Source organism: Tetragenococcus solitarius NBRC 100494, from assembly GCF_001544195.1.
GTDB lineage: Bacteria > Bacillota > Bacilli > Lactobacillales > Enterococcaceae > Tetragenococcus > Tetragenococcus solitarius.
In genome coordinates, this window is record NZ_BCPY01000002.1 from 1 (window position 1) to 115,343 (window position 115,343).

Genomic DNA, 115,343 nt, shown 5'->3' on the forward strand with positions numbered 1-115,343 from the left:
AAATTTTGGTTTAACGTTTTTTACAAGTAAAAAAGGAGTTTCTATAATGTCGACCTTAATTATTTTAAGAGGGAATTCGGGCTCTGGAAAAACAACGATCGCTCACGATTTGCAAAAAGAATTTAAAGCTGGAAGTCTGCTGGTAATTTCTCAGGATTTAATTCGTAGAGAAATGTTAGGAGTAAAAGATCGTCCGAATAACTTAGCTATTCATTTTATAAAAATGAATGCGATATACGGAAAAAGATTTTGTGATTATATTGTAGTAGAAGGAATTACTCCTTCAGCCATTTATCGCGAGATGTTCATTGAATTAGCAAGTGAGTTTCAATCTATTTATCCTTATTATTTTGACCTTCCTTTTGAAGAAACACTAAAACGCCACAATACTAAAGAAAAGGCCCAAGAATACGGAGTGAATGAATTAAAAAAATGGTGGATAGACAAAGATTTTTTACATTTTCCAAATGAGAAAATGATTACTGCAGAGATGAATCAACAACAAATTATAGACATGATTTTAAAAGACCTAATTTTTTAGATTATCTTACAAAATAGAGAGGTGTTTCATGTATATGCTAGACTTTGACACTTTAAAGCGATATATGGATTACAATAACCAACAATATATTGCTCCAGACAAAGCAGGAGATAGAAAACTTGAAATGGAGACGTTTAAAAAAACTGGTCAGCAAGCTCGAGTAGTCTTTCAGCAAATAATTAAACTCGTTGAAGATCAATTTGAAAATGTGAAAGCCCAGAAAGTTAGCAGCTGGATGAACCAAGCACAAAAGGCAACACCGCTTTTTTTCTGCTATTTCTTTTCAGAAGAAACTGAACTATATGAGCCAACATTTGCCATTCGCTTATTCTATGATAGTGAAAGTGAAACTGTAGGTCTTTCAACTGAACTCAGTTTTATTGAAAGATATGCAACAAAAGTGTCTCCTAAATTACAAAATAAAGTCTTAAATGTACCATTAAAAAATCCAGTTTACTTTGCTATACGGGGGAAAACTCCAGAAACAGATGCCTTTGCAGGAGATTCAATCATTCAAAATTTGCCCCAAAAAATCGAAGAGGGCGAAGTGAGAAAAATTCTGGTAAAATATGACATTCCAGACATTCAGCGATATCAAAAATTAGAAGACCTAGTAAAACAAATCTTATCAGGTTTTGATTACCTAAAACCCTATTATGATGAAACAAGAAACACACAAATTAAATAAACAATAGAGAGAATGTGAAAGTTAAATTTTCCATTTGGGAGGTATAATAAATGAAAATTGTCGTTTTAGACGGCTACTCTTTAAATCCTGGTGATATTGATTGGAGACCACTAAAAGAAATTGGAGAATGCGAGATCTATGATAGGACGTCATTTACTGATAAAAAAGAAATCTTACAACGAATCGGTGACGCACGAATCGTTTTGACGAATAAGACACCTTTGGATGAAGAGGTTCTTAACGCTGCTCCTAATTTAGAATATATAGGTGTTTTAGCTACGGGTTATAATATTATCGATATTGATGTGGCAGCTAAAGCTGGGATTATAGTAACTAACGTTCCGTCATATGGAACAGAGGCGGTAGCTCAATTCACCTTCGCTTTATTGTTGGAAATCACGAGTCAAGTCGGTTTACACAATCATCTGGTACACCAAGGACAATGGTCGAGCAATCCTGACTTTAGCTTCTTTGCTGCACCTCTGACAGAACTACAAGGAAAGACACTGGGATTGGTTGGATTTGGACGAATTGCACAAAAAGTTGCTGAAATTGGTCATGCGTTTGGAATGAAGGTTATCTTTTATAACCATCGTCCTAAAAATAGTAAATATGAATGGTTACAACAAGTTAGCCTAGATGAACTGTTAATCCAGTCTGATGTCGTTAGCTTACATGTACCACAAACTCCTGATACAAAAGAGTTGGTTAACCGTTCTTCACTACAAAAAATGAAGAATACCGCGATTTTGATTAATACTGCGCGTGGTGGTTTGATCAATGAAGCAGACCTTGCTGAGGCGTTGAACAACGAACAACTTACTGCAGCAGCCATGGACGTAGCACAACATGAACCAATCAATGAAGATAGTCCTTTATTAACGGCTAAAAATTGTTACGTTACACCACATATAGCTTGGGCTCCAAAGGAAACAAGAGAGCGATTATTAGATATTGTCGTTAGCAATTTAAAAGAATTTCTAGCGGGTCGAAAGCAAAATACAGTGACTAGCTAGGAAGTAACAAAAAATAAGTAAGAAAGTATTTCAGCTTTCTTGCTTATTTTTTGTGAATTTTCAATTGAATTGCAGTTCGTTTTATTGTAACGTTATCACTAAGTTGTTTTTATCAGTAGTAAGTAGAGGAGTGGATTTAGTGTTTCGAAAAAGAAAAGAGGTCTCTTTTAAACAAGTTTTTTGGACAAGTGCATTTCTAATAATGATTTATTTTCTTTTTCAACCATTTCATTGGATAAATTTGATAGAAATATTATTTATCCTATTCGTTATCATTCCAGTTGTTTATTACTTTAGTAATGAACGTAGTTTTAAAGCAATTTCTTTTGAAAATAAAGCATATTTTGAGGGCGTTAGTACTTTTTTTATATTGTTAACCACTGTATTGATCATTTTGATTACGGTGTTAATTAGTACTTTTGCACCTAATTTACTTTGATAAAATAGGATAAGATGATGAAAGGTAGGAATGTTTTATGTCTTTAGAGCGTGTAAAAAGTTATTTTGCAACACTAGGAATGGAAAATCGCGTGAAAGTTTTGAATGGATCTAGTGCTACAGTGGAACAAGCCGCCCAAACATTAGGTTGCAAGCCTGAAAAAATCGCTAAAACAATGTCCTTTTCATTGGACAAAAGTAAAAATATTCTTATCGTGATGGCAGGAGATGCTAGAGTTGATAATAAAAAATATAAATCTTTTTTTGGAAAAAGGGCGAAAATGATTCCAAAAGATTCCGTTGAGGAAGCTATTGGACATTCACCCGGAGGCGTCTGTCCTTTTGCGATCAATACTGATGTAGATGTATATCTAGACAGATCACTAGAAAATTTTGACTGGATTTATCCCGCAGCGGGTGATAGTCAAAGCGCAGTAGAGTTAACGCCTAACGAATTAGAAAAATATTCATCTGCTAAAGAGTGGATAGATGTAGCAAAAGATTGAGAATGATTGACAAAGGAACAAAAAAGAAAAACAAAGTAGACAATGAATTAATGTTCATTAACTACTTTGTTATAATAATTCATCATGTTTGCCGGTGCGGGTGAGAGTAAGGGAAAGTTTATCGCTGTCAATCCTATAAATGAGCAGTCAATCTTTTTCAATATGCAGTTCACGGAAGCCTTGCCAATTTCCTGTCAGCGCGTGGTCCTTGTAAATTCTAGTAAGTTCACTTTGGCGTCTGTGAACTAGCAATTCTATAACCCGTTCAAATTTTTTTGGATTATAATGTTTTTTAGTATCTTTTTATAATCTCTTTTAAAAAGTGGCATGTACCTAATCTTCAGCATTTAAACTCTCCATAAGTTCTTTTACTGTATCGAAAGTTTCAAGATTGTCTGAATTTGCTTCCAGTCTAGCTTGAATATTACCAGGATTTTCTAAATGAGGTTGGAAAGGTATGCTATTTTCCCTTACAGACTGTTTAAGGAAAATGGTGACAGCGGTTGTTAAGTCCATACCTAGCTCACTGTAAACTTCTTTAGCTTGTTTTTTTAATTCACCGTCAATACGAATGCTTAAACGGCTATCATTACGATTTTTATCACTCACTTTGATCTCTCCTTTATTGATAATTCTATTATACACCATTGTACTACCAATGTGTATATATTAGACACATACAATTTGTTAGGATGGAGGGGTTTTTAGCTCGTTTTATGTTACAACTAGAAAAAATGGAGGAATAACAATGTCATTTGAGGAAATTTTACCAAAATTAAAACAAGGAGAAAAAATTATTCGCGAGGGTTAGAGTGGTTTTGAATTATATGTGACTCTGGTTTCAGAAGAAGAATACGATGGTTGTCCAGTGACTCCTTATTTTTTGATTAAAACAGCTGATGAGGGTTTTTCAAGCTTTGCACCAACTGTTTGCGATCTTTTAGCTGAGGATTGGAAAGTTGTGAAAGCATGAGTGAGTTTCAGGGTAAAGTTGTTTTTATTACAGGTGCTGCTTCAGGAATTGGTTATGCACAGGCGACCAAATTTTTAGAAGCCGGTAGTTTCGTATTTGGTGTGGATGTTCAGACGGACTTTGGTAAGCTGAGCGACGACTCGCATTTTCAATCGTTTTCTGGAGACCTAACCCAAGTAAATATTTGTCAAAAAGCGGTTTTAGTTTGTCAGCAGCACTTTGGCGATATTGAGATTTTATTGAATACTGCTGGAATTTTAGATGCCTATCAAACAATTGAAGAAACTGATATCAACTTGTGGCAAAAAGTGCTAGCAACTAATTTAACGAGTATGTTTGTCATAACTAAAGAAATCATTCCACAGATGATAAAAAAACCCTCTGGAACAATTATTAACATGGCATCAGTGGCAAGTTTTGTTGCTGGGGGCGGCGGTATCGCCTATACTTCAGCTAAACATGCAATTGCTGGCTTTACGAAACAATTAGCGTTAGATTATGCAGAAAAAGGACTTCATATCAATGGCATTGCGCCAGGAGCAATTCAAACGCCAATGAATGCTGCAGATTTTAAAGGCGATGGTACGATGGCCCAATGGGTAGCTGACGAAACGCCTGCTAAACGTTGGGCACAACCTGAAGAAGTTGCTTCAGTGACATTATTTTTAGCCAGTGAAAGCTCTAGTTATATGCAGGGAACGATTCTGCCAGTCGATGGTGGTTGGTTGTTAAAATAAAAATAGCTTGCAAATTGAGCCTTTTTCGTTATCATGGAACTAGTGGTTTTCCACACTGCGACACTTCAATCCTTTGGTCGCAGTTATTACCAAGGGCAAACCCTTGCAAAGGAGAAGAAGAAATGAATAAAGAAAAAGCACATTCAGTTACTCACTGGACAACACAAGAAGTAGCCAAAATGGCATTGGTAACAAGTTTATACGTAGTCGTAACAGTTGTATTATCTGTCATTAGTTTTGGTGCAGTGCAAATTCGGTTATCTGAGATGTTCAATTTTTTAGCATTGTACAATAAACAGTACATTTGGGCAATTACATTGGGTGTTGCTATCGCCAATCTCTCCTCACCGAATGGCTTATTAGATGTTGTCGTTGGAAGTGTAAGCACGTTTTTAATATTGGTTGTTAACCATCAATTAACAAAATATCTTCAAAATATGAAATACAAAATGGTCATTACTGCGATTGTCTTTGCACTTTCAATGTTTACAGTTGCTGGACAATTAACGTTTTTGTATGATTTACCGTTCTTTTATAATTGGTTAATTATCGGCATTGGTGAATTGCTTTCAATGACGGTGGGTGGCATCATTATCTATTTTATCGGAGAAAAGGTCGATTTAACGAAATAACTTTTTTGTTGAATAAGGGGAGGGGATTGTAAGAGTTGATAAAAAGTTAGCCGATGAAGCACAAAATATTTTTACTGAAGATTTAGCTGACGCAATTTAGATGAAATGTTTAAAGATATTTTAGAAGGTTAGTTTATATTTTTTAATGAGGGTGGAGGGGAGGCAATAATTATGAAAGAAATAATTAAAATACCAATCAATAAAGAGGATGAAGCGTTAATTGCTCAAGCGGAAAAAATCTTAACAGACTTAGGTTTAGATCGTTCTACGGCATTAACAGTTTTTTACAGCCAAGTTGTACTACATAAAGGACTGCCATTTGAAATAGACCTAACCGACTTCAAACGAGAAACCGATTCAGGTAATGAAAGTTCAAAATGAAAAATTCTACACTTATTAATTATTATTTAATGAATCAACGAAAAAGAAAGCTTTCTAAAGCAACGATTGAATCAACAAAAAGAATATTGTTTGAATTCAATTCTTATCTATCCTTAAAAGAAGACATGATCGTACCAAAGAAAGAACAATATAATTATTTAGAATCCATGTGGCTTAAAAATAGCAAAAGTACAGTTTATAGTAAAACAAATATCATTTCTAATTTTTTAGATTTTTATGTATATCGGAATATCATAAAAGAAAATCCTTTTGCTTATACAGATATTCATTACCATCATCAACCTTCGAATGATATTTTATACAAAGAGGAATTATTAGCTTTTCTTACTGAAATAGATGATGACAAAAATCTTACGTTTCCTGATCGTTATTTATTAAACATGTTTATTGCAACTGTAGCAAAAACAAATGAAATCCTTAGTTTAAAAGCAGATAAAATAGAGTTAGAAAATGAAAGTATTTATTTTTACGTTCCAAAAGATAACCGTTTTCTTATTGGAAATAACTATTTATACGAGCAATACGATAATTATTTTTATTTTCGGAAAACTAGAATGAAAAAATTTAAACAAAAACATGATCATCTATTAATTACAAACAAAGGCGCAAAGGTTACTTTTTATCATGTTACTAAATTATTTCGTGAAATCAGTGAGCATTATCAAATCAAGATTAGTCCATTGAAATTAAGAAGAAGTATGATTGCTTATTTAATAAACCAGAAGATGGATATTCTATATCTTAAAGTATTACTTGGTCATAAAAGCGTAAGCTCAACAAATTATTACACGCAACTAAGATATGAAACATTACGAGAAGCAATTTATGATTATTTACCTAGAGGAAGGAAAAAAATCGATGAATAACAAATATAAGTTTAAGAAAAGGGACAATAAATATGTTTTATACTAAGTAAACTAGAAATTTTATATTCTAGTTTACATAATATATATTATACAAAGTTATATATGATTAATTTACGTTACACTCAATCAAGTTACTCCTTAACATCCTCTCATAATTTAACATATTTTTGATTGATGATTCTTCTTTAAATTATTAACCATTCGGACTTGCTGTTTCTCATTATTATATTCTAGTAATGCTTATAAACAAAATAAAAGTTTTAAATTATAAATCATCCTAATTGTTTACCTCAGAAAAACTTATCATTTTATTGTTTATATCAACTATAACCGCTGACTGTCCATTCATTTAGTAGACTTCTAACCAATGTTAATCTCTAAACAAACATTGATTCGCTATTATAATCTTTATTGTGATTTTATCATTTTAAATAACTTTATTTTTATCTTATACAATAATATAGGCACATAAAAATATTTATTGTTATTTTACCTTCCTATCATTTCATTCATCATCTTCCTCTAGATTTAGTAACGTAGGTAAATAAAATACAACGACTTCCATGAGAAATTTTGCTGTTTTTTCCCGGTAGCTTGCCGCACCGCTTTCAAAAAGCGTATATAAATAGTCATCAAAAACAGCTAATTGTTCAAGATAAGGAGGTGCTTTAATCACTGTTAGAGCATTTTTCTTGTTTAATGTATCAGCATAAAACTGCTCGCTTGAAAACACATAAATTTTGGAATTTACGGGCCCAAATGACTGTGACACCAAGCAATAATTTTTGTAAAAAACCAACCCTTGGGTCCTTTTAGGGACAGTTATTTCTTTATTTTCAACTAAATAAAATGCCGTATCGTCAACATCTTTTTCTAACGATGCTTTTGCTACTACTCCATTTTTATTTTTAACAAAAGTCCCTACTAGTAATGCTTCTTCGTTCATTGTGATGTATGAAGCTTGATATATCGAAGGAAAATCAACATATTGCGCATAATTAATAGGTTTTGGTTTTGCTGTTATTTGGTAATTTAAGATGTCTTCCATAGTAATCGCAGCAACTCGACCGTGTCCTTTTGCAGCTGCACAAACCCATAAACATTGGTTATCTTCATCATAAACTAACCCTCCAGCATGTGTACGGTCTTTTAAAATAATCGTTTTTATATATTTTTCTTTCTTTTTATCCAGCATAAAAATGACAGAAAGATGTTCATGGCTAGAACAATACGCCGAAATAAATAAATAATCTTCAGTGATGGCCAAGCCTTGAGGCGTCATATCATGGCAGTCATCTAAATTTTTCGTTTCCTTTTCTAAGGTTTGTGCTTTTAATAAGCCAGGTACTAAAAATGCTGCGTTTTCTGTTTTTATTTCTTTAAAAGATTGATATAATTCTGGGTATTTTTTTAAAATTTGCTGTAAAGGATGGTAGTCATTTTGTGTTAAGGAGCGGATTTTCTCTGTATAAAAAACAATCAGCCCTAAAGCAAAAAATAAAATGGCGTTTACTAAAAAAAATAGCACTGCTTCCACTCCCCTCTTAATCTAAATTATAGCGAAAATTCATAAAAAGAAAAGCTTTTAATAAAATGACAAATGTTTGTTTCTATTTTTAAAGTACGTTAGAATAAAATTGTAACCACTTGATAATATAAGGAGGAATATTGAAAATGGCTTTCAAAGAAATTCCCGAAACAAAAGTAAAAATAAGTGACTTAAAGGACCTCTATAATACAGGCTATGAAGTTTTAGGAAAGTTGCGTAGTGAAGTAAACGCTCCTGTTGTAAAAGCCTCCCTTCTAAACCAGGAAATTATTGCTATTTATGGACAAGAAGCTGCAAAAAAATTTTATGATGCCAAAAACTTTAAGCGTGAGAAAGCTATGCCCACTCCTATTTTGAAAACTTTACAAGGCGAAGGCGGTGTACAGACATTAGATGGAGATGAACATTATAAACGCAAAAGTATATTCATGGACTTAATGACCCCTGATCGAATGGAAGATTACCGAAAAATTCTAGAAGAGACTTTAACACAAGAATTAGACGCACAAACAGGTCAATTTGAATTGTATCATTTGACAAAGAATGTACTTTTTAAAGCAATTTGTAAGTGGGCCGGTGTTAACCTAGGAAATTATTCTGCAAAAGAAATCGATAAACTAGCCGATACGCAAGTAAGCATGTTTGAAGGTACGGTAAATTCAGTAAGCGATCATTTGGAAGGCTTAGAAGGACGGAAAAAAGCTGAAAAATGGGCACAAGAATTACTGAAAGAGGCAAGGAATAATCCTGTTCCAGGAAAAGAAAATGTAGCCCTATACGCCTTTGCTGAAGCAACCGACATTAATGGTAACCGACTCCCTCTTAACATTGCTGCCGTTGACTTTTTAAATATCATTCGTCCAACTGTCGCAATTACTGTATGGGTAGATTTAATGGGCGATGCACTGTTTGGACCAAATAATGTTTATAAAAAATTAAAACAAAACTTTGAACACTTACAAGACTCTTTTATTCAAGAAATGCGACGTTACTATCCATTTTTCCCAATGGTTCCTGCCATTAGTAAAAGAGACGTTAACATTGATGGCTATTTAGTTCCTGAAGGAAGCTGGGTCGTATTAGATCTTTATGGAACAAATCATGACGCTCGGTCACTGGAAAATCCTGATTCATTTGTCATTGATCGTTATGTAGGTCGTACAAAACAAATTTCATACGATGAAGAGTACGAAATGATTGCTCAAGGTGGCGGAGATTTTCGTGAAATGCATCGTTGTGCTGGTGAATGGATTACTTTGCATACTTTACGTGTATTCAGTGATAATTTAGTAAATAATTACAAATTTTCTGTGCCTGAGCAAAATTGGAAAGTTCCGATGAACAAATTCCCTACCTTCCCGGAAGACAAAGTTTTATTATTTAAAGATGAATAAACAAAAAGAAATGCATCGAAGTTTTTAAAAGTAACTTTGGTGCATTTCTTATATTAGTTATTTAGTTTACATAATTATAATATGGTTAATAATCAAAATAAGAGCTCTTACTTTATTCCGCGCAAATGGCAAAGCCAATCGCTTTTTCTCCTAAATGAGTGCCAATCACTGGTCCAAAGTGACCGATTTCTACTGTAATACCTGAATAAGCTTTCTCTAAGCGTGCTTTTTCTTTTTTTGCTAGTTCTAAGTTATTTCCATGAATAACGTATAATTTTACCGGTTGGCTAATTTCACTTTTGCGTTCTCCAATAACCTCTTCTGAACGCCGTAGTGCTTTTTTGATCGAACGTATTTTTTCAAATAAAACAATCTTGCCATTTTCAAACATTAGTACTGGTTTAATTTTTAATAACCCCCCGATCAAAGCAGCTCCATTTGTTAAACGTCCGCCACGGACCAAATTATTTAGGTCGTCAACGATCAAGTAAGCATAAGTATTGGATCGAATGATGTCCAAATGTTCTAAAATCTCGTTTAATGTCTTGCCGGCATCCCACATATCTAAAGCTGATTCTACCATATGCCCCATTGGCATACTAGTAATCTTCGAATCGTAAGGAATGATCTTTACTCCTTCTAAACTATCTTTTATGCTGTTCAGATTTGTGACATAGCCAGAAATACCAGAAGACAAATGAATACTTATAATAGTATCGTATCCTTTTTCTTTTAATTGTTTATATAAATCCAATGTTTCTCCAAAAGTTGGTTGAGAAGTTGTTGGAAATTCTTTGCTTTTTTTCAATAATTTATAGTATTCATCGGCTTTAATATCAACCCCTTCATTGTAAACTTTCCCATCTAAAATAACAGGAATAGGTATGACAAATAAATCTTGGTGGTTTTTCACCCTATCAGGCAAAAAAGCCGTACTATCAGTGACAATTGCTAATTTCATTCTTTATCCTCGTTTCAAGCATTTTTCATACTTCGTCATTTATCATAGCATAAACAACTATTCATTTGGAAGCACTTGTTATTATTTTGCCAGAAAGTTTTGAATGGCTTGTTGATTTGCTGGTTGATCAATCCATAAAACACTGCTTCCATCATAACTTTGCCCATAACTCCAAGTGTCTTTGGCAGGAACACTTAGACGATCAACGCCTGAAGCACCTTTAATAAGCGAAAAACTATTCTTTGCTAAAAAACTCATCGGTATATCGTTTGCCGAATACCCTATAACTTTTCCTGCAGCATAAGGTAATTTTAACAAAGCAATCGGGTTTTTAAGTTCACTAAAAACTGCAGAAATTACTTGTTGCTGGCGGCGTACACGGCCAAAGTCTCCCTCTTCATCCATACGAAAACGAGCATACTGTAATAGTTCTAGACCATTCATTTTTTGTGGTCCTTTTTTGATTGGGACTTCCAAATTTTTACTCATATTTTTTTCCGCATCAATATCAACACCATTAGAAAATAATGTATCTATCACTTTTTCAAAAGTTTCAAAATTCAGTGTCATATAATATTTACAGTCAACCCCAAAGTTTTGTGATAACGTTTGACGTACCAGATCGGCCCCGCCGTAAGCGTAAGAAGCATTAATTTTATTTTCACCTACACCCGGTATGTCTACATAAGTGTCCCGCATAAAGGAAAGCAACTTAGGTTTTTTAGCAGGTCCATCTAATTGTAAAACCATAATCGTATCTGCACGAGCATTGTCTTCGCCGCGGCTATCGTTACCAATTAGTAAAATATTATTTGCTCCATCAGAATCCGTGAATCCATTAAACGTTTCTGTTTCTGGAAGGTCGCTATTTTCACTTTCGCCAGCTTTTTCTCCCAAATAAAAAGAAATGCCTGAATAAGCAATAAGCAAAATCAATAGTGTAAGAATAAAACGTAAAAAACGATGTTTCTTCTTACGCTGCTTCTTGACTTTCTTTTTAGGCGGTTTTCCGCTTGCAGGAGCAGAATTATTATTTTCATAATCATCGGTATAATCAGCATTTTCATCCTGCGATGGGATACGTCTACGGGCAAAAATATTGCCGTTTGAACCCTTTTTAGAAGCTTGACGTGCTTTTTCCTCTTCGTTTTTGTACCTATCCATCCGGCTCATTTGTTTTCCTCCAAACCGTTATTCATTATTAGCATACAATATTACATAATAAAGAAAAATAAAAGAATTAGATGTTTTAAAAACATTTTAACAAAAAAACAACACCAAGGGCATTGTTTTTAAGTAAATTTATTTATCGGATACGTTCCCACCCATTGTACTTTGGCATGTAACGCTTCAATTTCTGCAATCGCATTTTTAATTAAGGCTTTGTTTTCGTCCAATACGATATCAACAATAAAAAAATATTCCCCCAGATAGGTTTTTAAAGGACGTGATTCAATTTTAGACAGATCAATTTTACGCCAGGCAAAAGCAGACAATACTTGGTGAAGAGCGCCAGGTAAGTTAGCCGGCAAAATGATAAAAAGCGTCACTTTTTTATCTTCGAGATCGCTAGCTATTTGCTGTTTCTTATCAAGACTTAATACCCAAAAACGCGTTTGGTTTGTCGTATGATCTTGAATGTCTGATGCTAGAATTTTTAAATGATATTCTTTTGCTGCTTTTTCAGAAGCGATCGCTAAAGCCTTCTCTTTGGGGTGTTCTGCCAAATACTGAGCTGCAAAAGTTGTCGAACTTACAGCTTCTAAAGGAACCTCCGGATAATATTTTTTTAGGTATTGTTTTGTCTGGGCAAGAGCCTGCGGATGAGAAAGAATTTTTTGTGGTTGTTTAACAGCTTCTGTTCCCAGTAATTGTTGACGGATTGGTAAAATAATTTCTTCTTTTACTGTAATTGTAGGCTGATCAAACAAATAATCTACTGTTGCATGTACTGAACCTTCCAGTGAGTTTTCGATAGGTACGACGGCAAAGTCAACAGTTTTATTTTCGAGATGCTCAATTGTTAATGGGATAGACGCAAAAGGAATTAATTTATTTTCTTCAAAAAGCTCGTTTGCTGCCTGAAAAGTAAATGAACTTTTAGGACCTAAGTAACCAACTTTCATCTATATTACCTCTACTTTTTCTAAGATTTCTAGGACAATTTCTTCTGGTAATCTTTTTGTGGTATCGACAATAAATTTTGCACTTTCTTCATATAAGGGCAATCGTGGCAGATAAACTTCACGAATCTCGTCAGGAGATTTGGAAGTTGCCAAAGGGCGGACGTTTCGCTTATCTAAAACAACACGATGAACTAATTCATCTAAGTCAGCTTTTAAATAGACAACATTCGAACGATTTTGCAAATACAAACGATTTTCTTTTTTTAATACAATACCACCTCCCGTAGAAATTATACCTGTTAATTGTAGGCTTTGTTGTAAAACCCTCGTTTCAATTTTACAAAATGATTCGCTACCGTAAGCATCAAAGTAATCTGCAATACTCATCCCTATTTGTCTTACCAAAATTTCATCAAAATCGTGTTGTTGGGTATTGAGTTTTTGAGCTAAGAGTCGTCCAATGGTCGTTTTTCCTGCTCCCATAAAACCAATGAGTATAATATTTTCCATCATCATCTTCTCCTTTTGACTAATTGCTTAACATCCTGGAAGAAATTGGGATATGAAATAGCAATGGCTTCAGGTTTTTCTAACTCCACAGAATCCTCACTGATAAGAGCTGCAATTTGTAACATCATTCCAATTCGATGGTCACCATGACTAGAGACTTTGGCTCCATGTAAGGGTGTTTTCCCATGGATAACTAAGCCATCTTCCGTTGCTTTTATATTGGCTCCCATTTTTTGCAGTTGCCAAGCTGTTACATCAATTCGGTTTGTTTCTTTCACTTTTAATTCTTGGGCATCTTTGATAATAGTCGTTCCCTGAGCTTGCGTGGCCAATAAAGCAATAATTGGTAGTTCATCAATCAAACGAGGAATCAATGCTCCTTTAATTATCGTTGCTTTTAAAGAAGAGGATTTTATAATGCATGTTGCTGACTGATTTACCTGATCCTTATCTGTTATTTGCAAATGGGCTCCCATCTGCTTCATGACATCGATAATTCCTATGCGTGTAGGATTCATTCCGACATTTCTTAAAATAACCTCACTATTAGGTACAATCGCTCCTGCGACTAAAAAGAAAGCCGCAGAAGAAATATCGCCAGGAATCGTAATATCTTGTCCTTCTAAAATTTGCGGACCATACAAAGAGATTATCTTCCCATCTATGTGGATCTTTCCGCCAAATTGTGCAATCATTTCTTCTGTGTGATTGCGAGAAAGCTCTTTTTCAATAATCTTCGTCTGCCCTTCAGCCTGCAAAGCCGCAAATAAGATAGCCGACTTTACCTGGGCACTTGCAACAGGCATAGTGTATTTAATAGGAGTTAGATGACTATTTCCTTTGACGATTAGTGGAGGAAATTCTTGCTGATTTTCTCCCATGATTGTTGCTCCCATCTGTTTTAGAGGAGAAATTACTCTTTGCATCGGCCGTTTATTTAATGAAGCGTCTCCTATTAGTTTCGTTTCAAATGTCGCTCCTGCAAGTATGCCTAAGAGCAAACGCATCGTCGTACCTGAATTTCCCACATTAATGGCTTGACGAGCTGAAGTTAAACCGCTAAATCCTACGCCAGTCACTGTGATTGTGTTTCCGTCGTCGTAAATGGGTACACCCAATTCTTTTAAAGCTTGTAGTGTATTCAGACAGTCCTGCGCTCGTAAAAAATTTTTAATCTTGGTTTGGCCTTTTGCAATAGCACCAAACATCACACTACGATGAGTAATTGATTTATCTGCTGGAACATCAATACTTCCTTGCAAAGCGTCGGTTGATAATAATCGCATAATTCCCTCCTACTGCAAGCGACAATGATAGTCCGTTTTGCTTTCAATATGTTCTTTTGCCGCTATTAAGTCCTTCTCACTTTTGAATGTTAACTGTAAAACTCCGATAATCTCTTCTCGAGTTTCTAAGATTTTAATATTTGTCAAAGAAATGGCAACACTTGCTAGCAAACTAGTAATTTCAGCGATGCTTCCAGGTCGATCGGGAACATCTACAAATAAATCATAAAAAGCTGGAATCGTTCCTTTTTTACCGGCCGGAAGTTGATCACGTGAATCTTTCGCTTTTTCAAAAAAGTGATAAATCTGTTCAGTGTTTTCATTTTTTAGCCAAAATGAAAGTTGAGACATCTTCTTTTGCCACTGAGTAAGCATATGCATTAAGATATGTCGATTACTTAATAAAATATCTGTCCACATCTGAGGATTAGAAGAAGCAATACGAGTGATATCACGAAAACCGCCTGCTGCTAATTGTTCAGCCCTTGGATGTTTTTGGTTAAAATTATCCGCTAAATTGACTAAACCAGAAACTATGATGTGAGGCAAATGACTTAAAATCCCAGTAATTTCATCATGTTCTTTAGGATTTAACAAGACGTACTTCGCTCGTGTACCCACAAATAATTTTTTCAAGTATTCAATCTGGTTTTGTTCTTCCGTCTTTGTAGGCGTAAAAATATAATAAGCATTTTCGAAAAGATTTTCATCACAGGCTAAAATCCCTGATTTATGAGAGCCTGCCATCGGATGCCCCCCTATAAAGTTTAAGTCATAATAATGCGCTATGCGGACGATTTCTTGTTTTGTACTGCTTGTATCAGTAATCAATGTTTCTTTATTTAAAGATAGAGTAGCCAACTTTTTCAAGTAAGATCGCGCGGTATTTACTGGCACAGCAAGGACAATGACATCGCTACTTTGCGCAGCTTTATCAAAATTTTTAGGATATTGATCAATGACTTTGTTTTCTATCGCTGTTTGATTTGTTTCACTGGATTTATCCCAACCGTAGATAAATACCTCCGGATGTTCTTTTTTTATACATACAGCTAAAGAAGAGCCAATTAAACCAAGCCCTATAATCATGACGGTTTGTTTAGACATAATGATATCCCCTAATAATTTTTTAAATACGTTTTATAACTAGCCACGGCTTCTTGTAGTTCAGTAAACGAATCACTTGAAAACTTCTCTAACACTTCTTGAGCAATTACTGTGGCAACAACATTTTCACAAACAACACTAGCTGCTGGCACAGCAGTACTATCGGAACGCTCTACACTTGCTTTGTAAGGTTCTTTTGTATCAATGTCTACACTTTGTAATGGTTTATATAGCGTTGGAATAGGCTTCATCACACCACGTACTACAATAGGCTGGCCATTTGTCATTCCGCCTTCAAATCCTCCTAAATTATTGGAACGGCGTGTATAACCATTCTCTTGGTCCCAAATAATTTCATCCATTACTTCAGAACCGTGAAGTTTTCCAGCTTGAAAACCTACACCAAACTCTGCCCCTTTAAAGGCATTGATACTAACAACTGCCTGAGCGATTTTGGCATCTAGTTTTTTATCCCATTGGACATAACTACCCAAGCCAGCTGGAACACCGCCTACTAAAACTTCTACGACACCACCGATAGTGTCTCCATTTTTCTTCGTCTCATCAATCAAATCACGAATAGGTTGTTCAATTGTCGTATCAACCACTCGTACATCAGAAGCTTCAGCTTTTTCTCTAATTTCTTTAATGGAGATTGCTTCTGGTATACTTGCTTCAATTCCTCCTAGCGTACGGACGTGTCCAGCAACTTCCATACCGAGCTCAGTCAATAGTTTTTTGGCAACTGCGCCAACAGCTGTACGAAGGGCTGTTTCGCGAGCTGACGATCGTTCTAGCACATTACGCAGATCTTCTTGATGATATTTCATTCCTCCGGCCAAATCCGCATGTCCAGGACGAGGACGTGACACACGACGTATCTTTTTTTGTTTTTCGGGCACACTTTCTATGCCCATCACCTTACGCCAGTTCTTCCAATCTTTATTTTCAATCACTAGAGTTAAAGGAGACCCTAGCGTCTTCCCATGGCGTAATCCTGATGTAATCTGGACTTGATCAGTTTCAATTAACATACGCCCTCCACGACCATAACCGACTTGTCTGCGAGCAAGTTCATAATTGATATCCTCAACGGATAGAGGCACCCCTGCTGGTAACCCTTCGATAATTGCAGTTAATTCTGGTCCGTGCGACTCTCCTGCTGTAATATAGCGCATAATCATATCCCCTTATTTCTAGATTTTTTTATTGTTCTATTTGTGGTAAGCATATCGTTATTTCTCTTACCTAATTTTTCAAACTTGAATAATGTTTTTCGATTCTTTCTCCAAATTCTCCTTTTTGATTATTCGTCGTATTTATAAATATTCTGCAATAGTATCTAGACGAATAGGGACAATTTTCGCTTCTCCTATTTTTTCTAGTAAAATAATATTTAATTGATCATTTCGTACCTTCTTATCATGAATAATCGCCTCTTTAATCTGTACTGCATCAAAATCAGCAAAAGTTAGTGGTAAATCAAATTTGCTGAGCATCTGTTGTAACTTCCGAGTAGTTGTTTTAGCAGTTAGTCCTATTTCTTCAGCATGTTCTGTTATTTTCACCATACCAATCGCGATGCTTTCGCCATGGCTGATCGTATCAAAACCCGCGTTTTTTTCAATTGCATGGCCAATGGTATGACCAAAGTTCAAAATTAAGCGTTGGTTTTGATCAAACTCATCTTCTTCTACAACTTGTTTTTTTACTTTTAATGCTGGAACAATAACTTCTTCAGCACAGCGTTTTAATTCATCGAGATTTTTTAAGCGATCAAGTAACTGCCATAAATGAGTGTCAGCGATCGCTGCTGCTTTTATAATTTCAGCTACACCTTCTTTTAACCGACTTTGTGGTAAAGTATCTAAGACATCAGGGTCAATGAGAACACCGTCAGGCTGATAAAATGAACCAATTAAATTCTTGGCTACTGCCATATTGACTGCTGTTTTACCACCAATGCTAGAATCAACCTGAGCCAATAAGCTTGTAGGAATCTGCAAAAAATGTAGACCGCGCATATAAGTGGCAGCTACAAATCCTGCTAAATCCCCAACCACTCCACCGCCTAAAGCAATTATCCCATCGTTTTTAGTAAAATTGTTTTGAGTTAGTTTGCTATAAAGCAACTCTGCCATTTCCAAGGACTTACTTGCTTCACCACTAGGAACCATCATAACAGTTGTTGAAAAGCCTTGATCATTTAGAGATTCTTTTACTTTTTGCGCGTAAATTTGGTTGACTGTACTATCTGTAACAAGAGCTACTTTTTTCTCTTGCCAAATGCTTTTTACCCAAGCCCCACATAACGCTAAGCTATTGCGTTGTACTTTTATTTGATAAGAATGCTGATTTAAATTTACGGAAAGTATCATCTTTACCTCCTGACAGTAAGTTCTTGCAGCGATGAAATTTCCTTCATGGCCGAACTTAATATTTGAATTTCTTGCATCATTTTTTGGTAAGTTTTGTCATTTAACGATTGTTGGCCATCTGACCAAGCGTTTTCTGGGTCAGGATGAATTTCGACGATCATTCCATCTGCGCCTGCGGCAACCCCGGCTCGTGCCATTGGCGGAACCAAATCCCAAACGCCTGTCCCATGACTAGGATCCACAATAATTGGAAAATGGCTTAATTTTTTAATTAAAGGCACTGCACTTAAATCAAAAGTATTGCGAGTTGCATTTTCAAAGGTACGAATCCCTCGTTCTATAAAAATAACTGGACTTTTGCCTGAAACTGCCACGTACTCTGCTGCGTTAAGCCACTCGTCAATAGTACCGGAAATTCCACGTTTTAGACCAATCGGCTTGGCTGTTTTACCAACCGCTGTTAATAATTTAAAGTTCTGCATATTTCGAGCACCAATTTGTAGAATATCACTATATTGTGCCACTAGATCAATATGGTTTTCATCCATCACTTCTGTAATGACTTTTAACCCAAATTCGTCAGCTGCTTGTCTTAAGTATTTTAATCCTTCTTCTTCTAACCCTTGAAAGGCATAAGGCGATGTTCGCGGTTTAAAAGCACCCCCTCTTAAAATCTTAGCACCCCCTGCCTTAGCCATTTGTGCTGTTTTTCTTATTTGCTCAAGGCCCTCAACTGAACAAGGCCCAGCCATTGTGACAAAGTTTCCATCGCCAATTTTAACTCCATCCAAATCCACCACAGTATCTTGCGGGTGGAACTGGCGAGAGGTTAATTTATAAGTATTGGTTATCCGAATCGTAGTCTCTACACCTTCATAACTGTGAAAAGCAATGTCTTGAACTTTTCTAGTATCACCAAGGAGCCCTAAAACAATCTGCTCTTTACCTTGATTGACTTGCACATCTAAACCAATATCTTTCACACGATTAATCACTTTACTTACTTGTTTTTTTGTTGCACCAGATTCCATAATAATAATCATAATCGCTAACTCCCTTATTTTTATAAAAACATTGGATACTTCTTTCTGTCACCGCTATGCTCTTTTTTTCATTTACAGATATTTATTAACCTACTTACTTTTTCTCTTCTAAAATGGGCTGAATTCTTTCCACCGGCATCTTTTTATGTGTCCACAATTCAAATGAAGCAGCTCCTTGATATAAAAGCATACCCAAACCGTTTATCGTCTTAGCCTGATGTTTTTTGGCCTGCTTAAGTAAATAGGTTTCTTCGGGCTGATAAATAACGTCATAAACGACCAAATCCTTTCGTAAGACGGAAAAATCATGAAGCGGGCAATCTTCATTTTGCATTCCCACACTTGTCGCATTCACTAAAATCTCTGAGTCATAAATAGTATCTTTTAAAGTTTTTTCATCCTGGATATCTGTCAAAGTCACCTTACAGGCTGTCTGTTGCTGAATTTCTTTGATTTTTTCTTTCATTTGATCAAAACGAGGTCCAAGCCGGTTAAAAATATAAATAGCCCTAAACTCTGCTAAAGCTGCTTGGCAAATAATCGCTGTTGCTGCTGCACCCGCGCCTAAAATCGTCATTGTTTTTTCTTTGTAACTAACGCCAGCGGCCTGCAGACTTCGGATAAAACCAATACCATCAGTGTTATAACCGAACAGTTGTTGATTTCTTTTTACAATTGTGTTGGCGGCACCGATCAAAGCGCAGCTTTTTGTATAACCATCTAGATGTGTTAAAACTGCTGATTTATGTGGCATTGATATGTTTGCTCCTAACATATCAAAAGTAAAAATCGATTGAATCGCTGCAGCTAATTGCTCTTCTTTTATTTCAAAAGCAAGGTAAATGGCGTCAGTATGGGTTAATTGCATCGCCAGACTTTGCATCTTAGGCGATAAACTGTGTTTGGCCGGGTGAGCGAAAAAACCAACCAATCGAGTGGTTCCGTTTATTTGTACTTCCAACTTTTTTTCCTCCCTGCTTTTAGCTATTTATCTCAAAGACACATCGGACACTACGCTCACTTGCGCCATCCTAGTACTGTTCATCAGCTACTCTTAGCTCCCTTGGGTCGCTAAATCGTAGTGATTCACAGCAAAAAAAGGTGTCCGCTAAGTTAAAAACTATAGCGAACACCTTTAAACAGTGTAGACATCAATAAAAATTATTTTACGGCTCGCTATAGATTTTAACGATCTATGCGGCCTCTTCTATCACTTCAAATTACTCTAGCCATCATAGATACAAACGTTGGTCGTGTTTGTATCCATGTTTTATGAATACAAACCTATCTAAAATAGCTAAAGTAGTAATTATTCAGTTGTATTTGCGTTGTTTTTATCATAGTAAGCGCTCCAAACTGAAATGAGATTGAACATAGTATAGAGAAAAGCTAAAGAAAAGTCAACAATTTTTTTCATTTTCAATTGATCTCTTCGAAAAATTGCAATAGATCAGTCATCGTTAACTTAGCTTTTTCTTGTGCATTTAAGTCTTGAACAATTTCGCCTTTTTTCATCACAATCATTCGATTTCCATATTGTAATGCATCTTCCATGCGATGAGTAATCATCAAACAAGTTAATTGTTGTTCACTGATTCGTTGGGCCGTAATCTGCATCAACAACTTAGATGTTTTAGGATCAAGGGCTGCTGTATGCTCATCTAAAAGCAATAATTGTGGGGTTTGAATTGTCGCCATTAATAAACTTAACGCCTGTCTCTGACCGCCAGATAAATCACCTGCGGGCGTATTTAAGTGATTTTCTAATCCATTTCCAACTTCTTTTGTTAACTGGTAAAAGGTTTCTTGGTTTTGTTTTAATTGACGCAAGCGAAATCGCCGCTTTTTTCCTCGGCTTTTAGCTAGTAGTAGATTTTCTGCCACTGTCATTCGCGGTGCTGTACCCATTTTAGGATCTTGAAAAACTCTAGAAATAAAAGAAGCCCGGTTTTCTTCACTCGTCTGAGTAACCTCTTGATTTTTGATAAAAATTTTCCCGGAAGATAAAGGCATCGTCCCTGAAATGGTATTAAACAGAGTACTTTTCCCGGCACCATTGCCTCCCAACACGGTAATAAAATCATTTTCTTGAATAGAAAGATCAATATGATCCAATAAAGTTTTCTTCTCTTTAGGACCATTGTTAACCCATTTAGTGGCGTTATGCATTTCTAAAACTGTCATTTTTTGCCCTCACTTTCAAACCCTGTTTTCAACTGTAATTTTTCTTTAAATTGGGGAATCAACAGGCATAATGCTAAAACAATTGAAGAGAACAATTTGAGATAAGTTGTATCAAAACCTAAGCGAATAATCAATAAAATCAATAATTGATAGATGATACTTCCTATTACAATCGCTATTAAGCGCTCAAAAAAAGTTAATTCTCCATATAAAACTTCCCCTATAATAATAGAGGATAGACCAATCACAATCACCCCAATGCCCTTATTCACATCAGCGTAGCCATCGTTTTGTGCAATTAAGGCACCCGATAAAGCAATTACACCATTAGAAAGAACTAAACCGGTAATTTTCATCCGATCGGTCTTAATTCCTAACGATTTAGCCATTGCTTCATTATCCCCTGTTGCAATATAACTTTGTCCAAATTCGGTACTAAAGAAAAAGAATAACACGGCAATAATGACAATAACCACTGTCATTCCTAAAAATACCGTATCAAAATTAGGCGGTAGATGCATCTCTGTAAAGAAGTTTAAAACACTTGTTTGGTTTAATAAAGAAAGATTAGGTGATTTCATAACAAATAGCATCACCGAATTTAAAGCTGACATTACCAGAATACCGGATAAAATGACAGGAATTTTACCTTTAGTATATAATAAGCCGGTTACAAGACCCGCACACATTCCAGCTAATACCCCTAAAAGAGTAGCTACAACGGGGGAATAGCCATGAATAATTGCAGTCACACAGACAGCTCCTCCTAAAGGAAAAGACCCCTCTGTGGTCATATCTGGAAAATTCAAGATACGGTAGGTCATAAAAATACCTAAACCAAGTACGCTCCATAATAAACCCTGTCCAATTGATGAAATGATCATTCGTCTTCCTCCTCTACAAAAGTCGCCTCTTTTTTAACAGATTCTGGCAGCTCGATATTTAGCTCTTCTGCCTGTTTTTTATTCACAATAATATCGCCTGTATCAAACGTATAAATCGGCGTACTTGCAGGGTTTGCCTTACCATCAAGAATATCTGCTAGCATTTCTCCAGACTTAACTCCTAGATCATATTGATTAACACCGTTAGTAGCTAATCCGCCTTGTTCAACCATCGTATCCACTGACGGAATAATTGGAATTTCTTTTTTATTGGCTTCATTGACGACTGTTGGCATAGCATTGGCAATCGTGTTATCTAAAGGAATATAAATCATATCCACTTTATCTCCCATTGTTTGGACGGTTTGTGTAATTTCATTGGCTGAAGGAACTGGGTAAGTTTCTACTTGAAGGCCCGCACGTTCTGCTTCCTTTTTTGCCTCTGCGACTTGGTATTTGGAATTATCTTCTGTTGATGAATACAAAATACCTACTTTTTTTACTTCTGGCAATAATTCTTTAGCCAATTTCATTTGTTGGTCGACTGGTGCTTTGTCAGAAACGCCAGTAAGATTGCCGCCAGGTTCTTGCATATCATCAACCAAGTTCGCTCCTACAGGATCTGTCACTGCCCCCAAGACGGTAGGTATGCCTTTAGTGGTATTGGCTAAACTTTGAGCAGCAGGTGTAGCAATCCCTACCAAGGCATCAGGGTTACTTTGGACTAATTGCTGACTCATAGTCTCTAATTTACTTTGATCCGCCTGTCCATTTTGATAATCAATCGTTAAATTTTTCCCCTGAACATAGCCTGCTTTTTCTAAGCCGTCTTCTACTCCGCGTCTAATTTCATCAAGTGCAGGATGGCTAACATATTGCAATATTCCTACAGTTTTATGGCCTTCTTCTGTATCGTCCTTTGACTTTGAAGTAGACTGTCCCGCTTCAAAAACAAAAGTAATAATGAGCGTTGCAAATAGAATAATAATTGTTAAAATAAGCCCTCTATTTTTCATTGACCTTCCTCGTTTCTATTTATTGTAGCTTGAAAAAAACACTCTACAAATTTTTGCAATAAAAAAAGACAATTGTCTTTGCGGCAACTGTCTTAATAACAAAACCGCATAGATGAAAGATCTATGCGGTAGTTTTACATATGTAGACCAGCATAGATACAAAACTTTAGAGTGTCCTTTCTAAAAAGTTGTATCTATAGGAGAAATAAATAACCTATCAATACAACGTTTTGTACCAGCTTTGCCATGTTTGTGTTGGTTGATTTACATAAACGTTTTCCATGATAGTTTCTCCTCTCTCTTTTGTTAATTTGAGCTAATCATAACTGATTCTTATCTTTACGTCAACTATTTTTTTATTCCTCTTGTACGTTAATGTTCCACATCGGCAAACGATTTAATTCTGGAATAAAGTTTTCTTCAGGATTGTCTACAGAACTTAGAGTAAATCGATTTTTTTCTTTGCCATCTTGAAAAAAGACAAACGTTACATCATCTGGGGATAAATCATAAGTACGGGCAATCTCATCTGTTTGATAAATAATCGGATAATAATAAAAGTTACGATTTAACTCCTTTTCCTTTTGTTGAATGATTTTTAACGCTTGTTGCGTATCAGCTTGATTGGGCTTAGCAAACATTACTGAAACAGCCTTTTTATCCTTAATCACTTTATCTCCTTGTCCATAGGAAAAAGGAGCAATCTTATTTGTAGGAAGGTCCTCATAAATTAAATTATCCATTTGAGCAGCACGTATTTTAGTATGTACAGTCAACGTTAAAACTGTTAGCATTGTCACGATGATAAGTCCCAAAAGGATGCTGATAATACTCTTTTTCTTATTTGCATAAATTGTATCAACAAAACGATGTCCAATAGCTTGTAGACTATTTTTTATTTTTTTAACCAACCGACTGATCATCTACCCTTTTCCACCTGCTTTAACACTTGTCATTTTATTTTATACTAGCAATAAACAAACCCTGCCGTCAAGCACAATCATAAAAACCTTCTATTATTTTTTACCTTACATTTTGTTTTCTTTTTCAGAATTCGTTATAATAGACAAAGACAAATGGAAGAAATGAGGGAATATCATGTCCTTTGATGGTATATTTACCCATCTTATGATAAGAGAATTGTCCGAGCAACTACAAAATGGACGGGTACATAAAATTCAACAACCTTACGATTATGAAATTGTGCTTGTTATACGTTCTAAGCGTCAAAACCACAAATTACTGTTATCGGCCAACCCGAATTATGCTCGCATTCAATTAACGACCATGCAATATAATAATCCAGAAACTCCGCCTAACTTTGTTATGATGTTAAGGAAGTATTTGGACGGTGCTATTTTACAGTCCATCGAACAAATAGAAAACGACCGAATTATTCATCTTACCTTTTCTCACCGTGATGAATTAGGCGATTTAGAAAATATTGTGCTGGTTGTTGAATTGATGGGGCGTCATAGCACGATTTTATTGCTTAACCAAGAAACAGGAAAGATTTTAGATGCTATTAAACATATCGGTTTATCGCAAAATACTTATCGTACACTATTACCAGGTGCTGACTATATTGCCCCGCCAAAACAAGAAGTCTTAAATCCTTTTACTGCTAAAAACGCCCAGATTTTTGATCGGATTTCTACGCTTAACGATTTAACAGGTAAAGCACTACAGTCTCAGTTTCAAGGTTTAGGACGGGATACAGCTGATGAGCTAGCTTTTCGGCTCAATGAAAAACCAAATGAAAAAATGCTAGTTTGGTCCTCTTTTTTTACTGAATTAATTCAAAATACACAGCCTAGCTTTATGAAAACGGAAAAAAAAGAATTTTTCACGCCAATTATTTACCATTATCTAAAAAAAACGCAAACAGAAATTACAACATATCCTAGCTTAAGTCAGTTATTAGATGCCTTTTATTTGGAAAAAGCAGAAAGAGATCGAGTCAAACAGCAGGGCAACCTTTTAATTAAAAGAGTTGAAAATGAAATAAAAAGAAATCAGACCAAGCTGAAAAAAAGAGAGCAAACCTTGGCCGATTCCAAAAATTCAGAAGAATTTCGGCAAAAAGGCGAGCTTTTAACAACATTTATGGACCAAGTTCCACGCGGGCGTGAATACGTCGAATTACCTAATTATTATGAAGAAAATCGGCCACTTCGAATTTCATTGAACCCTGCCCTTTCGCCTAGTCAAAATGCGCAAAAATATTTCCAACGTTATCAGAAATTGCGAAATGCTGTTAAAGTTGTAGGGCAACAAATCAAAGAAGCCAAAGAGGAACTTGCTTATTTAGAAACTGTTATGACACAAATTGAATTAGCTTCGCCCACTGATTTAAAATTGATTAAAGAAGAGTTAGTCGCCCAAGGCTATATCAAGCCACAACGGAAAAAACGGAAAAAACAAGATAAAAAATCACAACCAGAACATTTTGTAGCCAGCGATGGCACATCGATTTTAGTGGGGAAAAATAATTTGCAAAACGATCGTTTAACGCTTAAAACTGCCAAAAAAACCGATCAGTGGCTGCACGCAAAAGATATTCCAGGCTCTCATGTTATTATACAAAGCGCTGACCCTTCAGAAGAAACGATTATTGAAGCAGCTAAATTAGCAGCGTATTTTTCCAAATACCGTTTTTCTTCTTCAGTTCCAGTAGATATGGTACAAGTCAAACATATAAAAAAACCGAATGGCGCTAAACCAGGTTTTGTCATTTATGAAAACCAAACGACATATTTTGTTACTCCAAACAAAAAAGAAATTGAACAACTTCAAAAAGAAAATTAAAAAATCGCAAAGATTAGTTATCTCAACTAATCTTTGCGGTTTTTTGCTATTTTTTGTAAAAAATGGGACGTTGATTTTTATCTTGTAAGGGGCGATTATTAGGCGTCAAAGACGTTTGGAAACTTTCAATAAAAGAACGACTCATAATTCCTCTTTCATCAAAAACAAACCATTGAACAGGACCGTCTGTAGGTGGTGTCGTCAACGAACCTTCGTAATGAAAATAACCGGAATTTTTTGGTAAAAAGATAATAGGATTCAGTGATTGTTTGTTATTTTCCGACGTTGTAAGCTCGATAGTGCTATCATTACAACGGTTATTTTCCTCTTCCACCAAAGAAAATAACACAGCACAAACTAAAGGCTGTCCTTGTTCATCCTTGTGTACCAAATGAAATTCTAAAGGAGCTTGATTTTTTGCAATAATATGTTCACTAGGCATATGAAAATGAATATCTGTTAAATAATAACGATGACTTGCAAAATCGACAAAACTTTCACTTTCTACCGGCTCAAAGTGCATGGTATCATTGACATTTTTGACGTAGAAAGATTGGTTATTATAAGTGAACTGAATCGTTTGTTTTAAAGGCTGCGTCTCTTCATAAGACAAAGCAATCGGCGATTGTAAAGGAAACTGTGCTGCTTTATGAAAATCTTGACTAAGTGTGGACCAAAAATCGGGTCCTGTTTTTCCTGAATAACTCCAAATACGAGACATAAGTGACACTCCTTATCTTATCAATAAAAATAATATTTCTACAATCAATGGGGCCAACTATTTAGTCGCAGGCCATTGATAAGGGTCTTTCTTCCAGTCTTTTAATAAAGCTAGATCACTTTCTTCAATATAGTTTTTAGCTAAAGCTGTTTGAATCAAAGTAGAATAATTCGTCAAAGTAATTAACGGGATACCGCTTTTTTGAAAATTATCCTGCCCACTTTGCAGTTCGTAGGTAAAAATTGCTGCAACACCTAAGACATTCGCTCCTTCATTTTCAGCTGCTGCACATGCTTCTAAGACACTGCCGCCTGTAGAAATTAAATCCTCAATCACCACAATTTTTTGTCCTTTGATTAATTTTCCTTCAATTTGATTGGCTTTGCCGTGATCTTTTTTCTTACTACGGATATAAACCATCGGTAAGTCTAAAAGTTCAGCGATCCAAGCTGCATGCGGAATTCCTGCTGTAGCTGTTCCAGCAATGACTTCTACATCAGGAAAATTTATTTTAATTTTTTCAGCTAAACCTTTGGCAATATTTCTTCTTACTTCTGGATAACTCATAGTAATTCGATTATCACAATAAATTGGACTTTTAATACCACTGGCCCACGTGAATGGCTCGTTAGGACTTAAAAAAACAGCTTGAATAGCTAGTAAATTTTGTGCAATTAATGTTTCATCGTTCATTGAATTGTTTCCTCCCAATCCGTTTTTATATTTTGATAAGATTTATAAGGGTCATCTGCTAAAATAATAGGCCGTCCGACAACAATGGCATTAGAACCAATGGTACGCGCTTTGCTCGGAGTCACCACTCTTTTTTGATCTCCAGCGTCACTTCCTTTAGGGCGAATCCCCGGAGTTAAACACATAAAATTTTCCGAAGTTGTATCATGGATTTTTTGTGCTTCCCATGCCGAACAAACGACACCATCTAAGCCAGCTTCTTGTGCTTGTTTTGCATAATGAAGGACACTTTCTTCTAATGTTGCTTGAATTAGTTGTTCTTTTTGCATTTGTTCTTGACTGGTGGATGTTAACTGAGTCACAGCAATCACTTGAGGAGGATTTTTCCCTGCAGGTGTCCCATCAATTAGGCCTTGTTTTGCCCGCTGCATCATTTCACTACCTCCAGCTGCTTGAACCGTTGTAATTGAAACCCCCATTTTAGCCAATCCTGTCATTGAACGTTGTACTGTATTAGGAATATCGTGTAATTTCAGGTCTAAAAAGATATCATGTCCCGCTTCTTTTAGCCAATGCACAATAGCTGGCCCTTCTTGATAAAAAATTTCCATACCTACTTTAACAAAGAGTGACTCATTTTTTGGAAATTTATTTAAAAAAGTTTCGATTTCAGCTTTAGAAGAAAAATCTAAAGCAATGATAGGGCGTTCAATCATTTTATTTGTCCTTTCTTGTTCCGTTTTTATTTTGGTTATTAAAGTTCTTTAGTAGAAAATGCTCTTGATTGGATTACTTTTAAAATGGCAGCCACAGTATCTAATGAAGTAAACAAAGCAATCCCTTGTTCTACAGCCTTTCTACGAATCGTAAGTCCATCATATGAAACTTTTTGCCTATTGCGTTCCCTAGTATTGATTATCATTTGAATATGACCATTTTCCATTTGCTCGAGTATTGTTTGCCCATCTTTAGAAGTTAACTTACCTATTTTATGAACTTTTAGCCCATGTTTGGCAAAAAAAGCGGCCGTGCCCTGGGTAGCAATAAGATTAAATCCAACTTCAAAAAAACTTTTCGCCAGTTGTAAAGCCGCTTTTTTATCATTATCAGCAATAGTAAACAAAACCGAGCCAAATTCAGGTATAGCTAAATTTGAAGCTGAAAAAGCCTTATATAAAGCCTTTTCCAAACTTATATCTGCTCCCATCACACTACCTGTTGCTTTCATTTCCTGATTTAAATAGCCATCTACTGCTTCTAAATTAGTCAAAGAAAAAACAGGTGCATTTACATAAACCATATTTTTATTTTTCGCTGAAGGCATAGTAAGTTTATAACCCATGTCTGACAATTTTTCACCTAAAATAACACGGCTAGCGATTTGTGCAATCGGTAAAGACGTTACCTTACTTAAAAAAGCGACTCTTCGGCTGCCATAAGGAAGGATGTGATTAATATACAGTTGATCTTTAGTTACTAAAAATTGAATATTAATAATCCCTTGTAAATTTAATTGTCGGACTACACGACTTGCATAATTTTCAATTGTTTCAAGCTCTTTTTTTGAAAAATTTTGCGGAGGAGAAACCACCATTGAATCTCCTGAATGGACATCATTTTTTTCGATATGTTCAAAAAATCCCGGGATAAAAACAGTGTGTCCATCATAAATAACTTCGACTTCACATACTCTTCCAGCAACAAAAGGTGTCACCAACATTGGAAAATTCTGAGCGTCCCTTTTTAAATACTGTAGCTTCCATTTTAAATCTTCCATTGTATCCACTCGTTGTAAATTTTCCTCATTGGTTAAATCCCTTGAACGCAAATTAAGTGGAAAACTCAATGATTGAGCCATGGCCAGTATTTCACTTTCAGAAAAAGCAAGCGGCTTTTTTTCAGACGGAATGACCACTTCTTTTAACAAATCAGTCCATGTTTGTGGAGCTTTTAATTGCTCCAAGGGCTTTTGATTAGTCCCTAATACTTTTACCCCAAAACTTTCTAAAAGCTGGCCTAAATTTTGAGCGGTTAGTCCGCCAAATTGGGCAATAACAGCTAGCGGTTGTTCTAATTCAATAATCGTTCTGACCTCTTCTAAAACTAGCGGTTCAAAATACAACTTATCGCTTATACTAAAATCAGTCGTTGCACTGGCTGGGTTATTATTAACAAGAATTGCTTTATAACCAGCTTGTTGTACAGCTTTAATGGCCTGTACGGTAAGATAATCAAACTCGCTGGCTTGGCCGATTTTATGAGGACCTGCTCCTAAAATCAAGATGGACGGCTCTTGTGTAGCAGTACTTTCATTTTCTATTTCGAATGTACTATAAAAATAAGGCCTGCTAGCAGCAAATTCTCCCGCACAAGTGTCCACCATTTTAAATACAGAGTTTATCTGTTGTTGCTGACGCAATTGATAAATATCATTTTCTTCTATTTGCCATAATTGAGCAATTTTTTGATCAGAAATCCCATTTTGTTTCGCTATTTTTAATATGGAAAGATCGTTTTTATTTTCTTCTAACTGCGCTTCAATTTCTACGATATGAGCAATTTTATCCAAAAAGAACAAATCAATTTTCGTTCTTTCTGCTAGCTCGTCGATAGTATAACCACGTCTTAAACTTTCGGCTAAAGTAAATAATCGATTATTTTCTCCATATACGATTTTTTGAATCAAAGCATCATCCGTTTGTTTTTGTAAAAAATCAAAGTCAAAGGAATCGTCTAAAAAACGAACAGCTTTTAATAAAGATTCTTCTAAAGTCCTTCCGATAGCCATCACTTCACCAGTAGATTTCATTTGTGTATTTAATTGATATTTTACTTTTTTAAAGGACCAATAGGGAATTTTAGTCACAATATAGTCTAAGGCAGGTTCAAAATCAGCAGAGATTTCTGGTGTAATGGAATTTTTTATTTCAGAGAGCTCTTTTCCTATAGCAACATTGGTCGCAATTTTTGCCATAGGATATCCTGCAGCTTTACTAGCTAACACACTTGAACGTGTCAATCGTGGATTAACTTCTAACACATAGTAATTAAAACTGCTTGGATCTATTGCCAAACGTATATGACAACTTCCTTCAATTTTTAGGGCATGAATGATTTTTAAAGAAGCATCTCGTAATAATTGATGTTCGTGGTCCGTTAATGTCTGACTAGGAACAAAAACAACCGAATCACCACTATGAACGCCTACAGGATCAAAGTTTTCCATATTAGCGACTGAAAGTGCATTTCCTGTACTATCTCGTATAACTTCGTACTCAATTTCTTTGAAACCTGCCAGGTTTTGCTCAACTATACATTGTGCTTTAGGAGATAGACGTAACCCCTTTTTGATAAATCCCCGCAACTGCAGATCATTATGACAAATACCACTAGCTGAACCGGCTGTGGTAAAAGCAGGTTTTACAAACACCGGATAACCGATTTTTTGAGCAAAATCTAGGGCTTCATCTACCGCATTAACCATTTGTGAGGGTGGTAAAGGCAGAGCTAAAGAATTTATCAACCTTTTAAATAACGAAGGTTGCTGTGCTTGTCTAATAACTGAAAAATCGATCCCTAAAAGTTCAACATTCAGCTCTGTTAAAATTCCAGAAATCGCTAGCTCATAACTAACATTTAAGGCTGTTTGTCCTCCGACAATTGGCAAGATTGCATCGGCCAGCTCTTTTCTCAAAATACGAGCGACAAATTCACTGGTAACTGGTTCAATATACACATGATCGACATTTTCATTGCCCGACATAGTAGCTGACGGACTTGAATGTACTAAAACAACTTCGTAACCTTCTTCTTTCAAAACAGCGCAAGCTTGGTTCACTGTATCATCAAACTCAGCAGCTTGTCCAATTCGCGTAGGTCCAGAACCGATAACGACTATTTTTTTGATATCTGTTCTTTTTGGCAACGCTAAACCACTCCCTTTCGTGCATCCATCATCTCGATAAATTCATCAAACACATGCAAAGTATCATGGGGGCCTGGTGCAGCATCTGGATTAAATTGAACGGTAAATGCCGGATAATGTCGATGCTTTAACCCTTCAATACTACCGTCATTGACATTAAAATGAGTGACCAAAAGCTTTTTATTATTAACAGAAGAACGTTTTACATTAAAACGATGACTTTGTGAAGTGATATCCACCCGACCAGTCACTTTTTCTTTTACTGGATAGTTTTGTCCATGATGCCCAAAACTCATTTGGTAAGTATCACAATCGTTGGCTAAAGCAAATAACTGTTGACCTAAGCCAACCCCAAAGATAGCGATTTTCCCCTGAATTTGGCGTATCATTTCAACCACAGATGGAATACTTTTAGGGTCACCTGGGCCATTAGTCAAAACAATGCCGTCAGGACTCAGCTCTAGGATTTCACTTGCTGAGCTATTATATGGCATCACGGTTAAATTACAGTTTCTTTTAGCCAATTCCTTCATAATACTATGCTTTAACCCTAAATCAATAATCACGACATTATGACCCGTACCTGGGCTAGGGTAAGGTTTTTGGGTAGAGACTTGTTCCACTTGATTGGTAGGCAGGACACTTGCTTTCAATTGATCATATGCATGTTCAAAAGCATCACCAGAGTCTACAATACTTGCTTTCATACTGCCATGTGCTCGAATTTTACCTACTAATGCACGAGTATCAATACCTGAGATGCCCGCGATATTTCTTCTTTCCAAGAACTCCGAAAGAGACATCTGGTAGCGCCAATTACTCGCTAAACGTGGATATTGCTTAACCACAATACCCTTACAAGCTGGAGAAAGCGACTCGTAATCATCTCGGTTTATTCCAGTATTTCCAATTAGCGGATAAGTAAAAGTAATAATTTGCCCATTAAAATTTTGTTCGGTAATTGTTTCTTGATATCCTGTCATATTCGTACTAAAAACAATTTCACCAAAGACATTTAATTTAGCACCAAACCCTTGTCCTAAAAAACACGTGCCATCATCTAGAATTAGCCAACGATCCATTTTGATTCCCACCTTGCCATACAATCTTCCCGTCTACTAAAGTGTAAAGTGTATCACCAAAAAGTTCTTTACCGATAAAAGGTGTATTTTCCGCTTGCGATAAAAACTCTTTTTGATCGACGATATAACTATGATCAATATCAAAAATGGCTAAATCTGCGGTATCACCAATATTTAAACGATTCACTGGCAAATCAAAAATTTCAGCTGGTTTTATCGCCATCCAGTCAACTACTTGGGCTAAAGTAAATATTCCCTTTTTTACAAAAGTTGTATAGATAAGTTGAAAAGCATACTCTGAACCTACAATGCCAAAAGGTGCTTTTAAGAAACTTTGATTTTTTTCTTCCAAACTGTGTGGTGCATGATCAGTCGCAATGCAATCAATTGTTCCATCCAACAAACCATCAATTAGCGCTTTTTGATCTTCTTTAGCACGTAAAGGCGGATTCATCTTCCAATATCCATGATCACAGGTAATATCTTCATCAGCCCGCAATAAATGGTGAGGACAAACCTCACAAGTAACATGGACTCCTGCTTCTTTGGCTTGACGGATCACACGAACGCTTTCTTTGGAAGAAACATGGCAGACATGGTAATGCACCCCAGTTTCTTCAGCTAAGAGCAGATCTCGAGCAATTTGTGAAGATTCAGCTGCACTTACAATGCCCGGCAAATCTAACTCCTCGGCCTTTTTGCCTTTATGCATTACACCATCAAAAAGAAGCGATTCATCTTCTGTGTGAGCAACAATTGCTCGTTGATTTTTTGCCGCCTCTTTCATCGCTAAATACATGGTCCCAGCCCTTTGCACTCCAACACCATCGTTGGTAAAAGCAAAAGCTCCTGCTTTTTTTAAAGCTGTCTGATTTACTAGGTCATCACTACGCAAGTTCTTTGTAATGGGAGCATATTGCAAAACATGATTGACTGCATCTTGCCTAATAATCTCTTGTACTTGAGTAAAACGTTCTACAGTATCTGGTACTGGATTAAGATTGGGCATTGCACAAATGGTCGTAAAACCGCCTCGACTTGCTGCTTGACTTCCCGTTTTTATTGTCTCTTTATAGGTAAACCCTGGTTGTCTTAAATGTACATGGACATCTACCAATCCCTGAGTGACTAGTTGATTTTTTGCATCAATAATTTGGTCAAATAAACCCTCATCAAAGCTCTTACCAATTGCATGGATAAATTGATCTTTAACCCATAGTTGTACTGAGATTAACTGATTGTCATGAGAAATCATACGTCCATTTTTGATTAACAAATCCATATTTTTGCTCCTTATCCTAAAACTTTTCTATTTAAGCTTTTCCTTGTAAAACGGCTTCTAAAATAGCCATACGAACATATACACCATTGGTCATTTGTTTAACAATTCTTGACTGCAATCCTTCTACTAACGAGTCTGCAATTTCAACATCCCGATTGACAGGCGCCGGATGCATAATAATTGCTCCTTTTTTCATCTGCTTGGCTCGTTCAACAGTCAATCCGAATTTATGATGATACTCTTGTTTTGAAAAACTTTCATCCGGATCATGACGCTCATGTTGCACACGCAACATCATTAAGACATCCATCTCAGAAATAAGTTCGTCTATGGGTAAGTAAGTACCATATACATCAAAAATCTCATCATACCATTGTCGAGGGCCTGAAAAATACACATTGGCTCCTAAACGATTGAGCATCTGCATATTTGACTTAGCAACTCGAGAGTGAGTAATATCACCGATAATGGCAACGTTCAATCCCTTAAAACTACCGAATTCTTCATAAATTGTCATCAAATCAAGCAAGCACTGTGTTGGATGTTGGCCGCTGCCATCCCCCCCATTAATCACACTTGACTGAATGGAAGGACTCTGAATTAACTGATCATAATAATTTTCATCTCCGTGACGTATCACAACACAATCCACACCAATAGCAGACATTGTTAAGACCGTATCATAAAGTGTTTCTCCTTTTTGTACTGAACTTGTATCAGCGGCAAAATCAACCACATCAATCCCCAACTTCTTTTCAGCAATCTCAAAGCTTTTATGGGTTCGCGTACTATTTTCAAAAAAGAGATTAGCTACAAAGTATTGCTTTTTTTCTGGTAACCAAATACTTCCATGTTTAAATGCTTGACCTCGATGAATTAACCCCATCACTTCTTGGTCGGATAAAGCTTCAACAGTCAATAAATGCTTTAAGCTCACTCTTTCATAACGTTCAATCATAGACTTCCCCCTTTGTAGTCTAACTTTCACTTCTAGCTTTTACTGGCAAAATTAAATTCAAAACAATACCGATAACAGTCGCTAAAGCCATGCTGGTTAATTCAAAGCTACCAATTTTTAAATAAGCTCCTCCAATTCCAATGACCAAGATAGCCGCAGTAATCACTAAATTCCGTTTTTTATCGAAATTAACTTGGTTATCGATTAAAATGCGCAATCCACTAGAGGCAATAACACCAAATAGTAAAAAGCTAATACCTCCGATGACTGGCGTTGGGATACTATAGATTAAACTGCTGATTTTTCCGATAAAACTAAATAAAATAGCAAAAAAAGCGGCGCCTCCAAGGACAAATGCACTATGAACTTTCGTAATAGCTAAAACACCAATATTTTCGCCATAACTTGTGGTAGGAGGACCGCCAATTAGACCTGCAATAATGGTGGATAATCCGTCAGCAAATAGCGTTTTTTTCAAACCAGGTGACTTAAAAAAATCACGTTTTGTAATCTTACTTAATACCATCAAATGTCCCATGTGTTCTGTCATCGTTACAAAAGCAATCGGCGCCATACTAATTAAAGCAGCCAAAGAGAAGTGAACATCATAATCGACAAACATCAATTGAAAATCGGGAACTTGAAACCAAGCCGCTTCTTTAACGGGCTGTAAATCAACAATTCCTACCACTAAAGCAAATAAATAGCCGCCTACAATGCCCAGCAAAATGGGAATTAAGCTAAAGAATCCTTTTAAGTACATATTAAAAAAGATCGTAATCGCTAAAGTGACCAAAGCAACAAGAAAGAACTTAGCATCATAGACGCCCTCATTAAACATCGCATTCTCTGCTGCATTTTGGGCCAGCCCTAAACCAATAACCATAATAACGGGGCCTACAACAATTGGGGGCAAGACTTCATCAATCCAGTCGGAACCAGCTTTAGCGATAATAAACGCTACAATGATATAAACAATACCAGAGTATATGATTCCCTGGGCGACAGCTGGATAACCACTTGTTCCCATTAGTGATTGAATAGCTGTTATAAAAGCAAAGCTGCTGCCTAAATAAGCCGGTACAGCTCCTTTTGTGATTAAGATATATAAAAGAGAACCAACACCTGAGCTAAATAAAGCGATGCTTGGCTCTAGTCCAACGAGGATAGGTACCAAGACAGTAGCTCCAAACATGGTAAACAAATGCTGTAAACTAAGGCCAACCCAAGGCCAGAATTTAGGACGATCTTTAATATCTAAAATCGCGTCTGAATTTCGAAACTCTTTTTTGTCTGCCATTATGACTCTCCTTTTTTATTAATTAGAACTCGATCCGCACCATCTGTTTCGAGCATTTCTACAATAATTTCTTCTGTTGAAGAAGTAGGAATATTTTTTCCTACAAAATCTGCTCGGATCGGTAGTTCACGATGACCACGATCAATCAAGACAGCTAGAGCGATCTTTTGCGGACGTCCGAAATCCATAATCGCATCCAATGCCGCTCGGATGGTGCGACCAGTAAACAATACATCGTCGACGACAATGACCTCCTTGCCTTCAAGGTTTGTGGGGATATCAGAACCATATAGTTCTGGTTGGTCCTGAAGATTTTTTTGATCATCTCGATATAAAGTAATATCTAAGGCACCGACAGGTACTTGAACATTTTCTAACTGTTGCAGACGCTGAGCGATACGTCGCGCAATATAGATACCTCGTGTTTTTATACCAACTAATACTAACTGGTCAATATTGTAATTTCTTTCAATAATTTCATAAGTGATTCTTGTTAATGCTCTTTTCATCGTTACTTCATCGATGACTTCTTTTTTTACCATATTTTCCCTCCTCTTTTTTTAATGCATAAAAAAACTCCTGCCCGTTTAAGGCAGGAGTGAACTTCCGCTGTGCTCTTAAAACCCATAGCGTATAAACCGCTATAATGGCTTTCAAGTCAATAATTCTCGTCTAGTTTTTCACTACCTTTTTAGCCTCACGGGACTAACTTAAAGGATAAGCTGTAAAATTTTATTACACCAACTATACAGTGATTTAAATTAAAAATCAATCGATTTTCGTAAATTTTCTAAAGTTTTTTTAAAGACTTCAGGTAAAGGGGCCTCAAATGTAAGCTGTTCGCCTGTAGTCGGATGAATAAAACCAAGAAGACCCGCATGTAAAAATTGTCCATTGCCTTTTAACGTTTTCTTAGGACCATAAACCGGATCTCCCGCTAACGGATAACCAATATATTTCATATGAACCCGAATTTGATGGGTTCGTCCTGTCTCTAGTTGCAGCTTAATTAAAGTAAAATTAGTAAAACGTTCTAAAACAGTAAAGTGCGTAACAGCAGGTTTGCCACCTTCAACAACATCTTGCATCTGGCGATTTGTGCTAGAACGACCAATAGGAGCCGTAATTGTGCCTTTTTGATGTTTGATGTTTCCGTGAACTAAAGCTGTGTATTCACGTAAAATAGTTTTATCTTGTAATTGCTGGGCTAAAGAAGTGTGGCTTCGATCATTTTTAGCTACCATCAAAAGCCCAGAAGTATCTTTATCAATCCGATGTACAATTCCTGGGCGAATGACGCCATTAATGCTTGATAGATGATCCAAGTGGTATAATAACGCATTGACCAATGTCTGATCAGGATGTCCTTTTGAAGGGTGTACCACCATCCCTTGCGGTTTATTCACTACTGCTAGATCCTGGTCTTGATAAATGATATCAAGTGGAAGATTACAAGCTTTTACATCTAAACTCTTTTCTTTGGGTACAAGAATAACAAAACAGTCATTAGGCTTTACTTTATAATTTGTTTTCACTTTTTGATTGTCTAAAAGCACATTGCCATCTTTTAGCCATTGTTGAATTTGGGAGCGGCTATAAGAAGTTAGCTTGTCAGACAAGACCTTGTCAACGCGCCCTTGTTCCTTGGTTATCGTAATTTCTATCTTATTTGTCATGCACTTTTTCCTTTCAAACGTTCTTCAAATAGAGTGTAAATAAATATCAAAATAACACCTACCACTAACGAAGAATCTGCGATATTAAAAACAGGAAACTGGATAAAATCTACTTGAATCATATCCACTACATAGCCTAAACGAATCCGATCGATGAAGTTTCCTATAGCTCCTGCTAGAACAAGCGCTAGCCCAATCGTTAAAAATTTACTTTCGTTGCGATAATGAACCATCAAGTAAGACACTACAACCACAGCGATTAATGTAACTACCACAAAAAAGCTCGTTTTTCCTTCTAAAATACTCCAAGCAGCCCCAGTGTTTTTTACATAAGTAAGCGAAAGAAAATGGTCAACCATTGTCTGGATTTCTCCAAATTCTAAATTAGTTACAATCCAATACTTAACCCATTGATCAATTCCGATAATTATTGCACTGAATAAAAAAAAGATGGCTATCAATTATCTTTCCTCGTTTCTTAAGAATTAAAAAATATCTCGCGGACGAACAATCCCTAATAAATTTCCATTAGGATTTCCATCCTTCGTTATAAAAACAGCATCTAATAAACCATTGTTATGAAATTTTTGTTCCACTTCATTGATTGTTGTATCCTCTGCTACAAAGTCAAAGTTTGTCTGCTTGCCATCGGTAATAATCAGATCTTTAGCAGTCCGGTTTTCTAAATTGATTTTTCCTTCGGTACTTTCTTTAGCAAACCAGTAACCTAACGCTTTTAAAGTGATCAATCCTTGGAAAACACCTTTTTTGTACAAGGGGAACTGTGAGTACCTTTTTGCAGCTACAATTTTTAATAACTCACTAATTGGGATATCCTGCTCAAAACCAGTTACATTTTTAGCAAATCGTGGAATTACTGTTTCAGGTTGTAATAATTCCGTTTCAATTTTTTTAATTCGGTCTAAAATCCATTGGTTTGGCTCAGCAATCACAAAATCCTCACCAATTTGTTCATGAACAATGGCATTACGTAACTGTGAAATTTGTAGTAAGTCATTTTCATAGGTTTTTACTGCTAGTTCTTCATGATTGCTTAATCTTCGTACCATTTGGTTAAATCCCATATTTTGTGGATTTTTTAATTGATCATTTAACCATTTTTCGATGCGGTTAAAACTACTTAAAAAAGCTTCTGCTCGTTCGCCCACCTGGTATCCTCCTTTATCCTTATTTAAACTGTCTATTTAAAACAATCCGCTGGCATTGCCATTGACATCGATATCCATATTTAAGGCAGCTGGATATTTAGGTAAGCCCGGCATTGTCAAAATATTTCCGGTTAACACGACTAAAAAGCCAGCTCCCATTTTAGGAACGATTTCTCGAACAGTTAGAACAAAATCATCAGGAACGCCCAATAAATTAGCGTTATCTGACAACGAATATTGTGTTTTAGCAATACAAATTGGCAACTGATCCCAGCCGTTTTTCTCAAATTCCTTTAATTGTTTTCTAGCATTTGTTTCAAACGAAACCTCTCGAGCTCCATAAATTTCGCAAGCCACTTTTTTAATTTTGTCTTCTAGTGGTAAATAGTCTTGATAGAGTCGTTTATAGTCTGCTTTTTGCTGATTAATGGTATCTACTACCGTTTGGGCTAAATCTTTAGCCCCCATTCCACCCTCTGCCCAAGCAGAACTTCTTATTGCTTTCACACCTATTTTTTGACATAGCTTTTGTAATAAAGAAAGCTCACTTGTTTGATCCGTGGCAAATTCATTAATAGCCACTACAACGGGAAGCTGATATTTTTGCATATTTTGTACATGTTTTTTTAAGTTGGCAAATCCTTTTTCTAAAGCGGATAAATTTATATTTTCTAGCTGATCACTCGCTAAGCCTCCATGCATTTTTAACGCCCGAACCGTGGCTACTACCACTACGACATCGGGTGCTTTTTCTAAATTAGGTACTTTGATGTCTAAAAACTTTTCCGCTCCCAAATCTGCCCCAAAACCAGCCTCTGTCACTGCATATTCACCTAAACGTAAAGCAGCTTTTGTTGCAACTACACTGTTACATCCGTGAGCAATATTGGCAAAAGGTCCGCCATGGATAAAGGCAGGTGTTTGTTCCATCGTTTGTACAAGGTTGGGTTTCATAGCCTCTTTTAATAAAAGAGCTAAGGCCCCTTCTACTTGTAAATCATGGACAGTTACTGGTTGACTTTCATAAGTATAGCCGATAACAATTTTAGCCAAACGAGATTTTAGATCTGATAAATCCCTAGCTAGGCATACAACAGCCATGATTTCACTAGCCACCGAAATATCAAACCCTTCCTCACGTGGCACACCTTGAGCTTTATTACCTAGTCCTATTACCGTATGTCGTAATGCACGGTCATTTAAATCTAACGATCTTTTCCATATAATTTGTTGTGGATCTATTCCTAGTTCATTTCCCTGATGGATATGATTGTCGATTAAAGCGGAAAGTGCATTATTGGCTGTTGTAATTGCATGAATGTCACCTGTAAAGTGCAAATTTATTTCTTCCATGGGTAAGACTTGCGAATAGCCCCCTCCAGTAGCGCCTCCTTTTAATCCCATAACAGGCCCTAACGAAGGCTCTCTTAAAGCTAAAACAGCATTTTTATGTATTTTTTTTAAACCATCTGCTAAACCAATTGAAACCGTCGTTTTACCTTCGCCAGCCGGCGTGGGGTTAATAGAAGTGACCAAAATCAATTTACCCAAAGGCGCCTTTTTATCTTCCGGTAAAGTAATTTTAGCTTTAAATTTACCATATAACTCAACAGATTCCTTTGAAATTTCCAATTTTTCCGCCACTGTCTCAATAGGCGCTAGCGTGGTTTGTTGTGCAATTTCTATGTCTGATAACACAAGATTTCCCTTCTTTCTCTACTCATTTTACCGTTTTCAACATGATTTCTTTTCCAACTAGACAGTTTTCACCGGGACACTTTCGGGCAATACCTTACAAAAGCTGCCCACCTGCTTTTTGTTCAATCGTAATTCCAAAGATTGCTCTTTTAGATAAATCGTCAACAGATTGCCAGAAATTTGAATAAGTCGAATTTGTTCAAATGGAATATAATCTGTTTTCCAAAATCGAGCATAATTAATTTGTAAGCCATTTTTATGAATAATGACTGCCCGTTGATAACCACGGTAAAAAAGAAGTAAAAAAACCACAATAAAAAGCATGCTCTTCCAGTGAACTTCAGCCCGTTCTAAGATAAACGACAGACTTAAAAACAAAAATATAAAAGTGATCGACCAGTAAATAATAGCTAAAGAATGTTCAGGCTGCCAACGGATTTTATTTTTTTTCAAGTTGCTCTCCTTTCACATCTATCATTTCAGAATTTTGTATATTATAATCAAATCATTCAAGTAGTCTATTAGGAGGTTTACAAGTGATAAAGTCATATATTGACGCTTCAACTAAAGGAAATCCCGGTCCAAGTGGAGGCGGAATTATCCTTTTAGGGGACGGCATCTACGAACAAGAATCTTTTGCCCTTTCAGAACTAACAAATCATCAAGCAGAATTTGCTGTTTTTAATTATTTACTTGATGATTTATACCAACGACAACTTTATAATCAAACCATTCTTGTTTACACTGACAGTCAAATTTTAGCGCAGACTGTTCAGAAAAACTATGCAAAAAATCCAGATTTCAAAAAATTCTTGGCAGAAATTCAAGAAAAGTTAACAAATTTCCCACTATTATTGATTGAGTGGATTCCCGAAGCTAAAAATAAAGGAGCTGATCATTTAGCCAGACAAGGTTTGCAAAAAGCACTTCGTTTAAAGAATCGGCGAAAGTAGACGAGAAAAATTTTGTTTAAATTTTAGCCAATAAGATTGTTGATCAATCATCTCTTGCGTAAGCAAAGTCGCATGCTTCATGTCCTCTTCAAAAATCGCGGCTAAATCATTATTGATTTTTTCATCATAGGCAAAAGCACTTACTTCAAAGTTAAGTTCATAACTTCTGATATCTTGGTTGGTTGTACCAAAAGAAGCAATAGTATTGTCACTAACCAAAGTTTTTGCATGGATAAAACCATCCGTATAGATATAAATCTTGGCGCCTATTTTTTGAAATAAGTTCGCGTAGTACTGAGTAGCACGGTAGATAAATGGATGGTCTGGTATACAAGGAATCATAATGCGTACATCAACTCCTGAACGAATTGCGATGCAAAGCGCACTTGTCATTGAATCATCTGGAATTAAATAAGGCGTTTGGATCCAAATTCTTTCCTTAGCTGCTACAATTGTTTTAATAAAGCCACCTTCAATAATTTGCTCAATAGACTCTGGGCCATCAGCCACAATTTGCATGGCTGCATCTTCTTTGTCCACTTGTGCAGGAATAACAAAGTAACGCTCTTCATATTCTAAAAGGTCTTCATTTTTCCGAATCGAAGCATTCCAATCACGAATAAAGATTTCTTGTAAAGAAAAAGAAGCTGTCCCGACAATTCTAGCGTGAGTATCACGCCAGTAACCAAATTTTTCTGTCGTTTCGACATACTGATCTCCTACATTAAATCCGCCAACCCAGCCAATTTGACCGTCAACCACGACAATTTTACGATGTAAGTGATAGTTCAAGCGGGTTTTTCTGATTAAGTTCCTTGAAGTAATAAACGGCATTACTTTGCCGCCTGCTTCTTTTAGCGGTTTAAAGAATTTAACATTGGTTCGTCCACCCCACGGGTCAAAAACTAGACGAACTTCTACTCCTTCTCTAGCTTTTTTTACTAAAAGATCTAAAAAAGCATTCCCAATTTTATCATCAAAAAAAGCGTAATATTCTACATGAATGTTGTCTTTGGCTTTTTTTATGTCTTCAAATAAATGAGAGAATTTTTCTTTACCATCAGTAAAAAATTCAACCTGGTTTCCTCTTGTAAGTGGTGACTCCTCCATATTAGCAAAAAATTGTTTTAATAGGACCGCTTCGTAAGGATAAGATTTTGGTGCATATTTTGTATTATTTTCTTCAATCATTTCGTTGATTTCTTTGATTCGTTTTTGATGTTGCTCACTAAATAAATAAACCGTTTCTCTATCAATTCCTCTGCCAAAAAAGGAATACAAAATAAATCCTAAACCTGGTAAAAAAACTAAAGTCATCATCCAAGCAAGTATACTCGTGATTGAACGAGGGCGGCGAAATACTGTGATAAATGCACCAACAGTATTAATCAGAATTAAGCCCCAAATGATTTGATATAAAATGGCTAAGTCCGTTCTTAAGTCCATTAGGTCCCCCTCAAAGTAAGTAATTATGATCAAGTCTTACATCCAAATGATAATTTCCGATTCTTTGAACGACTAACTGTCGTATCTTTTCCAATAACTGATTTTCATCTTCTGAAATCTCTTCTGGAATAACTAAGTCAAACTGTAACACATTCTCATTTTTTACACGTAAATCATGCATTTTTAAACCTTCACCCAAATCGGCTAAGATACTCGTCAGTTCTTTATTAATCCTCAGGTATTCATCATCATGAATAGCCACTGGATCCAAATGACAAACTAGTTCTACATCAAGATTTTCTTTAAAGTCTTTTTCGATCATATCAATGATCTGATGGGCATAAGTTAGGCTCCAACAGGCGTCTATTTCAATGTGAACTGAAGCAAAATTACTCTGTGGCCCATAATTATGAACCAACAAGTCATGATACCCTAAAATTGAAGGATAATTGGAAAGGCGTGCTTCCATAACCCGTACCTCTTGTTCTGAAGGTCGACTCCCTAATAATTCATCGATAAAATCTTTAATCATTTTAATTCCAGTATAAATAATGTAAAGGGCTAAAACAAACCCAATAAAACCATCAATATACCAATTCGTCAAATGCTCAATTAAGGCAGACACTAATACAGTAACCGTTGTAAACACATCATTTAAACTATCTTTTCCCGAAGCTTGTAACGTTTGTGACTGTATTCTCTTTGCCAGACGCCGATACATTCTGCCTTGCCAGATTTTGATGAAAATTGAAGCTAGCAAAACAATAAATACAAAGGTAGAAAAAGAAATGCTTTCTGGTTCAAGTATTTTTTTAAAAGAGGTTTGTAAAAATTGAAAACCTACTATCATGATAACAAAAGAAACAGCTAAACCACTAATATATTCGAAACGTTCGTGACCATAGGGATGTTCTTTGTCTGCTGGTTTAGCTGCAACTTTAAAACCGATCAAAGTTAAAAGCGAAGAAATCATGTCTGATAAACTATTGACGGCATCAGCCATAATCGAAACCGAATTAGCGACAAGCCCGATAAAGATTTTGCCAAAAAACAAAATAACATTTGAAACTAGCCCCAGTACACCAGCAATTTGTCCAATTTTTGTCCGTTGTTCTTCTTTATTCTTATTTTTTAACATTTTTTCTACTAAACGTTCAAGCATCGTCAGAAAACTCCTTGCTGTATAAAGTTAACAAATGAAAAAAATTCTTCGTTAACATCCGAATGCACCCTGCTATGCTTAAATTAACAACAAATATCGAATAGTAAACAAAAGAGGCCGGAAAAAAACAAAAACTTTATATTTTCCAACCTTTTGTATAGCTACTTTTGCAACCAGTGTGTGACTTCTTCTAAAGCTTGAGGAATTCCTTCAGGTTTTTTCCCGCCAGCTTGGGCCATATCTGCACGTCCGCCACCACCACCAGCAACTTTAGGCGCAATTGCTTTAATTAAATCTCCAGCTTTAATGCCCTTATCTATTGTCTGTGGTGAGACTGCTGTTAAAAGGTTTGCCTTGCCGTTATTTTCTGTTGCCAAGACAAGTACATCAGAAATACTTTGTTGTTTCCATTGATCTGCTAATTGCCGCAGCTGATTCATATCTTTCACATTAATCTGGGCAGCAATATAAGAAATATCGTTGACGTATTTTATGTCTTTAAACACATTTTCGGCTTGTTGGTTGGCTATTTTGCTTGATAGCTGCTCATTTTCTTTTTGCAATTGTTGTAATTGTTGTTGTAGCTGCTCAGTTTTTTCCACCACTTCATCGATTCTTGGCAATTTAAGAATGTCAGCTAATTTACGTAAGTCATCTTCTTGTTGGGCAAAATGTTGGTAAGCTTCTTGGCTGGTGACAGCATCAATTCTGCGAACACCGGCTCCAATACCAGATTCTGATACAATTTTAAATACGCCGATATCTTCTGTATTTTTTACGTGGTTCCCACCACAAAGTTCAATCGACCAGTCTGCTACATTGACTACTCGGACTTCGTTGCCATATTTTTCACCGAATAAAGCCATCGCTCCCATTTCTTTCGCAGTTTTTAAGTCTGTCTCAATCGTAGTTACATCTAAGGCCTGTCCAATTTTTTCATTAACAATTTTTTCCATTTCCCGTAACTCTTTGGTAGTAATTTGACCAAAATGAGTAAAATCAAAACGTAAATGTTCAGGATCAACCAGCGAACCTGCTTGATTAGCTTGCGATCCTAAAACTTCTTTTAAAGCTTTGTGCAACAAATGAGTCGCTGTATGATTTTTTATAATTCGATTATGTCGGTCTTTATCAACTTTTAATGTATATTCTTGACCTTTTTGTAATGATTTTTTTATATTTACTTGGTGTAAATATTGTCCTTTAGGCGCTTTTTGAACATCAGTGACAACTGCACACGTTTTTCCACTTTGATCAATAATAACGCCTGTATCAGCAACCTGTCCACCCATTTCGGCATAAAATGGTGTCTGCGAAAAGATGACTTCTGCTTGACCGCCCTCTAAATGTTCAACAAATGTTTCATCTTGAATTAAAAGAGCCAGCGGACTTTTAGTTTCTAAAGTCGTATAACCTACATAGTGACTTGTAACATCGATTTCTTTTAGCAAGGAAGACTGCATTTTCATCGATTGTTCGTTACTTCTAGCATTACGCGCACGTTGACGCTGAGCCTGCATTTCACGTTCAAAACCTGCATGATCAACTTCAAAACCAGCTTCTTGTGCAATCTCTTCAGTCAATTCTACTGGAAAACCATAAGTGTCATACAATTTAAAAATATCAGCTCCATGAATAATTTGAGCTTGTTCATTCTTTTCTTTTGCCAACAATTGATCTAAGATCGCCATGCCTTCGTTAATAGTTTCATAAAAGCGTTTTTCTTCTGTTTTAATCACTTTTTCAACAAAGCTTTGTTGTTGCGATACTTCTGGATAGTAACTATTCATCGTTTTCCCTACTATGCCAACAAGTCGATATAAAAAAGCTTGGTTAATTGCTAATTTCTGTCCATGCATATCGGCACGGCGCAATAAACGTCTTAAAACATAGCCTCTTCCTTCATTAGAAGGAAGTGCGCCATCAGCAATAGCAAATGCTAAAGCACGAATATGGTCAGCAATCACTCTAAAAGAGACATCCGTTTCTTGGTTTTGCCCGTATTTTATTTGACCGCTTATTTGCTCAATCTCACGAATGATGGGCAAAAACAAATCTGTTTCAAAATTTGTCGGTGTATCTTGAATAACGGAAACAATCCGTTCTAACCCCATACCCGTATCAATATTTTTACTAGGCAATGGTTCATAGGTATCATCTGGTTTATGATTAAATTCCGAAAAAACAAGGTTCCAGATTTCTAAGTAACGTTCGTTTTCTCCTCCAGCATAGTTTTCTGGATCATCTTCAGCTAAATCATTAAATTTTTGTCCTCGGTCATAGAAGATTTCTGTGTCCGGCCCACTTGGACCTGCCCCAATATCCCAAAAATTATCTTCAATTTCTACAATATGATCACTTGCCAGCCCTACTTCTTCTTTCCAGATTCGTTTTGCTTCTTTGTCCTTAGGATAGACAGTTACATACAGCTTTTGTGGATCAAAGCCAATCCATTCAGGCGAAGTTAGAAATTCCCAAGCAAAGTGAATCGCTTCTTCTTTAAAGTAATCTCCAATAGAAAAGTTCCCTAACATTTCAAACATTGTTTGATGGCGAGCCGTCCGGCCCACATTTTCGATATCATTTGTACGAATTGATTTTTGAGCATTAGCAATCCGAGAGTTTTCCGGCACAACGGTCCCGTCAAAATATTTTTTTACAGTAGCAACACCTGAATTAATCCATAATAACGTCGGATCATCTACAGGGATTAATGAAGCACTAGGCTCAATCGAATGGCCTTTTGACTTGAAAAAGTCTAAAAACATTTGTCGAACTTCAGAACTCGATAAGTCTTTCATAGTTATTCTCCTTATAAACGATTAAAATTGGTTTTTCTTGCAAAGAATTAAAAAAGACACCTTTGCAAACCAAGGACGTCTACACGCGGTACCACCTTGCTTGCAATGATGTCGATCATTACCTCTTATACTTCCATAACGCCAAAGCCGCGTTGGTATTTCTACCAAACGTAAAAAGGGAGCAATCAAAAAACATCTTGCTTTTTCTCTCAGCATGAAAAAACTTTCTGTAAAAGACGCACACTCTTGATCATATCCTTTATTCCTTTCAAAGTATAGGCAAATTTTCAGAAAAAGTCAATCAAATTTAACGCTCTTGTGTAAAAATTTCAACTATTTTGAATGATAATTGCTTTACGAAAACGAAAGTCGTAAGGACTCATTAATTCATAAGGTGCTAAAATTTTTCGTGATCGATAATAAGAAGCTAATGGAAGATGATCAAATAAAGGATGCCCCACTTTTTCAGCTTTTTCTGTTTTTAGATACATAGAATCTGTTAATTCCCAATAAGACAAATTATTTGGACAATATAAACCAAACATATTGGGTTGTTGTATTTTTTGAGCCGCCTGTTTTCCATAATAACTATCATCTTCTATTAAATCATTTCCCCAACGGAATAGTTTACGAGTAGCTCCAGAAACGGCATATTCCCACTGATCTTCTGTCAATAAATCAAAAAGTTCCTCTTCCGTCTTTTCCTGCAAACGACGCAGATGACAGATTTCATGGGTATAAACACCATATTTTTCCTCTGCTTCAACCAGCAAAGCGTAAAACTTATCTTCTTCAAAAATTTCTTGTGGCACCGTTACACTTAAACTTTCCTCAAAAGTTTGTGGCTGCTTAAAATAACTAAAAAATGTCTCTTTAATCGGCATGAAATCTTCTAGACTTCCAGAAAACTCTCCTGTAATCATATTTACATCGCCAATATAAGTGGTTCCCACAGGTTGAGCGCTTTTTTGGACCAACATAGGAGCAATGCTTTTTTTGCGTAATGGGGTAGTGGACTCATTGATGAAAATGTCCCAATCCTCAGTCGTTTTTAACTCATAATTTTTTTGAATTTTACGATAAGTTTCATTTTCGTGCAAAGGCGTTTGGTCCCATAAATGACGAGAAATCCCCTGTATCCCTGACTGCCAGCCCAATATAGCTGCTTGGTTTCCAGGCACTAAAACAAAACGCTCACCATCGATTGAACATTCGAAAGTGCCACATTTAACACCATCTAATTCAAATTGCTGATAGATAACATTGGAAATTTTTTTCAAAGGACTGACGAAGTATTTTAACACCTGATTCATCACTTGAGTTTTTAGCTCAAGTGACAAATTTTTCCATTGGGTCCATTCTAAAGCCTCAAAAATATTCACACCTATTCTCCCTCTCTTTTTATGTTTTGTTAAACAAATTTGGTAAAATAAAGTATAGTATCCTAACAACATAGGAAAAAATAGCATAAGGAGCTGTTTTTATGCAGACAGGGCTCGCCCCAATTTATAATGAAGATACAGAAGTTTTGATTTTAGGCAGCGCACCTAGCGTTCAATCGTTAAAAAAACAACAATATTATGGCAATAAAGGCAACCTCTTTTGGCAAATTATCTTTACTGCTTTACAAGTAGCTGATCCTAAATCCTATGAAAAACGTCTTCAATTATTACTAGACCACCATATTGGCCTGTGGGATGTTTTCCAAAACTTTGAGCGTACAGGTAGTATGGATCACCGCTTTACAAAATATCAGTTCAATGATTTTCATACTATGCTAGAAAATTCAGCCATTAAAACAATCATTGCTAATGGCAAGACTGCTTATCATGAGATTATGGCACAACAACTTTTCCCTAAACAGACCGTTTATCACTGTCTTTCAACCAGCGGAGCTAATAATAGTCGCATGCAGCAACGACAAAATGAATGGGAGCAAGTTTTAAACAAAATAATAACTACTTATTTCGGCAAAGAGGACTGGATAAAAGCGGCTGCTTTTTACCTTCGTTACCAAGTCTTTGTACTCGAACAACAGATTGCACCTTATTTAGAATTTAACGAACAAACCAAAACATCCAGCAACTACTTTGTCAGCTTCAAGCAAAAAGAACCCATTGCTACCATTCGTTATGACACTTATGACAAACAGACAATTTGTCCAGATCGGTTTTGTGTAAGCAAAAAGTTAAGAAAACAAGGCGTTGGTGCCAACTTATTAAAGACCCTTGAACAAAAAGCTAGAAAACAAGGATATAAATATAGTTTACTTACAGCAGAAGAGCATGCGATTCTTTTTTACCAAAAAAATGACTATTATATCGACTCTAAAGCTTTTTTAGAAGATGGTATTTCTTGTGTAAAAATGAAGAAAATACTTTAGCGGTTAGAATTTTTCTTTTCTTTCCGCGCAGCACGTTGTTGTCTTCTGCGTTCCAACTTACGCTTTTCTTGGTTACTTTTATTAATCTCTTGTTTAATCTTTTTCTTATAACCTGGTTTTACCTTTTTCTTTTGCTTTTTGACATAGCCGATCATTTCAGGATCCAATTCTTCTGACGTTTTTTCTCTTTTTTTACGACGATTCCGATCATAAGTGTCAACAATTTCTCCTCGCTTGATTTCTTTGGGTTCAAATTCAATCCCCATTTTTTCTAAAGAGCTAATCGCACGTTCGTCACTTGGGTCATATAAAGTAATCGCCGTCCCTTTTAGTTGATTACGTCCGGTCCGTCCTACTCGATGGATAAAGAAATCCAAATCATAAGGCAGCTCAGCGTTAATCACATGGCTGATACCTTCGATGTCAATTCCGCGGGCCGCTAAGTCTGTTGCTACCACATACTGATACTCCAAATGATGAATTTGGCGCATCACACGTTTGCGTTGCCTTGCAGGAATATCGCCATGAATTTTCGCTACTTTTAACCCTTGATTTTGCAAAAAATCACTAATTTCATTAACCCGCTCTTTGGTGTTAGCAAAAACAACAGCCAAGTAAGGTTGTCCAATAGTTAATAATTGGTAAATCAATTGATTTTTATCTTTTCCTTTAGTAGAAACCAACCAATTTTCAATTGTTTCAGCAAGCAGCTTTTTAGGCTTAATTTCTTCTATCACAGGATAAGTGACATATTTTTTTAAAAACGGCCGTAGTTTTTCAGGAATGGTAGCAGAAAATACCAGCATCTGGATTTTATCTGAAAATTTCGCTGCAATCTGGTCAACTTCTGGTAAAAAACCAAGATCTAATGTCATATCAGCTTCATCTACAACAAACGACTTGCTTTTATGAATTAAAAGTGCATTCTCTTTTACCATATCTAATATCCGTCCAGGAGTCCCTATCACTAATTGTGGTTGTTGATAATTTAATTGTTCTAACTGTCTTTTTTTATCGGTTCCTCCGACAAATTTTGACACTCGAATTTCTTCAGGTGCAAATGCGACAATTTGCTTAGCAACTTGATAAATTTGTTCAGCTAACTCACGGCTTGGTGCCGTAACAACCACTTGTACTTCATTTTTGTCTGTTGCAATTTGATCAATTAAGGGTAATAAAAAGGTATGTGTTTTTCCACTACCAGTTTGTGATTGGCCAATAACATTGCGCCCTTTTTGGATTAACGGAATTAATCTTTCTTGAACTTCTGTAGGCTTTTTAAAGCCACTTTCTTTTAGTGCCTGATAAATAAATGGTTGGAATTTAAATGTTTCAAAAGCCATTCATCCACCTTCTTTCTTTTTTATGTAAAAATTTCAGTTTCCTACTTACGAGACAGAAAATGAAAATTCAGAGTCTATTAAATCAAAAGCTCCTCTATTATTAACGTCTTAACTATATCAGATTAATACTTGTTTTTCATTCTTTTTTCTAAACAAGAAAGCTCTTTTCTTTCAAGCAAAAACAAAAGTACAGGTTAAAAGATTTTTAATGATTAAAGATCTTTTAACCTGTATTTTTAAGGAAAGTCAATAATTTCGTAGTACCTCGCTCGAACTGGCGTATTAATAGATAAAATTGATAAAATATTTAATTCTAATTTAACTAATTTTTCTTCAACCAAAGTATAACAATTATCTTCAAATGCTTCTTCTATAAAAGCAAGAAGCTCCTTTTCGTCCCCTTGGCATTCTTGTTCGATTCCTTGTAACTGTTTAAAAATACGCCCATCATTCAAAACAAAATACTCTTTTCCATATTTATAAACAGCAACATTATAATCACGCGTCGGTAGTTTTGTATGAATTGCAAATAAACATTCATTTACATTGGTGACGACAAAGGCCAATTGATCCGGCTTTAGCATATGCTGATAAAACAATCTTTTTGCCCCCTCTTCTTCTATTATAAAGTAAGATTTAAAAAATGGAAATAATTAACTCAAAAAGAGATAAAAACCTTTTAAATTACCATTCCTCATAGAATTCTTGCAAAAAGTCTTGCATAAATTTTTTTCGACGCATGCCTTCCTTTTTACCATAAGTTGTATTCATCAAGTCTGGTAGTAAAAATAATTTTTCATACATATGATTAATCATTGTTGTTGGTTGCCGGTACTCTTTTTTATTTCGAAAATACAACGAAGGTTTATTTTTATCATAAATTGCTTGTCCATGAGCACCACTAAAATAAGCCGCTCGTAAAATACCACCTGCGCCTAGTGCCTCCAAGCGATCTGCATCTTGCACAATTTTTCCTTCTAATGAAAGGGGCTTTGTTTGAGTAAACATTTCACTTGAAAAAGATAAGTTTTGAATAATCGATAAAATAGCATCGATTTTTTCAATGGAACAGCCGATCTCTTTTAAAAAAAGTTGCAACTCTCTGATTTTCTTTTCTGGATTGACTGTAACCTTATCATCAATTACATCATGCAAATAAGCACTTGCCGTGACAATAAAATCATCAACTTGTAATTTATCTTCCTTTATGATCTGCTCAGTTAAAAAAGCAGTTCTTTTGGCATGCTCGAAGTCGTGGCCGGTTTTTTCCTGCGCTAATTGTTTTTGAGCGTACGCAATAATTTTATTTATTTTTTTCATTGATTGTCACACTATTCATTTATTTGATAAACCGAAAAATAAATCTCTTGCAAATATTCGAGCAGGTATTGTGGATTTAATGCTTCGCCTGTAGCATCATAGATTAACTGATTCGGTTTTTTTGCTGCCCCATATTGGTGGATGTTTCTAGTCAACCATTTTCTGATAGGAGAATAATCATCCGAGCCTAATACTTTATCAACGTCGATTTCTTTTTTCATTGCATAATACAATTGACAAGCATACATATAACCTAAAGCGTAAGAAGGAAAATAACCAAATTCGGCTGCTGACCAATGAACATCTTGCAAGATCCCTTCTAAATCATCTTGAGGACGAATACCCAAATATTGTTCATACTTGTCATTCCAAACTTGTGGTAATTCTTCTACTGTTACTTCCTCGTTAAAAATCATTTTTTCAATTTCATAACGAATAATAATATGCAAAATATAGGTAAGACTATCAGCTTCAATACGGATCAAACTTGCCTGTGTTTGTTTAAGCGAAGCATAAAAATCTTCAAAAGAAATATCGTCAAAAATTCCTTGAGCACATTTTTGTAAATAAGGGTACTGTTTTTGCCAAAAAGACCTTCGACTTCCAATAACTAATTCGTTAAACAAAGACTGTGACTCATGAACCCCCATAGAAGCTCCTTCATGAATAGGAGTGTATTCAAATTTTTCAGAAATATTCTGTTCATAAATCCCATGACCTGCTTCATGAATCAAGCCCATTATTCCTGTAGTAAGGTCTTTTTTATTCCAACGATTTGTTAGGCGTACATCTTGATGATTAATCCCTGTGGCAAAAGGGTGGACAGTATCGTCAACGCGCCCTCGGTCTAAATCAAAACCAAGGTCTTCTACAACCTTTATAACAAATTTACGTTGTTGCTCTTTGGACATTTCACGACTTAAAAAGTCTGTTCTAGGTTTAGTTCCCCGGGTCTCGATTTTTTCGCGTAATTTGATAATGCCATCTCTAACGGTTGAAAATACCTCATCCAAAGTTTTCGTTGTCATATTTGGTTCATAGAGATTTAGTAAAACGTCATAATCTGTTTCTTCATCTTTTTTCCAATAAGAAATCAATTCTTTCGTTAAGCGAATATTTTCCTTTAAAGCACCATAAAACAAGGAAAAGTCCTTTCTTTTACGAGCTTTTTGCCAAGCATAATGAGCATCAGCTGTTGCTTTACTATATTCTATCATTAGTTCATTAGGGACAGCATATTGTCTGTCATACTCTTCTTTAACTAATGTTAAGGCTATCTTTCCTATTTCAGAAAGCTCATCTGGATGTTGTCCAAAATAATCGATTGCTTCTGTCATTTTAGGGCCGATTTTTTTAGCAAAATATTTCCCATACAAAAAACTGGAAACTTCTGCACGATAGTTACTAGCTTCTTCAGGCATGCCAGTCTGAGTATCCCATTCTAAAATACCAAGAGCTTGCTGCAATAAGTCCATTTCTTTTAATTCTGCTAAAAATTCTTGTTCCTTCATTTCGTAATCTCCTTTATTTAAAAAACAATCTGAAAGCTAATGATAACTAACAGCGAACTAAGTAAAGTTCCCAGTAGATAATATTCGGCAAATTTAGGCTCTTCTGCTATCTTATTATATCGCGCAATCGATTTGGCCGTCAGTACGAATCCGATGGCCGCATATTGACCAGCATAAAGCATAAATAAAATAATTAAGCGTTCCAAAACGCCTATTAAAGCCCCTGCATTTGTAAACCCATCATCTGCTATTTTAGGGTTAAAGGGGTCCAGTACTTTTCTAATAGTAATACTACTTGGCTTTATAATCAAAAGAAGCATCATAACCCAAGAAAGTACGCGGACAAAATGAATGTGAAAAATGCTAGCTAATTGGACAAAAAAGGGAAAGTAAGCAAGATCTACATGCTTCCATACAATACAAGCGACGACAAATAAAATCGTAAAAATATGTAGCAATTGATCGACAAGATAAAATAATACACTTTGTAAATCACTTAATCTAAAACGTCTCTGTATGAAAGTTTTGCCAAAATCAATCATAAAATGAATAACGGCAATGAGAGTTGCCCACAAAAAAAGCTGCCAATGAAATAATGGTAAAATCATAGCAAGCATAGTAAAAAAATAAATCAGACAATGTAAGGCTAAATACTTAAAAGAATATTCTTTTTCCTTTGCCATAGTAGCCGTCTGAAAATAATAGTCTGCTAAAATATGACCGATAAAAAAATGCAATAGTAAGATTTGTGTCATGTCTTTACCACCTATAATTGGTCAAGTACATCTTGAACTACAGCCAACGAATGACTAAAGGTATAAAAGTCTGTACTACCAAGAGCTTTATTTACGCTGGACTGTCCAATATCTAGCGCCTTAGCTGATTTATACTGATTCTTTTCATTTTCTAGATAAACTTTAATAATTTGCTTTTGGCGCTCGGTCCAATTGGTCTTTAACGATGTTTGCAAAGCGAAGACAGTATTAATTAGCTGCTCGTAGTGAGTATTCTTACCGCCACCAGTAGACAATAAAATATTTGATTTGCTTTTGGCATATTGTTTTTCGCTTTTTTCAATTTGCTCAATCATTGACCGTGCTCGATGATAGCAAGAGCCGTCAATTAACAAAGAGTTTTCTGGATGAATCTTAGTCTCTACCTCTCCTAAACCAATTCCCATACGTACTTCAATGGGCGCCAGCTTCAACTCAAGTTGAAAAAGGAGAGTCATCAAATGACTGCTATCTTTTAACAACCCCTGAAAGGCATCCCCCATACTAACAGTAAATTTCGCTGCCAGATCTTGCTTGTACTCTTGATTTAGCTGATCTAATACCTCAGAAAAATACAATTGGCTCGACTTTCGATGCTTTAGTTTTTTTGAATCTTTAATATCTCCTATAATCGCAATATATGGATACTCAGTGAATTTTTTGCCCATATTCCACCTCCTAAGCTTATTATATAATTCACGTAATAAGGAATCAATAAATAAAATTCCATTATAGGTGAATCTTTTTATAAGATGCATTAAATAAGGAATCATAACATGAAATATTCACTTATTATCCAAGTACAGGTGTATTAAATAGCCTTCACTTTTCCGCCATCAACGAGAATATTTTGCTCTGTCAGATAAGTATTCGCTCCTGAGACTAAAAAAGTAGCCACTTTGGCGAACTCCTCTGGCTTTCCATAGCGTTTCATTGGGATAGTCGCAAGATTTGCATCTTGTATTTCTTTTTTGTTTTGACCTTTTTTCTCTGCAGTCGCTTGGTCGAGTTCTTCAATTCTTTTTGTCTGGACGCGTCCTGGACCGATTGTATTTACCAATATGTCGTCTTGAGCTAGTTCTTGAGATAATGTTTTAGCAAGCCCTAAAATACCTACCCTAAACACATTAGATAATGTGAGCCCGTCGATGGGCTCTTTTGTCGATGAGGAAGTATTATTTAAAATACGTCCTTTATTCTCTTTTAAGTCAGGTAAAACGAGCCGAATCACACGAATATAACTTAGTAAAGTAAGCTCAAAGGCTTTTTGCCAATCTTCATCATCAAAGTCTTCAAAACTTCCCGCAGGAGGACCGCCGGAATTGTTGACCAAAATTGAGATAGAGCCAAATGTTTCTCTTGTTTGTTTAACAGCATCTGCGATACTTTCTGGTTTCGTCTGATCCAATACACAATAAGAAACAGAACCTGTTGCAGATTTTTCGATTTCTTCTTTAGCAGCCTTCAAGTCTTTTTCAGTCCGGCTGGTTAACATGACATTGGCCCCTTCATTAGCTAGTTCATGGGCGATTGCTTTTCCTAAACCGTTACTTGAAGCTAACACTAAAGCGTTTTTTCCTTTTATTTGCATATCCATTGGATCATACCTCTTTTATTATTTTTTAACTAGTAACTCACAATTATTATTTATAATCGTCCTTTGCCCTCTTAAATAATACCACGCTCTTTTAGTAACTGGGATTCATCTCCTGTAACCCAACCAAAAATTAGCGGTTGACCCTGTCTAAATTGCATAAGATAATTCGCTTCAAAAGGGATAGAAATCTCCTCTGTATGTTTTAAATAAAAAGCCACCCATTTCGTACGAGCAACGGCATGTTTGTCGTCAAGTAGTATAAGATCTACATTTTGGCATTTCATTTTCCTAGTCCCGATAAAGCGATAATATTCATATCCTTTACTCATTGCTACTTTTAGTTGTTCATCATTTTTTCTAGCTTTTACACTATTGGGATTGGCAGCAATAAACTCTTCAGCATAAAATTTGGTAATAGTTTCTAAATCAGTTTTTCCTGCCAGAGACTCATTAAATTTCTTTTCATAATTTGTAAAAAATAGCCTAATTTTGTCTTCCATTTGTGAACGATCCACTTTATAACATCCTTTCTTCCGCCTAACAACAACTTCTCCGATTATTGACAGAATTTTTTGCATAAGTAAATCCTATCGAAAAATTATCAAAAAAGGAAGATAACTTTTTATACATTTCGCATAATTGACTAGGTAGCCCTGTTTCTATTTCAAGCTGCTGAGAAGATATTTTTTTCGTTTGACTGTAAAAATCGTCCGCTAATCCAAAAAGACTAATCCAAATCAAAGTATCTGGCCAAGATTTGATTTCATCTTTTGCCTTGAAGCCTTGTCTTATAAGATTTTCAAGATAATGAAAATATTCTTGCAACTGATGATACAATTCATCGCCATTGGCAGTGTTTTTTTGGCTCTTTTTAAGACTCAAAGAGAATATTCGCCGTTCTTCTTCTTCTAAATACCCATTTTGAATCAAATGATTTTTTGAAACATTTATCAATTTACTTCCTAAAGGAATAAAAAGCATAGCATCAGTTTTAACCAAGTTCTTAAGTTCTTGATCAGAAATTTTATTTTCTTCGTCTGAAGCGTTCAGCAAAATATTCCAAATGAGCGACTCAATTGTATTTTCAACACTTTCTCCTTCTAATAACAAAATCGTCCCCGTTTCTTGCTTTGTCCACGACCCTTTTTCATTTTTTACAATAAGCAACTTCTCTTCAATAGCCCACTTTAAGAGGAAAGCATGGACATAATTTTCAAGTTTTCCGCCATGTATCTTTCGTAAATAAAAAGCAACATCTGATAGGTTTTCCTTAAAGGGGAGATGAGCTATCGTTTCAGTCTTTTCCACTTTTATCCCTTCTTAATATTTTTTAAATTCTAAAATAAACAACTTCTCTCATCTTTCATATTAACAGAAAAAGCGCATTCAAAAAACAAGAAAAGTTTAAAGAAAAAATAATCCATTCATTAATTAAAAGAAAAAGAGAGGATACCCTCTCTTTAAAATGCACTAATCAATATATTTTAGATAATTTATATTGTTGTCATTTTCTCGAATGTTTATAACTATCAAGTAAAACAACCATATGCTCTACACCTTGGTAAAAATCCGCTAAACGAATATTCTCATTGGGTGCATGGGCCCCAGATTTCGACCACTCTGTGCCACTACCCAGGATAGGCACATTTAAATATTTACCAAAACCGTACATAGGACCCGTCCCAGCCGAATTTGGCTCTAAAACAACTTTATCTTCGCCATAAACCTTTTTAGCAGAATCCATTACTGTTTTGACAAAAGGATCTTCCAAATTTGTTCTAAACGGCATAACAGAGGTAATTAACTCTAATTCAACATCTTCAAAACCATGCTTATCTAGATGATTTCTTAATATTTGCGTGACTTTATCAGGCTCATAACCAGGCACTAAACGAACATCAATTTTAGCCATCGCTTGCCGAGGCAAAACTGTTTTGGTTCCCGGACCGGTATAGCCAGATAGCAAGCCACTGATGGTTAATGTTGGATAAAAAGCCAAAGCTTCTTTGGGCGAATAAGGTAATTGATCTGTAATTAAGGGCTGTTTTAAGCCGTAAGTTTGCTTGCTGGCATCAGGATCAAACGGCATCTGATCCAACACTTTTTTCTCAAGTTCAGTTGGAGGCGTCATAATATCATAAAAACCATCGATTGTTATTTCGTTTTTAACGTTTCTCATACTTGCTAAGGCTTGAACTAAACGCCAGGCGGAATTGTCAGCAATCGCTGCTAGTGAGGAATGCATATCAATATCTGCACTATCCACTCGTGCTTCATAATAAGCAATCCCTTTAATTCCAGCTGAAACCCCTAAGCGTTCCTCAGAATCCTTACTGCCAGATTCCCAGATACAGACATCTGCAGCGAATAAATCAGTATAGGCTTTAAGATATTCATCAACATGCGGACTGCCAATTTCTTCTTCCCCTTCGACAAAGAATTTAACATTGACTGGTAAACCGGCTGCTGTGTTTTTATATGCTTCTATAGCATTAATGCGTGCCATCAAATTGGCTTTATTATCAGAAACACCACGAGCATATAAAATACCATCTTTGACTGTGGGCTCAAACGGTGCTGTATTCCACTCATCTAATGGGTCTTCTGGCTGTACGTCGTAGTGGTCGTAAAATAAAAGTGTTTTATCAGAATCACCAGCAGGACCTGCTTCAAAAAACCCGTAAACAACTGGATGAGCGTCTTCCAGCTCTAAAACCTTCGCTTCGCCTCCAATATTTTCAATCAAGTTTTGGACAGCTTTAGCAGTTTCTTTAATTTGTCTTCCTTGAGCAGAAACTGACTCCAACCTTAAGTAATTATAAAAAGTATCCATATTTTTATCTGAAATACGTTTTAATTCTTCTCGATTAATTTGGCTCATATACTCTCTCCTTACTACTATTCAACGCAAAAAAATTTGAATAATTAGAAAATTTAATATATTCTAAAGGTTACGCTAATTAAAGGAGAGTGTCAACGTCAAAATGATTTACCACTGTCATACATTTTCTTTAGTTCTTTTTTTCCTATAGATTCTTTCTTTTTCCTTAAGAGATAGTATAACCCACTTTCTTTTTAACGCACATACTATCTCTTATTCTCCCTATTCAAAAAAGAGGCATATTCAAATCGAACATACCCGATTTCAGAAGCATTTTTCATTAATTCGAGATTTAGCCAAGAAGCTAATTTATGAAATTCCACTTCGTTATTAAATGGAAATTTACTATAATATTTACTATATAGTTCTTCTTCTGCTAAGTTACTTAATGTTTTCTGCCATCTTTCAACTAAAGAATAAATATTTAATTTAACTGATTCTACATCTTTATAAACATTTATCTGTTCTTTCGTTAGTGTGCCATCACCAAAAGAATGATTAAATACCATTTCCCACCAGAATGTTATATGCCACAATGTCCAGGCAATGCTTGGGGTTCCTATATCGTAGGTTTCCTTTTTGGGAAAATCCGCGTACCACTTTCCATTTCTTTCTTGAATATATAGTCCACAGTTAGGCGAACGCCATAAATATTCTTCTTGACTCAGCGATGAAAGATGATACTCAAGAAGTTTTTTAGAAATATCAAATTGAAATTTAATATTATCTAGTAGTGCATGATGACTTTCATTCATGGTAAACCATCCCTTCTACACTTTTAACCTTGTATTTATAAAAAAATTCTCTTTAAAAATCGGCTTTCAAAAGTCTATTTTAAAGAGAGCAAAAACTATATTTAACAAATTTTCTTTTATTCTATATTTTTACAAAATCTTCACCTTTCGTATTTAAAACTTGTTTTGAAAAGGGATAATTGATTCCTAAGCTATGCTTAGCAATTTTAACGGAATGATCTGATATGCGTTCTAAATTTGAAACGATATCCACGAATAAAATCCCATCTGATGGTTTTCCAATTCCTTTATTCAAATTAGAAATATAGGTTCCTCGAATACTTTCTTCCAGACTATTAACCTCTTTTTCTCGTTCAATGACTTTTTCAGCAATCGAATGACTATCTTCTGCATAAGCTTGTACAGTTTCTTCAATGTTTTGTTTAACTAAATGAAATAGTTCAACTAATTTCTTATTATAAAATACATTTTCATCTTTATCGTTTCCGTTTTTCTTCTGTATTTTTTCAGCAGCATTTACTTCTTCGATATTTTTTAAGATATTTTCAGTATGATCCCCTATACGTTCTAAGTATTTTCCTATTTCGCCCATTTGCGCATGTTCATTAGAGCTTCTCACAGGTAAATCTTCTACTGAAATATACATCAAATACTCTGTAATTTGAATATCTGTACGATCTACGACATCTTCGATTTTAAGCACGTGCTCGTAACTTTTTTTATCTTGCTTAAGATAATAATCAAACATCGTATTATATTCTTCTAACACAAACTGCCCCAATTGAATAATTTCATGCTTCGTTTGATCTAATGCAAAAGCTGGTGACCTTTGAATTAATGAATAATCCAAATTTGGTTCATACATTTCAATTGTATCTTCTTCTCCTGGAATAATTTTACGTACAAGACGAGCCAATTGAGGCGTAAACCAAATTAGGACACTTACAGATAATAAATTAAAAATTCCATGAGCAAAAGCAATTTGTAATGCAGGGTTTAAGTTAAAAACAGTTGTCAGCAGAACCAATACACTAGTAAAAGGAGTGAAAAACAGCATAGCAAGTAGCGTTCCAAACACATTAAAAATAACATGCGCTGCCGCTGTCCTTTTGGCAGCCAGACTAGCTCCCATTGCAGCAAGTACAGATGTAAATGTTGTTCCTATATTTGTACCAAAAAGAATGGGTAAAGCAGCTTCCATGGTCATGGCTCCCTGAGCAAATAGCTGCTGTAAAATACCTGTAGTTGCAGAAGAACTTTGCAACACAAAGGTTGAAAAAACTCCGGTGATGATGCCTAAAAAAGGATTCGAAGATAACTGAACCATTAGATCACTAAATACTTGAAGGTTTTGTAATGGTTCTAACCCTGTCCCCATCAAATTCAGTCCATAAAATAAAGCTCCAAATCCAAAAATAATTTGTCCGATACTCGTAATAAATTGATTTTTGAAGAAAAATAAGAGTAAAGCTCCAGCTCCAATAATTGGAAGCGCATAGTCACTAATGTTCAAACCAATAATAAATGCTGTAATAGTTGTACCAATATTGGCCCCCATAATCACGTCAATCGCTTGAGTTAATGACATAAATCCTGCACTGACTAATCCCACAGTGAGTACTGTAGTCCCTGTGCTGCTTTGAATAAGCGCAGTAACAGCAGCACCAGCTAAGACAGCTCTTAAAGGAGTGGAAGTAAATGTATTTAAAATACTTCTTAGATTATCTCCAGCAGCTTTTTGCAACCCATCTCCCATATATTTCAAACCAAATAAGAAGATCCCAATTCCTCCTATGAATTGAAATATAATTTGTTGTACATCCAATACGTTTACCTCCATATTTTGTCTATCATAAAACACAGCCACAGATTTTTTTAATTTTGTCTTACCCCCCTATTCTAAAAAACCTTTTACTAAAATAAAAGGATATTTTTTGAAAAAACCTGTAAATGGTAAAGTTTTTAGAATCATAGCATTAATGAGCGAGTAATGGGTACTTGATTATATTCAATTTCTCTAGATGTAAAAGATAAGTAACGATGTAAATTAAGCTGTAGTAAAAAATTATACATAGCGTAAAAAGCCAATAAGAAAATTACTTTATTTTCCTATTGGCTGTTCTTTATAACTTGCAAAGTAACTTGAACTAAACGAATTAGACTTTGCTGTAATAGACCATCATTCTAACCATTTGGCTCACATTTATGTAACCAAAAAAATTTGAAGAAGCATTCTTCATAGCTTGGTTTACATTTCAGCCGTAAGATCACCTTCAAATACAGCAAACAGTTCAATAAGCGAACTTGCTGCTACTGGTACTCGTTGTGAAACGCCATCCAGCTTTCCTGATAGTTCTGGAATAACTAAGCCAATTGTTTTGGCTGTTCCAAAAGAAGTTGGCACATTGTAAAATAACATAAAAAGGAAAGACCGAAATAACCATCTTTCCCTTTTACGTTATTTACGCTTTCCCCAATATTGAAAATAGTCTGTTCTTAGCGAGCCATTATACAATTTTCTTTTCTTCGTTGCTTTTTGACCGTAATAATCTTCAAATGCCAAATCGCTGGTTAAGATATATTTGCTCCAGGTGGTTAATGGCTTAAATACTGTGCCCATTTCTTCGTAAAGTTTTTGTGCGCTATTTTCCTCACCCAAACGTTCTCCATAAGGCGGGTTAGCAACAATCACACCATGTTCTTTTTCAGTTTTAAAATCTTTTAATGCTTGTTGCTTAAAAGTGATTGAATCCCCTAATCCTATTTCATCGGCATTTGCGCGTGCAATGTCAACCATTTCCCCATTAATATCAAAGCCTGTAATATCTAATTTAGCATCATAATCGGCTGTAGTTTCTGCTTCATTACGTACACGTTCAAAAACGTCACTTGGCATCCATTCCCATTGTTCACAAGCAAAACTCCGATTAAAACCAGGAGCCATTTGGTGTCCAATTAATGCAGCTTCAATACATAAAGTACCCGAACCACAAACTGGATCAATAAACGGTTTATCTTTACGCCAATTCGTCAGCATAACAAGAGCTGCAGCCATATTCTCTTTTAATGGCGCTCCTCCCTTTTCCAAACGGTAACCACGCTTAAACAAACTTTCTCCTGTAGTGTCTAACAAAATCATCACATGGTCTTTACGTAAAATGACCTCTAATTTATATAAAGCTCCGGTTTCAGTTAAGGGAACATTTTGAGGACGGTGATAATAAGATCGCATCCGTTCTACAATAGCTTTTTTAGTGATCGCTTGACAATCTGGGGTGCTATAAAGTTTCGATTTAATTGATTTACCAGCTACCGGAAAAGCAGCATCCAGTGGAAGATATTCTTCCCAAGGCAAAGCTTTTACCTTTTCAAATAATTCATCAAAACTATAAGCATCGAATTCACCGACTACAATTTTTATACGATCAGCTGTACGCAGCCATAAGTTCGTTTGTGCTATGGTTTCTAAAGTTCCCTGAAAACGGGCTCTCCCATTTTCAACTTGGCATTCAATTCCTAAATGTCTTAGTTCTTTGCCTGTTAAAGCTTCCAATCCGCTTGCAGCTGTAGCAATTAAATCAAAGCGTTGGTTATCTTTCATAATTTCCCCCAAAATATTTTTCATTTTGATAAAAAAAACCTCCCGTTCTGGAAGGATTTTTCCCCTGATTAATGTGATTTTCTATAAGCCATGTTTTGTCCAGTCATTTTACAGGGAGCAAAATAACTTGGATAATCATCTATCTACAATGAAAACATTGCCTTTTTGCTAGCGTTGAATTCCGCCGCAAAAAGCGCCCCGACCTTGGTTTGGGTTGCTCACTCGAGGGGTTTACCGCGTTCCACCAATAAGGTTTGCCTTATTGCTTCGTCACTGTGGCACTTTCAAGGATACTCAAGCATAGCACAATAAATGCACCTTAGCTTTTTTTCCTGCCGTTATTTCTGAGAAGAAATACCCCAGCTTATTTTTTCGCTGAGCACGAACACTACAGGCATCTCAGCCAGTGTGAGCATGGACTTTCCTCAGCTTGATTAGCTCAAGCCGCGATTATCCGAAAACCACAAATTCTTTTTTAAAACTTGCGTGTTTTTTCTAAATCATCATCATCAGATGGTCGGCTAACACTTGCTCGATTGTCAACTGATCTAGTATTCCCCATTTCATTATCATCTTGACGATTATAGTCCTCTGCTGTTTGAGAAGACCGAGCATCGACATTTACTTCTTGGTCTAATTTTTTACCGAAGACCTCTTTTTCAAGGTTTGACAGTCTTTTTAAAATGTCAAAGTTTGTCACCGTTTGGCTTTTAGTCGATGATTCGGGTTGCCTACGTGCGCCCGTTGCCTGACTTTTACTTAACTGAGCAATCTTTGCATTTAGACGATCATTTTCTTCTTGTAATGTTAAAACTTCTTTATTATAAGCTTCGTAGTCCTTGATTACGCCGTCTAAAAATTCGTCAACCTCTACAGGATCATAACCACGCATTTTTGTTTTAAATTCTTGTTGTAAAATATCCTTAGGAGTGTATATTGTATTTGCCATCTTTCCACCTCGTTAATTGTTTATGCTAATTGTTTGTACTAATTCTTATCTCAATTTCCATTCTATCCAAAAAAAGTGAATAAATCAATCAGAATCATCAAAAACTGCATTTTGTAAATCGTCCATTGTAATCAGATGAAGAAAGAAGTCATGGTTTTCAGCATATTCTTTGGCAGCGTCCATAAAATAGCCACTCTTACTCTCCACTTCATCGTCGTAAACAACGATAGCTCCTTGAGCATGAGTAAGTAAAAAATGAGTATGATTTTTTAACTGACTAGGATTTTGATAAGGTGCATGGCTTACAGCATCAACATAATCGGCTTGTTCTACCACTTTTTGTAATTTACTTTGATTATTTTCATTCCAATTACTCCCAAATTCCAAATAAGGATAGATGATTGAAAATTGCAGTTCTGGGTATTCCTTTTTTAATTCTTCAATCAGCTGAGCAGTCCAAATTTCAACACCCAAATTTCCCCCTAATAACACCCATTTCAGCCCTTCTTCCAAATACTGTTTGAGCGCGTTTTTTATAACTTTCTTAATAACTTTTATTTTAGGATCATCTTCTTTAAAAATGCCTAGTTCAAAGCTTCTGTAACCAGTCACAACTAAAGTCTGAATCATTTGCATAATATTACCTTTTCTTTCTTTTTATCTTTTTGGTATAATATGGCCTAGGAGTGTGAGAATCATGGTCTTTCATTATCCAAATGGCCATCCTAGTCATTATAATGAAGTGTCAAAACAAAAAATGCAAGAAAAAGGCAAATCAATAAATTTTGCTAATCGCGGAATGCGTTTTGAAGAAGCTATCAACCAAAGTAACGAATACTATCGGAATCGAAATTTGGCTGTGGTGCACAAAAAACCTATCCCTTTACAAATTGTAAAAGTAGATTATCCAAAAAGAAGCGCAGCTGTGATTAAAGAAGCTTATTTCAAAGAAGCCTCTACTACCGACTATAACGGAGTGTATAAGGGATACTATCTTGATTTTGAAGCAAAGGAAACCAAGAACAAAACTTCATTTCCCTTTAAGAATTTTCATGAGCACCAAATTACTCACATGGAACAATGCATTAAGCAAGAAGGAATATGTTTTGTCTTATTATGGTTCTCGTCGTTAGAACGTTGCTTTTTTTTAGATAGTAGATTGCTTATTCACTACTGGCGTAACCGAAAAAACCAAAAAAAATCATTGCCAATAAGTGTTATTGAAGACAATGCCATTGAGATTCAACCCAAAATCGCACCTCGTATACCTTATCTAGAAGCGGTTGATAAGTATTTACAAGCAAAGGAGAACAACTAAATATGGCAAATCAATCAAATTCACGAGTCAGTCGACATCAGCAAAACAGCCCTAAAAAACGCAATGTTGGCTCTATCCTACTTAAAATTTTTATTTCCTTATTCGTCTTTGCTTGTGTCGTTTTAATTGCCGGAGCGGGGCTTTTTATGTTCTACGCTAAAGATGCTCCAGAGTTAAGTGAAGAAGAATTAGGCGCGACTGTTTCCTCGAAGCTTTACGCCGCTAATGGAGAAATTTTGCAAGATATTGGTTCAGAAAAAAGAGAACAGATTTCTCCAACAGAAGTTCCGCAACAGTTAGAAGATGCCATTGTTTCAATTGAAGACCGTCGTTTTTATAAACATATTGGCGTTGACCCGATAAGAATTGCCGGTTCGGCTTTTTCTAATTTAACAAAAGGCGGTAAACAAGGGGGCAGTACTTTAACCCAACAGTTAATTAAACTTTCTTATTTTTCTACTAGTGAAAAAGATCAAACTTTAAAGCGCAAAGCTCAAGAAGCTTGGTTGGCAGTTAAATTAGAACGTCAGAAATCCAAACAAGAAATATTAACCTATTATATTAATAAAGTATATATGTCAAACGGTCTTTACGGTATGCAAACAGCAGCCCAATCATTTTACGGCAAACCATTAAATAAATTATCTCTTGCTCAGACTGCTTTGCTGGCGGGCATGCCTAACGCACCTAATTATTACGACCCTTACGCTAACCAAGATGAAGCCAAAGATCGTCGAGACACTGTTTTATACACCATGTTGGATAATGGCAAAATTACTCAGCAAGAATACGAAGATGCGGTAGATACTCCAATTGACGAGGGACTACAAGAACTCGAACAAGATGATGATGATTGGAAATACTATGATAACTATACAAAAGAAGTAATCAAAGAAGTTGAAGACAAGACTGGTAAAGACGTTTATCGTGACGGACTTAATATTTATACAAACTTAGATGTCGATGCACAAAAACGTTTGTATGATATTGTAAACTCTGATGATTACGTAGACTATCCAGATGATAAAATGCAAGTAGCGTCTACCTTAATTGAGCCAGATACTGGCCAAGTTAAAGCTCAAATTGGCGGTCGAAATATTAAAAAAGGAACTATTTTAGGTAATAACTTAGCGGTTAACACATCAAGAGACTTTGGTTCTACCGTTAAACCAGTAGTTGATTATGGACCAGCTTTTGAGTTTAAAAAATATCCTACTGCAAAAACAATTGTGGACGAACCATATTCTTATGAAGGCAGCAATACCCAAATTAATAACTGGGATAACTCCTATATGGGATCAATGACTTTACGTAAAGCACTGGTTCTTTCAAGAAATATCCCTGCGGCTAAATTATTTGCTGATGTAGGAGCTGACTCAATCCAAGGTTTCTTGGAAAATCTAGGTATCCATTATAAGAATTTAAATCAATCAAATGCTATATCCAGTAACTCAGATGAGCAGGATGGCACGAAATACGGAATTTCTAGCTTAAAAATGGCGGCGGCTTATGCTGCATTTGCTAATGGCGGTACCTATTATGAGCCACAATACGTGAATAAAATTGTTTATCAAGATGGTTCTGAAGAAACAGAAGCCTTTGAAGTTGAAGGTCAAAAAGCCATGGAGGATACAACTGCTTACATGGTGACAGACATTCTAAAAGATGTGATTTCAGATAGTGATGGTACAGGTACAAATGCTGCAATTCCTGGTCTGTACCAAGCCGGTAAAACTGGAACGTCTAATTACACAGATGAAGAATTGGAAAAACTAGAAGGAAATGTATCGTCTCCTTCTCCAGATTCAAACTTTGTTGGCTTTACAAAAAATTATTCGTTAGCTGTATGGACCGGTTATAATGACAAAATGACTCCTGTTACCAGCGAGTCTTCCCATGTAGCATCTGATGTTTATCGAGAGCTTATGGAATATGTCTCATCTTCTGTTGAAAATACTGACTGGACGATGCCTAACGGTTTGATTCGTATTGGCAAAGAGCTTTATATAAGAGGACAAGAAGACACACCTTCTTCCTCATCGAAAACGACAAGAAGAAGCGTACCATCGTCCTCTTCTGTTCCTTCTTCACAAGCACCAGAATCAGAAGAACCTTCTTCTGAAGAAGAAAGCACGGAACCAAGCAGCGAAACTGAAGAGGAATCTTCTTCTACGACTCAAGAAGAAACTAGTGAAGAAGAAAGTACAGAACCAAGTAGTGAGTCTTCAGAAGAGCCTTCTTCTTCTGAAGAGGAAAGTTCTCCTGACGAAAAGCCAGATACAGGAAGTTCTGAAAAAGACAACGGTGGTGATGAGGAAGAAAATAACAGTGAAGATAATGGAGGTGGAGGTAGTGAAGAAGAGCCTCCTACTGATACAGCTGATGAAGGTGAACAAACGGAATAGCCACTTTAAATAAAAAAAAGGGAAAGAAAATTAGCTAAGCTATTTTTCTTTCCCTTTTAATATAATAGTAATATGTGCTTTCGTTTAACAAAAGAAACACACGCAAAAAGATAAAAACTTTTTTGCTTACATTAATCCTCTTCAAGCCAATTATGCAAAGAAACATTCGGTAATTCTTTTTCTTCTTTAACACCTTCTTTTTTCAGCAATTTTCTTTTACGACGTTTTTGTTCCTCTTCTACCTGTTGCCCTGTAGTAATATTTTTACGTTCCCAAGAAAGTAACACTCGATCGATATAGTTCAGGCTATAAGCCTGATTTAACACAGCTTCTTTTAAGGCCAGTTGAATTAAGTCTAAATTATATTCATCTTCTTCAATCCACTGACCGATTCGTTGATATTCAATCGGAGATAATGCGCGTCCAAATTCTTTTTCAAACATCTGGTATAAAGATTGAACTTTTTGTTCATAATTTTTTTCATTAGCTTTTTTTTGCTGTTGTCGTTGCAACACTTCTAGCTTGGTAAAAATCGCAGAAAAATCATAGTAATCATTTCTAATCCCTTGTAAATTCTTTTCTGATTCAATTGTAATGACCTGTTTTTCAACTAACTGATTTAACAAATTATAAATCTCTTTTTGATCACAATTCATATTGGCTGAAATCGGCGCTAAATCAGGAAAATTATTACCCGCTTCATGGTACTTATATAGTTGAATCCATAAAATAAACTCATCGTTTGTTAATCCTAACCGTCGATAATTTTCAATTAAAAGGTTAGAAAGCGTTGTTTGACCGCTTTTTAGATAATCCTGTAATGAAATCATGAAATACTCCTTTTTAAGGTGCTGTCAAAAAGCTGTTTCTGGCTAAATGCAAGAAACAGCTTTTTATATTCACATCAATTCTTTTATTTCTGCTTGACATTTTGGACAAAGCCCATAAACTTCTAAACGATGGCTACTCACTTTATAATCAGTTAACTTGCTAGCTGCCATCTCTACATCTTCTAAGCCTGGATAATGAAAATCAGCAATTTGTCCGCATCTTTCACAAATAACATGGTAGTGAGGTTCTGTAAAGAAATCAAAACGACTAGAAGCATCGCCATAGTTCATTTCTTTTATAAAACCAATTTTAGTAAAAAGTTTCAAATTATTATAAACTGTGGCTACACTCATTCCAGGAAATTTATCTTCAATGGCTTTATAAATCATCTCAGCAGTAGGATGTTCATTTGAGTAAGCTAAAAATTCTAGAATCGCCTTACGTTGCGGTGTAACGCGTATATTTTCGTCTTTTAATCGACGTAATGCTTCTTCAAAACTTTTCAACCAAACCCCCTCCAACTTCTATTATTTTTATCATACTATGACTTTTACTTTTTTTCTAGCGTTTTTAGTAAAACACTAAAAAAACAGCCGAAAAATTACGTCCTTTTACTAGTTATCGAATGTAACTCAACTAAAATTTTGTCTTATAAGCAGTGATTGAACATAAAAATTATAAGCCCTTTAATCATGAATTGAAACTTAATCAACAACGATTTTTTCTTTTTTAATAAAAATCCAAGATTATAATAAAAAAAGAAGAACTTCAAAAGTTCTTCTTTTTATAATGAATTTGTTTAAACATCATTATTCCAATAAAAATCAAAATTTTCAGATGTTTATAACAAAAGTACCATACTTTAAACTGTTAGCTGCTGCCCTACTGTTACCATTTCATTACTTAAGCCATTGTTGGCCATCAATTCATCAAGTGAAATACCATGATTTTGGGCGATGTCCCATAATGTATCTCCCTTTTGTACAATATAAGTTGAACCCGTACTAGCAGAAGATGCTTCTTGTTCAGAAGTAGTATCTTCACTTTCTGTTGTTTTGTAGTTTACATCAGTATAGCCACCACCATTTGATTGCGCTGGAGTATCAAATTGGGTTAGATTATAAGCTTCAATTAACGAATTCAATTTCTGTCCGTAGTCTGGATCAGTTGCGTATCTTCCAGTAAGAAAAGCAGTTGCATCCGTATAACTTGTCGTTTGACTCTTCCAAGTACCTTGATAATTAGGAGCGCCTGAAGAATAACTCGAGCTTTTCAAAACAGCAGCATGATCTTGTAATGATTCCTCATATGAACCATAAACTCTAAACGGCTCATCCATAGTTTCCCATTTTCCATCAATATATTCTTTCGTTGATAACCAGATAGAAGGTTCTTGCCCATATGCTTTTACCCCAAAAAGATTATAAGTCGGTGAAGAAGAAAGAGAAGAGTTACCATTCCCACTTTCTAATAATGCTTGAGCAATCATGACAGAAGCATATAAATCGTTAGCATCTGCGACTTGTTGAGCAGAAGAACTAATCTGGTTAATTAAATGAGATGCTTCAGTTTCTGACGGTTGGTACTCCTCTGCATGGCTTTCTTGTGGAAATAAAGCTGTCGTAGTCGGAGCGATAACTAAACCTGTACCTACTAATGATAATACCGTTTTTCTATTAAATTTCTTATCAAACGTTGCCTTTTTTTGGTGGCGCTCACTACGTGTTTTATAAACCATAACGTCCTCCTTCAAAAACTTTTAAAAAACTTTACTTAAAAGTTAAGATTTCTATAAGAGTAATTGTAATCTAAATTAAGAATGAAAACAACGTTTATGTTCGAATTTATTTTAATAAAACGGATTTAACAAACCGGGAACCCCGGTATGACAGTTAAAAACTTTTTAAAAATTTTTAAAAAACTAAAGACAGCACGGACTTAAAATAGCCTGTGCTGTCTTTTAATTTATCCTTCTATTGTCTTAAATATTGATACAATATTGTCTGCAGTAAAGCCATATTCTTCTAATACCTTATTTCCTGGAGCAGATGCGCCGAAGCGATCAATTGTTAATAGTTGACCTTCATCTTTAACATATTGATGCCAACCAAAAGAGGCTCCTGCTTCTATTCCTAAACGTTTAGTGATACCGCTTGGAAGTACTGATTCTTTATATGCTTCGCTTTGCTGTTCAAATCGATCAAAGCTTGGTAATGAAACAACAGAAACATCAATATTGTCTTTAGCTAATTTTTCTTGTGCTTCAACAGCTAAATGAACTTCAGAACCAGTAGCAATTAAAATACCATCAGGTTTATTCCCCTTTTGTGGAGAAATGACATAACCACCTTTTGCCACGTTTTCATCTGCGCCTTCCGTTGTTCCAGCTAGTGTTGGTAAATTTTGACGGCTCAACACAAGCATCGTTGGTCGAGTGGTAGCCTCCATAGCTAACTTCCAAGCAGCACGCGTTTCATTACCATCTGCAGGCCGAATCACACTTAAGTTAGGCATCGCACGCAGGCTAGCTAATTGTTCCACAGGTTCATGTGTCGGTCCGTCTTCTCCTACCGCAATCGAATCATGAGTGAAAACATAGGTAACTGGTAAGTGCTGAATAGCTGCTAACCGTATAGCGGGACGGCAATAGTCACTAAAGACAAAGAACGTACCTCCATAAATTTTTGTTCCACCATGTAACTGAATCCCGTTCATAATAGCTACCATGGCAAACTCGCGAACTCCAAACCAAATGTTACGCCCATCGTATTGCTCAGGGGTAAAATCATGATCCGCTGCAACCATTGTATTATTTGAAGAAGACAAGTCAGCCGAGCCCCCCCAGAAAGAAGGAACAGCTTTAGAGATTGCTTGAATCATTTCTTGACTGGATTTACGGCTTGCTTGACCACTGCCTAGATCGTAGTGTGGAAGTTCGCTCTTCCAACCTTCTGGCAATTCTCCAGCAAAAGCCTCTTTCAATTGTTGCGCTTCTTCTGGATAATTTTTTTCATAAGCGGCAAATAGCTCATTCCATTTAGCTTCGTCTTTTTCTCCTTGCTCAATCATCGTTTCTTTAAAACGTCGTGCTGCTTCTTCTGGAACAGTAAATTCTGGAAAATCCCAGCCAAAGAATTGCTTTGCTGCTTGGACACCTTCTTCTCCTAAAGCAGCTCCATGAACAGCTGAAGTGCCTTCTTTTGGAGAACCAAGGCCGATCACTGTTTTTACTTCAATTAATGTGGGTTGTTCTGTATTTTTTTGTGCCTGTTCAATTGCTTGAGCGATCGCTTCCATATCTGTACCATCTTCCACTAGCAAGTGCTGCCAACCATAAGCTTCATAACGTTGTCCCACGTTTTCAGTGAATGCTTTAGAAGTAGGTCCATCTAAGGAAATATCATTGGAATCATAAAAAACGATCAGTTTACCTAGCTGCAAATGACCTGCTAAAGATGAAGCTTCTTGTGATACACCTTCCATTAAATCTCCATCACCAGCTAACGCATACGTATAATGGTCAATAATCGGAAAGTCCTTTTTATTATATTGTGCAGCTAAATGAGCTTCTGACATCGCCATGCCCACAGCCATCGCTAGTCCTTGACCTAATGGACCTGTAGTTGCTTCTACGCCATCAATTTCACCAACTTCTGGATGACCTGGAGTATGGCCATTCCATTGACGAAAGTTTTTTAAATCTTCCATCGAAACATCATAGCCTGAACAATGCAGCAGGCTGTACAATAAAGCTGAACCATGTCCAGCGGATAAAACAAAACGGTCACGGTCTATCCAGTTACGTGAAGTTTTTGGATTGACTTTCAAATATTTTGTCCATAACGCATAAGCCATGGGTGCAGCTCCCAAAGGTAAGCCAGGATGTCCAGAATTAGCTTTTTGTACTGCGTCAATACTTAATGTCCGCAGCGTATTTACTCCAATTTCATCGATCTCATCAAACAATACGAACGCCTCCTATTTAGGTTAAATTTACTTTTAATACTATCTTATTATAAAAGATAACTATGCTTTTTTCAACAAAATTTGAAAAGGGATACACTGTTTATTTTCGATCGTGCAACCCTTTTTCTTTTTGTATTTTTTTAAGTTTTTCAGGGGTAACATCTTTTCCTTCAGGATCTACCACTTTCATTCCTTCAATATGTTTTTTCATTCCACCACGAAAAGCTTGCAAATATTCTTTTCTCAATTTTTCTTGTTCTTTTTTTTCATCCTCTGTTAAACCTTGTTCTTTCTTTTTATTGGCTAATTCGTTAATACGATTTATCATTTCATCTGATATCATTGAAATACCTCCCTATTTTCCATATTACACAAAGATATCTAAAAAAACAATCTTAAGCGGTAAAATTAAGGCGAACGTTTGTTTGAACTTCCCATCAAGTTATGCTAAAATTTAGTTAATAAGAGAGAGAAGGTGTTAACTTTGGCAAAACGAACAGAAAATCGCCAGGTGGAAGTGCTGAAATTTATTCATACATGCGTCAGCCAAAAAGGGTATCCACCTACCGTTAGAGAAATTGGAGAAGGAGTTAGTTTATCCTCTACTTCAACTGTGCATGGTCATCTGTCGCGATTAGAAAAAAAAGGCATGATTCAACGCGACCCCACAAAACCGCGTGCTATTGAGTTAACTGCTCTAGGTTTGGAAACAATCGGTGCCCAACAAGAAAGTATTCCTATGCTTGGAACAGTGACAGCCGGCGAACCAATCTTAGCCGTTGAAGAAGCTTCAGATTATTTTCCAATTCCACCAAATTTAACAACTCAAGATGGTCAATTGTTTATGTTAACAATTCGTGGAGAAAGTATGATAAATGCAGGTATTTTAGATGGCGATCAGGTCATTGTTCGTAAACAGACATCCGCTGAAAACGGAGATATTGTCATCGCAATGACCGAAGAAGAAGAAGCCACCTGTAAAAGATTTTATAAAGAAAAAGACCATATTCGTTTACAACCGGAAAATGATTTTATGGAACCCATTATTTTGCCAATAGTTAAAATTTTAGGCCAAGTCGTTGGGCTTTACCGCCATTTCTGATCACGTACCACCTGAGATCTTCGTTTTTTTCGAAGATCTTTTATTTTTTTCTTTACAAAGGGAACAAATATTCGTATAATAGGTATACAAACATTAGTTCGCCTAAAGAAAGGATGTAATAATAATGAAGGGAATTCGTCGTTTTGGGTTGATGATTGCTGTATTGTTAGTCGGGATTACAATTGGTCATTTTGGACTTTTTATTTCTGCTTTGTTTGTCTGTCCTTTAGTCACTTTATGGCTGTTACTTTGGGACGATAAAAAAAGCGCACAATCTGAATATAAACGTCAAATACACCGCTATCAGACTAAACCATAATTTAAAAAAAGGAGCCAAAAACCAGTGATACAGGTTTTTGACTCCTTTCGTATTTAAAAACGATTAATAGTCTAATAGAGTACGTATTTCATATCCGTTAATTTTATCTCTGCCATGTAAGTCTAATAATTCAATCAAAAAAGCGCAACCGACTACGATACCACCTAATTTTTCAACTAAATCAATTGTCGCCTTTACAGTACCGCCTGTCGCTAACAAATCGTCACAAATAAGCACTCTTTGACCGGGTTGAATCGCATCTTCATGTAGTGTTAATGTATCTTTTCCATATTCTTTATCGTAAGTTACTTCAATTGTTTTACGCGGCAACTTTCCAGGTTTGCGAACAGGCGCAAATCCCACGCCAATTTCGTAAGCTACTGGACATCCTACAATAAAACCACGTGCTTCGGGTCCTACTACCATATCAATCTGTTTTTTATCGGCGTAATCGACAATCTCATTTACCGCTTTACGATAAGCCTTCCCATCTGCCATAAGCGGTGAAATATCCCTAAATGTAACTCCTTCTTCAGGATAATCAGGGATGCTAGCAATATAATCTTCTAAGTTCACTTGTTTTCCTCCTAATTGTCATGCTTAAGAAATTTCAATTTCAAGTACTAAGTGGTCGTTTCTATGTTATTAACCACTTTTTTAACGTTGGTAAATCACTTAGTAATAAAAACTCCTCTGTTTTAATCTTATCCAAACGTCTCTGATACAGTTGACTTTCGGTCAAAGCATGAGGTTTTGGCTCTTGCACATGTTTCATGATTCCATCTGTTATTGTAACAAATCCTAATTCAAAAAACACTTGAATCATAAAAAACAAAAGTTTCTCTGGTATATTTAAGTAGTTTGCCATAATCGACAATTTATATCTTACATCAATTTGTTGCTGTTTGGAAATAAAGCGAAATAATTTTGCATATTGTTCTCTAGTTCCTACTCCATCTAAGTAAGCATCATCTTTAGCCGCACATAAAAAGAAGATCCGAGAAACTTTTGCAGTCTCAATCGCCAATTTGGCATCTTCAAGTTGTTCTGGGCAATTAACAAGTACTATTTGTTCAAAATCTGTATTTTCTACCACAGAATGAAAGTTTTTTGCATCAGTATAGGTTACCACTGGTTGTTTTATTTTATCAAATAATTTTTTTGTTTCTTTTTCCGAAAAGCTGACGAATAATGTTGGTGCTGAAAACGTTAAATTTTTTTGATATTTTTTCGAACGATAATCGAATACCTGGATATGGTCAACACGGTAGTCTTTCAAAATCATTTGAGGGATTCGTTTATGGTTCCACTCATTAATCGATAATTGAGCTACAAGATCGACGGCTTCACTTTGAAATTCTAAAATGTCTGATCCAAAATCAAAACCAATCCCTTCAACATTTGCCTCAGATTGGTCCTTTACTGATAACTTCAAATGTTTGCCGTCTGCACCAACAGTCCGAGTGTTTATTACAGAACAATTTTTAAATAGAATATGGGGTAATGGATTATCCATACCAAAAGGAGCTAAAGATTGCATAGCCTCAATATGAGCTAAACTAACATCTGATAAACTCAATACCGCATCAATGGCTAAATTATTCATCGGTTGAATCTGTTTGGTTTCAAGTATCGTATTGACCTTTTCATCTAATAAAGACAGATTCTCTTCTGGTAGACTGAGACCTATAGCAGCATGATGTCCACCAAAACTAGTCATCAAATCACGAGCTTGATCCAAAAGTTTAAATAAATTAACCGAATCAACACTACGACCAGATCCCTTTAATCCTCCTTCTTGTGTAGAAGTTAAAACAATCGTCGGTTGTCCGACTTTTTGTGCAATATTTCCGGCTACAATACCTAAAACGCCTTCATGCCAATTTTTTCCAACAATAATTTGCATTTTTTTATTCGGAATAATTTGATTCATTGCTTCTTTAGTAATCTCTTGGGTAATTGTTTTCCTTTGGTCGTTTATTTGATTTAACTGTTCAGACAAATTGTGTGCCTTATCTGGATCAAAAGTAGTCAACAGCTCTACTGCCTCGTTAGGATCTTGCAAACGTCCTAGTGCATTTAAACGAGGAGCAAGCGCAAAACCAATCGTTGATTCATCAATTTCTTCAGGTAAAATCTGACTCACACGAAATAATTCAAGTAAGCCAATTCGTTGGCTCTGTTTTAATGCCTGCAAACCAAAAACAGTCAGCACACGGTTTTCATCCGTTAGAGAAACCATATCTGCAACCGTCCCAATAGCAACTAAATCTAAAAAATCTACAGGTATTTCATCAAGCAGAGCACAAGCTAATTTAAAAGCAACCCCTACACCTGCTAACTCACCAAAAGGATACTGTCCATTTGGATGACGAGGATGAATAATCGCATAAGCATCCGGCAATACTTGTGGTAGTTCGTGGTGGTCTGTAACAATTACGTCCACCCCTTGGCTGTTAGCAAAATCAATGGCTTCTTTGCCAGAAACTCCATTATCAACAGTTAAGATTAATTGAACTCCTGCCGCGATTTTTTCCTTATACACCTCTATATTTGGTCCATAACCGTCTTTAAAGCGATTTGGTAAATAATAGGAAACATCTGCTCCCAAAAGCTCTAATGTTTCTTTCATGAGCGATGTACTTGTAATACCATCGGCGTCATAATCACCATAAATTAAGATTGTTTCTTCGTTTTCTAAAGCTTGCTGAATTCGCTTAACGGCTTTTTTTAACCCATATAATAAAAATGGATCATGCAGTTGATCGAGCTCAGGGTGAAAAAAAGCTGTCATTGCTTGCGGTGTTTTAATCCCACGATGCCAAAGAAGTTGACCTAAAAAAGTGGGAATGTGTTCTTTTTCTAATTGATCGATAAATTCTGGTGGCAAATCTATTTCTGATGGCATTTGCCAATTATAATTCGCTTGTTTCAAACAATCACTCCTAACCACAACAACTCATTATAGCAAACCTAAGTAAATAAGCAAAGAAAGGCTGTCCTCTAATTAAAGGAGTCTTTCTTTGCCGAATTCGTTAACTTTGTGAAGAGTCTTTAGGTTCATCTTTTTCTTCTGTCTGGTCTTCAGTTGTTGGTTCATCACTGGTTTTAAAAGCGGCCAATTTATTGTTATATTCGCGTTCTAACTCTTGACGTTTATCTGCCACTTTTTGATCAAGCGATTGCTCAAGTTCACCTAGTTGTTTTTTTAATTTTTTAATTTTTTTTCTTTGTTGCCAAATCGTACTCGTAGCAACTAAGGCAATGACAATCGCCCCTAAAAAGGCAGAACCAATAATAATGATAACAAGCGGTGCTGTTAATTGAGAAAAACCAAAATTAATGGGCACATCCATATTGTTCATAACTGCAAATAAAACGATCAACAAGGTCAAAACCAATCCTAAAATAATCCGCCATTGGTTTTTCATAAAAACACTCCCTAACTATTAAACTAAACTCCGTAATACCTTCATTTATTTTTGATTAAAAATACCGCCGGCTAAAAAGTCACCTACTTTGGGAAATAATTGATAAGCTCTAGCGGCAAATTCCATAATGAGTGGCTGATTTATTTCTCGTTTTGGATGGTTCATCTGTTTCACAATTTTACCAGCTAACTTATTTGGATTTATAACGAAGGCATCCACATTTTGCAAATAACTTCCACTTGGGTCAGCTTTAGCAAAAAATTCGGTCCTAATAGGACCTGGATTTACAGTAGTGACAGCAATACCGAAAGGTTTTAATTCCAAACGTAAAGCATTTGAAAAACCAAGTACGGCAAATTTAGTCGCAGAGTAAACACTAGATTTAGGAGTAGCCATTTTACCGGCCATTGAAGCAATGTTAATAATATGTCCACTGCTAGCTTTTAACATGTCAGAAGCTACTCGTTGCGTCAAAAGCATCAAACCTAAAACATTGACTTCAAACATTTCTCTAATTTTCTCTTGTTCAAATGAAACAAAATCGGCAAAATAGCCAAAACCAGCATCATTGACTAAATAATCTACTGTACCTATCTCTTCTTTGACTTTTGCATACATTCGTTCGATACTTTGTGGATCTGAAACATCTAATTGAAAGGCATAAGCCTCATTTTGACTAAGCATGCTGCAATTTTCTTTGACTTGACCAATTAATTGAATACGTCTAGCACATACAATGACAATCGCTCCCTTTTTAGCTGCTTCATAACAAATCTGTTCACCTAAACCTGAAGAAGCTCCCGTTACTAAAACGACTTTGTTTTTTAAGTTCATCGATTCTTTTCCTCCTCTGCTTGAAATGGAATCACCATACAATAAAAATCTCTGGCTATGACTGTACGAGGAAAAACTTCTTGTGCTTCTTTTTCTAATTCAATCGCCTCTTTATTTAAATAGCGGGCACTAATGTGGGTTAATATCAACTGCCTTACTTCTGCCTTTTTAGCCACTAAGGCAGCCTGCTGAGTCGTTGAATGATAATAAGCTTTGGCAAGCTTTGCTTCCTCTTTATTAAATGTACTCTCGTGTACCAAAACATCCGCATTTTCTGCTAGAGAGATGGCATTTGTTGTATAACGTGTATCGCCTAAGATTGTTACAATACGTCCTTTTTTTGCTTGACCAACAAAATCTTTCCCATTGATAGTCTGACCGTCCTCTAAAGTAACACTGGCTCCTTGTTTTAACTTACCATAAATCGGTCCTGGCTTAATACCTAAGGCTTTTAGTTTGTCTACCTGAAGTTCACCTTGATGATTCTTTTCAACTACTCGGAATCCATAACTTGCAATCCCGTGTTCTAATCTTTTACAGCTTACAATAAATTGTTGATCTTCAAATAAAGTTGCCTCTTTAGCTGTTATTTCGGTAAACTTTAATGGATAATTTAAATGCGTTTTCGAAATTTTTAGTGAAGTACGGACAAATTCCTCTATCCCTTTAGGTCCGTATATTTCTAATGGTTGATCCCCTGCTTGATTTGAACGACTAGTAATCAAACCTGGCAAGCCAAAAATATGGTCGCCATGCAGATGGCTAATAAATATTTTCTCAATTTTGCGAGGTTTGATCGTTGTATGCAAAATCTGCATCTGTGTGCCTTCACCACAGTCAAACAACCAAACGGCGTTGCGTTCAGCTAGAAGCCGTAGCGCAATGCTAGTAACATTACGATGCTTTGCTGGCAAACCGGCTCCCGTTCCTAAAAATTCCAATTCCATAATTTACCTGTCTTTCTTTTTTAAACTCTGAACTGTTGCTTTATGTTATTTCCGCATTTTTTATTCTACAAATTCAAAAACAAAGTCTCTGATTCGTACAAGATCTCCATCTTTGGCTCCTCGTTGACGCAAGGCTTCATCTACTCCCATTTTACGCAGTTGTCGAGAAAAACGCCGGATATTTTCTTCATGATCAAAATTCGTCATTTCAAATTGTTTTTCTAATTTATTACCTGTCAACACCCAAGTCGCATCTGAGTCCCGTTGGATTTCAAAAGCAGGTTCATTGGAAATATAACCATATTGAACAACCTCTTCTTCTGCTGTTTCTTGCTCATAAAGCGGAAATGTAGGAGCTTTTTCTAATAAATCAGCCGTAGCATTCACTAATGAATCCACTCCTTGTCTAGTGATTCCCGAAACTGGAAAGATTGAAGGAATTTCTTCTTGTTCTTGCGCTAATTTTTGCTTAAATTGTGCTAAGTTTTCTTGGGCATCTGGCATATCCATTTTGTTGGCAACAATAATCTGTGGACGTTCTAGTAAACGTAGATCATAAGAAGCCAATTCTTGATTAATTGCCAAATAATCTTCGTATGGATCTCTTCCTTCCATTCCGCTCATATCAACCACATGCAAAATGACTCGCGTCCGCTCCACATGACGCAGAAACTGGATGCCTAAGCCTACGCCTTGGGAGGCTCCTTCAATCAAACCAGGCAAATCCGCAATCACAAAACTGCTGCCATTTGAAGCAGATACCATTCCTAGATTAGGTACGAGTGTCGTAAAATGATAGGCAGCAATTTTCGGTTTCGCTGCTGAGACAACAGATAGTAAAGTAGACTTCCCGACAGATGGAAAACCAACTAGCCCTACGTCAGCTAACACCCTTAATTCCAATTCTATTTTTCTTTCAACACCGGGTTCCCCGTTTTCTGCAAGTTCAGGTGCTGGATTCTTAGGTGTAGCAAAATGAACGTTCCCACGTCCTCCGCGCCCCCCCTTTGCAATTGTTAAGGTTTGCCCGCTTTCTACCAAATCTCCTAACAATTCTCCTGTTTCTTGATTACGTACAATAGTCCCCTGGGGAACTTTAATATAAAGGTCTTGTGCGCCACGGCCATGCATGCTTTTGCTCATCCCATTTTCTCCTGAAGGAGCTTTAAAATGTCGGTTATATCTAAAATCCATTAAAGTGCGTAATCCTTCATCAACAATTAATATGACGTCGCCTCCGCGACCCCCATCACCTCCAGCAGGTCCGCCGTTAGGAACGTACTTTTCACGACGAAAAGCCACCATCCCGTTACCGCCCTTTCCTGCTTTAACATCAATTGTTGTTTTGTCTAAAAACATGGACATACTTGTGTCCTCCATTCTATATACTGACTACTCTGTTGCTGAACCTTTCCTATTGTACCTAGCATTTACGCGTTTGTCCATCATTTCCTTGCTTCTTATCTGTCATATTTTGTTAAGAAATCTTGAATCTTTTCTTTATAAAGTTCAGGATTTTGCTTATAACTATCCGCATGGGCTGCATTATCGACTGCCCATTTTTCTTTCGGCGCATTCGTTGCCTGATAAACTTCATCTAACATTGCAAAAGGAACGAATTTATCTTCTTTTCCATGAATGAAAAACATAGGGCGCGTATTTTCAGCTAATTGTTTGGTCGCATCGGCTTCTCCAAAAAAGTAACCAGCACGTACTTTAGTAACCAAACTTGTGATCGGAATCATTGGAAAAGCAGGCAAGTCAAATAATTCTTTTAGCTGATAGGTTAACTCTTCATTGACAGAAGCATAACCACAGTCTTCGATGATCGACACGACATTTTTAGGTAACTTTTCTCCTGAGACCATCATCACAGTCGCCCCTCCCATACTTACACCATAAAGAGTTATCTGTTCATCTCTGCCTTGCTTTTCTAATACTTGGTCAATCCATTGTAGATAATCTTTTCGTTCATGCCAGCCAAAACCAATGTAATCTCCCTCACTTTTCCCATGTCCACGAGCGTCAGGTACTAAAACATTATAGCCCATATCATGGTACATCTTAGCGTAATCTGCCATCGTTTCAGCAGTATCCATATATCCGTGCGCTAAGATGGCAGTCTTCCCCTTTTGTTTCTCAGCTGGTAAAAAATTCGCGGATAATTTTAGTCCATCATGAGAATGTAAGGACCAATTTTCACGATGATTTTCGTCTGTATACCATCTTTCATTTGCCTTTTCTTCCTTTGTTTTAGGTTTTGCGTCAGAGCTTAGAAAATCTTTTTCCGAAGGTACAACAGCATATTCATAAAAATAATTTCCGGCATAAATTAAACCGCCAGCTAATAACACGACAAAAATAATACTAAACCATTTAAAAAACTTCATTGTTTTTCCTCATAACTATTAGAATTTCTAGTCTAGTATACGAAAAAAAGATCCTAAATAAAAATCATTTGCGTTTTTGTTTACAATATATAAATTATGTAAACAAAAACTAGAACGTAAAAATGAACGTCCTAGCCTTTCCTAATTTATTTACTTTCAATTAAACGAAAACTAGACCAAGGTTTCAAAAAACGGAGCAAAAATAATTCCTTTTCAGAAATACGACCAACAACATTTACCCGGCCATCATTTTCCATGGCTTGTAAGGCTATCTGAGTCTCACCTTTATATTGTCCATAACCAGCATTATCAATTAATACATCACCACGTTTTATATCTTTTGTGTTGTGCGCTGGAAATGGCTTATCTTTATAGTAAACACGTGTCATTGTCGAACGAAGTAAATATTCGGAAGCATCTCCACGATAATTGTGTAGATGATCAAATAGACAAATACGTTCATCTTCTGTGATATCAGAAGCAACCTCAATTTGTAAAGTCGGATAAAGCGCATTAAAAGTTTCAGCCATCGCTTTTAGTTCATCTTCAGAAGCATAAGCATTTGCAATCGTTATATCGTCGATTAGACCTGTAAGCAGCAAGTGTTTGACCTGCGTTTCGATTGCTAAGTTTCGATGCTCTTCTAATGTACATAGCCCATCTTGTGTAGGCCAAGGGCCAAAGGTTGCCGCTTGTGAGTTAACAAAAGCCATCGTATTTAAGTTATAATGACGAAATTTCTTAGAACAATAGACAAAGTGGTCATAACCTAAGCCAGTATAACGATGCGGATAAAAATTATGAGAACCTAATAAGTTAGCAGTATTGGGTGAATAAGACATAATATTATCCACATAATTTGTCCCGCTACTCATATTAATTTCAATTTTTAGCTGGTAAGGATTACGTGTCATTTGTGCTTCTTCAGCACCTGTAAAACCTAAGTCTAAGCGTATTCCATCTGCACCCAGTTCATTAAAAAAAGACAAGTCATCATATGAAATCCCCAATTGTGTAAACAAACTAGGGTTAATATCTACCATAACTTCCATATTTAATGAATTAGCGTAATCCACTACCCTTTTAAAGTCCGCTAATACTTTCTCTTTTTCTCCCTTAATTTGTAATAAACTAGTAAAAACTCGTTTAAAACCGTATTTGTATGCCAAATCTAAATATGCTTTATCCTTTGCAAATGTAGAACGTTCGGGGTAAAGCGAAATACCCAACTTTCCCATAGAGTTCCTCCTCATATAAAGTAATTTTTACTTTCATTTCTATTATAACAAAGCCTCTATAACTGGTCTATATCTTTTTAAAACCACTTTTAACAAAAAAGAATCGCTATTGAGACAAAGTTTTGCTATGATAAAAAAGATAGAAAATTAAAAATAACTTTTGCGAGGTTCTTACAAATGAAATCACTACTTTTTCCATTTATAACTACTGCTTTTCTTGGTCTAATACTACTTAGCGGCTGTACGAATAATAACAATCAAACCACAAGTACTCATACTAAAGCTACAACCACTGAGTCTTCAGTCGATTTAGATGCATTAGAGCTTCCCCAATTAGACAAAAAGCCAAAAGACAGCGAAGATGTCATTGAAATGAAAACCAGTATGGGAACAATTACAATCAAGCTATTCCCAAAAATCGCTCCCAAAGCCGTAAAAAACTTTATAGGACTGGCTAAAGATGGATATTATGACGGAACAACCTTTCATCGGGTAGTCGAAGATTTCATGATTCAAGGCGGCGACCCCAAAAATGACGGAACTGGCGGAAAAAGCATTTGGGATAAAGGCTTTGAAATTGAGCCTTCTAATCAGCTTTACCATCTGCGAGGAGCTCTTTCGATGGCACGAGGTCAAGAAACAAATAGTCAGAAAAGCCAATTTTTTATTGTACAAAACAATGAAGATGTTTCCGATGGATTAGCGATTCAGTTTACTCCCGAAAAAATTATTGAAGCCTACAAAAAAGGCGGAGCTCCTCAATTAGATGGCGACTATACTGTTTTTGGCCAGGTTATTGAAGGGATAGACGTAGTAGATAAAATTGCGGCTGCTAAGGTTAAAGAAAGTACTTCTGGAGAAAAATCTGCACCTGAAGATCCAGTTAAAATTACTGAGATTACAATCATTCAAGAAGCCAAATAATTTACGAATCGTTTTCCCTCTCAAAAAAACCGAAAGCCTGTTCCGCAAAGAATAAACGGAAAGGCTTTCGGTTCTATTTTATTTACATGTTTTTCAATCTATTTTTATTTGTCGCCTACAATAAAAGTAAATTCGCATTCAGCTGCCGTTTTATCCTCAACAGTTGCTTTAGCTACAGCCGTACCCACTGCGCCTTTTGTTTTAGTAATTTCAAACGATAATTTTAATGTATCGCCTGGCAATACTTTTTGACGGAACTTAGCTTTATTGATTCCCCCAATATAAGCAGTCTTTCCTTGGAATTCGTCTGATTTCAAGATTAAGATTGAACCTGCTTGAGCAAGAGTCTCCAAAATTAATACCCCTGGCATCACAGGGTTATCTGGAAAATGCCCTTGAAAAAAATCCTCGTTAATAGTTACATTTTTGGTCGCTATAATTTTCTTACCTGATTCAATACTATCTACATAATCGATATAAAGAATCGGATAACGATTAGGTATGACTTCTTTTACTTCTTCTTCCGTTAAAAATTTTTCCATTTATTTATCCCTCTCAAAATACAGAATACTTTGATTATCAAACTAACACAAATTCCATCATTTAGCAATAAAAGAATAAAATAAGTAGATTTAGTTTGACAATCAAACAATTTTATCTAATAATAAGAAATCATGATCCTTTTTCATGAGTTTAAACCGTAATTATTATCTATTATTATTTGAGGAGTGGAAATATGGGCTTTCTAACAGGAAAAAAAATCGTCGTGATGGGCGTTGCCAATAAGCGAAGTATTGCTTGGGGTTGTGCTCAAGCGATTAGTGAACAAGGCGGAGAAGTTATCTATACTTATCAAAACGACCGTATGAAAAAATCTTTAGAAAAAATTCTGAATGGAGACGAATTTTTGGTCGAATGCGACGTAGCAGATGATGACAGTATCAAAAACGCTTTTGAGCAAATCGGTGAGTACGCTGGTCAAATCAATGGTGTAGTACATGCTATTGCTTTTGCTGACAAAAACGATTTACAAGGCAATGTCTCTGATATTTCACGTAAAGGCTATGCTCTTGCACAAGATATCAGCAGTTATTCACTCATTGCTGTCACCCATTACGCAAAACCTTTATTAGCTGAAGGAAGCGGTGTGGTCACACTAACTTATTTTGGTTCTCAACGCTCAGTACCCAACTACAATATGATGGGAATTGCTAAAGCTTCATTAGAAGCAGCGGTCCGCTATCTAGCTACTGAATTGGCTCAAGATCAAGTACATGTAAACGCAATTTCTGCGGGTGCTGTAAAAACTCTAGCAGTAACTGGTGTTAAAGATTATCATAAATTAATTCAATTGTCACAAGATCGTACAGCTGACGAAGTAAGCGTAACAACCAATGAAATTGGCAATGTCTGTGCCTTTTTAGTGAGTCCTCTAGCCAGTGGTGTTATTGGAGAAACAATCTTTGTCGATAAAGGCGTTCACTTATCTTAATTTTTATTTACTCCTAAATGTTTTGATTTTCTTTTTTCAAAAAGCTTGTTACAATAGATAAGCATTAATTTTGGAGGGATGGTCATGTCTTTACTTATAGGAGCACAGAAAATCCTTGCATCGACGTCAGATTCAACGATCGATAGTTCGGATTCAGCGGTTATCGAACCAACAACGGAAAAACTCAATGCCTTTCAGCGTTGGTGGAACAACATTGACTGGGAGCAGCTAACAGGTACAGTTATTTCAAAAGTGATTACAGTTATTGCTTTATCCATTTTATTTGCGATATTAATCCGTTTAGCAGATTATTTTATCGATCGGGGATTTCGCCTTAATAAAAAGAAAAAACAAAGCGAAGTACGAGTAAAGACGATGAATACATTGGCCAAAAATGTTTCCCACTATACATTAGGCTTTTTTTATGTTTATTCATTGCTTTCTTCAATCGGTATTCCGGTAGGATCGCTTTTGGCAGGTGCTGGGATTGCTGGTTTGGCCATCGGTCTTGGTGCCCAAGGGCTTATGAGCGACATATTTACCGGTTTTTTCATTATTATCGAACAGCAATTTAATGTGGGCGATTATATTCAATTAACCGATTTAGGCCTTGAAGGAACAGTCATTTCAGTTGGCCTACGCACCCTTCAATTACAATCAGGTGATGGAACTGTGCATTTTATTCCAAACAGAAATATTACCACGATTAGCAATACTTCACGTTTTGACATGCGAGTGCAAGTAAATGTTCGAGTACAACCTTCAGAAGGTCTTGACGGGATTTATCAGGCAATTGAACGGGCAAATCAAAAGATTGTCGATAAATACTCCGAGTATATTCAAACTCCACCCGTTATTTTTGGATTGGTCGATCTTGGAAATAATAATTTCGCAGTACAAACGACAATGTATGTACAAAATGGTCAGCAGGGAAAATTACAAGAAGAACTGCTTAGCTCTTCTATTCAAGAACTAACAACCGATGGTTACTCGATTCCCTCATCACCTATCACTATCTAAAAAGTTCGAAAAGGGTTGATCCTTTTCGAACTTTTTTAGATATTTAATTCTTCTTCGATTGTATTTTCTTTAGGTACAAATTCATACCGCTTTTCTACTTCATGCACAAGATGGTTCACTGATTTGAGTACTTCTTTTCTGGTAATAATCCCTTCAAAAATGTTATCTTCATCAACAATGGGTAAAAATGAAGCATCTACCAATAGATGAAGAGCATCTTCCAAATCATCCTCTTGTTTTAAAGTTGCAACATTTACTTCCATCACATCTGAAACAGATAATCCTTCTAAGACATCTGAATTAAAGCCATCCAAGTCCATCATCTTATCTACAATATCTGCTAAGCTAATGAGACCAACGAACCGATCTGATGAATCTAAAACAGGGATTTTACTATATCCTACTTTGGACAAAACCAATAAAGCATGTTCTAAAGGATGACTATATAAGACCGTCGCAACATTTTCAGCCGGAATCATAAATGTTTCTTTATTTTCCAAAAGTAAGGATTTTGTATATTTACCAATCAACCTGCTACCTCCATTTCTATTCGAACTACATTTTTTATTATACCTTAAAAAGAAGGGAAAAAATATAAAAAGCGCTTTCTTTAAAATTTTATAATAACTATTCACATTTTATTCTTAACTATAAAAAAGCTTTAATGAGAAAGTTTATATTATTTGTTAAAGAATCAGCTTGTTTTTATGTTAAAGCAAAAATAAATCTGACAAAGCAGAAAAATACGCAAAAGTTATAAAGAAAAACTTTTGCGTATTACTTTTTATTTATTAAATACAAAAGAAAGATCTTCAATCGGTTCAAAATTTCGGTCATAATATTGTACTTGAAAAGATTCGTTTGTACTTTCAATAATGGCATAAGTTTTTATTGGAACCGACCCACGAGGCTGTAAGATACTACCAGGGTTTAAAAACAGACGCCCTTTATTGACCTCGCAACCTAACTGATGTGTATGCCCAAACAAAGCAATCGTAGCCTGGTGTTCTTGGGCTTGCATATCCAGTTGAGTTAATCCCATTTTCACGCCTGATAAGTGTCCATGTGTTAAGTAAACAACGTCTTCTTGCGTATCAACCACCTGAATTTTTTGATAAGCCGGATCACTATCCATGTTTCCAGTAACTACGTAAACACCTTGCCATAATGAATCGTCTTCTGACAGTTCAGAATCTCCACAATGAAAAATATAATCAACTTTACCTTTGTAATGATTGAATAAATCAACTAAGATTTGCCGGTCCCCATGGCTATCACTAACAACTAAATACTTCATTTTAACGTCCTCCTTCTAACCATTCTTGCCATTTGCCTTGTAATTTTTTTAGAGCTTGACCGCGATGGCTGACCTTATTTTTTTCAGATTCAGACATTTGCGCAGCCGTTTTCTCTGAACCTTCTGGGATAAATAATGGATCATAACCAAAGCCGTTATCTCCTTGAGGGATACGAGCAATCTTGCCTGGCCAATCTGCTTCGACCACTAAGCTTTCTTTTTTAGGCGCAGCAAAAACTAATGTACAATGAAATTGCGCCGTTCTTTGTTCATCTGAAACACCCGTTAACTCGTGTAGTAATTTTGCGTTATTTGCCGCGTCATTTTTTTGTTCTCCTGCAAAGCGAGCTGAATAGACTCCTGGCATGCCATTTAAGGTATCAACTTTCAAACCAGAATCATCAGCTAAGACAGGACACTGCAAGATATTCGCAATGGTCTCTGCTTTTAAACGAGCGTTTTCTTCAAAAGTACTGCCAGTTTCAGCTACCTCAGGTAATTCGGGAAAATCATTCATGGTTTTAATTTCATAACCCGCATCATAAAACATTTTTGCAAATTCTCGCGCCTTGCCGGAATTTCCTGTGGCAATCACTACAGTTTGTGCAGTAATTTGTTGTTTTTGTTCCTGACTAGCATACAAAGCTGCTTTTTGTTTGCTTATTAAAAAATCTACGCCTTGTTTGCCCAATAACAAAAGCTCATTTAATTGAGAATGATCAAATGTCGCCTGCTCTCCAGTTCCTTGAATTTCAATAAAGCGCCCTGATTCAGTCATTACAATATTCATGTCTACTGCACAACGACTATCTTCTTCATAATCTAAATCAAGTACACAAGTCCCATCTGGCAAAATTCCAACACTAATGGCAGCAGCAAATTCTCTTATAGGATCTTGCATTAATTCGTTTGTTTGTAATAGTTTGTCCACTGCTAAACGCAAAGCTGTAAAAGCACCAGTTATGCTAGCCGTCCTTGTCCCTCCGTCTGCTTGTACCACATCACAGTCAACAATAATTGATCGCTCTCCCAGTTTTTCTAAGTCAATGACAGCACGTAAAGAGCGCCCAATCAGACGTTGGATTTCCATTGTCCGTCCCTTTAGTTTTCCTTTGATACTTTCTCTTTTATTTCTAGTTTGGGTAGCTCTTGGCAACATGCTGTACTCTGCTGTAACCCATCCCGTACCCGTTCCTTCTAAAAAAGGAGGAACTTTTTTTTCGATCGTCGCTGAACAAATAACCTGTGTATCACCAAAAGATATCACAACAGAGCCTTCTGGTTGTTTATAAACATTTGTTTTTAATATTATATTCCGAGTTTGATCAAAATATCTACCATCATGACGCATTATCTGTCCCTCCTAAAGTAACTTGCTTTGACTGAATTTCTCCCTTATCCAACCACTCTTGTGCGATTTGGTCAAATAAATGAGTAGAACCCGTTGTGTAAAACTCGGCATATCCCATCTTTTTATTTTCGGCATTAGAAATATTAAAATAATCTAAAAGCATACTAACCTCACTGATCGTTTCCGCGCCAGAATCGATTAATGTAACATCTTGTCCCATCGCGTCTTGAATAACTGGTCGCAGTAAAGGATAATGAGTACAACCTAATATCAATGTGTCTAAATGTTTATTTTTTAAGGGTAATAGTGTTTCAAATACAATTTTTTTTGCCACTGAAGAATGAATTTGATTACTTTCCACAATGGGAACAAACTTCGGACAAGCCAAACTTGTTACTTTTGTATTTTCATTTTTTTCTTTGATTGCTCGTTTGTAAGAGGCACTTTTAACTGTTCCTTTTGTGCCAATCACACCAATACGATGATTTTTAGTCGCTTTAACAGCTGCTCTGGTTCCCGGCATAATAACTCCCACAACAGGGATTTGCAGTTGCTCTTTAATCTCATCTAAAGCCACAGCTGTTGCTGTATTACAAGCAATTACTAACATCTTGATTTTTTTATTCAATAAAAAATGTGCCATTTCCCAAGTAAATTGGATTACCTGTTCTTTGGGTCTTGGCCCATAAGGGCAGCGCGCTGTATCACCTAAATAAATAAAATTTTCATTTGGTAATTGTTTCATCGCTTCTTTTACAACGGTTAAACCACCAACACCAGAATCAATAAAACCAATTGGCTGATCATTCATATTTGTCATCCTTTATTTTTCTTTAAACATATCCATTTATTTATTGTGTACTTTTTTGTAAAACATTTCAAGTTTTATACAAAAAACTCATCCTTTAAGGATGAGCCGATTGATTAATACTTATAACGTTTATTTTCCAAATATCTAGACAATAACGACAGCAAATAACAAATGACAAAATAACTGGCCGTCATAGCAACAAACATAGGCAAAACATAATTTGTATTTTGTCCATAAATGATTCTTGCATGGTGAGTCAATTCAGGTAAAGAGATAATAATCGCTAAAGACGAATCCTTTACTAAAGAAATCAACTGACTAATAATCGCAGGTATCATCGACCGAAAAGCTTGCGGAATGATAATAATAACCATTGTCTGTACATAACTTAAGCCGGTAGAAAGCCCTGCTTCAGCTTGACCTTTAGGGACAGCATTTAGACCTGCTCGAAAAATCTCAGAAAGCATAGCCGATTCGAAAATAGTTAAAGCTACTACTGCTGACCAAAAGATATCAAAACGAATTCCAATTTGGGGTAAAGCAAAATAAGTAAAAAAGATAATCAATAATAAGGGTAAGTTACGAATAATATCAATGATTAAGCCTAGAACCTTAGAAAAAACAGGTATATTTGAAAAACGTAAAGTGCCAGCCAATGCACCAATTAAAAAACTAAGCACAATCGATATCGCTGATACCGAAACAGTTACCTGCAGACCATCTAGTAAAAACCGCAGATTATTAAGTGAAAATGCTCCTACAAAATCCATATGCTGCTTCTCTCCTTCCTAGACTAGACATTCAATCGTTTTTCCAGGTAACTCATTAAATAAGACAATGGTAATGTCAAAATTAAATAAAAGATACCGACAATGATATAAGTGTCAAATGTAATAAAAGTTGTACTTGCAATTAAGTCTCCCTGATACATTAAATCAAGACCAGCAACAATCGCAAGTATAGACGAATTTTTAATTAAATTAATAAACTGTCCACCTAAAGGAGGAACGACGATTTTAAAAGCCTGCGGTAAAATAATATAGCGCATAGTCTGTGTATAGGTAAACCCAGAAGACAAAGCAGCCTCTGTCTGACCTTTAGGAACTGTTTGAATACCAGACCGTACTGTTTCAGCAATAAATGCAGAAGTATAAATGGTCAAACCAATGGTTCCGGCTTGAAACCCTGTGAAAGGAAAACCATACATAGGTAGAACAACATAAAAAAACATAGCTATAATCAATAAGGGAATATTACGGAAAAATTCAACATAAGCTCTTGCAAACCCTTTGACCACTTTATTCGAAGAAAGCTGAAAAATTGCCATCAACGTACCAATAACTAAACTAAAAAATAAAGCAATCACACTCGAGAATACCGTGATTTTAAAACCGTCAAGAAACATCCCTGAGTAGTTTTGAAATAAAGTTAACATTTTCTTCCCTCCTTACTCATAAACTCTGCCTTCATCATCATTAGGGAACCATTTTTCGTAAATCTCATCATAGGTTCCATCTTCATGCATTTCTTTTAGCGCTTTATTTATAGCATGTAAAAAGTTTTTTTGATTTTTATCAACCGCAACTCCGTAAGGTTCATTGGTAAACGTTCCTCCAACGAGTTCATAATTGGAATTTTCACTTGCCATTCCCAATAAAATAGCGTTATCTGTAGTCATTACCTCTCCTTGACCTGCTTGAAGCGCGGTAAAAGCTTCTGCATAATTTTCTAATTCTAAAACATTGGCTTTTGGTGAATGTTTACGAATGTTTTCCGTAGAAGTTGAACCTTTGACTGCTAGGACCGTAGTTCCTGGCTTAATAGAATCAACGTCTTTGATCGGGCTGCCCTTTTTAACTAAAAGAGATTGACCCGCATCGAAATAAACATCAGAAAAATCAACTTCTTTCTTCCGCTCCTCTGAGATAGTCATTGTCGCAATAATCGCATTGATATTCCCGTTTTTTAACAAAGGAATACGAGTTTTAGAAGTTACTTCAACAAATGTCGGATGTCCGTCACGACCCAGGATTTTCTCAGTAATAGCTTTCGCAATATCGATATCGAAACCTTTCACTTCTCCTGAAGCGATATCCATTAAGCCGAACAAACGAGTATCATTTTTTACTCCCCAGATAATTTCATCCGAGTCTTTGCTCATTTCTAAAACATCTTTATCTGCAATACTTTCTGACTTACAAGCAGATAACATAAATACAGCCATCAAAAGGGTTAAAAAGGAAAATAACTTTTTCCTACGCATTGCTCTTCCTCCTTTGTTGGTTAGTTTCCAATTCTTTTTAACTAACCTAGTTTCAAACGAACAGCTTAGTGGTTCACAACTTTATTAAGAAATTGTTGTGCCCGTGCTTCTTCAGGATTTTCAAAGAAAGCTTCCACATCATGACTATCTTCAAGAACTTGACCGTCGGCCATAAATATTACCCGATCAGCAACGTCTCTGGCAAAATTCATTTCGTGGGTAACCACAATCATCGACATTCCTTCATTAGCAATTTTTTTCATAACATCTAATACATCGCCGATCATTTCCGGGTCAAGCGCTGATGTTGGTTCGTCAAATAATAACATTTCTGGGCGCATAGCAAGTCCTCTAGCGATAGCAACCCGCTGTTGCTGTCCGCCAGAAAGTGTTGAAGGATAAGAGTCTTTTTTATCTAACATGCCTACCCGATCAAGGAGACTTTCTGCTGAATCAACAGCATCTTTTTCGCTTTGATTTAAAACTTTAGTAGGTGCTAATGTGATATTTTCCAGCACGGTTTTATTTGGGTATAGGTTAAAGTGTTGAAAAACCATGCCAATATTTTTTCTGATTTCTGTTAGTTTGGTTTGCTTACTGCGAATGTCCTGATCGTTAATCAAAAGATTGCCCGAAGTGATAGATTCTAGACCGTTAATGGTACGTAAAAGCGTACTTTTCCCGGAACCAGAGGGACCGATAACCACTACAACTTCGCCTTTTTCAAAAGTAAGGTTAATATTTTTTAAAGCATGGAAATTACCAAAATATTTTTCAACGTTTTTAAATTCAATCATTGACATATTTTCACACTCCTTTTTATTATTTAAAATTAATAAGACTTTTCTAATAAATAGCTAATCAACATTATAATCTGACAAATTCCCTTTTGTAAAGTTTTTTTTCATTGAAGGTGTGAAAAGTTCTAATTTCTTACATGAAAATGTAAGGTTATCTATCGCGAAAAATTCGCTTTGTTTTTAGTTAATGATTGTTTCTTATACAAAAAAAAGGTAAGATTGCTATAGATTACATTTAGAAAAGGGGAATAACGTGAATACAATTCTTACAGGCGATCGTCCAACCGGTAAATTACATTTAGGTCACTACGTTGGTTCGTTGCGGACACGTAAAATAATGCAAGACGATCCTAATAATAACTTGTTTATCATGATTGCAGACATCCAAGCTTTAACCGATAATGCTAAAACACCTGAAAAGGTTTCTTCTAATATTTTAGAAGTTGCTTTAGATTACTTAGCAGTGGGACTTGATCCTAAAAGATCCACTTTATTTATCCAATCGCAAATTCCCGAGCTTTCAGAATTGACGATGTATTATTTAAACTTAGTCAGTGTTGGTCGAGTACGTCGCAATCCAACTGTAAAAGCAGAGATCGAACAAAAAGACTTTGGTGAAGGAATTCCTACCGGCTTTTTTATTTATCCTGTCTCGCAAGCTGCAGATATTACGGCTTTTAAAGCTAATTTAGTTCCAGTAGGAGAAGATCAAAAGCCAATGGTAGAACAAACGCAAGAAATTGTTCATGCGTTTAATTCAACTTATCAAGAGGTCTTAATTAATCCTAAAGGTGTATTTCCAGAAAAAGGCATGGGACGTTTGCCTGGAATTGACGGTAATGGAAAAATGAGTAAATCTTTAAATAATGGTATTTACCTGGCAGATTCTAAAGAAATCGTGGATAAAAAAGTAATGAGTATGTATACTGATCCAAACCACATCCATGTTCAAGACCCTGGGAAAGTAGAAGGAAATATGGTTTTTACCTACCTAGATGTTTTTGCTCAAGATAAAGCTTATGTACAAAAACTAAAAGATGATTACCGAAAAGGCGGTTTAGGTGATGTGAAAATCAAACGCTATTTAATTGATGTATTAGATGAGGTCTTAACACCTATACGTAGTCGTCGAGAAGAACTAGCCCAAGACCCAGAATATGTTATGGGACTTTTAAAAGAAGGCAGCTTAGCGGCTGAAAAAGTTGCAGCGCAAACCTTAGACGAAGTAAAAACAGCCATGGGAATCAACTATTTCCGTTAGTAAATATAAAAACCCGAGTAAAGACACAAATCTCTTGGTCTTTACTCGGTTTTTTAAATAAATAAAGAGTAGAACATTTAACGGATAGTCGCAGATAACTCCTCAGTTAAAGCTTTTTCAACTTTTCTCATTGCTTGGTTAACCTGTTCGTCCGTCAAAGTCGCCTCTTGATTGACAAAAGTTAACCGATAAGCCATAGATTTAAATCCCTCTTCAATGTTTTCTCCTTGATAAACGTCAAATAATGAAACATCTTGTAAGAATTTACCTGCCAGCTGTTTGATTGTTTGTACGATTGTTTGATTATCTATATTTTCTTTAATAATCAATGCGATATCACGTGTAACTCTTGGATATTTTGTTACTGGCACATAATGAAATCCTGGTCTTATTTTCAGGATGGCGTCTAAATCTAGTTCGGCAGCATAAGTTTCTGGAATTTCATATTGCTTTGTTATTGTTGGATGAACTTGTCCCACAAAGCCGATGCTTTCCCCTTCTAAAAAGATCTCAGCAGATCGGCCCGGATGCATTTCTTTTAGAGCAGTTGTTTTTCTATAAGTAATTTTATCCGCTAATTTTAATTCAGCAAAAAGTTCTTCTAAAATTCCTTTCGCCCGGTAAAAATCTACTTTTTCAGCCTTCGTTTGCCAATCATTGGTTGTCCATTCTCCTGATAACACAAAAGCAACATGATTATTTTCCTGTGGCAAATCAATTTTACTTTCTTTTTCCTGATAGAAAATGCGCCCAATCTCATAGAGAGCCACTTGTTCATTCCTACGTGCCACATTATAAGCAACATCGTCTAAAAGGCCACTAATTAGATTTAAACGAAGCACACTGCGGTCTGCTGTCATAGGCCAGTCTAAGCGAGTTAATTTCGAATCTGTATTGGTAAACTGCAGCGATTTTTCTTCTGAAGTTAACGCATAACTAATCGCTTCGCTTAGTCCAGCTGCCTCAAGGAAAGTCCGGACTTTCCTGGTTTTTATTTGAGAGTCAGTCAACGTCCCTGCAACAGTTTCGCCACTAGGCAGAGTCGAAGGTAAGTTATTATACCCATAAATGCGAGCAACTTCTTCTACGATATCTGCTTCAATGTGAATATCCCAACGTCGTGGCGGAACAATCACGGTATAATTTTCTTCATTCTCGTGGTAACCAAAGCCTAAAGCCGCAAAAATATTGTTCACAGTTGATACGGTCAAATGGGTTCCCAAATAATTATTTAAGCGTTGTAAAGAAGTATGAACTTCGATATCTTGAGGCTGCACATCGCTAGCTTTTACTGCACCGGAAAGGGCCTTTCCGTCAGCTAATTCAGCAATCAACGCACACGCTTGCTCACAAGCTTCGTCAATCGTTGCTAAGTTGATTCCCTTTTCGAAACGAGCAGAAGATTCACTGTGTAAATTAAATGCTTGTGACGTACGACGAACAACAGCCGGATCAAACAAAGCTGCTTCAAGTGCTACAGTCGTTGTGGAATCTGTAATTTCAGAATCGAGTCCTCCCATAACTCCCGCTAAAGCTACCGGTTTTTGTCCATCGGTAATAGCAATGTTTTGCTCAGAAAGAGTCCGTGTTTCCCCATCTAAGGTAACCAATTGTTCGCCTTCTTTTGCTCGACGGACCACAATTTTTTGTCCAGTTAGACGGTCATAGTCAAAAGCATGTAGGGGTTGGCCGTAATACATTAAAATATAATTGGTGACATCTACCACATTATTTATCGGACGAATACCAATATTCATTAAACGGTTTTGCAGCCAACGAGGACTTGGTTTAACCTTAACGTTTTCAATTAAACGTATCTGATAACTTGGTGCATCATTTTTATCCATTACTTTTACATCAATTTTATCTGCTGCTTTAGACCCACTTTCTTCCAGTTCTTTTTTTAGAAATGTAGGTTTTTTATTATAAATCGCTCCTGTTTCAAAAGCCACCCCGCGCATACTTAACGCATCTGCTCGATTAGGCGTAATATCTAATTCAATAATAGCGTCATCCATGGCTAAATAAGGATATACTTCTTGACCCGGCACCGCTTCATCTGGTAAGTAATAGATACCTTCAGCGTATTCTCTAGGTACCACGCTTTCGTTGTACCCCAGTTCTTGCAAAGAACAAATCATTCCGTTAGAAACTTGTCCTCTTATTTTCCCTTTTTTAATTTTTTTATTTCCAGTAATCCGCGCACTGGGTAAAGCTACAATTACTTTAATTCCCGCCTTAATATTAGGCGCTCCACAAACAATTTGCAGCAATTCATCTTGACCTACATCCACTTGACAGATGGATAAATGGTCAGAATCAGGATGGGGTCCGCATTCTTTGACATCTCCTACGACGATTTTTTTCAAACCCGCATTCGGATAAGAAACACCTTCTACTTCAATTCCAGTTAACGACATCTGATCGGCTAATTTTTGAGCAGTGACATGTGACACATCGACGAACTCATTTAACCACTTATATGAAACAAGCATTGACTATTCCCCCTTGAACTGATCGATAAAACGAGTATCATTTAGATAAAAACTACGGATATCTTCTACACCGTAACGCAACATAGCAATTCGATCTGGTCCTAAACCAAAAGCAAAACCAGAATATTCTTTTGCGTCGATTCCAGACATTTCCAATACATTAGGATGAACCATCCCAGAGCCTAAAATTTCAATCCATCCCGTATTTTTACAGACGCTACAACCTTTTCCACCACATTTAAAACAAGAAACATCCACTTCAACAGAAGGTTCAGTAAAAGGAAAATAGCTAGGACGTAAACGAATTTCACGCTCTTTACCAAACATCTTTTTCATCAATTCTTCCAATGTTCCTTTCAAATCTCCCATCGTGATGTGTTTATCAACGACAAGTCCTTCAATTTGATGGAATTGATGGCTGTGTGTGGCATCGTCTGTATCGCGTCGAAATACTTTTCCTGGAGAAATCATTCGCAACGGCCCTTTAGAAAAATCATGCTTTTCCATTGTTCTAGCTTGAACGGGGGATGTATGCGTACGTATCAATAACTCATCAGAAATATAGAAGGTATCTTGCATATCACGTGCCGGATGATTTTTGGGAATATTCATTCGTTCAAAATTATAATGATCCTGTTCAACTTCTGAACCTTCAATAATTTGATACCCCATACCTACGAAGATATCTTCAATTTCCTCCATAATCTTAGTTAAGATATGTCTAGTTCCCTGGGGAATTTGTTTGCCGGGCAGGGTCACATCAATACTTTCTTGCGCTAAAGCTTGATTTAACGCTTCTTCTTCTAATACCGCTTTTTTTTCTTCAATTTGTTGTGTTAGCTCGTCTCGTACTTGATTAGCAAAGCTTCCCACTTTAGGCCGCTCATCAGGTGCCAAATCTTTCATACCACGTAATACTTCGGTGATCGGGCCTTTTTTACCAAGTGTTTGTACTCGGATATCATTAAGAGAATTTAAATCAGACACATGGTTGATTTTTTCCATTGTTTCTTTTTCTAATCTCTCTAATTGTTCTTGTAAAGACATCTGTTTCCCTCCTTATTTTTAACCAAAAAAAAGACCTCATTTCCTGTTAAGGAACGAGGTCTCGTGTTACCATCCTAATTCGCGACAAATATCGCGCACTTAATTAATTAACGGTAGTCATTACCGGCTTTATATACAAGCAAGCTTCAGAAGTGAACTTCATTTTTCGAAATCAGTCATTGCTTTCAGTCTATGGCAATGTTCCCTTTTACTGTTTCAGCCAAATTACTCTTTTCTATTAACGCTTTTTTGTTATTCAATTATTGCCTAGTGTACTAAATAATAAAAAAGAAATCAATAGTGACTGTCAGTGGAGTTGCTAAAATTACATTCACTTTCGTTTACCCAATTTTGGCTCCAATTTCTTACAGAATCTAATACATCTTCAAGTCCAATACCTTTATCAGTTAATTGATATAGTCCTTCTGACTTACTAATAATTCCTTCTTTTTCTAATTCTTTTAGGCGTTCAGTTAAAACGCGATCGCTTAACATTGGAATTTTATGCGCCATATCGACAAATCGCTGCGTTTTTTCTTGCAACAATACATCAATAATCAGGCCATTCCACTTTTTCCCTAAAATAGAAAAAGCTTTTTCAAATTTTGGGCAAAGTGTATACGTTGTTTCTTTTGTTTCCATCATTAGCCCTCACCTCTTTTGTAGAGTATAACATAAGTGAACAATTTTTTTGCAAAAATTGCTTTACTTAAAAAACATCTCAATAATTTCTTTACTATTTAAAAGTACCAAAAATGTATGAGCGACCGGTTTATCTAACGCTTGTTCCAAGGCTTCACAGTATAAACGTAATTGCCCTTTATATTTTGCAATCACTTGTTGTTTATAAGTATCATTATAGACAACATCTGTCTTAAAATCATATAAAATAACGCAGTCTTCATACTCAATCAACCCATCAACAATTCCATGAATTAATAAATCAGCTGCTGATTCATCAAAATCAAAAAATACATCACGAGCATCCTTTAACATCGAAAAAGGCTGTTCTCTTTGAACAAGTTCAGGATTATTAAGAATTTCTTTTCCTAAGTCTGTTTGGAAAAACCACAAAATTGCTGACAGATCCATTCTTTTTGCTACTTGTTCTTCTATTTGCTGATGATCCACTAATAACTCTAACTTTTGCTGGATATTGTCAAGCGTAGGTGTCGTTGTTAAAGGTAACAACTGTAACAACGAATGCATAGCGCTTCCTATAGCAGCTGGATCAATATGATCTTGTTGTATAAATTTTGGTTTAGCAAGTTCTTCACTTACATAACGATAGTGTTGCGTTTGCTGCTGGTCAAAAGTACTTTGCCAGGATATCTTATTAAATTGCTGATCATCAGGGTCATTATACAAGCGTTTCATCTCAGAAACAGATTGATAACTTGTCGTTTTGGATGATTTTTGCAAAGGATAAACAAAGTTTAAGCGTTGCTTTAACTCGTTTACTTCAGCTTTTTCTGGCGAAGACAATGATCGACTTTGCACCGCTTGGGTTTGATATTTTTTGATAGCCTCTGCCAGTTGAGCTTGATTCATCCAATGAATCTCAAAATGAGCAGGATGGTCCACTACTTTTTTACTATCGGCTGCTTCTAAGAATACTTTTTTCATATCAGGATGGCGCATCAGTGTCATCCCAACCCAGTCCATTAAGTTGGCTTTGCCTTTTAGTCGCAAAGCTGGATCTAACACTAAGTTTTCCTGGTCTAATGCTTTTTGCCAGCATTTTAATGCCTCTTCTTTATTTTTGTAGGAGCCAACTAAGTATAGCTTTTGTTCTGCACGAGTCAAAGCAACATATAGTTTACGCATTTCCTCAGACAACATTTTTTGAATGCGTTGCTGCTTAATTGCTTGATAGGGCAAAGTATCATAACATAACTGTTCTTGGTCAATATATTGGATGCCTGCCCCTAAACGTTCTTCAAAAATATAACGGGTGGAAAAATCACTATAATTAAATTGTTTACTCATATCTAAAAGAAAAACAATCGGGAACTCAAGTCCCTTACTTGCATGGATAGTCATCACCTTAACCGCATTTTCTTGCGATAAAGCAAGCGGTTCAGCCAAATCTTTATCTTTTTCCTGCATTTTTTCAATAAAACGAATAAACTGATAGAGTCCTCTAAAGCTGCTCTTTTCATAGGTCTCTGCACGATGAGCTAAAGCAATCAAATTAGCATAACGTTGCCTGCCTGATGGTAAACCAATAACATAATCCAAATAAGCCGTTTCTTGATAAATTGACCAGATAAGCTCACTGAGAGAGCGTCTCCTTGCTAGTGAGCGCCACATCTCTAATTGTTCGTTAAAGCTAGACAAATGCTTTGCAAGTTCGTCTTTTTCTGACAAATAAGCTAAGAAGGCTTCGTAGTAATCCCCTTCTTTTTGAGCTAAGCGAATCTTAGCCAAATCTTCTTCATTTGCTCCTACTAACGGCGACCGTAAAACGGCAGCAAAAGGAATATCTTGATAAGGATTATCAATAATCTCTAATAAAGAAATCATTGTCTGTATTTCCGTTGCTTGAAAATAGTTTTGCGCGTCATTAACTTCCATAGGAATTTGAAATTGTTTAAACACATCCATAATCATCAAATTATTTTTTCGTGTCGGAGTTAATAATACAATATCACTGTAGTTGACCGGTCGATTTTCTTTATGATTTTTATCATAAATCATAAATTTATTTTCGACTAATTCTTTAATTTTTAAAGCAACTAAATATAGTTCTCCTTCTGTTTTATCATCAACAACAATAGGATCATCTTCAACTTCTTTTTCGTACAAAAGTAATTCAGTATTAAAATTTTTACTTGCAGGAAAATCCGTATAACCTGGAATTAATTGTGCTGCTTTGTCATAAGGAATCTGTCCTACTGTTTCATCCATCAACTGCTCAAAAACAAGATTGGTAAATTCTAATACTTCTTTTCTAGAGCGAAAATTTTCGGCCAAAATAATACGCCGTCCGCCAGCTTGTTTGGCAAAAGCCAAATATTTATCTACAAATAGCGTCGGATCTGCTAAACGAAAGGCGTAAATAGATTGCTTCACGTCACCTACCATAAACAGGTTCCCTTGCGTGGGCTCAGGATTTCTAAGCCAAAAAAGAATTGCTTCTTGTAGTCGGTTTGTATCCTGATATTCATCCACTAAAACTTCTTCGAAACGTTCTCGATAATAGTCTGAAGCCTCACTGCCTTTTCCATCTCCTTGCAAAATATCCAAAGTAAAATGTTCAAGGTCGTTAAAGTCTAAAACACCTTTTGTCTGTTTACGCTTTTGATATTTGTCAATAAAGTTTAAAGTGACTTCACTCATTTTTTCTATTAAAGGTTTAGCTTGATCCATTAATTCCAGCATTTTTTCAGGTGAATAAGCAAAAAATGTTTCTGTTTCTTGGATTAGCTCTTTGGCACTATCTCGTCGAGGTTTAATCGAACTATTGGATAGCTCTTTAGCTTCTTCTTTTTTATAAGAAGGATAACGTTTAAAATCAAAAGACGATAGTTGTTCATAAGCTTGCTGTACATTTTCTTTTTCAATATTTGTCTGTAAATTTTTTGCTTGAGTAAGATCATTTGTTAACACTTCTTCTGCTTTTTTCATTAATTCAGAGCCTTGTGCAATCTCCAAAGCCGCTTCTAATTGGTTAATAGCAGTCTGTAAATCAGCTAAAACAAGCGGTTTGACTTGAGCTTGATACATCTGGTTACCTGCTAACCCTTTTGTAGTATCATAGCTTTTTGCTAGCTGGTTTAACCAATTTGTGGGATCTGGATTGGCCCTTGCAAAATTATACAAAGACATAATTAAATCGGTAAAGCCATCATCCGAACGATCATTGGAAAAATTTTCTGCTAATTGATAAAAATCTTCGTCATAAGTTTCAAAGTAGCTATCTCGTAATTCTTCCCAAACTTCATCTTTTAATAGTAAGCGTTCAGTATCATCGGTAAGCATACGAAAAACCGGATCTAAATCAATCAAAAAATAAAAGCGGCGTATCACTGACAGACAAAATGCGTGCAAAGTCGATATATGAGCCCGTGGCAATAAAGTTAACTGCTTAACAAAGTGGTTCCGCTGCTGTTGCTGGCTTTCTTTGTTAATTGCATCTTGTAAAGCACTCTGAATGCGTTCTTTCATTTCTCTAGCTGCAGCTTCAGTGAAAGTGACAATGAGTAGTTCGTCAATGTTACTCCCATTTTTTAATTTTTCAATAACACGACGTACTAAGACAGTCGTTTTCCCTGAACCTGCCGAAGCTGAAACAAGTAAATTATCACCACGATCAAATACAGCTTGCCATTGTTTGTCGGTAAATGTTTCATTTTTTGGTTTTAAAGGAATATTAGCCATCGTTTTCCTCCTTTAAACGTTTCATTATTTCTTCTTTTGACAATGGTTGAATACGATGATAATCATTTTCTTCTAACATCGGATCAAACATAGAGATACTGCGAAAAGGTGAATACTGTGTAGCTCGATATTTATTTTTCATTTTATAAGCAGGATTCATTTTAATTTCACCTGATAAGACCCGTTCTGCGGCCTCTTTTAACTTCTTGCGATTATGTGCGATCAATGCGTCTATTTCCTCGGCGGTATAAAACTTGTCTTTGCTTCTAGCTGATTTTTTCAATAGCTCGTTTTTGTCTTTTTGAATAGGAAAGACCAGTGAGTGTTCTGACTTATTCAAAGACTCGTCAAAAGCTGCAAATATTTCAGGGTCATCGGCAAAAAGACCATCGAATTTATATTGCTTTAATCGCTGTTTTTCTCCTGCCTTTTTGGGGTCCATGACTGGATCATAAACATGAAAATAATAAGCCCCAGCGCCATTGACATCGCTTTGACCGATGAGTTCAACTGCATCTTTTAAAGCAATATCCAAATAAGTAAGCAGCTGCATTGCAAGTCCATAATAACTATCTGTAATATCAAATTGATGCGTACTTGATTTATAGTCAACGACCGATAACCACGGCTTTCCATCAATTGTCGTTGTATCAATGCGATCAATCTTCCCTCGCAAATACAGGTTTCCTCCATTTGATAAAGGAAGTTTCAAGCCAGAAATCCCCTTCTTTCCAGCAATTTCACCAAATAATACTTCCGTTTGGACCGGCGTTAATTTTGTTTTTTCAGCCTGTTTTTTAAGCCCCCAGGTTACGCGTTGAACCGTTTTTCCTAAACGATAACGAAGAAAGCTCATCCGAGCGCTTTTTTCCATAAACGCGTAACGCTCTTGTCCAAAAATATTTTCTAATACATGCTCAATTAAAAGCTGACGTTGGTCTTCTGTCATTTGAGTCAACGAAAGATTATCTTGAAAAACAGCTTTCAAGAAATTATCTAAGGCTTCATGAAAAATTTCCCCTGTCATAGCTGAATTCAATCCATAAATCTCGCGTTCTTTTAAACCTAGACCAAATTTAAGAAAATAATCATATTGATAATCATAAAATGTTTCTATTTGTGAAACAGAACTATAGATATCTTTTCCATACAATTGTTCGGCCAAATCAGCAGGGATATTTACTGGCACATTGCGATGGACCTGGCTTTCAAACACACGTTTTGCTAACTTACGATAATCAGAAGATAAAAGCAATTCTTTTAATGACTGCCATACTGCTGGCAAGTTTGTTTTTTCTTCTTGTGCTTGTCGATATAAACTATTTAACTGACGTATCAGACTCTTATAGTTTCCAACATAATTACGTGCATCACAAGTTAAATTTAAACTACAGCGTTCTTGAACAGTGAGATCCGTCCAGTTCACAATACGAGCGACAAAAGGAGATATCTTCATGTTTTGTTTGGAATCTGCATTTTTAGGGTAGCTTAAATATAGTTTTTCAGAAGCAGACAATAACATATTATAAGCAATAAAAGGTTCTTTACGAATCGTCTCTTCCGTTGGATCCTTTAAGTATTGTCCAACTTGTAAATTCTCATTAATTTGCTGCCTTTCTTCAGTAGAAATCAAGCTTTTATTTTCAATGGTTCGAGGAAAACTAGTTTCCTCTAAGCCGATTGCAAAAGTAACTTTAGCTTGTAATGGACGCGTTAAATCAAGCGGATTTACTTGTACTTGGTCAATAGCCGTTGGAATTTTTCCAAAAGTGAAATTTTCTAGCCCGCTCGTTAATATTTCTTTAAAAAGCTCGAAATCAAACGGATCGGTACCATAAATTTCCACAAGTTCATCTAATAAATCCATTAAGGAAGACCAGGTTTGTTCATGGTCTCGTGCCTGTTCTAAGTTTCCCCATTCGATTTCTTGTTCTCGCCAATGGAGTAACTGTTTTTCAACACCAATTTTTTGTAAAAATTCATAAAAAATAGCAACTGCTTCTCTAGTTATCTTGGCTTTTTTCAACTGCTCAAAAAAAGAAACAATATCGTGGCGAAAACTATTCCTTAATTGATTGCTTAGTTTCTCAATATTTTTATTATCTATCAGCTCTTCTTTTTCAAAATCGAAATCAAATAAATGCCAATCCTTTTCACGCGTCCAATCAGAGCCATGAAGATTATGCGCTAAGGCTTGGTTTTCAGTTAAATCCACCATCCAACGAAAAGTATCACGAGCTTCTTGCCAATCCTGACTTTCTTCTTGTAAATAAAGCGGTATGTACAGTTCTATCCGTAAAAATCGGAATATATCAGACGCACGATAATAATAATTGTCTAAAGTAAAAAGCGCATGGATAAATTCGACTAAAGGATGTTGTTCCATTTTGCGATCTTGATCTAAATAAAAAGGAATATCCAATTCTTCAAAGGTTGAAGAAATGATAGTGTAATAAAGATCTGGATCTAAAGTCAGTAACTGAATATCACGGTAATAAAGTGGTTGGTTCCCATCATTAAAAGAATTAACAACAAGTCGCCTGATTTCTGTTGCCACTTGTCGCACTTCTTCTTCCGGATTCTCTGCTCTCCAAATCTCTAAATGTTCGCTTAAATCATGTGTTTGTTCATACTTTCCCACACTTGTCTGCCTAAAACAGCGCTCCAATTCTAAATAACTCGCAGATACCTGAGTTAAAAGAGCTGACTTTTTGTCAAATAGTACATGAACCTGCTGTTTTTGCGCAAAGTCTTTTAAAAGATGGTAAGTCTGCTTCGCATCAAAAAATAAATCTAACGCACCATTATCGCTGTAAGCAGAATCTAGGTACAAATCAATACAAACTTGGCTTTTACTCATTAAAACTTTTAAAAGACTTTGTTCCTGCATATTAAAATTAGAAAAACCAGTAATGACAAAAAGCTTTTGACTTAACTTTACTTGGTCCTGCAAATCTTCACTTGCTAAAAAATTAGCTAGTGTCGGTAGCGGCTGTTCAATTTGCAGCTTTCTTTTTGTCAATTCTTCTTCATAAGCTGCAAAAATTAACTTAATTTCATGCATTTTTAATTCAAAGTCTTCAGCCTTACTGGCAGACTGACTATTAGAAGTAAAATCTAATGTATCAAGTGTAATCTTGCCTAACTGAAATTCCTGATATAGTTCAAGTAATTTTGCGATAAACCCTTCTTTATTTACTTCTCCGCGAAAAATAACTAGTTGATCTAATAACGTAGTAAGGACTTTACGCATAATCATAGCCGATCCAGTATCTGAGATCGTTTGTCCATTAATATGTCCACTATCTTGTAAAAAATACCAAGCTAATCGGTTAAAACTATACACTTGTCCGCGAATCGTACTAAAATCTTTTTTTTCCTGTCTATGTTTCAATTGCGACAAAATTTCTTGCTCTCGTTCAAACTTGTTATAGTTAGGAACTAAAAAAAATACTTCATTATGAGGCTTTTCCAACCAATCACAAGCAATGTCTAGCAAGGCTTTTTCATGATCACAGCTACCATCGCCTGTTATAAATTGCAAGCTCAAATTTTCTCCTCCTTTGATACTTCAACTTGTAAATTTAATTTACTCATAATAACATATCACTTGTCAGTTTAACATATGAGAAGGTACCAAATTTACGATTGTATAAAAAAATTAAGTATTCTCTCTTTACTAACTTTAAGTAAGAGGTTATACTTCTTCTTGTAACAAAATATTAAGCTCGAAAGGCGGAAATCACTCGATGTCAAATTTTTTAGAAGCAATTAAAAATCGACGTTCAATTTACTCTTTAGGACGTGATACTTCATTATCGGAAGTAGAAATTACAGAGTTAATCAAAGAAGCGGTAAAACAAAGCCCTAGTGCTTTTAACGCACAAGAACCCCGAGTTATCACGCTATTTGGCGCTGCTCACGAAAAATTGTGGGAAATTACAGAACAAGCCTTAGAACCGCTAACGCCAGCCCAAGCATTTAAAAATACCAAAAAGAAATTGGCTAGTTTTAAAGCAGGACTTGGTACAGCAATGTTTTTCAATGATGTGGACACCACTAAACAATTACAAGAACAATTTGCTTTATATGCCGATAATTTCCCTACTTGGGCAGAACAAGCCAACGGGATCGCCACAGCAAATGTCTGGTCAACTTTATCGGAAGCTGGCATTGGTGCTAATTTACAACATTATAACCCGGTGATTGATGAAGCGGTCGCCAAAGAATGGAACGTTCCCGCTAATTGGCGTTTACGTTCGCAACTTGTTTTTGGTTCTCCAAAAGAACAAGCCGCTGATAAAGACTTTTTGGCTGATGATGAACGTTTCCAAGTGTTCCAATAAAATAGAAAAGTACAGCTTGCGCTAGTCTCTGTCAAGCTGTACTTTTCTATTTGTCTGTTTCCATTACAACATCTATAGGAGTTCCTTCTTTTAAGTGCTTTGATAGAAATTTAACTAATTCATCTATCGGCGTGCTAAATTTCATCAGCGGACCACGTAATCCAAATTTAAAAAAGTTCATCTTCACTTCGTTTTTTTCTTCATCTCGAAACAAGACCACCCGATCAACTTCATCAAACTTAATCCCACGATTATCTAAAGGATGGATAACAAACCGGTCACCAGCAATCCCTCTTCCATTAATAGCATAGCTGATAATAGCTAAACCTACTGCAATTCCCCTGACTATTTCATCCACAGTTCCTGTAGTTATAAATAAACTTCCAGCAAAAATGCCAAATAAAACTGGAAAAATGAGCGAAAAAAGTGACTGGTGCTTTGCAGTAAAAACTAATTCTTTTTTTACTAAAAATAAAAAAAGATATAAGACAGTCGTAAAAGCAACAAATAATAAAGTAAACACTGTCATCACACACACCATCCTTATAAGTTCCTTTTCTTTATTTTATCAGAATACATGATTAACTACAAAGACAAACCGATCAAAACAAAACCTTTTACAAAAAAATAAGTATTTTTATCAATCAAAGATATCTTATGTAAAATAAACACAAGAAACTTCTGAACGTTATGTTTCCTTTTCTGCTCAGAAGTTTCTTTTTTTGATGAATTTAATGATCCAAAGAATTGATAATATAAAGTATTCCAATCAGCATAAAGTATAAACCAACTAAAAATGAGATAGTAAGTGCTGATACAATAGGATCGAAAAATAGCATAATTCCTACTACAACGCCAATTAAGTTTAAAATTAGCGTAATCCAATAGTGACCATTACCAAATGTACGAGCATGGTCTAAAAAGAACAAGTTACGGATGGAGTCTGCAATAAACCAAAAGGCAAAAACGTAAGTCAATGCGATAATTCCTGCACTAAGGTTAAATAGCAAAATAACCCCAAGAATTAGTTCTATAATCCCTAGTATTAAAAATGCTGTTGCTTTAAAGCCAGTCATATTTTTAATTTGGTTACGAACAAAAATACTAAAAATACCATTAATAATTGCTAGAATAGCAAAGAAAATCACTAGTGCAGATAAACTACCAGCTGGATTACTAAATGACAATAAGGAAATCAGAATAAACAAAATACCTAATATAAGTCCGCCCCAGTTTACAGTTGTCCTTCTATTCACTTTGTTTCCCTCCTTTCTCACTAAAAAGTATTATGTCACACTTTGGTATGATTTAGCAAAAGATAAGGTACGTTATTTTGAGAGAAATAAAAACACAACAAAAACACTCGATCGATAGCTAAATGCTTCTTTGCATTTTGGTTCCAATGTTGAAGCATTTTACTTTATCGTTCGGGTGTTATTATTGGATAGATAGTTATCTTATTCAATTTTATTCGTTTAATCCGATTTGCTGACGCACAACGTCTGCAATCTTATTGACATAATAATCAACTTCTTCATCTGTCGGTGCTTCAGCCATAATTCGCAACAAAGGTTCTGTACCAGAAGCTCTTACCAGAATACGACCCTCATCACCTAATTTAGCTTCTACTGCATCAATCACTTCTTTAATTGCTGGGACTTCCATAGCACCATATTTATCAGAAACACGGATATTCACTAATTTTTGAGGATAAATCTTAACATCAGCTGCTAATTCTGAAAGCTTTTTGCCCGTTTGCTTCATGATGTTAAGCAATTGAATACCTGAAAGCATCCCATCACCTGTAGTATTCAAATCGAAAAATACCATATGTCCAGATTGTTCGCCACCAAAGTTATAACCATTTTTACGCATTTCTTCCACAACGTAACGGTCTCCGACTTTAGTGACTACATCATTTAATCCCGCAGCTTCCACTGCTTTATGAAAGCCTAAATTACTCATTACAGTCGTTACAATCGTATCTTGTTTTAAAAGACCATTTTCTGATAGATATTTGGCACAAATATACATGATCTTATCGCCATCAACAATTTGCCCTTTTTCATCCACAGCAATCACGCGATCGCCATCTCCATCAAAGGCAATTCCTACATCTGCTTGCTTTTCAACTACAAACTCCGCTAACTTTTCAGGATGAGTCGAACCTACGCCATCATTGATATTGGTACCATTAGGAGAAGTCCCCATCGTATAAAAATCGGTTTCTAAATCAGCAAACAAACGATTGACTGTAGGCGCCGTTGCTCCATTGGCCGCATCTATACAAACAGTAAGACCTGATAAATCATCTTTTATCGTCTGCTGTAAAAACTGCGAGTATTTTAGCATACCTTCAGGAAATTCTTCTAAAGAACCTAACCCTTCAGCAGAAGGTCGAGGAAGATTATCTTCTGTAGCATCAAGTAAAGCCTCGATTTCTAATTCTTTTTCATCAGCTAACTTAAACCCATCATTACCAAAAAATTTAATCCCATTATCTTCTGCTGGATTATGTGATGCTGAAATCATTACACCGGAGCTTGCTTTTTGTACTTTAGTCAGATAAGCTACTCCAGGAGTAGAAATAACTCCCAATTGAAAAACCTCTATGCCTACCGAAAGCAAACCAGCTACTAGGGCACTTTCTAATAATTGCCCAGAGATTCTTGTATCGCGCCCTACTAAGACTTTTGGTTGCTCCTTTTCATCTTCATGGCGACTTAATACATAACCACCACAACGTCCTAATTTAAACGCCAATTCTGGTGTCAGTTCTTTATTGGCAATTCCTCTTACACCATCTGTACCAAAATATTTTCCCATAATAAACTTACCTTTCCGTTTCTTCTTCATTTTCTTGTGCATCTACTTGTTCATCTGCCGAATCTTGTGTTAATTCTGTTTGTTCTCGACTTTCTTGTGTAGTCGATCCCTCATCTTCAGCAGGAGGGCTTCGCGTAGGATCAGTGCTCTGTGTTTCCGTTTCTTCTACTTCCGAATTTTCATTACTTTCGTTCGTTTGCTCATCAGTAGAAGATGAAGAATTTGTAGACGACGAAGGATTACTATCTTCTGTTGATGTTTCTTCAAATATCGGCGTGATGTTAACAGTAACTGTATCAACATCTGAATTTAGTTGAGCTGGTGTTTGAACATTAACATTTCTAGTTGTTGGTTCAGTGACATCAGTGACATCTACTGGGACTTCCAGAGAATCTACGTTATCTAACAAATTTTGTGCCCCAGATATTGTAGCACTATTTTCACTCAATTGAAAATCAAAGCTAGAAACGCCATCCGCAGCTTCTCCTGTTTGCGTAGGTTCCAGGCTGACTTCTTTATCTGGTGCAGAAACACTTAATTGTACATCTGCTTCTTGTGGCTCAATACTGGCCGAAAGACCATCTCCATTATCATCAACGGCTTGTAATGAAAAACTATCTGAAATATCTTTATTAATCGTTTCTAAATTAGACGAAAGTATAACTTTTGAAATTTCTTTCATCGTCTTCTCTCCTGAAGTAACCTTAACTTCCTGCGGAGAAATGACGAAATCTTCTAATTCAAAGCCGTCTTGTACCTTATCTTCCAATTCTTGTGTATCGATTTGAAAATTTTTAGATACTCTTTTTTCAATGGTAACAGTTATCGTGTCCGGATCTAAGCTTGCATCTACGCTATTACTTAAATTTTCCACTTTTAAAGGAACATCATGTGTTCCTTCTCCTAAATCAGTTAAATCAGCAACCACCTTGAAATTTCTTGTTTCATCATTGGCCTCTGCATTTAATTGAACTCTGTTGGCACCACTTAGGGTTATATTCGCTGTGCTTTCGTAACCTTGGATGTAATATTTATCCGAATCATAATCAATTGTAATAGGCACATTTTGTGCTGTTTCTTCATAAGTTTCTGTAGAAGCAATACTATTTCGAAAATTTGATCCATTAGCATTGAAAAAAAGAAGTAAACTGAAAAAAAGAGCTAAAAGGCCGTAGACAATGTTGCTTCTTTTCTTTTTCTTAAGCATCATTTGCCTCCTTTACTCATTTTATTCAATTCATCCAAAAAGCTTCTGAAGAAATTTTTCCTATTTTTCTCCGTATTTTCAACAATTAAGGTATCTCGAAGCATTTTCAGATACTCTTCTTGAGTTAATTCGGTATATAAACGATTGTTTAACGTTAAACTCACACCGCCGGTTTCTTCAGAAACAACAATGGTTAAAGCGTCGCTAACTTCAGCCACACCTACTGCAGCTCGGTGTCTAGTACCGTATTCTTTAGAAATCATATTACTATCAGATAAGGGTAGATATGCACTAGACACTGCAATTTTCCCATTTCTAACGATTACTGCACCATCATGTAAGGGAGTATTAGGAATAAAAATATTAATCAAAAGCTCCCCGGTGATATCTGCATCCAAACTAATCCCAGTTTCAATGTATTCTTCTAAGCCCGTATTACGTTCGATTGTTATAAGCGCTCCGATTTTTCTTTTTGACATGTATTGGATGGCTTTATCAAAGGCTTGAATCATTGTTTCGCCTTGATCTTTTTCTGTCTTTGTTGGATTGAAAAAAGTCGTTCGTCCCAAGTGCTCTAATCCTCGTCGAATCTCAGGCTGAAAGATGACAATAGCAGCAATCACCCCGTAGGTAATCACTTGGTCCATTAACCATGATAACGTATGAAGCCCAATCACTTCTGCCAAAAAACGAATGGCTATAAACATCACAACGCCTTTGAACAGCTGAATCGCTTTTGTTCCTTGGACCATCTGTATTAATTTATAAACAAGATACCATACGACTAAGATATCTAAAATATTGATGAAAAAGGGAACAGAAAAAACATCTACAGATAATAACTGTCTCCAATAATCTAAATCAAAAAGTTCTGCAATGTTAAACGACATATAAAGCCTTCCTTTACTCTCAGACTACTCTTTCTTTATTAGTATAGCATAGCTTTTTTCTGTTGTTGATAAAAAAGTTGCCTAACGAATATTTTTTCATAAAAAATAACATTTTACCTATCTAAATAAACCAATTTTATTCACATTTGATTAAAAAAACGTTACACTGGAAGAAAATAAGGAGGAATATTGTATGGATATCTCAGTTATTAAAAAAGAAAAAATCAATACAGAATATGGTATCCGAATTGGCGAGCAGGCACCTAAAACAATCGTTGAGTTTATCAATTTACGCTGCCCATTTTGTAAACAATGGTTTACAGAGTCAAAAGATGTGTTAGAAAAGGCTGTTTCAGACCAGAAAGTAAACCGTCTCATCAAGTTACTTGATCAAACCAAAGAATCTTTGCAACGAGGAAATGTAATGCATCGTTTTGTTACTGACGATAATCCTAAACAAGCCTTAGAAGATATCAGTCGTATTTTTGATTCTCAAGATGAATGGGGGGATCTGTCCTTACACCAAGTGGCAGACTTTGCTAGAAATAACCTTCAGCTAACTGAACATCACCATTTAGACACTGCTGAAGAAATTGTACAAGAAAAAAATCAGGCAAATATTACAGTGACTCCTACGTTATTTCTTGATGGACATATTTTTGATGAAAATATTGATCAACAAACATTAACAAATTATATCAATGAATAAATAAAAAACATTGAGCAACTTTGCATTTTTTCTAAGGGCTAGGTCTAAACCTAAATTTTAGAGAACACTATTGTTTGCTCAATGTTTTTTTATCCTACATTTTCTTTTTCTTTTAATTTATCCGCAAATTCGTTAATTTTACGAATCCGATGGTTAATCCCGGATTTAGAAATGGCACCGGTTGGTAACATTTCACCTAGTTCTTTTAAACTAATCTCTGGATGTTCTAAGCGTAATTCAGCGATTTCTTGAAGTTTGTCAGGCAAAGCAGACAAACCTACCCGATCTTCAATAAATTCAATGTTTTGGATTTGCTTAGAAGCAGCATCGATTGTTTTATTCATATTCGCTGTTTCGCAATTAACCAAACGATTCACTGAATTTCTCATATCCCGCACGATGCGAACATCTTCAAATTTTAGCATGGAGTTGGTTGCTCCAATTAATGTCAGAAAATCTGCAATATGCTCAGCGCCTTTTAAATAAGAGATATATCCTGTTCTTCTTTCTAATGTCCGCGCATTTAAACCATAGTGATTTAACATTTTACAGATATCTTGGTTATGTGCTTCATAAACGGAATAAATCTCTAAATGATATCGGCTCGTTTCCGGATTATTAATAGAGCCGGTAGCCATAAAGGCCCCCCGCAAATAAGAACGCATTTTTTGTGTATTTCCCATGATGTCATTACTTACTTGAGTGCTAGACACTACACCGTCCATAATACTTAGTTCATCTAAGACACGTCTTGTATCTTGTTTTAAACGAACAATATATACATTATTTTTCTTTAACTTCATTTTTCGCCGGACTAAAAGTTCACTGCGCACGTGAAAATGTTCTTTTAATAAAGAATAAATACGTCTTGCGATAGCAGCATTTTCAGTTTGTATATTTAGGATTAATTGTTGGTTAAATAAATTTAGCGAGCCATTCATACGAATCAACGCGGCAAGCTCAGCTTTAGCATGTTCACGATGAACTTCTAAGCTTGTCAGCTCTTTTTTTACATCCGCGGCAAAAGACATGCTTGCACCTCTTTCAAAAATTTCTTAATTTTTTGCCTCATAAACAATTCGTAATAGTTCTTCTGCTACTTTATCGCCATCGTGAAAGACCCCGCCATCTCTTAATTTTAAGAAGTCAGTCGATACCACCCGGCATCCTAAGCTCCTGAGCCCTTTAAAATCATGTTGTACTTGTAGCAAATATTCATCATAAACTTCAAAATTCATATAACCGTCAGGGACTTTTTCAGTATTAACTAAAACAGTGTCTATAAAAGCCTGTCCCAAATGTTCATGTAATACACGAACATGGTCAGCATCTGTAAAGCGCTCAGTTTCTCCCTTTTGTGTCATAATATTACAAATATAGACCGTTTCTGCCTTTGTTTGTAACATCGCCTCTCCGATTTCTGAAATCATCAAATTAGGTAAAATACTGGTAAACAAACTTCCAGGTCCTAAAACGATCATATCTGCTTCTAAAATAGAAGAAACAACTTTTTTAGCTGCTTTAGGCATACCATCATTGGCTTGATTTTTGACAGAAACGTGATCAATGGTTTTACGGTCCAAGGCAATTTTAGACTCACCTCGTACGCTTGTACCATCTTTAAAATCAGCTTGTAAAATAAGCGGTTCATCAGAAGAAGGATAGATATTGCCTTTAACATGCATCATTTTAGATAATAACTGAATCGCCTCATACGTACTACCACGCATCTCACTCATTCCAGCAATAATAAGATTGCCTAAAGCATGATTAGCTAAAAACTTATCTTCTTTATTAAAGCGATATTGAAAAATATCAGAATAAAGTTTTGGCATATCAGATAAAGCAACTAAAACATTCCGCAAATCACCGGGTGGAGTAACTGAAGTCACTGAGTCTCGTAACTGTCCACTACTACCACCGTCATCAGCGACTGTGACAACAGCTGTAATATCGACCCCTTGATTACGTAAACTTTTTAAAATGACGGGTAAACCAGTACCACCGCCCATCACAACAACTTTAGGGCGCCGAATACGGTATGTCTTCATACTCATGAGCGATTCACCGTCTCTTTCCGTTTATCTTTGTCACGATGGGTGATATTCACTTTATAGTCTTGAGACAAAGCTTGACCGATTCTTTGTGTTAATGCCACTGATCGATGCTGTCCTCCAGTACAGCCAATCGCAATCAGCAAATTGCTCTTTCCTTCCTCGACATAACCAGGCATGATCGTTTGCAGCAAGCTCAAGAACTGCTGATAAAAACTTTCAGTCGCAGAAGAGTTCATTACATAATCATAAACCGGCTTTTCCAGCCCGCTTAGAGGACGTAATTCATCAATATAATGAGGATTAGGCAAAAAACGTACGTCCATTACGATATCAGCATCAATAGGCAATCCGTATTTAAAGCCAAAAGAAACCATTTCAATGCGAAAACCTGTATCATTTGAACTACGGAATTCCTCATTAATCCGCTCTCGTAGTTGTCTAGGTGTTAATTGGGTGGTATCTATCACTATCGATGCCTCCGCCTTTAACTCATCTAAAATTGCCCGTTCCTTGCGAATACCTTCTGTAATCAATCCATCCATCGCTAATGGATGGGTACGTCGAGTTTCTTTATAACGCGCAACCAATTCACTATCAGAAGCATCTAAAAACAATATACGAGTATTAATAAAAGAAGTATTCTCAATTTCTACGAGCATGGCCTGTATCTCTTCAAAAAACGACCTTGAACGTAAGTCAATCACTAAAGCAATTTTTGTGATTTTACCGGATTCTTTGATTAGTTCCCAGAACTTAGGGATTAGATTAGGCGGCATATTATCTATGCAAAAGTAGCCTAAATCTTCAAAACTTTGGATAGCTACCGTTTTTCCTGCGCCACTCATCCCTGTGATTATTACTAAATCTAAATTATCGGTCATTTTTTATTCTCCTTGCACGAACTTTTCTATTCTTCAATTATAGCACTCCGGGCGTATCTTTTCGAATGTTTTTTGTGAATATTTATAGTTTCTTTGATTACTTACAAAAAAGGCACTATTTGTAATAACTACTTAAAAATAAAATAATTGAGAGCAAGCTTCTATCTTACTTGTCGCAAACAAAGGACAACAAATCTTATTAAATATAATTCGAATACTTTCGTCTTACTTTTAATGCTGTTACAGTTCCGATTCTCATTTAAAGTGATGTCCAACCTCTAATTACAAGACATAGGATAACTAAATTTTTATCTGATAATTAGTTACCAGGCAAAATAATGAATATTCTAAGTCTCATAACTATGCGTTTAAAATGAATGACGGTTTTCCTTTTTATGTAAAAACAAAAAAGAAGAACCGTTAAAGTTCTTCTTTTCTATAATAATTTCGACAAAGAGTCTAAAAAATTTTCTTATTC

At 36.0% G+C, this 115,343-nt stretch carries 108 protein-coding genes, 1 other RNA gene, 1 pseudogene and 1 other annotated feature; of the genes and pseudogenes, 23 read left to right on the forward strand and 87 right to left on the reverse strand.

Translation table 11 applies throughout. The features are described from left to right. The first annotated feature begins 46 nt into the window (after positions 1-46). The 4 genes from TS1_RS00705 to TS1_RS00725 all read left to right on the forward strand — a co-directional run bounded on the left by TS1_RS00705 (position 47) and on the right by TS1_RS00725 (position 3,189). Positions 47-541, forward strand: a complete 495-nt coding sequence (locus TS1_RS00705) for an AAA family ATPase (RefSeq protein WP_068706803.1) — start codon at positions 47-49, stop codon at positions 539-541. Positions 542-569: 28 nt separating this feature from the next. Then, positions 570-1,229, forward strand: coding sequence for a hypothetical protein (locus tag TS1_RS00710; RefSeq protein ID WP_157061622.1), 660 nt, complete (start codon positions 570-572; stop codon positions 1,227-1,229). Between the two features lie 50 nt (positions 1,230-1,279). Beyond that, a complete protein-coding gene (locus tag TS1_RS00715) occupies positions 1,280-2,245 on the forward strand; it encodes a D-2-hydroxyacid dehydrogenase (RefSeq protein WP_068706806.1) in 966 nt (321 codons plus the stop codon). 476 nt (positions 2,246-2,721) lie between these two features. Beyond that, the gene (locus TS1_RS00725) at positions 2,722-3,189 is read left to right on the forward strand and encodes a YbaK/EbsC family protein (RefSeq protein ID WP_068706810.1); all 468 of its coding nucleotides are present in this window, start codon (positions 2,722-2,724) and stop codon (positions 3,187-3,189) included. Between the two features lie 147 nt (positions 3,190-3,336). On the opposite strand, the gene TS1_RS12825 is transcribed toward TS1_RS00725, so the two are convergent. Next, positions 3,337-3,441, reverse strand: coding sequence for a type II toxin-antitoxin system mRNA interferase toxin, RelE/StbE family (locus TS1_RS12825; protein WP_322785875.1), 105 nt, complete (start codon positions 3,439-3,441; stop codon positions 3,337-3,339). Positions 3,442-3,522: 81 nt separating this feature from the next. Then, complete coding sequence (locus tag TS1_RS00730; protein ID WP_068706812.1) at positions 3,523-3,798, reverse strand: type II toxin-antitoxin system RelB/DinJ family antitoxin; 276 nt, start codon at positions 3,796-3,798, stop codon at positions 3,523-3,525. A gap of 139 nt (positions 3,799-3,937) precedes the next feature. On the opposite strand from TS1_RS00730, the pseudogene TS1_RS00735 reads away from it, so the two are divergent. The 5 genes and pseudogenes from TS1_RS00735 (at position 3,938) to TS1_RS00755 (ending at position 6,799) form a co-directional block, all read left to right on the forward strand. Next, positions 3,938-4,162: pseudogene (locus TS1_RS00735) on the forward strand (DUF2829 domain-containing protein). Then, positions 4,159-4,899, forward strand: coding sequence for a 3-oxoacyl-ACP reductase (locus tag TS1_RS00740; RefSeq protein ID WP_068706814.1), 741 nt, complete (start codon positions 4,159-4,161; stop codon positions 4,897-4,899). Before TS1_RS00735 ends, TS1_RS00740 begins: the two are co-directional and overlap by 4 nt. Before the next feature lie 122 nt (positions 4,900-5,021). Further along, positions 5,022-5,531 carry a QueT transporter family protein gene (locus TS1_RS00745; RefSeq protein ID WP_068707047.1) on the forward strand — a complete coding sequence of 170 codons (510 nt, stop codon included), beginning with the start codon at positions 5,022-5,024 and terminating at the stop codon, positions 5,529-5,531. Positions 5,532-5,702: 171 nt separating this feature from the next. Next, the gene (locus TS1_RS00750; protein ID WP_068706816.1) at positions 5,703-5,912 is read left to right on the forward strand and encodes a type II toxin-antitoxin system RelB/DinJ family antitoxin; all 210 of its coding nucleotides are present in this window, start codon (positions 5,703-5,705) and stop codon (positions 5,910-5,912) included. Next, entirely contained in the window at positions 5,909-6,799 is an 891-nt protein-coding gene (locus TS1_RS00755) for a tyrosine-type recombinase/integrase (RefSeq protein WP_068706818.1), read from the forward strand. The genes TS1_RS00750 and TS1_RS00755 overlap by 4 nt, the downstream gene beginning before the upstream one ends. A gap of 505 nt (positions 6,800-7,304) precedes the next feature. Here the strand turns inward: TS1_RS00755 and TS1_RS00760 are convergent. Further along, the gene (locus tag TS1_RS00760) at positions 7,305-8,327 is read right to left on the reverse strand and encodes a hypothetical protein (protein ID WP_157061623.1); all 1,023 of its coding nucleotides are present in this window, start codon (positions 8,325-8,327) and stop codon (positions 7,305-7,307) included. A 146-nt stretch (positions 8,328-8,473) separates the two neighbouring features. Between TS1_RS00760 and TS1_RS00765 the strand changes: the two genes are divergently transcribed. Beyond that, positions 8,474-9,742 (forward strand): cytochrome P450, encoded by a 1,269-nt coding sequence (locus TS1_RS00765; protein WP_068706823.1) that lies wholly within the window; start codon positions 8,474-8,476, stop codon positions 9,740-9,742. 112 nt (positions 9,743-9,854) lie between these two features. On the opposite strand, the gene TS1_RS00770 is transcribed toward TS1_RS00765, so the two are convergent. The 14 genes from TS1_RS00770 to TS1_RS00835 all read right to left on the reverse strand — a co-directional run bounded on the left by TS1_RS00770 (position 9,855) and on the right by TS1_RS00835 (position 24,160). Beyond that, positions 9,855-10,703: a DegV family protein gene (locus TS1_RS00770; RefSeq protein ID WP_068706825.1), complete on the reverse strand. Its 849-nt coding sequence runs from the start codon at positions 10,701-10,703 to the stop codon at positions 9,855-9,857. 81 nt (positions 10,704-10,784) lie between these two features. Further along, positions 10,785-11,876: an LCP family protein gene (locus TS1_RS00775; RefSeq protein WP_068706827.1), complete on the reverse strand. Its 1,092-nt coding sequence runs from the start codon at positions 11,874-11,876 to the stop codon at positions 10,785-10,787. Positions 11,877-11,995: 119 nt separating this feature from the next. Then, complete coding sequence (gene pheA / locus TS1_RS00780; RefSeq protein ID WP_068706828.1) at positions 11,996-12,829, reverse strand: prephenate dehydratase; 834 nt, start codon at positions 12,827-12,829, stop codon at positions 11,996-11,998. Beyond that, positions 12,830-13,339 (reverse strand): shikimate kinase, encoded by a 510-nt coding sequence (locus TS1_RS00785; protein WP_068706830.1) that lies wholly within the window; start codon positions 13,337-13,339, stop codon positions 12,830-12,832. A 2-nt stretch (positions 13,340-13,341) separates the two neighbouring features. Continuing rightward, positions 13,342-14,625 carry a 3-phosphoshikimate 1-carboxyvinyltransferase gene (aroA, locus tag TS1_RS00790; RefSeq protein WP_068706832.1) on the reverse strand — a complete coding sequence of 428 codons (1,284 nt, stop codon included), beginning with the start codon at positions 14,623-14,625 and terminating at the stop codon, positions 13,342-13,344. Between the two features lie 9 nt (positions 14,626-14,634). Beyond that, positions 14,635-15,732, reverse strand: coding sequence for a prephenate dehydrogenase (locus tag TS1_RS00795; protein WP_068706833.1), 1,098 nt, complete (start codon positions 15,730-15,732; stop codon positions 14,635-14,637). An 11-nt stretch (positions 15,733-15,743) separates the two neighbouring features. Continuing rightward, entirely contained in the window at positions 15,744-16,910 is a 1,167-nt protein-coding gene (aroC, locus tag TS1_RS00800) for a chorismate synthase (RefSeq protein WP_068706835.1), read from the reverse strand. Between the two features lie 141 nt (positions 16,911-17,051). Next, the gene (aroB, locus tag TS1_RS00805; RefSeq protein ID WP_068707049.1) at positions 17,052-18,107 is read right to left on the reverse strand and encodes a 3-dehydroquinate synthase; all 1,056 of its coding nucleotides are present in this window, start codon (positions 18,105-18,107) and stop codon (positions 17,052-17,054) included. Between the two features lie 5 nt (positions 18,108-18,112). Continuing rightward, positions 18,113-19,153, reverse strand: coding sequence for a 3-deoxy-7-phosphoheptulonate synthase (gene aroF, locus TS1_RS00810; protein ID WP_068706837.1), 1,041 nt, complete (start codon positions 19,151-19,153; stop codon positions 18,113-18,115). 94 nt (positions 19,154-19,247) lie between these two features. Next, complete coding sequence (gene aroE / locus TS1_RS00815; RefSeq protein ID WP_068706838.1) at positions 19,248-20,114, reverse strand: shikimate dehydrogenase; 867 nt, start codon at positions 20,112-20,114, stop codon at positions 19,248-19,250. 458 nt (positions 20,115-20,572) lie between these two features. Next, positions 20,573-21,337 carry an ABC transporter ATP-binding protein gene (locus TS1_RS00820; protein ID WP_068706840.1) on the reverse strand — a complete coding sequence of 255 codons (765 nt, stop codon included), beginning with the start codon at positions 21,335-21,337 and terminating at the stop codon, positions 20,573-20,575. Next, complete coding sequence (locus TS1_RS00825; RefSeq protein WP_068706842.1) at positions 21,334-22,221, reverse strand: ABC transporter permease; 888 nt, start codon at positions 22,219-22,221, stop codon at positions 21,334-21,336. The genes TS1_RS00820 and TS1_RS00825 overlap by 4 nt, the downstream gene beginning before the upstream one ends. After that, positions 22,218-23,237 carry a tryptophan ABC transporter substrate-binding protein gene (gene trpX, locus TS1_RS00830; protein WP_068706843.1) on the reverse strand — a complete coding sequence of 340 codons (1,020 nt, stop codon included), beginning with the start codon at positions 23,235-23,237 and terminating at the stop codon, positions 22,218-22,220. The genes TS1_RS00825 and trpX overlap by 4 nt, the downstream gene beginning before the upstream one ends. Positions 23,238-23,593: 356 nt before the next feature. Further along, positions 23,594-24,160 (reverse strand): hypothetical protein, encoded by a 567-nt coding sequence (locus TS1_RS00835; protein WP_068706845.1) that lies wholly within the window; start codon positions 24,158-24,160, stop codon positions 23,594-23,596. A 175-nt stretch (positions 24,161-24,335) separates the two neighbouring features. On the opposite strand from TS1_RS00835, the gene efbA reads away from it, so the two are divergent. Next, positions 24,336-26,045, forward strand: coding sequence for a fibronectin-binding protein EfbA (gene efbA, locus TS1_RS00840; protein WP_068706847.1), 1,710 nt, complete (start codon positions 24,336-24,338; stop codon positions 26,043-26,045). A 46-nt stretch (positions 26,046-26,091) separates the two neighbouring features. On the opposite strand, the gene TS1_RS00845 is transcribed toward efbA, so the two are convergent. The 14 genes from TS1_RS00845 to TS1_RS00910 form a co-directional block, all read right to left on the reverse strand. Then, entirely contained in the window at positions 26,092-26,766 is a 675-nt protein-coding gene (locus tag TS1_RS00845; RefSeq protein WP_068706848.1) for a carbonic anhydrase family protein, read from the reverse strand. A gap of 57 nt (positions 26,767-26,823) precedes the next feature. Next, positions 26,824-27,459, reverse strand: a complete 636-nt coding sequence (gene pyrE / locus TS1_RS00850; RefSeq protein ID WP_068706850.1) for an orotate phosphoribosyltransferase — start codon at positions 27,457-27,459, stop codon at positions 26,824-26,826. After that, positions 27,456-28,175: an orotidine-5'-phosphate decarboxylase gene (pyrF, locus tag TS1_RS00855; protein ID WP_068706852.1), complete on the reverse strand. Its 720-nt coding sequence runs from the start codon at positions 28,173-28,175 to the stop codon at positions 27,456-27,458. Before pyrF ends, pyrE begins: the two co-directional genes overlap by 4 nt. Before the next feature lie 38 nt (positions 28,176-28,213). Then, positions 28,214-31,384, reverse strand: coding sequence for a carbamoyl phosphate synthase large subunit (locus TS1_RS00860; RefSeq protein WP_068706853.1), 3,171 nt, complete (start codon positions 31,382-31,384; stop codon positions 28,214-28,216). 2 nt (positions 31,385-31,386) lie between these two features. Continuing rightward, the gene (locus TS1_RS00865) at positions 31,387-32,466 is read right to left on the reverse strand and encodes a carbamoyl phosphate synthase small subunit (protein WP_068706855.1); all 1,080 of its coding nucleotides are present in this window, start codon (positions 32,464-32,466) and stop codon (positions 31,387-31,389) included. Further along, the gene (locus TS1_RS00870) at positions 32,441-33,748 is read right to left on the reverse strand and encodes a dihydroorotase (protein WP_068706856.1); all 1,308 of its coding nucleotides are present in this window, start codon (positions 33,746-33,748) and stop codon (positions 32,441-32,443) included. Before TS1_RS00870 ends, TS1_RS00865 begins: the two co-directional genes overlap by 26 nt. Before the next feature lie 31 nt (positions 33,749-33,779). Further along, positions 33,780-34,706: an aspartate carbamoyltransferase catalytic subunit gene (locus TS1_RS00875; protein ID WP_068706858.1), complete on the reverse strand. Its 927-nt coding sequence runs from the start codon at positions 34,704-34,706 to the stop codon at positions 33,780-33,782. 19 nt (positions 34,707-34,725) lie between these two features. After that, positions 34,726-36,006, reverse strand: coding sequence for a solute carrier family 23 protein (locus TS1_RS00880; RefSeq protein ID WP_068706860.1), 1,281 nt, complete (start codon positions 36,004-36,006; stop codon positions 34,726-34,728). After that, on the reverse strand, positions 36,006-36,548 hold the full coding sequence (pyrR, locus tag TS1_RS00885; protein ID WP_068706862.1) for a bifunctional pyr operon transcriptional regulator/uracil phosphoribosyltransferase PyrR: 543 nt from the start codon (positions 36,546-36,548) through the stop codon (positions 36,006-36,008). The genes TS1_RS00880 and pyrR overlap by 1 nt, the downstream gene beginning before the upstream one ends. A gap of 219 nt (positions 36,549-36,767) precedes the next feature. After that, the gene (locus tag TS1_RS00890; RefSeq protein WP_068706863.1) at positions 36,768-37,682 is read right to left on the reverse strand and encodes an RluA family pseudouridine synthase; all 915 of its coding nucleotides are present in this window, start codon (positions 37,680-37,682) and stop codon (positions 36,768-36,770) included. After that, positions 37,679-38,143, reverse strand: a complete 465-nt coding sequence (lspA, locus tag TS1_RS00895; protein ID WP_068706865.1) for a signal peptidase II — start codon at positions 38,141-38,143, stop codon at positions 37,679-37,681. The genes TS1_RS00890 and lspA overlap by 4 nt, the downstream gene beginning before the upstream one ends. 24 nt (positions 38,144-38,167) lie before the next feature. After that, positions 38,168-38,851 carry a CBS domain-containing protein gene (locus TS1_RS00900; protein ID WP_068706867.1) on the reverse strand — a complete coding sequence of 228 codons (684 nt, stop codon included), beginning with the start codon at positions 38,849-38,851 and terminating at the stop codon, positions 38,168-38,170. A 36-nt stretch (positions 38,852-38,887) separates the two neighbouring features. Then, on the reverse strand, positions 38,888-40,549 hold the full coding sequence (locus TS1_RS00905; protein ID WP_068706868.1) for a formate--tetrahydrofolate ligase: 1,662 nt from the start codon (positions 40,547-40,549) through the stop codon (positions 38,888-38,890). A gap of 57 nt (positions 40,550-40,606) precedes the next feature. Next, positions 40,607-41,002, reverse strand: coding sequence for an EbsA family protein (locus TS1_RS00910; protein WP_068706870.1), 396 nt, complete (start codon positions 41,000-41,002; stop codon positions 40,607-40,609). 83 nt (positions 41,003-41,085) lie between these two features. Here TS1_RS00910 and TS1_RS00915 point away from each other — a divergent pair, with 83 nt between their 5' ends. Further along, positions 41,086-41,502, forward strand: a complete 417-nt coding sequence (locus TS1_RS00915) for a ribonuclease HI family protein (RefSeq protein ID WP_068706872.1) — start codon at positions 41,086-41,088, stop codon at positions 41,500-41,502. Here TS1_RS00915 and cls read toward each other — a convergent pair. The 4 genes from cls to TS1_RS00935 form a co-directional block, all read right to left on the reverse strand. Beyond that, a complete protein-coding gene (gene cls, locus TS1_RS00920) occupies positions 41,482-42,948 on the reverse strand; it encodes a cardiolipin synthase (RefSeq protein WP_068706874.1) in 1,467 nt (488 codons plus the stop codon). The two genes, TS1_RS00915 and cls, sit on opposite strands and share 21 nt — an antisense overlap. A 10-nt stretch (positions 42,949-42,958) precedes the next feature. Continuing rightward, complete coding sequence (locus TS1_RS00925; RefSeq protein WP_068706875.1) at positions 42,959-44,110, reverse strand: cation diffusion facilitator family transporter; 1,152 nt, start codon at positions 44,108-44,110, stop codon at positions 42,959-42,961. 161 nt (positions 44,111-44,271) lie between these two features. Next, complete coding sequence (gene alaS, locus TS1_RS00930) at positions 44,272-46,911, reverse strand: alanine--tRNA ligase (RefSeq protein ID WP_068706877.1); 2,640 nt, start codon at positions 46,909-46,911, stop codon at positions 44,272-44,274. Between the two features lie 329 nt (positions 46,912-47,240). After that, positions 47,241-48,293 (reverse strand): DUF7278 family profilin-like fold-containing protein, encoded by a 1,053-nt coding sequence (locus tag TS1_RS00935; RefSeq protein WP_068706880.1) that lies wholly within the window; start codon positions 48,291-48,293, stop codon positions 47,241-47,243. Between the two features lie 101 nt (positions 48,294-48,394). On the opposite strand from TS1_RS00935, the gene TS1_RS12830 reads away from it, so the two are divergent. After that, entirely contained in the window at positions 48,395-49,294 is a 900-nt protein-coding gene (locus TS1_RS12830) for a DNA-deoxyinosine glycosylase (RefSeq protein ID WP_083498214.1), read from the forward strand. Here the strand turns inward: TS1_RS12830 and TS1_RS00950 are convergent. The 17 genes from TS1_RS00950 to TS1_RS01025 all read right to left on the reverse strand — a co-directional run bounded on the left by TS1_RS00950 (position 49,291) and on the right by TS1_RS01025 (position 64,660). Continuing rightward, complete coding sequence (locus tag TS1_RS00950; protein ID WP_068706882.1) at positions 49,291-50,637, reverse strand: DEAD/DEAH box helicase; 1,347 nt, start codon at positions 50,635-50,637, stop codon at positions 49,291-49,293. The genes TS1_RS12830 and TS1_RS00950 overlap by 4 nt on opposite strands. Positions 50,638-50,873: 236 nt before the next feature. Then, complete coding sequence (locus TS1_RS00955; RefSeq protein ID WP_068706884.1) at positions 50,874-51,236, reverse strand: hypothetical protein; 363 nt, start codon at positions 51,234-51,236, stop codon at positions 50,874-50,876. Between the two features lie 85 nt (positions 51,237-51,321). After that, the gene (locus TS1_RS00960; protein WP_068706886.1) at positions 51,322-51,957 is read right to left on the reverse strand and encodes an HD domain-containing protein; all 636 of its coding nucleotides are present in this window, start codon (positions 51,955-51,957) and stop codon (positions 51,322-51,324) included. Positions 51,958-51,968: 11 nt separating this feature from the next. Next, positions 51,969-53,468, reverse strand: coding sequence for a carboxypeptidase M32 (locus TS1_RS00965; RefSeq protein ID WP_068706888.1), 1,500 nt, complete (start codon positions 53,466-53,468; stop codon positions 51,969-51,971). A 17-nt stretch (positions 53,469-53,485) separates the two neighbouring features. Beyond that, positions 53,486-54,223 (reverse strand): DUF3307 domain-containing protein, encoded by a 738-nt coding sequence (locus TS1_RS00970; protein WP_068706890.1) that lies wholly within the window; start codon positions 54,221-54,223, stop codon positions 53,486-53,488. A gap of 11 nt (positions 54,224-54,234) precedes the next feature. Continuing rightward, positions 54,235-54,909, reverse strand: a complete 675-nt coding sequence (locus TS1_RS00975; protein ID WP_068706892.1) for a SatD family protein — start codon at positions 54,907-54,909, stop codon at positions 54,235-54,237. A gap of 143 nt (positions 54,910-55,052) precedes the next feature. Beyond that, positions 55,053-55,838 (reverse strand): SDR family oxidoreductase, encoded by a 786-nt coding sequence (locus TS1_RS00980; protein WP_068706894.1) that lies wholly within the window; start codon positions 55,836-55,838, stop codon positions 55,053-55,055. Between the two features lie 71 nt (positions 55,839-55,909). After that, positions 55,910-56,353: a hypothetical protein gene (locus tag TS1_RS00985; RefSeq protein ID WP_068706896.1), complete on the reverse strand. Its 444-nt coding sequence runs from the start codon at positions 56,351-56,353 to the stop codon at positions 55,910-55,912. 22 nt (positions 56,354-56,375) lie between these two features. Beyond that, positions 56,376-57,146, reverse strand: a complete 771-nt coding sequence (locus TS1_RS00990) for a hypothetical protein (protein ID WP_068706898.1) — start codon at positions 57,144-57,146, stop codon at positions 56,376-56,378. A 196-nt stretch (positions 57,147-57,342) separates the two neighbouring features. Next, complete coding sequence (locus tag TS1_RS00995) at positions 57,343-58,719, reverse strand: M20/M25/M40 family metallo-hydrolase (RefSeq protein WP_157061624.1); 1,377 nt, start codon at positions 58,717-58,719, stop codon at positions 57,343-57,345. A 206-nt stretch (positions 58,720-58,925) separates the two neighbouring features. After that, positions 58,926-59,474, reverse strand: a complete 549-nt coding sequence (locus TS1_RS01000) for a DinB family protein (RefSeq protein ID WP_068706900.1) — start codon at positions 59,472-59,474, stop codon at positions 58,926-58,928. 121 nt (positions 59,475-59,595) lie between these two features. Next, the gene (locus TS1_RS01005) at positions 59,596-61,299 is read right to left on the reverse strand and encodes a Na/Pi cotransporter family protein (protein WP_157061625.1); all 1,704 of its coding nucleotides are present in this window, start codon (positions 61,297-61,299) and stop codon (positions 59,596-59,598) included. Positions 61,300-61,722: 423 nt separating this feature from the next. Next, entirely contained in the window at positions 61,723-61,893 is a 171-nt protein-coding gene (locus TS1_RS12335) for a hypothetical protein (protein ID WP_245610087.1), read from the reverse strand. 39 nt (positions 61,894-61,932) lie between these two features. Then, positions 61,933-63,075 carry a THUMP domain-containing class I SAM-dependent RNA methyltransferase gene (locus tag TS1_RS01010; protein WP_068707057.1) on the reverse strand — a complete coding sequence of 381 codons (1,143 nt, stop codon included), beginning with the start codon at positions 63,073-63,075 and terminating at the stop codon, positions 61,933-61,935. Positions 63,076-63,154: 79 nt separating this feature from the next. Beyond that, positions 63,155-63,537: RNase P RNA component class B (rnpB, locus tag TS1_RS01015), an RNA gene on the reverse strand. A 13-nt stretch (positions 63,538-63,550) separates the two neighbouring features. Beyond that, positions 63,551-64,024: a cell division regulator GpsB gene (gene gpsB, locus TS1_RS01020; RefSeq protein ID WP_068706902.1), complete on the reverse strand. Its 474-nt coding sequence runs from the start codon at positions 64,022-64,024 to the stop codon at positions 63,551-63,553. A gap of 84 nt (positions 64,025-64,108) precedes the next feature. Continuing rightward, entirely contained in the window at positions 64,109-64,660 is a 552-nt protein-coding gene (locus TS1_RS01025) for an SLOG family protein (protein ID WP_068706905.1), read from the reverse strand. Positions 64,661-64,721: 61 nt separating this feature from the next. On the opposite strand from TS1_RS01025, the gene recU reads away from it, so the two are divergent. Together recU and TS1_RS01035 are read left to right on the forward strand one after the other, a co-directional pair. Continuing rightward, the gene (recU, locus tag TS1_RS01030) at positions 64,722-65,342 is read left to right on the forward strand and encodes a Holliday junction resolvase RecU (protein WP_068706907.1); all 621 of its coding nucleotides are present in this window, start codon (positions 64,722-64,724) and stop codon (positions 65,340-65,342) included. 2 nt (positions 65,343-65,344) lie between these two features. Next, on the forward strand, positions 65,345-67,747 hold the full coding sequence (locus TS1_RS01035; RefSeq protein WP_068706909.1) for a PBP1A family penicillin-binding protein: 2,403 nt from the start codon (positions 65,345-65,347) through the stop codon (positions 67,745-67,747). Positions 67,748-67,878: 131 nt separating this feature from the next. On the opposite strand, the gene TS1_RS01040 is transcribed toward TS1_RS01035, so the two are convergent. The 5 genes from TS1_RS01040 to TS1_RS01060 form a co-directional block, all read right to left on the reverse strand. Continuing rightward, positions 67,879-68,577 carry a DnaD domain protein gene (locus TS1_RS01040; RefSeq protein ID WP_068706911.1) on the reverse strand — a complete coding sequence of 233 codons (699 nt, stop codon included), beginning with the start codon at positions 68,575-68,577 and terminating at the stop codon, positions 67,879-67,881. Between the two features lie 69 nt (positions 68,578-68,646). Next, on the reverse strand, positions 68,647-69,084 hold the full coding sequence (locus TS1_RS01045) for a Fur family transcriptional regulator (RefSeq protein WP_068706913.1): 438 nt from the start codon (positions 69,082-69,084) through the stop codon (positions 68,647-68,649). Positions 69,085-69,440: 356 nt separating this feature from the next. Continuing rightward, a complete protein-coding gene (locus TS1_RS01050) occupies positions 69,441-70,316 on the reverse strand; it encodes a glucosaminidase domain-containing protein (protein ID WP_068706915.1) in 876 nt (291 codons plus the stop codon). Between the two features lie 227 nt (positions 70,317-70,543). Continuing rightward, the gene (tkt, locus tag TS1_RS01055; RefSeq protein ID WP_068706916.1) at positions 70,544-72,544 is read right to left on the reverse strand and encodes a transketolase; all 2,001 of its coding nucleotides are present in this window, start codon (positions 72,542-72,544) and stop codon (positions 70,544-70,546) included. Between the two features lie 100 nt (positions 72,545-72,644). Continuing rightward, entirely contained in the window at positions 72,645-72,887 is a 243-nt protein-coding gene (locus tag TS1_RS01060; RefSeq protein WP_068706918.1) for a DUF896 family protein, read from the reverse strand. A 141-nt stretch (positions 72,888-73,028) separates the two neighbouring features. On the opposite strand from TS1_RS01060, the gene lexA reads away from it, so the two are divergent. After that, entirely contained in the window at positions 73,029-73,646 is a 618-nt protein-coding gene (lexA, locus tag TS1_RS01065) for a transcriptional repressor LexA (protein WP_068706920.1), read from the forward strand. Between the two features lie 124 nt (positions 73,647-73,770). Then, positions 73,771-73,965: a hypothetical protein gene (locus TS1_RS01070; RefSeq protein WP_068706922.1), complete on the forward strand. Its 195-nt coding sequence runs from the start codon at positions 73,771-73,773 to the stop codon at positions 73,963-73,965. A 63-nt stretch (positions 73,966-74,028) separates the two neighbouring features. Here TS1_RS01070 and TS1_RS01075 read toward each other — a convergent pair whose 3' ends face one another. The 8 genes from TS1_RS01075 to TS1_RS01110 all read right to left on the reverse strand — a co-directional run bounded on the left by TS1_RS01075 (position 74,029) and on the right by TS1_RS01110 (position 82,805). After that, positions 74,029-74,541: an adenine phosphoribosyltransferase gene (locus TS1_RS01075; protein ID WP_068706924.1), complete on the reverse strand. Its 513-nt coding sequence runs from the start codon at positions 74,539-74,541 to the stop codon at positions 74,029-74,031. Positions 74,542-74,602: 61 nt separating this feature from the next. Further along, a complete protein-coding gene (recJ, locus tag TS1_RS01080) occupies positions 74,603-76,900 on the reverse strand; it encodes a single-stranded-DNA-specific exonuclease RecJ (RefSeq protein ID WP_068706926.1) in 2,298 nt (765 codons plus the stop codon). 100 nt (positions 76,901-77,000) lie between these two features. Then, on the reverse strand, positions 77,001-77,396 hold the full coding sequence (locus TS1_RS01085; protein ID WP_068706928.1) for a LapA family protein: 396 nt from the start codon (positions 77,394-77,396) through the stop codon (positions 77,001-77,003). Between the two features lie 45 nt (positions 77,397-77,441). Further along, the gene (locus tag TS1_RS01090; RefSeq protein ID WP_068706930.1) at positions 77,442-78,230 is read right to left on the reverse strand and encodes an SDR family NAD(P)-dependent oxidoreductase; all 789 of its coding nucleotides are present in this window, start codon (positions 78,228-78,230) and stop codon (positions 77,442-77,444) included. Then, positions 78,227-79,177: a ribonuclease Z gene (gene rnz / locus TS1_RS01095; RefSeq protein ID WP_068706932.1), complete on the reverse strand. Its 951-nt coding sequence runs from the start codon at positions 79,175-79,177 to the stop codon at positions 78,227-78,229. Before rnz ends, TS1_RS01090 begins: the two co-directional genes overlap by 4 nt. 60 nt (positions 79,178-79,237) lie before the next feature. Beyond that, entirely contained in the window at positions 79,238-80,542 is a 1,305-nt protein-coding gene (gene obgE, locus TS1_RS01100; RefSeq protein ID WP_068706934.1) for a GTPase ObgE, read from the reverse strand. Positions 80,543-80,637: 95 nt separating this feature from the next. Continuing rightward, the gene (locus tag TS1_RS01105; protein ID WP_068706935.1) at positions 80,638-81,567 is read right to left on the reverse strand and encodes an alpha/beta hydrolase; all 930 of its coding nucleotides are present in this window, start codon (positions 81,565-81,567) and stop codon (positions 80,638-80,640) included. Positions 81,568-81,713: 146 nt separating this feature from the next. Further along, a complete protein-coding gene (locus TS1_RS01110) occupies positions 81,714-82,805 on the reverse strand; it encodes a DUF871 domain-containing protein (RefSeq protein ID WP_068706937.1) in 1,092 nt (363 codons plus the stop codon). Positions 82,806-82,982: 177 nt separating this feature from the next. Here TS1_RS01110 and TS1_RS01115 point away from each other — a divergent pair, with 177 nt between their 5' ends. Then, positions 82,983-83,729 (forward strand): peptidylprolyl isomerase, encoded by a 747-nt coding sequence (locus TS1_RS01115; RefSeq protein WP_068706939.1) that lies wholly within the window; start codon positions 82,983-82,985, stop codon positions 83,727-83,729. Between the two features lie 104 nt (positions 83,730-83,833). On the opposite strand, the gene fabZ is transcribed toward TS1_RS01115, so the two are convergent. Continuing rightward, a complete protein-coding gene (gene fabZ / locus TS1_RS01120) occupies positions 83,834-84,271 on the reverse strand; it encodes a 3-hydroxyacyl-ACP dehydratase FabZ (RefSeq protein ID WP_068706941.1) in 438 nt (145 codons plus the stop codon). Positions 84,272-84,465: 194 nt separating this feature from the next. On the opposite strand from fabZ, the gene fabI reads away from it, so the two are divergent. Then, positions 84,466-85,221, forward strand: coding sequence for an enoyl-ACP reductase FabI (fabI, locus tag TS1_RS01125; RefSeq protein WP_068706943.1), 756 nt, complete (start codon positions 84,466-84,468; stop codon positions 85,219-85,221). 84 nt (positions 85,222-85,305) lie between these two features. Continuing rightward, positions 85,306-86,241 (forward strand): mechanosensitive ion channel family protein, encoded by a 936-nt coding sequence (locus TS1_RS01130; protein ID WP_068706945.1) that lies wholly within the window; start codon positions 85,306-85,308, stop codon positions 86,239-86,241. 35 nt (positions 86,242-86,276) lie between these two features. On the opposite strand, the gene cbpB is transcribed toward TS1_RS01130, so the two are convergent. From cbpB to TS1_RS01170, 8 genes are all read right to left on the reverse strand, one after another. Then, positions 86,277-86,771, reverse strand: a complete 495-nt coding sequence (cbpB, locus tag TS1_RS01135) for a cyclic-di-AMP-binding protein CbpB (RefSeq protein WP_068706947.1) — start codon at positions 86,769-86,771, stop codon at positions 86,277-86,279. Positions 86,772-87,025: 254 nt separating this feature from the next. After that, on the reverse strand, positions 87,026-87,538 hold the full coding sequence (locus TS1_RS01140) for a metallophosphoesterase (RefSeq protein ID WP_068706949.1): 513 nt from the start codon (positions 87,536-87,538) through the stop codon (positions 87,026-87,028). 1 nt (position 87,539) lies between these two features. Further along, a complete protein-coding gene (rph, locus tag TS1_RS01145) occupies positions 87,540-88,889 on the reverse strand; it encodes a ribonuclease PH (protein ID WP_068706951.1) in 1,350 nt (449 codons plus the stop codon). Beyond that, on the reverse strand, positions 88,879-89,700 hold the full coding sequence (gene racE / locus TS1_RS01150; RefSeq protein WP_174519311.1) for a glutamate racemase: 822 nt from the start codon (positions 89,698-89,700) through the stop codon (positions 88,879-88,881). The genes rph and racE overlap by 11 nt, the downstream gene beginning before the upstream one ends. Before the next feature lie 113 nt (positions 89,701-89,813). Beyond that, positions 89,814-90,470 (reverse strand): amino acid ABC transporter permease, encoded by a 657-nt coding sequence (locus TS1_RS01155; protein WP_068706955.1) that lies wholly within the window; start codon positions 90,468-90,470, stop codon positions 89,814-89,816. 23 nt (positions 90,471-90,493) lie between these two features. After that, a complete protein-coding gene (locus TS1_RS01160) occupies positions 90,494-91,135 on the reverse strand; it encodes an amino acid ABC transporter permease (RefSeq protein WP_068706957.1) in 642 nt (213 codons plus the stop codon). Between the two features lie 12 nt (positions 91,136-91,147). Continuing rightward, the gene (locus TS1_RS01165; RefSeq protein WP_068706959.1) at positions 91,148-91,963 is read right to left on the reverse strand and encodes a transporter substrate-binding domain-containing protein; all 816 of its coding nucleotides are present in this window, start codon (positions 91,961-91,963) and stop codon (positions 91,148-91,150) included. Between the two features lie 65 nt (positions 91,964-92,028). Beyond that, on the reverse strand, positions 92,029-92,766 hold the full coding sequence (locus tag TS1_RS01170) for an amino acid ABC transporter ATP-binding protein (protein ID WP_068706961.1): 738 nt from the start codon (positions 92,764-92,766) through the stop codon (positions 92,029-92,031). A 250-nt stretch (positions 92,767-93,016) separates the two neighbouring features. On the opposite strand from TS1_RS01170, the gene trpS reads away from it, so the two are divergent. Beyond that, positions 93,017-94,024, forward strand: coding sequence for a tryptophan--tRNA ligase (gene trpS, locus TS1_RS01175; protein ID WP_068706962.1), 1,008 nt, complete (start codon positions 93,017-93,019; stop codon positions 94,022-94,024). A gap of 77 nt (positions 94,025-94,101) precedes the next feature. Here the strand turns inward: trpS and pheT are convergent, their stop codons facing one another. The 5 genes from pheT to TS1_RS01200 all read right to left on the reverse strand — a co-directional run bounded on the left by pheT (position 94,102) and on the right by TS1_RS01200 (position 105,499). Further along, positions 94,102-96,519, reverse strand: a complete 2,418-nt coding sequence (pheT, locus tag TS1_RS01180; RefSeq protein WP_068706964.1) for a phenylalanine--tRNA ligase subunit beta — start codon at positions 96,517-96,519, stop codon at positions 94,102-94,104. Positions 96,520-96,522: 3 nt separating this feature from the next. After that, positions 96,523-97,566 carry a phenylalanine--tRNA ligase subunit alpha gene (pheS, locus tag TS1_RS01185; protein WP_068706966.1) on the reverse strand — a complete coding sequence of 348 codons (1,044 nt, stop codon included), beginning with the start codon at positions 97,564-97,566 and terminating at the stop codon, positions 96,523-96,525. A 46-nt stretch (positions 97,567-97,612) separates the two neighbouring features. Beyond that, positions 97,613-97,817, reverse strand: a binding site (T-box leader). A gap of 43 nt (positions 97,818-97,860) precedes the next feature. After that, on the reverse strand, positions 97,861-98,208 hold the full coding sequence (locus TS1_RS01190) for a winged helix-turn-helix transcriptional regulator (RefSeq protein WP_174519316.1): 348 nt from the start codon (positions 98,206-98,208) through the stop codon (positions 97,861-97,863). Positions 98,209-98,271: 63 nt separating this feature from the next. After that, entirely contained in the window at positions 98,272-101,949 is a 3,678-nt protein-coding gene (addA, locus tag TS1_RS01195) for a helicase-exonuclease AddAB subunit AddA (RefSeq protein WP_068706970.1), read from the reverse strand. Continuing rightward, a complete protein-coding gene (locus TS1_RS01200) occupies positions 101,942-105,499 on the reverse strand; it encodes a PD-(D/E)XK nuclease family protein (RefSeq protein ID WP_068706972.1) in 3,558 nt (1,185 codons plus the stop codon). The genes addA and TS1_RS01200 overlap by 8 nt, the downstream gene beginning before the upstream one ends. A 199-nt stretch (positions 105,500-105,698) precedes the next feature. On the opposite strand from TS1_RS01200, the gene TS1_RS01205 reads away from it, so the two are divergent. Continuing rightward, entirely contained in the window at positions 105,699-106,295 is a 597-nt protein-coding gene (locus tag TS1_RS01205) for a nitroreductase family protein (RefSeq protein ID WP_068706974.1), read from the forward strand. Positions 106,296-106,341: 46 nt separating this feature from the next. Here the strand turns inward: TS1_RS01205 and TS1_RS01210 are convergent, their stop codons facing one another. The 5 genes from TS1_RS01210 to cdaA all read right to left on the reverse strand — a co-directional run bounded on the left by TS1_RS01210 (position 106,342) and on the right by cdaA (position 111,218). Beyond that, positions 106,342-106,824, reverse strand: a complete 483-nt coding sequence (locus tag TS1_RS01210; protein ID WP_068706976.1) for a hypothetical protein — start codon at positions 106,822-106,824, stop codon at positions 106,342-106,344. Positions 106,825-107,026: 202 nt separating this feature from the next. Then, complete coding sequence (locus TS1_RS01215) at positions 107,027-107,551, reverse strand: HdeD family acid-resistance protein (RefSeq protein WP_068706978.1); 525 nt, start codon at positions 107,549-107,551, stop codon at positions 107,027-107,029. Positions 107,552-107,762: 211 nt separating this feature from the next. Then, the gene (gene glmM, locus TS1_RS01220; protein ID WP_068706980.1) at positions 107,763-109,121 is read right to left on the reverse strand and encodes a phosphoglucosamine mutase; all 1,359 of its coding nucleotides are present in this window, start codon (positions 109,119-109,121) and stop codon (positions 107,763-107,765) included. 7 nt (positions 109,122-109,128) lie between these two features. Then, entirely contained in the window at positions 109,129-110,328 is a 1,200-nt protein-coding gene (locus TS1_RS01225; RefSeq protein ID WP_068706981.1) for a CdaR family protein, read from the reverse strand. Beyond that, a complete protein-coding gene (gene cdaA, locus TS1_RS01230) occupies positions 110,328-111,218 on the reverse strand; it encodes a diadenylate cyclase CdaA (RefSeq protein ID WP_068706983.1) in 891 nt (296 codons plus the stop codon). The genes TS1_RS01225 and cdaA overlap by 1 nt, the downstream gene beginning before the upstream one ends. Before the next feature lie 193 nt (positions 111,219-111,411). Between cdaA and TS1_RS01235 the strand changes: the two genes are divergently transcribed. Beyond that, complete coding sequence (locus TS1_RS01235) at positions 111,412-111,927, forward strand: thioredoxin domain-containing protein (RefSeq protein ID WP_068706985.1); 516 nt, start codon at positions 111,412-111,414, stop codon at positions 111,925-111,927. Positions 111,928-112,016: 89 nt separating this feature from the next. Here the strand turns inward: TS1_RS01235 and whiA are convergent, their stop codons facing one another. Genes whiA through rapZ form a run of 3 tightly spaced genes read right to left on the reverse strand, consistent with a single transcriptional unit; the run spans position 112,017 to position 114,865 of the window. Next, positions 112,017-112,958 (reverse strand): DNA-binding protein WhiA, encoded by a 942-nt coding sequence (gene whiA, locus TS1_RS01240; protein WP_068706987.1) that lies wholly within the window; start codon positions 112,956-112,958, stop codon positions 112,017-112,019. A 24-nt stretch (positions 112,959-112,982) separates the two neighbouring features. Continuing rightward, on the reverse strand, positions 112,983-113,984 hold the full coding sequence (locus tag TS1_RS01245; protein WP_068706989.1) for a gluconeogenesis factor YvcK family protein: 1,002 nt from the start codon (positions 113,982-113,984) through the stop codon (positions 112,983-112,985). After that, on the reverse strand, positions 113,981-114,865 hold the full coding sequence (gene rapZ, locus TS1_RS01250; protein ID WP_068706991.1) for an RNase adapter RapZ: 885 nt from the start codon (positions 114,863-114,865) through the stop codon (positions 113,981-113,983). The genes TS1_RS01245 and rapZ overlap by 4 nt, the downstream gene beginning before the upstream one ends. Positions 114,866-115,343 lie beyond the last annotated feature (478 nt).

Excerpts from the sequence above, each read along its gene's own strand:
- TS1_RS01160 (WP_068706957.1), bottom strand. The coding sequence starts at position 91,135 with ATGTTAACTTTATTTCAAAACTACTCAGGGATGTTTCTTGACGGTTTT.
- TS1_RS00740 (WP_068706814.1), top strand. The coding sequence starts at position 4,159 with ATGAGTGAGTTTCAGGGTAAAGTTGTTTTTATTACAGGTGCTGCTTCA.
- TS1_RS00785 (WP_068706830.1), bottom strand. The coding sequence starts at position 13,339 with ATGGAAAATATTATACTCATTGGTTTTATGGGAGCAGGAAAAACGACC.
- obgE (WP_068706934.1), bottom strand. The coding sequence starts at position 80,542 with ATGTCCATGTTTTTAGACAAAACAACAATTGATGTTAAAGCAGGAAAG.
- TS1_RS00775 (WP_068706827.1), bottom strand. The coding sequence starts at position 11,876 with ATGAGCCGGATGGATAGGTACAAAAACGAAGAGGAAAAAGCACGTCAA.
- TS1_RS01235 (WP_068706985.1), top strand. The coding sequence starts at position 111,412 with ATGGATATCTCAGTTATTAAAAAAGAAAAAATCAATACAGAATATGGT.
- TS1_RS00965 (WP_068706888.1), bottom strand. The coding sequence starts at position 53,468 with ATGAAGGAACAAGAATTTTTAGCAGAATTAAAAGAAATGGACTTATTG.
- pheS (WP_068706966.1), bottom strand. The coding sequence starts at position 97,566 with ATGTCTTTACAAGAACAATTAGAGAGATTAGAAAAAGAAACAATGGAA.
- TS1_RS00875 (WP_068706858.1), bottom strand. The coding sequence starts at position 34,706 with ATGATTGAACGTTATGAAAGAGTGAGCTTAAAGCATTTATTGACTGTT.
- TS1_RS00960 (WP_068706886.1), bottom strand. The coding sequence starts at position 51,957 with ATGAAAAAAATAAATAAAATTATTGCGTACGCTCAAAAACAATTAGCG.
- TS1_RS00865 (WP_068706855.1), bottom strand. The coding sequence starts at position 32,466 with ATGGATCGTTGGCTAATTCTAGATGATGGCACGTGTTTTTTAGGACAA.
- TS1_RS00750 (WP_068706816.1), top strand. The coding sequence starts at position 5,703 with ATGAAAGAAATAATTAAAATACCAATCAATAAAGAGGATGAAGCGTTA.
- TS1_RS00795 (WP_068706833.1), bottom strand. The coding sequence starts at position 15,732 with ATGTCTAAACAAACCGTCATGATTATAGGGCTTGGTTTAATTGGCTCT.
- TS1_RS01025 (WP_068706905.1), bottom strand. The coding sequence starts at position 64,660 with ATGCAAATGATTCAGACTTTAGTTGTGACTGGTTACAGAAGCTTTGAA.
- efbA (WP_068706847.1), top strand. The coding sequence starts at position 24,336 with ATGTCCTTTGATGGTATATTTACCCATCTTATGATAAGAGAATTGTCC.
- TS1_RS01165 (WP_068706959.1), bottom strand. The coding sequence starts at position 91,963 with ATGCGTAGGAAAAAGTTATTTTCCTTTTTAACCCTTTTGATGGCTGTA.
- TS1_RS00835 (WP_068706845.1), bottom strand. The coding sequence starts at position 24,160 with ATGATCAGTCGGTTGGTTAAAAAAATAAAAAATAGTCTACAAGCTATT.
- pheT (WP_068706964.1), bottom strand. The coding sequence starts at position 96,519 with ATGCTTGTTTCATATAAGTGGTTAAATGAGTTCGTCGATGTGTCACAT.
- pyrR (WP_068706862.1), bottom strand. The coding sequence starts at position 36,548 with ATGGTAAAAAAAGAAGTCATCGATGAAGTAACGATGAAAAGAGCATTA.
- TS1_RS00710 (WP_157061622.1), top strand. The coding sequence starts at position 570 with ATGTATATGCTAGACTTTGACACTTTAAAGCGATATATGGATTACAAT.
- TS1_RS00950 (WP_068706882.1), bottom strand. The coding sequence starts at position 50,637 with ATGGCTTTTGAAACATTTAAATTCCAACCATTTATTTATCAGGCACTA.
- TS1_RS00745 (WP_068707047.1), top strand. The coding sequence starts at position 5,022 with ATGAATAAAGAAAAAGCACATTCAGTTACTCACTGGACAACACAAGAA.
- TS1_RS00975 (WP_068706892.1), bottom strand. The coding sequence starts at position 54,909 with ATGGGCAAAAAATTCACTGAGTATCCATATATTGCGATTATAGGAGAT.
- TS1_RS00980 (WP_068706894.1), bottom strand. The coding sequence starts at position 55,838 with ATGGATATGCAAATAAAAGGAAAAAACGCTTTAGTGTTAGCTTCAAGT.
- TS1_RS01130 (WP_068706945.1), top strand. The coding sequence starts at position 85,306 with ATGTCTTTACTTATAGGAGCACAGAAAATCCTTGCATCGACGTCAGAT.
- fabZ (WP_068706941.1), bottom strand. The coding sequence starts at position 84,271 with ATGGAAAAATTTTTAACGGAAGAAGAAGTAAAAGAAGTCATACCTAAT.
- TS1_RS01085 (WP_068706928.1), bottom strand. The coding sequence starts at position 77,396 with ATGAAAAACCAATGGCGGATTATTTTAGGATTGGTTTTGACCTTGTTG.
- TS1_RS01060 (WP_068706918.1), bottom strand. The coding sequence starts at position 72,887 with ATGATATCAGATGAAATGATAAATCGTATTAACGAATTAGCCAATAAA.
- recU (WP_068706907.1), top strand. The coding sequence starts at position 64,722 with ATGGTCTTTCATTATCCAAATGGCCATCCTAGTCATTATAATGAAGTG.
- TS1_RS01110 (WP_068706937.1), bottom strand. The coding sequence starts at position 82,805 with ATGGGAAAGTTGGGTATTTCGCTTTACCCCGAACGTTCTACATTTGCA.
- TS1_RS01245 (WP_068706989.1), bottom strand. The coding sequence starts at position 113,984 with ATGAGTATGAAGACATACCGTATTCGGCGCCCTAAAGTTGTTGTGATG.
- TS1_RS01105 (WP_068706935.1), bottom strand. The coding sequence starts at position 81,567 with ATGAAGTTTTTTAAATGGTTTAGTATTATTTTTGTCGTGTTATTAGCT.
- addA (WP_068706970.1), bottom strand. The coding sequence starts at position 101,949 with ATGGCTAATATTCCTTTAAAACCAAAAAATGAAACATTTACCGACAAA.
- TS1_RS00925 (WP_068706875.1), bottom strand. The coding sequence starts at position 44,110 with ATGCTTGAACGTTTAGTAGAAAAAATGTTAAAAAATAAGAATAAAGAA.
- TS1_RS00820 (WP_068706840.1), bottom strand. The coding sequence starts at position 21,337 with ATGACAGTTTTAGAAATGCATAACGCCACTAAATGGGTTAACAATGGT.
- TS1_RS00870 (WP_068706856.1), bottom strand. The coding sequence starts at position 33,748 with ATGGATTTGTTAATCAAAAATGGACGTATGATTTCTCATGACAATCAG.
- cdaA (WP_068706983.1), bottom strand. The coding sequence starts at position 111,218 with ATGTCGTTTAACATTGCAGAACTTTTTGATTTAGATTATTGGAGACAG.
- TS1_RS01140 (WP_068706949.1), bottom strand. The coding sequence starts at position 87,538 with ATGAAGTATTTAGTTGTTAGTGATAGCCATGGGGACCGGCAAATCTTA.
- TS1_RS00770 (WP_068706825.1), bottom strand. The coding sequence starts at position 10,703 with ATGAAATTAGCAATTGTCACTGATAGTACGGCTTTTTTGCCTGATAGG.
- alaS (WP_068706877.1), bottom strand. The coding sequence starts at position 46,911 with ATGAAAGACTTATCGAGTTCTGAAGTTCGACAAATGTTTTTAGACTTT.
- TS1_RS00825 (WP_068706842.1), bottom strand. The coding sequence starts at position 22,221 with ATGATCATTTCATCAATTGGACAGGGTTTATTATGGAGCGTACTTGGT.
- glmM (WP_068706980.1), bottom strand. The coding sequence starts at position 109,121 with ATGGGAAAATATTTTGGTACAGATGGTGTAAGAGGAATTGCCAATAAA.
- TS1_RS12830 (WP_083498214.1), top strand. The coding sequence starts at position 48,395 with ATGCAGACAGGGCTCGCCCCAATTTATAATGAAGATACAGAAGTTTTG.
- whiA (WP_068706987.1), bottom strand. The coding sequence starts at position 112,958 with ATGTCTTTTGCCGCGGATGTAAAAAAAGAGCTGACAAGCTTAGAAGTT.
- TS1_RS01170 (WP_068706961.1), bottom strand. The coding sequence starts at position 92,766 with ATGTCAATGATTGAATTTAAAAACGTTGAAAAATATTTTGGTAATTTC.
- TS1_RS01115 (WP_068706939.1), top strand. The coding sequence starts at position 82,983 with ATGAAATCACTACTTTTTCCATTTATAACTACTGCTTTTCTTGGTCTA.
- TS1_RS01000 (WP_068706900.1), bottom strand. The coding sequence starts at position 59,474 with ATGAATGAAAGTCATCATGCACTACTAGATAATATTAAATTTCAATTT.
- TS1_RS01010 (WP_068707057.1), bottom strand. The coding sequence starts at position 63,075 with ATGAAAGATAACCAACGCTTTGATTTAATTGCTACAGCTGCAAGCGGA.
- cls (WP_068706874.1), bottom strand. The coding sequence starts at position 42,948 with ATGGACTTAAGAACGGACTTAGCCATTTTATATCAAATCATTTGGGGC.
- TS1_RS00705 (WP_068706803.1), top strand. The coding sequence starts at position 47 with ATGTCGACCTTAATTATTTTAAGAGGGAATTCGGGCTCTGGAAAAACA.
- TS1_RS01035 (WP_068706909.1), top strand. The coding sequence starts at position 65,345 with ATGGCAAATCAATCAAATTCACGAGTCAGTCGACATCAGCAAAACAGC.
- TS1_RS00715 (WP_068706806.1), top strand. The coding sequence starts at position 1,280 with ATGAAAATTGTCGTTTTAGACGGCTACTCTTTAAATCCTGGTGATATT.
- TS1_RS01070 (WP_068706922.1), top strand. The coding sequence starts at position 73,771 with ATGAAGGGAATTCGTCGTTTTGGGTTGATGATTGCTGTATTGTTAGTC.
- racE (WP_174519311.1), bottom strand. The coding sequence starts at position 89,700 with ATGAATGATCAGCCAATTGGTTTTATTGATTCTGGTGTTGGTGGTTTA.
- TS1_RS00880 (WP_068706860.1), bottom strand. The coding sequence starts at position 36,006 with ATGGCAGACAAAAAAGAGTTTCGAAATTCAGACGCGATTTTAGATATT.
- pheA (WP_068706828.1), bottom strand. The coding sequence starts at position 12,829 with ATGAAAGTTGGTTACTTAGGTCCTAAAAGTTCATTTACTTTTCAGGCA.
- gpsB (WP_068706902.1), bottom strand. The coding sequence starts at position 64,024 with ATGGCAAATACAATATACACTCCTAAGGATATTTTACAACAAGAATTT.
- TS1_RS01190 (WP_174519316.1), bottom strand. The coding sequence starts at position 98,208 with ATGGAAACAAAAGAAACAACGTATACACTTTGCCCAAAATTTGAAAAA.
- aroF (WP_068706837.1), bottom strand. The coding sequence starts at position 19,153 with ATGATTATTATTATGGAATCTGGTGCAACAAAAAAACAAGTAAGTAAA.
- TS1_RS01155 (WP_068706955.1), bottom strand. The coding sequence starts at position 90,470 with ATGGATTTTGTAGGAGCATTTTCACTTAATAATCTGCGGTTTTTACTA.
- TS1_RS01050 (WP_068706915.1), bottom strand. The coding sequence starts at position 70,316 with ATGGTTTATAAAACACGTAGTGAGCGCCACCAAAAAAAGGCAACGTTT.
- TS1_RS00970 (WP_068706890.1), bottom strand. The coding sequence starts at position 54,223 with ATGACACAAATCTTACTATTGCATTTTTTTATCGGTCATATTTTAGCA.
- TS1_RS01210 (WP_068706976.1), bottom strand. The coding sequence starts at position 106,824 with ATGACAGTGTTTACTTTATTATTTGTTGCTTTTACGACTGTCTTATAT.
- TS1_RS00995 (WP_157061624.1), bottom strand. The coding sequence starts at position 58,719 with ATGAGCCAAATTAATCGAGAAGAATTAAAACGTATTTCAGATAAAAAT.
- TS1_RS00765 (WP_068706823.1), top strand. The coding sequence starts at position 8,474 with ATGGCTTTCAAAGAAATTCCCGAAACAAAAGTAAAAATAAGTGACTTA.
- TS1_RS01090 (WP_068706930.1), bottom strand. The coding sequence starts at position 78,230 with ATGAACTTAAAAAACAAAGTCGTTTTAGTAACGGGAGCTTCTTCAGGT.
- pyrF (WP_068706852.1), bottom strand. The coding sequence starts at position 28,175 with ATGATTGAACGCCCTATCATTGCTTTAGATTTTTCTTCTAAAGCTGAA.
- trpX (WP_068706843.1), bottom strand. The coding sequence starts at position 23,237 with ATGAAAAATAGAGGGCTTATTTTAACAATTATTATTCTATTTGCAACG.
- TS1_RS00845 (WP_068706848.1), bottom strand. The coding sequence starts at position 26,766 with ATGTCTCGTATTTGGAGTTATTCAGGAAAAACAGGACCCGATTTTTGG.
- rph (WP_068706951.1), bottom strand. The coding sequence starts at position 88,889 with ATGCGTCATGATGGTAGATATTTTGATCAAACTCGGAATATAATATTA.
- fabI (WP_068706943.1), top strand. The coding sequence starts at position 84,466 with ATGGGCTTTCTAACAGGAAAAAAAATCGTCGTGATGGGCGTTGCCAAT.
- aroC (WP_068706835.1), bottom strand. The coding sequence starts at position 16,910 with ATGCGCTATATTACAGCAGGAGAGTCGCACGGACCAGAATTAACTGCA.
- TS1_RS01225 (WP_068706981.1), bottom strand. The coding sequence starts at position 110,328 with ATGCTTAAGAAAAAGAAAAGAAGCAACATTGTCTACGGCCTTTTAGCT.
- TS1_RS00725 (WP_068706810.1), top strand. The coding sequence starts at position 2,722 with ATGTCTTTAGAGCGTGTAAAAAGTTATTTTGCAACACTAGGAATGGAA.
- TS1_RS01205 (WP_068706974.1), top strand. The coding sequence starts at position 105,699 with ATGTCAAATTTTTTAGAAGCAATTAAAAATCGACGTTCAATTTACTCT.
- aroA (WP_068706832.1), bottom strand. The coding sequence starts at position 14,625 with ATGCGATTATTATCAACCGACGCTTTGCAAGGAAGTATTGATGTTCCA.
- rnz (WP_068706932.1), bottom strand. The coding sequence starts at position 79,177 with ATGGAATTGGAATTTTTAGGAACGGGAGCCGGTTTGCCAGCAAAGCAT.
- pyrE (WP_068706850.1), bottom strand. The coding sequence starts at position 27,459 with ATGAACGATGAAACATTAATTGCACAAAATTTACTAGCTATTCAAGCT.
- rapZ (WP_068706991.1), bottom strand. The coding sequence starts at position 114,865 with ATGACCGATAATTTAGATTTAGTAATAATCACAGGGATGAGTGGCGCA.
- TS1_RS01040 (WP_068706911.1), bottom strand. The coding sequence starts at position 68,577 with ATGATTTCATTACAGGATTATCTAAAAAGCGGTCAAACAACGCTTTCT.
- TS1_RS00890 (WP_068706863.1), bottom strand. The coding sequence starts at position 37,682 with ATGACAAATAAGATAGAAATTACGATAACCAAGGAACAAGGGCGCGTT.
- TS1_RS12335 (WP_245610087.1), bottom strand. The coding sequence starts at position 61,893 with ATGTTATTTTACAATGTGCCAACTTCTTTTGGAACAGCCAAAACAATT.
- TS1_RS00755 (WP_068706818.1), top strand. The coding sequence starts at position 5,909 with ATGAAAAATTCTACACTTATTAATTATTATTTAATGAATCAACGAAAA.